Consider the following 113,801-nt stretch of genomic DNA (forward strand, 5'->3'; position numbering starts at 1 on the left):
GCTCGCGTTTGCGCGACCGCCGCTTGCTCCTTCGTCGCGTACGCGGCGGCCGCGCAAACGCGAGCCGGGCCGCGAACGACGGATGCTCGGTCTCGCTTCGCTCGAAAGTCGTGGTCAGGGTGCGCTGGGCGCGTAGGTGCCGGAGCGCGGACCGGGTGTGGGCGAGTGGGGCGGCCGGGTGTCGGATCGGTCGGCAGGGTGTGGTTCGACGTGGTTTTGACGGTCGTTCTGCGCGGCACGGGCGGTGATCGGCGGATGCTCGGTTCAGGACGGTATTCGTTCGGCCGCGACTTCGAGCCGTGTGTCCGGGGCCTTCGTGCGGGTGACGGCCGCTGGCGACTTCGAGGCGGTCACCTGGGCGGGAGCCGGGCCGCGAACGACGGATGCTCGGTCTCGCTGCGCTCGAAGGTCGTGGTCGAGGTGCGCCGGGGCGCTGATAAGTATCCGGACCTCGGTGTGTAGTGCTGGGCGCATGTCGATTGGTGCTGGTGATGCGTCGTGGATGTGTTGGCTGGTCGATGTGTGCGTTCGTGGTTGTTCGGGTCGCTCCGCCGCAGGCGGATGCCGGGCTTCGTTCTGCCCGGACCTTCGTGGTTCGGTGCACGCGCCTCCGAGCGATCGGCGGTCACCGCAGGCCTGTGGCTTGGAGGTACCGGCGTCTCGGCTCGAACTGGTTCGGTGCACGGAGCGGATTCGGTGAGTGGCTGACGGGTGTGCGGGCGCCGCTGGCTGGGTTGATGTCGGTGGCCTTATATATCTGGGCTGCCGCGGCGGACTTGGCTGCGATAACCGTTGGCGCGGCTCGGTAAGCTGCTCATTCGTGGTTGCGCCGAAGTCCAAGGATGCTGTGCTGGATAGACGTACCCGATTGCTGGCCGCCGCGGCGGTGACGCTCGGGGGGCTGTCGGATGTGCTGACGCCGCTGGGCGAGATGTTCGCGGCGCGGGGGCACGAGTTGTACCTGGTGGGTGGGAGCGTGCGGGACGCGGTGCTCGGCAGGCTGGGGACCGACCTGGATTTCACCACCGACGCGCGGCCGGACGCGGTGCAGGACATCTTGCGCGGATGGGCGGACCATCTGTGGGACACCGGGGGCCTGGCGTTCGGCACGGTCAGCGCGGCCAAGGACCGGCAGCAACTGGAGATCACCACGTTCCGCGCCGACAGCTATGACCGGGTATCCCGCAACCCGGAGGTGACCTTCGGCGACTCGCTCGAGGAAGACCTGGTCCGCCGCGATTTCACGGTGAACGCGATGGCGGTGCGGATCGGCGCGGACGGCGCGCTGGAGTTCGTCGATCCGCTCGACGGCATGACCGCGCTGCTCGACGGCGTGCTGGACACGCCTGCCGCGCCGGAGGATTCGTTCAACGATGATCCGTTGCGGATGCTGCGCGCCGCGCGGTTCGTCTCCCAGCTGGGGTTCGAGCCGCATCCCCGCGTCCGTGCCGCGATCACCGAGATGGCCGACCAGATCGACCGCATCACCGCCGAGCGGGTGCGGGTGGAGCTGGACAAGCTGATCGGCGGGGCGCATCCGATCGACGGCATCAACGTCATGTGTGAGACCGGGCTGGCGCAGCGGGTGCTTCCCGAGGTGCCCGCGATGAAGCTGGAGATCGACGAGCACCACCAGCACAAGGACGTCTACTGGCATTCGCTCACCGTGCTCGAACAGGCCATCGATCAGGAGGAGGGCGACCCGGACCTGGTGCTGCGCTGGGCCGCGCTGCTGCACGACATCGGCAAGCCCGACACCAAGCGCAACGAGCCGGGCGGCGGCGTCAGCTTCCACCACCACGAGGTGGTCGGCGCGAAGATGGTGCGCAAACGAATGCGCGCGCTGAAGTACCCGAAGCAGTTCACCGAGGACGTCGCCCGGCTGGTCTTCCTGCACCTGCGCTTCCACGGTTACGGCAAGGGCCAGTGGACCGACTCCGCGGTCCGTCGCTACGTCACCGACGCCGCCGAGCTGCTCCCCCGCCTGCACAAGCTGGTCCGGGCCGACTGCACCACTCGCAACAAGCGCAGGGCCGCCGCGCTGCGCGCCACCTACGACGAACTGGAAACGCGGATCGAGCGGTTGCGGGAGCAGGAGGATCTGGCCAAGGTCCGCCCGGACCTGGATGGCAACGCGATCATGGAGCTGCTCGGCCTGCCCCCGGGCCCCGAGGTGGGCCGGGCCTGGCGCCATCTGAAGGAACTGCGCTTGGACCACGGCCCGCTCAGCCGGGACGAAGCCGAGGCGGCGCTACTCGAATGGTGGAATACGAGCCAGCGCGATTAGGCCGAATTGAAATCACTATGGCTGCGGATGCGAGACCTTGACCAGGGTGAATCGCGACAGGGAAAACGTGAAATGAGCTAGATTCAAGGTCAAGGTCTCGCTCGCGATGGATTGCACCAGTTCGCGAAATAGGACGTGCACCCCGACGATTCGTATGCGTTCGGTATGGAGGTCCGTCCAATCCGGAGGTCAGTCTGCTTTTAGCATGTACCGATCGCAGTGGCATTTCGGACATCGCCCGGCAATGTTCCCACTGATCCGAGCCCTGCGGTTTGGCCTGCACCTACGCACCGGTGCTCGTCTGGCCACTCCGCAAGATCCACATTGATCTGCTGGCCCTGTCCAGTGCAGTTCTTCCAGTAGGCGTACACGGCACCCTGCGTAGGTTCCGTGTAGTACCCGCAGGAGGCCGCTATGGAGTGGAATTGCGTACTGGCATCCTGGGCTGAAGCGAGCGGTTCCAGGAGGAGAACTGGACTGGAGATACCGATCGCTGCGGCGAGTATCAGATGTAACTTCTTCATTGCATATATCTCCATTATCGGAACAAGTGTATCGGCAACATGTCGGGTGAAAATATTACTCCCCTAATTCAGGCAGGGGTCACCAAATTTAATACTCTAGCGATTGCCTCTGCTGCCGGAGCGTGCGCTTAGCTAGCGTAATGACAGATGGTTCGACGTACCAAACCCCCCTGGCTGAACTGATACTCAGTAACAAACAAATTCCAGCACAGTATCTATATGAAAGTCAACGGCTTAACTTTGTGGCTCAGCCGGGACGAAGCCGAGGCGGCGCTGCTCGAATGGTGGAAGACGCAGGCCTGAGTAGCTCAGAAGACGATCAGGGTGGTGCCGGCCAGGATCGCCGAGCGCATCTGGGCGAGGTCGAAGGACCCGGCGATTTCCGGCAGTTCGACGCGGAAGCGGATCAGGTCGCCTTCCCGTTGGGCGCGTACGATCCGCGCGTTCTCGGGCAGGTGCTCCAGCGGCAGAACGGGGACGTCGATCATGCGGCGCGGAACGCGGAAGCCGAGCCAGGTCACTCGCCGTACCGCGATGTCCAGGCGGTTGTCCGTGACCGACGCGTCCACCAGGGCGGTGACCAGTCGTCTGCGGTGCCTTGCTCGGATCAGCCCGCCGGAGTGCACGTCCAAGTCCCAGTCCAGCGGCTGGGTGTTGAGCCATCCGACCAGCGCCGCCGTGGTGACGGTGCCGATGAGGTCGAGCCGGGCGGTGCGCACCTTCGTCGGCACGCCCGGAATCAGGCGGACGCCGTGCGCGATCACCGTCACGGACTCGATCGGGTGATCGTCCCAGCGCAGCCGCGACAGCACGGTCTTGGTCTGGAAGTGCGCGCCGCGACGGCGCACCTTCAGCACTTGCAAGGTGGCGTGCAGGTTGTGACCGAGCAGGGTCGCGCTGACCTCCTGTCCGCCGAACCGGCTCAGGATGCCCTCGCTGAGTATGGTCATCAGCACGTCCGGCAGCAGCGCTGTGACGGTGCCCGCGCCGAGGTCGGCGACCGGATCCATCCAGGCCGTGCTGAGCGTGACCCACTGCTCCAGCCAGGACTGATCGAACAGGCGCTTTCCGAGATCGACGGCCCGAAGCGGCGACCAGGACTTCGGATCGAAATACGTGGCCATGATTGGATCGAGCGTACTTGGCCCGGGGCCCCGGACTCGTGCGCTGTGACCCAGGTCGCGCGGATCGGCCGTCCTTGCCTGGGTGAACGCTCGAGCACGAGAATCGAAAGGCCGGTCACACACCGCTGGGAGGACGCACATGGCGCTGGATCTGAACAGTGATCTCGGCGAGGGCTTCGGGCCGTGGACGATGGGCGACGACGCCGCCATGCTCGACATCGTCACCAGCGCGAACATCGCCTGCGGATTCCACGCGGGTGACCCCGCGATCATGCGCAGGACCTGTGGGCTCGCGGTGGAGAAGGGAGTGCGGATCGGCGCCCATGTGGGTTATCGCGATCTGGCCGGTTTCGGTCGGCGCGAGATCGCCGTCGCGCCCGATGAGCTGCGCGACGAGGTGCTGTATCAGATCGGCGGCCTCGACGCTTTCGCGAAGGCCGCAGGAGACCGGGTGCGCTACGTGAAACCGCATGGGGCCCTCTATCACTCGGCCGCGCGCGATCGGAAGCTGGCCGATGCGGTGCTGGCCGCGATGGCGGAGTACGACCCGCGGCTGGCCCTGCTCGGCCCCGCCGGAACGCAGTTGGAGTCGGCCGCGGAGGCTGCCGGGGTGCGCTTCGTCGGAGAAGGATTCGCCGACCGCGCGTACACCCCCGATGGCTCGCTGGCACCGCGCGGCACGCCGGGGGCGGTATTGGGGCCGCAGGACGCGGTGGCTCAAGCGATCTCGATCGCCAAGTCGGGAGCCACGCGCACTGCCGATGGATCCGGCGAGGTCGCGGTGCACGCCGCGAGTATCTGCGTGCACGGCGATTCGCCCGCGGCGGTGGAGATGGCCCGGCACATCCGCACCGCGCTGGACGAAGTCGGGGTGCCGGTGGAGTCGTTCGGCTGAGGCCGCGAGATGAAGACGACGGGCGCGGTGACGCACGCGCAGCGGAAAGCGGCCGAGGAAGCGATCCGGTCGGCGGGTGATCGGGCGTTGCTGATCACTCCCCCTCGGCGAGACACGGTGGTGGAGCTCGTCACCGCGCTGCGGGAGCGTCCGATACCCGGCGTGCAGGACTTCCTTCCGGCCGCGGAAACCGTACTTCTGACGCTCGATTCACCGCGCGCCGCGGAAGCGGTGCACCGGTCGCTGACCACGCTCTTGGTCACCTTGAACGCCGAGCGGTCGGCCGCTGTTTCCCGTGGAACATCGGCAGACAAAGCTCTCCGCGTCGAACCAGTGTCGATTCCGGTGCGCTACGACGGCGCCGACCTCGACGACGTGGCCAGGATGCTGGACGTCACGACCGCGGAAGTGATCGCCGCGCACACCGGGACGGTGTGGCGGTGTGCATTCGTCGGATTCGCGCCGGGCTTCGGCTACCTGGAATCGCCTGACGGACGGTTGTCCGTCGCGCGCAGAGCGCAGGCGCGTACATCGATTCCGGCGGGCGCCGTCGCCCTTGCCGGTGGATACAGTGCGGTGTATCCGCGGAGCACGCCCGGGGGGTGGCAGCTGATCGGGACCACCGACCTCAGGATGTGGGATGTCGAGCGCGACCCGCCCGCGTTGATCCGCGCGGGCGCCACGGTTCGATTCCTCGACGCGAGGGACGGCGGATGATCGTCGTCGAAGCGGTCGGTCCGCTGGCGACCATCCAGGATCTCGGGCGGCCGGGCTGGTTCGATTCCGGTGTCGGGCCCGCGGGGGCGGCGGATCGCGGGTCGCTGCGACTGGCCAATCGGTTGGTCGGCAACCCGGAGGGGCATGCGGCGATCGAAGTGCTGCTCGGTGGCCTCGCGCTGCACGCCGAGGAGCACGTCATGCTGGCGGTGACGGGTGCTCCGGCCCCCGCTACCGTCGACGGCAGGCCCGTTGGTCACGCGAGCGTGCTGGAACTCGAACCGGGACAGGCGCTGCGGCTGGGCTACGCGTCGGTCGGGCTCCGCAGCTATGTCGCGGTGCGCGGCGGCATCGACGTGCCGGAGACGCTCGGTTCCCGTAGCCGCGACACCATGTCTGGTTTGGGGCCGGAACCGCTGCGGAAAGGTGATCGCCTCCCGGTCGGATCTTCTCCGCACACGATCCCGGTCGTGGACTTCGCCCCTGTCGCCGAGTTACCCGCGGACGTCGTCACCGTGCGCGCCGTGCTCGGTCCGCGCGACGATTGGTTCGCCGACGCCACGGCCTTGTTCGCGGGCGAGTGGGAGATCTCCCCCGACACCGACCGGATCGGCGCCCGATTGGAACGTCGCACCGGCCCGGCGCTGACCAGGAAGGTCACCCGCGAACTGCCGACCGAAGGCATGGCGCTCGGCTCGATCCAGGTGCCGCCGAGCGGACAACCGGTCGTCTTCCTGGCCGATCACCCGGTCACCGGCGGATATCCGGTGGTCGCGGTGGTCGTCGACGCCGACGTCGACGCCATCGCGCAGACGCGGCCCGGTCAACCCGTGCGGTTCGTGCGGGCGGGCTGACCCCGGTTCGCTCCCGGCTGGAGCCGGGCGTGCATCAGGTACACGTTGTAGCTGTCCCACGCCGAGAGCATGAAGTACAGGTCCTCGCCGGTCGACCACGGATGGATGAACCCGCCGTAGGACTTCGGGTAGTCGGCGGTGGACACCAGCGGGATCGCGTCCGTCCACGCACCCTGCGGGCTCGCCGCGGTACGCAGCACGATCGCGCCCCGGGCCGAATCCAGGTACACCATCTGCCACTGCTCGGTCTTCCGGTCGTAGCGCACCGAGAGCTCGCTGGCGATGCCGAGCACCAACGGGGTGGCCTCGTTCTCGGCGGCGGGCGCCCAGGTGCCGCCCACCCAATACTGATACGCGGACTTGTTCAGCACCTGGTGCTTCGGCACACGCGCCAGCGCGATCGTGCCGATGCGTCCGTTGGGCGTGCCGAACATGTAGACGTAATCGCCCTGCGGCACCATCGCCGCGACCTGGAACTTGCCGAGCCCGAACAGGTTCTCCCACTTGGCGTGCTGGTCTTTCTTCCAGGTGCGCCCGCGGTCGTCGGAATAGGCGAGGCCGCCGTAGTTGGTCCACCACAGACCCGGTATGCGGCTCCATCTGTTCACCGACATGTAGCTGAGGTACTGCCGATTCCCGATGGCGAACCCGGAGGTCGGGATGGTGGTGGTCTCCCAGTTCTTGATCTTGCGGCTGCCCAGGATCTCAGCGGCGTGGCAGCGGCTGTCCTGCGCGAAGGTGTCCAGCGTCAGGCCGTCGGACAGATCGCGGTCGGTGCTGAAACCGATGACGTTGCTGCGCCAGTCCTGGTCGTCGTTGCCCGCGCCGCCGACACCCCAGCCTTTGCCGAAGGTGTCGCCGAAAACCACGGCGATCTCGCCGGGCGTCGTCTCCCACATGAGGCCGAGATCGGTGCCGTCGACCTGCCAGCGCATGTCGGTGCGGTTCTCCGAGCCGTGTCCGGTCACCTGGCCGACCAGTTGGACCGACTCGACCGTCGGCGCGGCCACCGGAGCCGCGAGCGGGCCGGGTTCGGCCGGATGTACGACCTGTGGCGGAGCTGGCTGTGGCTCCTCACCGGGCCCTCCGGGAACCGGGACCGGTATCGGCTCGGTCTCCGGCTTGAATTCGATGCGCGGCAGTTTGACCGGCGACCCGGAACCGGAGGAAGAACCGGAGTCATCGTTCGAACCGGAGCCGGAACCGCTGCCCGAACCGGATCCGGATGACGAGCCGGAGGAGCCGGGTTTCTCGTCGGTGCCCGTCTCGGGCGTCGGGCTGGGATCGGGATCGGGCTCGGGATGTGCGGGGTAGTCCCTGATGTCCGGGCACGGGTTTTCACACGGATTCTCCGGCAGCGGATCCGGGACGATCCGTGTGTTGTCGTGCGGTGGGTCGGGCACGGGGACCGGAGTGAGTTCCGGGATGGGGACGGGAATGTCGATCTGCGGCGGCAGCGGTGGCGGCGGAGGCTGCGCGGGATCGGGTTCGCGGTTGAGCGGGTCGAAACCGACTTCACCGCAACTGTTGACCGGCGGCGGCGCCCACGGAAACGGTGCGGCCTGCGCGGTGGGCGTCGGTACGGTGAGGACGCCGGCGAGCAGTGCGCCGAACAAGGCGGGTACACAAGGCGATTTGCTTCCGGATGCGCGCATCAGGTCGGCCCGGCCGCGCTCGTCAGGCGATCGGATGTCCGGTGGCGGACCGAGCCTCCCACGCGCTCAGCAGTTCTCGTACCGCATCGGGGTCGTGCACCGGAGAACCCATGTCGTGTTGTCTCCTGTCGGTCGGCTGCTGACGAGCCAACTTACCGGAACAACCGCTGGAAACGGGGACGGCGAATCGAAAAAGACCCGCGCAATGGAACCGGCGCCGGGCCGCGTGCGTCCAAGGACATATGAACGAGATCGAGTACGTGTTCGGCACCGGTGACGGAGTCGTGCACGTCTGGACGAGCGAGGCCGACCTGGAACTCGGCGACACGGGCGCGGCCGACGCGGTGCGGCTGGACTTCGACGGAGACGGCATCGCCGATGACGCGCTGTGGGATTCGGCTGGTTCGGGCCGCGCCGATATCGCCGCGCTGGATCTGGACGACGACGGCGTGCTCGACCATTTCTTCACCGATCCCACCGGCCTCGGCACGTGGAACCATCAGATCACCGGCCTACCCGGCGATACGGCGAGCGAGCCGCTGGACTGGAGCGTGCGCACGGACACGGAGGCGCCGGATCGTCTGCTCGGCGAAGCACGACTATCGGATTCGCGGCGGGATGCCGATCGTTCGGAGGACGACGCGTTGCCCGAGCATCTCGCACACCTGAACCGCGACCGGCGCGACCCGGGCGACGATCCGCTGCTCAGCTGACCGCGCGGCGGCGCGTGTTCAGCGCGATGGCCACGATCCCCGCGGCGTAGATGGCGGCGCCGGCCAGCACCACGATCGCCGATCGGCCGTCGTTCGGAATGATCAGGGCCGCGATCACGATCGCCAGCACGAACGCGACATTGAACACCGTGTCCTGCAACGCGAACACCTGGCCGCGGCGGGCGTCGTCGATGTCTATCTGCATGGTCGCGTCACCGGTCAGCTTGATCGTCTGCCCGGCGAGTCCCAGCAGGAACGCACCGATCAAGAGGAGTTCGTGCGCACGCTCCACCGCGGCGCCCGAGTCGGCGAACGCGATCGGCGTGACCAGCGTGAGTTGCACCAGCATCGCGGTGATCAGACCGGCCACCACGGTGCGCGCGCGGCCCAGCCGCGGAATGAGCAGCGGCGCGACGACGGCGGCCACCAGCATGCCCGCCGCGGTGGCGGCGATCGTGACGCCGAAACCGACCAGGCCACCACTGAGCCCGGAGCCGTCCACCGGGGTCTGGCGCAGCACCAGCACCATGATCAGCGTATTCATGCCGAAGACGATCCGATGGGTGCCGATGCCCAGCATCGCCGTCGTGACCGCTTTCGATTCCCACACCGCCGTGGCCCCGGTACGCAGACCGGTAGCGATCGCGTGCACGGTGTTGTCGCCCTTCGCCGCGCCGGGCGCCGGGCCGAGCACGCGCGGCCGGAACCCCGCCGCCAGCGCCGCGCCCAGCAGCGACCCGATACCGCTGATCGCCACCGCGACCGCCGAGGCGAAGTCTCCCGCCCCGATCAGTCCGATCACACCCACCGCGACGGCCGCACCGGCACCAGCGCACCCGGAGGCCACTGTGGCCAGCACCGAGTTCATCGGCACCAGCCACGCCTGCGGCAGTACGCGCGGCAGCGCGGCCGAGACGCCCGCGAGCACGAATCGGCTGACGCCCACCACCGCCAAAGCCAGCAACAGCAGCGGCGTCTCGCCGGCCCCGGCCAGCAGCCCTGCGCTGACCAGCGCGATCAGCACCGCGCGCAGCACGTTGGCGACCAGCAGCACGGTGCGCCGGTCCCAGCGATCCAGCAGTGCGCCCGCGTACGGCCCGATCAGCGAATACGGCAGCAGCAGCACCGCGAAGCCCGCCGCGATGGCCAGCGGATCGGTCTGCCGTTCGGGGTTGAACAGAATCGCGCCGGACAGGGCCGCCTGGAACATCCCGTCGCCGAATTGCCCTGCGAAACGCACCACCGCCAGCCGCGACACGCCCGGGCTCTGCCGAAGTGTTGCGCGCAGTCCACCCGGCCGTTGCTCTGCGGGAGTGAGGCCTTCGGCGTGACCAGTCGACACGTTCGCGAGCGTACTGTGTTCGCCGACCACGCCGCACCACGCGCGTCGGCGCCGACAGCGTCTCAGACCCGGTCGACCAGCGTGCTCACCGTCGCGCGCATGTCCGGCGCCATCGGCAGCTCGTCGAGCGTGCCCGCGTCGATCCAGGCGAACGCGTCGTGCTCGCCCGGCGCGAGGGCGACATCGCCGGGTTCCGCCTCCACGACGAAGCTGTATTTCCGCACTTTCGACTTGGTACGGGTGGCGTAATCGAATCCACCGAGGAAGTCGAGGACCGCGCGCATCCGCAGCCCTGTTTCCTCCAGCAATTCTCGTTCGACGCACTCGGCGAATGTCTCGCCGGTTTCGACGCCACCGCCGGGCAGTTCGTACATACCGCCGTGATAGTCGTCGGCGACGCGGCGCACCACCAGAAGCCTGCCTTCGCGGAACACGGCGACGCCGACCACGAAATGCGCGATGCCATCCCGGTGTGCTTCGCTGCGGAGTTGCTGTTCGATCAGGGCGAGGTCATCGGGGTCCAGCACGTCGCTACCTCCGGTTGTCGTTGTGACGCTTGGCAATCGGGGCCGGGCCGGGATATCCGACGAGGTGGCCCGACGTTTCGACGTACCGGTTGGTTCTGCTCGCCTGCCGTTCACCTTCCGGTCGCTCGCGTAAAATGCCGAGTGCGGCACAATTTACTAGGAATGCGGAGTACCGCGGCGGAAGTGCTCCTACCCTGAATGGCGATCGGTGCACGGTCCCGAGAGGAGGACCATGATGTCCACACTCACGACACCACACATCGATGTCCACCGTGGCGGCGACCGCATGAAGACGCGGGTCTCCTGGCTGGATTCGAAGCATTCGTTCTCCTTCGGGGAACATTACGATCCCGACAACACCCACCACGGCTTGCTGCTGGTCAACAACGAGGACATCGTGTCCCCCGGGCAGGGATTCGACACCCACCCGCATCGGGACATGGAGATCGTCACCTGGGTGCTCGGTGGCAGCCTGGTGCATCAGGATTCCCTCGGCCACAGCGGTGTCATCTACCCGGGCCTGGCCCAGCGCATGAGCGCGGGCACCGGCATCCTGCATTCGGAGAAGAACGACTCGTGGCGTCTGGACGGCCGCATTCCCGAACACGAGCAGCCGGTGCATTTCGTGCAGATGTGGGTGGTGCCCGACGAGCCCGGGCTGACCCCGGGCTACGAGCAGCTCGAAATCGACGACGAACTCGCGGGAGGTGGTCTGGTCACGGTCGCCTCGGGCCTGCCCCGCTACCGCGATCGCACCGCGATCGCCATCAACAGCAGCCATTCGGCGCTGCACGTGGCGCGCATGACGAGCGCGGAGCCGGGCGCCGAGCAAGTGATCGACCTACCCGATGCGCCATACCTGCACTTGTTCGTAGCGCGCGGGGAGGTGGACATGGAGGGGGTCGGCCCGTTGTATAAGGGGGACGCGGTGCGTTTGACCAGGTCAGGTGGCCAACGCGTGGTGGCGCGGCAGCCGTCGGAAGTTCTGATCTGGGAGATGCACGCGCGGCTCGGCGCCCAGTAGCCGGTTCGCATTAACATCCGTCCTCGGGAAGCGCGATCAGTAGGCGACCGCCGCGCACCCCGGACCACCTCGTCCGGACCGAGCATCGCGAGGCACCGACGGAGAGGAAGTCCATGTCGCAATATCCGCCCCCGCCGCCCGGTCAGTACCCGCCGCCGGGGCAATACCCACAGCCGCCGGGCGGCCAGTATCCGGGCCGGCCCGACTACTGGCAGGAATCGCCGAAGGGCCGCGGCCTGGCGATCACCGCGCTGGTGCTCGGCATCCTCGCATTGCTGTTCTTCTGGACGATCATCGGCGGCTATCTCTGCGGCATCTTCGCGGTCATCCTGGGTATCGTCGCGGTGTTCAAGGCCCGCGCGGGCACCGCGGGGGGTATGGGCATGGCGATCACCGGCATCGTCCTCGGCGCGCTCGGCATCGTCGGCGCAGTGCTGCTCACCGTCGTGGGTTACAACTTCTTCATCAACTCGGGCGGCAAGGACTTCGTGGACTGCGTGAACAAAGCGAACAACGATCAGTCCAAGATCGAGCAGTGCGAGCGCGAGTGGAATCAGAAGCTGCAGGACAAGTACAGCGTCACCCTCACTCCGCCATCCGCGCCGACGCCCCGGTAGCCGAGGCGCACGCCCGGGTCGTGGCGATCACCTCGGCGAAGTCGCGGCGAAAGTCGCCGTCCGGCGCCACGACCCAGGTTCGGTAGCCGCCGTGCTCGTCGGCGGGCGACGGCAGAACGATGTGGCTGCCCGGCAGTGCGATCGACGCGCAGATCCGGAAGAGGTCGGCGAACAGCCCGGTGTCCAGATACGAGTTGTCGGTGGGGCCGGTCAGGAAGGTCCAGCGGCACGCGCGTGGATGCGCGATGACCGGGCCGGGCCGAGGTTCGGGACCGGCGGCGAGCCGCTCGAGCACCCGGCGGCCGAACTCCGCGGGCATCACGACCGCTCCGACCGAGCCGACTTCCAGCATGATGCGACCAAGGATCGGGTCCACGAGTCCGTACAGCCCGTGGTCGCCGCGATAGCGACGGCAGCGAGCGAACGCGTCCTGGATCGACGGGAAATCCGTGGACGCGAGATGCCTGCCCGATTCGATGCGCGATGTACCCATGACGAACAACCTCGCCTCGCAGTGGTGGGACGCGTGCTCGGAAGAATCGATCGCTGTCTCGACCCTAGTCGCGGGCAAGATGCTTGACAATAGTCACCGCCCCGCGCGTCCGAGTCGGCGTAGCATCCCGACACATGGCACCCGTCTCGCCTACCGTTGCCCGCTGGGAGCTGGTGCTGCGGCTGCGTGAACTGCGGGAACAGCGTGGGTTCGACTCCGCGGGTTTCGCCAGACAGGTGGGCTTCACCCCGGCCAACTGGTCGCACGTGGAGAAGGGCAGGCGGGTACTGACCACCAAGACCATCGGTCCGGTGCTCGAACTGCTCGACGTGGAAGCCGAGGAGCGCGTGGAATTGCTGGCCCTGCTGGAGGCCAGCAAGCAGCGTGGCTGGTGGGCGAAGTCCTCGGCATTGATCGGACCCGAGCTGCAACGGCTGTACGGCATGGAATCCGGCGCCCAGAGCATCCGCAGCTACGACAGCCTCGTCGTGCCGGGTCTGTTGCAGACCGAGGACTACGCTCGCGCGCTGATCAGCGCCGACGTGATGATCCGGCCGGTCCAGGTCGAACAGCTGGTGGCGATCCGGATGCGGCGCCAAGAGCGGCTGCGCGGCGCGGACCCGGTGGAACTCACCGCCGTCTTCGGCGAGGGCACGCTGCTACAGCAGACCGGAGGTCCGGACGTGCTGCGCGGGCAGTTGGACTATCTGGCCGACCTGATCGAGGAACTCGACACCGTCGAGGTGCGCGTGATCCCGTTCGCGGCCACCGCCGGCGCGGTGCTCGGCGGATCCAGTTTCCACCTCATCGACTTCGCGGGCGAACAGCTGCCGACCTTCGGCTGGGTGGAGAGCGCGGTGTTCGGCGGGGCCGTCGAGGACCCGGATCTGGTCCGCGATCTACGCTTCGCCTACCTGCGCGCGGTGGACCAATCCTTGTCGAGAGTGGAGTCATTGGCCCTGATCAGGCGCTATTCCCGCGTGTAAAATCCTGCCCATGGCCATCACCGCACGGCCGGTACGCACCGGCTGGTTCACATCGACCAGATCGAACAATGGCAACCAATGCGTCGAGGTCCGGTTCGATGGTGATGCGGTGCTCATCCGTGACAGCAAATATCGCCGCGACCCGGCAAACCGCCATGCCGAAGAGCCCGTCATCACCGTCACCGCAGCCGAATGGACCGCGTTCCTCGACGCGGTACGCATCCGCGGGCGATCGGATGGCGAATTGAGCGCGCACCCCGCCGCCGACGGCCACACCACACTGCGCCATGGCGAAGTCACGCTCACCTACACACCGGAGGAGTGGGACGCCTTCCTGCTGGGCGCGCACGACGGCGAATTCGATCGTGTCGTCTTGCCCGCCTGACTTCCCATAGGACTCGCACGCTCCGCGCGTTCCCCACATCGACGTGGGCGAACAGACCAGGAAAGACGGTTCGAGGTCGTCGCGCACGGCCGACGCACGCGCTTGTCGGCATACTGGACACCGTGACTTCCGAACTGACCCGTCCTTCCGGTATCGATCTGTCCTACCTCGACGAGGACGTGCGGGTGCAGGACGACTTGTTCGCGCACGTCAACGGCAAATGGCTGGCAGACCACCAGATCCCCGCCGACCGGGCCGTGGACGGCGCCTTCCGCGCGCTGTACGACCAGGCGGAGCTGGACGTGCAGGCAATCATCCAGAATGCCGCGGCGAGCGACGCCGAACCGGGCAGCGAGACCCGCAAGATCGGTGACCTCTACTCCAGCTTCATGGACACCGACGCGGTGGCCGCCGCCGGGCTCGCGCCGATCGCCGCCGAACTCGCCGCGATCGCGGAGGTCGGCGACAAGGGTACTTTCGCTTCGCTGCTCGGCCGGTTGCAGCGCACCGGCGTCGGGGGCGCCGTCGCCGTTTTCGTCGACACCGACGACAAGGACTCCAACCGCTATCTGGCGCACGCCACCCAGTCCGGCATCGGCCTGCCCGACGAGTCGTACTACCGGCAGGACGAGTTCGCCGAGATCCGCGCGAAGTACATCGCGCACATCGACCGCATGTTCGCCCTGGCCGCCGCCGACCCGCAGGTCGCCGGACTGCTCCCGGAAGAACTCGACACCGTCGGCGCACGGGTCTTCGAGCTGGAGCGGAAACTGGCCGCCGGGCACTGGGATGTGGTGCGCCGCAGGGACGCCGAACTCAGGTACAACCTGACCACCTTCGACGCGCTGGCCGCGGACAACCCCGAGTTCGACTGGTCCGCGTGGACGGCCGCGCTGGCCGAGGGCGTCGACGCGGCAGGAGCCGAGCTGTTCGCCGAGGTGGTGGTCCGCCAGCCGGACTACCTGCGCGCGTTCGCGCGGCTGTGGGCCGACGAGCCGCTCGCCGACTGGCAGGCGTGGGCGGCTTGGCGGGTGCTCCGCGCGCGGGCGCCGTATTTGACCGACGCGGTGGTCGAGGAGAACTTCGACTTCTACGGCCGCACGCTCACCGGCGCGGAGGAGAACCGGGAGCGCTGGAAGCGCGGCGTCGGGCTGGTGCAAGACCTGCTCGGCGAGGCGGTCGGCAAGATCTATGTGGCCGAACATTTCCCGCCGCAGGCCAAGGCCCGCATGGTCGAGCTGGTGGCCAATCTGCGGGAGGCCTACCGCCGCAATATCGCCGAGCTGGAGTGGATGGGCCAGGGCACCCGGATCGCCGCGCTGGCGAAGCTGGAGAAGTTCACCCCGAAGATCGGCTATCCGGACAAGTGGCGGGACTACTCGGGCGTGGTGATCGATCCGGCCGATCTGGTCGGCAACTACCGCAGGGGCTACGCGGCCGAACACGATCGGGATCTGAACAAGCTCGGCGGTCCGGTCGACCGCGACGAATGGTTCATGACCCCGCAGACGGTGAACGCCTACTACAACCCGGGCATGAACGAGATCGTCTTCCCGGCCGCCATCCTCCAGCCGCCGTTCTTCGACATGAATGCCGACGACGCGGCCAACTACGGCGGCATCGGCGCGGTGATCGGTCACGAGATCGGGCACGGCTTCGACGACCAAGGCGCGAAGTACGACGGCGACGGCAACATGGTGGATTGGTGGACCGACGAGGACCGGGCCGAATTCGGTGAGCGGACGCGAGCGCTGATCGAGCAGTACGACGTGCTCTCCCCCAAGGGCCTGCCGGACGAGCACACGGTGAACGGGCAGTTCACCATCGGCGAGAACATCGGCGACCTCGGCGGTCTGTCCATCGCGCTGCAGGCGTACAAGATCTCGCTGGGCGATGCCGCGGCACCGGAGATCGACGGGCTCACCGGCCTGCAACGGGTGTTCTACGGGTGGGCGCAGGTGTGGCGCACGAAAGCACGGATGGAGGAGGCGATCCGCCGCCTCGCCACCGACCCGCACTCGCCGGCGGAGTTCCGCTGCAATGCGGTGGTGCGCAATATCGACAGCTTCCATGAGGCGTTCGATGTCAAACCCGGCGACGCGCTGTACCTGGAACCCGCTGAGCGCGTGAAAATCTGGTAGTTCCTCGAGCCGAGGCGGTCCGACTGGACCGTCTCGGCCGCGCGAGTGGTCAGCGCAGGCGGTCCTCCGTCCCCGCGTCGAAGAAGAAGACGTCCTCCGGTCTGGGCCGAAGATACAACCGGTCACCGAGCCGCACCTGGAAGCGGCGGTCGACGCGCGCGACGACCTTCCCGGAGCGGCTGTTCCAGTCCTCGGCGATGCCGTGGCTGTAGACGAACGACTCCGCGCCGAGTTCTTCCAGCAGTTCGGCGTCCACCGCCAGGCCGTCGGCGGGCTCCGCGGTGACCTCCCAGGACTCGGGCCGTACCCCGACTACCACCCGGGCGCGAGATCTCGCGGCGGGCGGCAGCGGTATTCGTAGGTCGCCGAGCACCGCCGCGCCGTCGCGCACCGGCGCTTCCAGCAGGTTCATGCCCGGTGAGCCGATGAATCCCGCCACGAAGGTATTCACCGGATCGTCGTAGAGCACGCGCGGCGCGGCGATCTGCTGCAACTTGCCTTCGCGCAGCACCGCCACCCGATCACCCATGGTCATCGCCTCTACTTGGTCGTGGGTGACGTACACCGTGGTGGTGCCGAGTCGTTTCTGCAAGGCCGCGATCTGCGAGCGCGTGCTCACCCGCAGTTTCGCGTCCAGGTTCGACAGCGGCTCGTCCATGCAGAACACCTGGGGACGCCGAACGATGGCCCGCCCCATGGCGACGCGCTGCCGCTGCCCGCCGGACAGCCGGGCGGGCTTGCGGTCGAGCAGGTGCTCGAGCTCGAGCATCTTCGCCGCCTCGCGGACGCGCACCAGCGTGTCGGCCTTGTTCACGCCCGCGTTGCGCAGGGCGAAGCCCATGTTCTGCGCGACGGTCATATTGGGATACAGCGCGTAGCTCTGGAACACCATCGCCACGTCCCGTGCCCGCGGCGGCAATCCGGTGACGTCCTTGCCGCCGATCAGGATGCGCCCTTGGGCAACGGATTCCAGGCCCGCGAGCATGCGCAGACTGGTCGACTTGCCGCATCCCGACGGACCGACGAGCACGACGAACTCACCGTCGGCGATGTCGAGTTCGAGCTGGTCGACGGCAGGCGTCTGCGCGCCGGGATACCGGTGCGTGACGCCTTCGAACTGCACGGTGGCCATGCTTGTCGGTCTCCTCGGGGCGAGCGCTACTTCGGCAGCTTCGGCGTGATCTGCCGATCGATGATCGCTTGCAGCTGACTGGTGACGTTCGCGAACGTGGCGGCCACGTCGGCGTTCTGCAGACCGATCTGCTCCAAGCCGGTGCCGATGATCTGGTCGCCGCCCGGTACGAACACCCGGGCGTAGTCCTGCGACTTGGTCAACGGCAGCTGATCGATCGCGACTTTCGAGTTGGGGTTCTTCGCGAGGAAGTCCTGCTCGCTCTGGTCGTTCACGGCCGACTTGCGCACCGGCATGTAGCCCGTGCCCTGCGAGAAGTACGCGGTGTTCTGCGCGTTGGTGACGAACTCGATGAACTTCAGCGCGTTCACCTTTCGCTCGTCGGAGATGCGCGCCGGAATCGCCAGGCCCGCACCGCCGGTGGTGACGCCGGGTCCGTTCGGATGCGGGAGGAAGGCGGTGCCGAAAGTCAGCTTGCCCTCGGCGTTCTTCTGGATGCCGCGCAGGTCGCCGGTCGAGGCGATGGTGGAGGCGATCACTCCGGTGCCGAAGTCCACCGCGATCTGCGGCTTGATGCCCGCGTACCTCTTGGCGTTGATCATGGTGCGCAGGAACGTGCCCGCCGCGATGGTGCCGGGGTCGTTGAACTTCAGCGTCCACTTGTCCGAGTACGCGCCGCCGAAGGTCCAGTTCGGGCCCTGAAAGGTCCAGGCGAGATAGTTCTTGGCGTCACCCCAGCCGTGCGCGAGCTTGCCCTCGCCGACGACCTCCTGCAGCTTCGGGCCCCACTCGTCGAACTCCTGCCAGCTCTGCGGGCCGCGGTCGGGCAGGCCGGCCCGGTTCCATACGTCCTTGTTGTAGTAGAACAGCGGGGTCGAGCGGGCGTAGGGCAGTGCGTAGTGCTTGCCGTTGAACTGGTAGTCGGCGACCAGGGAGTCGACGTAGTCGTCCAGCCGCACGCCCGCGTCGGCGAAGTGGCCGTCGAGCGGTTCGATGGTGCCGTTCAGCGCGTAGTTGAACCACCAGACGTCGGAGAGCACCACGATGTCCGGCAGATCCCCGCCCGACAGCGCCGCGTTGAACTTCTGCGACACCTCTTCGTAGTTCTTGCCCGCGTCGACCAGGTTCACCGTCAGGTCGGGGTACTTCTCGTGGAAGCGACGGATGAGTTCGGTCTCGAGCTCCTTCGAAGTGCCCGGGTGGTTGGACCAGAAGGTGAGCGTCTTGGCGTCGCCGGACTGTTTGCCGCCGCCTCCGGTGCCCGCGCACGCGGTCAGCGCCGCTCCCGCCGTGAGCGCGCCGGTCAGTCCGAGGAATCCGCGCCGGGTCAGCGCCGGGAACTGTGCAGTGGACACGTGGTTTCTCCTTGATCGGTTAACCCTTGACCGCACCGGAGGTGAGGCCTTTGATCATGTGGCGTTGCAGCACCAGGAAGACCACGAGGATCGGCAGCATGGTCAGCAGAGTTCCCGCCATGACCGGTCCCCAATTGGTGACGCTCGGGTTCTCGGTGTTCTGCAACAAGGTCAGGCCGACCGGCAAGGTGGCGACCGTCGTGTCGTCGGCCATCAGGAAGGGCCAGAGGTATTCATTCCATTCGTTGACCAGCGTCACGACCGCGAAGGCGACCATGGTCGGCCCGGACATCGGCAGCACCACCCTGGTGAGCAACCGCCACCAGTTCGCGCCGTCCATCCGCGCCGCCTCGATCACTTCCGAGGGCAGCGAGAGGAAGTGATTGCGCATGAGGAAGGTGCCGAAGGCGACGCCGCAGAGCGGAACGATGATGCCCTGGAAAGTGTTCCGCCAGCCGAGCTGAGCGATCAGCGCGTAGTTGGAGATCACCGTGATCTGGTTGGGCACCATCAGCGCCGCGATGATCACCAGGAATACCACCGTCTTGCCCGGAAAACGCAGGAACACCAAGCCGTACGCGCTGAATACGCCGAGCACGAACTTCACCGCGGAGACGACGCCGGTGACGATCAGCGAATTGCGCAGGAAGGTCCAGAACGGCAGCGTCGTGGTGGCCTCCCGGTAGTTCTCCGGGTGCCAGCTGTGCGGCCAGTACACGGCGGGCTGCACGTAGATGTCGGGCCTCGCCTTGAACGAGGTGATGAAGATCCAGAACAGCGGGACGCCGACGATGATCAGCACGCATGCCATCGCCGCGTAGCCGAGTAGAGTCACCGCCCGCTGCCTGCGCCGATAGGAAAGCGTCTGCACGCCCACGTCTTTCACTGCTGTCCCCGATCCATGACCCGCACCTGAACCAGCGTCACCACGAGCAGCACCAGGAACATGACGGTGGCCACGGTCGCGCCGTAGCCGGCCCGGAAATTGCGAAAGGACTCCTGGTAGACCTGGTAGACCATGGTCGTCGTGCCGGTGCCGAGCGGGCCGCCGCGGGTCATCACGTTGATGATGTCGAAGACCTGCAACGAATTCAGCAGCACCGTGATGGACAGGAAGAAGGTGGTCGGCCGCAACTGCGGCAGCAAGACCTTGGTGAACGTCGTCCAGGAGCTCGCGCCGTCGATCTGCGCGGCTTCCATCAGATCGGTCCGGATGCCTTGCAGCGCCGCCAGATAGATGACGAAGGTATAGCCGAGGTTCTTCCAGATGTAGGTCACCGTCACCATGAACAGCGCCCACCGCGGATTCTGGTAGAAGTCCGGCACGTCGTGCACGCCGAGCCGATGCAGTGCGTCCTGGATCAGGCCGAAGCTCGGATCGAAGATGAACTGGAAAGCTACGCCGATGGCGGCGCCGGAGATGACGAACGGCGCGAAGATCGCCGAGCGGACCACGTTGCGGCCGAACAGCTTCCGATCCAGCAGCAGCGCCAGCGCCAGTCCGAGCACCATGCTGCCCGCCACCGCCGCGAGGGTGAACACGACGGTGTTGGTGACGATGTCCCAGGAATCCGGCCTGCTCCACCATTCGCGGTAGTTGTCGAAACCGACGAATGTGGCGATCGGATCGGAGATGTTCCAATCGAACAGCGACAGCCGGATGTTGTCGATCAGCGGCCGGTAGACGAACAGCGCCAGGAGCGCGAGATTCGGCAGCACCAAGACCAGGAACAGGGCGTAGTCCCGCCAAGGACGGTGGCGCAGACCGCGTCCCGGTGGCTGCGGCAGTACTCGCTCCGGCCTGGTACGCACGGCGGTGACTCTACGGACCGGAGCAAACAGCCGGTTACGATCGCCCGCCGTCGCGCTGAACTTCTCGCGCACGGGCCAAGTAGAGCAAAAGCCGAACACTACGATCGGCTACTTCGAGCAATTGATCGTAATGTTCGGCTTCGCGCCGCTGCGGGGTTACCGCAACTTAGTTCCAGTCCCCCAGGCCGTCACTTGCGCTGAGCGTGCCGCCCTGGGTGTTCTGCACGATCACCGGGTCGCCGCGGCGCGCGTTCTCGAAGAACCACTTGGCGTCCTCGGTGCTGACGTTCAGGCAGCCGTGGCTGGCGTTGGAGACGCCCTGCTGGGCGACCGACCACGGCGCGGCGTGCACGAAGATGCCGCTGTTGGAGATGCGGGTCGCGTACTCGACCTCGAGCTTGTAGCCCTCGGGGTCGGTGACCGGAACGCCGTAGGTCGACGAGTCCATGGTCATCTTGCGCAGCTGCTCGCCGACGATGTAGGTGCCGTTCGGCGTCTCGTGCTTGGGCTTGCCCATCGAGGTGGGCATCTCCTTCACCACCTCGCCGTTGCGGGTGATGGTGATGGTGTGCGTCTCGTCGTCGGCGGTGGTCACGAAGGCGTCGCCGATGCGGAACGAGCTGGTGGTGCCGCCCGCCTGCACCTGCACGTCGGTGTTGTCCGGCCAGAACTCGTCCGGCCGCCAGCGCACCTGCTTGTCGCCGCGCCAGTAGAAGTGTCCCGGCGCTGACTTCGAGGCGGTGATCTTGATGGCCTTCTCGGCGGCGGCGTGATCGGCCACCGGTTCCTTGAAGGTGATGATGATCGGCTGCGCGACGCCGACGACCTCGCCGTCGGCGATGTTGATCGAGGGCGGAGCGAAGTTCGCCTGCGGCTCGGGCTCGGTGGCGGCGGCGGCCGAGCCGGTGCCGATCCCCGGAGGAAGCGGTTCGGCCTGAGCGGGCGCGACGAGCAGAACACCGGCTGCCGCGATCGCGGCCGACAGCAGGACGCCCTCGCGCATCCGGCGGGCTAGCCGCGCTCCCTTGCGGGGAGCAGGCGACGACCCGGTGTGCAAAGCGGCATGCATAGGTTTCTCGTCCATTCCATCTCTCGCGCGCACGCGAACGCGCGCGTAGCGAGATTTCTTCATTTCAGCGCGGAGCCAGAAGAGCGCCCCACTGGTATCGACGGCCCGACCCGTCGTCCATTCCTACCGTCCGGACGCGCGTCGTATCCACCCGCGTTTCAGATTGATGCAGCACCAGTGCTTGTTGTGGCATGGGTCACAAATGCTCTGATTGGGTATCGAAGCGGGCAAATGTGCCGGTCACGACGGATCGGACAACCTCGGAGCGCGGTCGCTCGATTCGCGAAAGACGGTTCACAGCAAACTTATTAGTGACGAAGCTCACTGACCACGTCGAACAAAATCGGGCGACGCGGACCGGTCGCGATATTGTGCGGCACCGAGAGCGGGACGCTTCCGCGCGCATACCGCGGGGCGAGCCACAGGCTTACCCGCGCCAGGATGGTGGCCAGCGCGATCCGCAACTCGTAGTCCGCGAGGGTCGCGCCGATGCAGCGCCGATGGCCGCCGCCGAACGGCGCGAACTCGAACGGCCGGTAGCGGCGGTCGACGAAGCGGGACGGGTCGAAGCGCCCCGGGTCGGTCCACACCTCGGGATCGGAGTGCAGCAATGGCACCGCTATCCCCATCGTCTCGCCCGGTGCGAGCGTGACGCCGCGCAGCACGAACGGTTCGGTCAGCCGGCGCAGGACGATCGGTACCGGCGGGTGCAGCCGCAGGGTCTCCTGGCAGACGGCATCGAGGTAGGGCAGTGCGGCCAGCTCCGCCGGACCGGCCTCCCGACCGGCGTCGTCGAGCTCGCGCCGCAGGCGGGCCAGTGCCTCGGGTGCGCGGTGCAACCGGAACAGTGCCCAGACCAGGGAGGTCGCGGTGGTCTCGTGCCCGGCAACCAGCAAGGTGCGTATCTGCTCGCACAACTCGTCATCGGCGTCGTCAGGATAAGCGGACAGCAACATGTCGAGTACGTCGGCGGATGGTGTGGCGGGATGCTGACGCCGGTGTGCGATGTCGGCTCGGATCAACCGATCCAGTCGCTCCCGTGCGGCGCGGAACCGATCCCACGGCCCGTGCCCGTGCAGTCCGCGGCGCAGCGTGGGCAACAGCAGCAACGGCCCGGAGAACGCGGTGATGAAGTCCGTCACCGCGGTGGTGTACTCCGCTTGCCGCCGCGGGTCGCGTGCACCGAACACCACCGTCGTGATCACCCGGAGCGTGAGGGCTCGCGCCGCCGCCCGCGCATCGATACGCGTACCCGCCGCCCACTTCTGACCGCTCTCTCCGGCCAGCTCCCGTACGGTGGCTTCCTGGATCAACGCGCCGTACTCCCGTATCCGGGCACTGTGAAAGGCGGGGGTGAGCAGGGCGCGGTCGCGGCGATGGCGCTCGCCCGAAGCCAGGATCAGCGACGCGGCGCCGACCATCGGTTCGATCGGATTCGGACGCGGCGGCTCGGAGAACATCACCGGCGAGCGGAACAACTCGCGGGCGCCGGCGGCCGTCCCGGTGAACAGCACCGCGCCGAAGCCGGGAAATCGAACGTAGAACGGGTCGCCTTCCCGCGCCCTGCGCCAGCGGAAGTACCGATCGAAATCGCTGCCCGCGGCCAGGGCGTGCAGCACGGTCGCGCGCGGCACACGCGGTCCCGCCCGGCAGGCACCCGCCTCGGTTCGTGGTGTGCTCACGTCCATACCGAGAAACACGAGGCCGCGACCGGAGCGGTTCGAAGCTAGCCCGCGGCCTGCTTGTGCTTGCGCACCGTGCCCTGCGCCGTCGCCGCCAGCCGCGCCAGCCTGGCGTCGCCGAGCGCGGTCACCATGCTGCCGAGCCCGTTGGTGACGAACGCGATCGACATGCGGAGATCCGGATCGGCGTACGCGCCGGACCCGCCGACGCCGTAATGGCCGAACGCGTGCCTCGGCTGCTGCTTGGACATCAGTACCGGGCGGTGGTAACCGAGTGTGAAATGAATCGGCACACCGAGTACGTAGTCCCGGCTCTGGGTGGGCTGCACCTGCCCGATCGTCTCGATCGTCCGCGGATCCAGGAACCGCACGGTCTGCTCGGCGCCGACCCCGGGCGGCTTCCGGTCCGCATTGGCTGCGTAGACCACGCCGCCGTTGGCCAACGCGCCGTACATACGCGCCAGTGCGCGCGCGGAGAACACGCCATTCCAGCCCGGCATCACCGCGTCGTGCACCCGGGGGTCGTGGACCAGTTCGTCGAAGCTTTCCGGCATGCCCGCCTCGGCCAGGCCGCGCACCGGCCGCACCCAGGACAGTACGGAGGAGGCGGTGTTCCAGCGGATTCCCGGCGGTCCGAGGTGGCGGTAGATCTTGGCGATCCGGTGCCGTTCGGATTCCGGGACGCGGAACCAGTACTCGTCCATGCCGAGCGGCTCGGCGATCTCGGTGCGCAACACCTCGGTGAACGGTGTGCCCGTCGCCCGTTGCACGAGTTCGGCGACCAGCCAGCCGAAGGTGATCGCGTGATAGCCGGAGGTACGGATGCGCCGGGGGTCCGCCGGACTCTCGGCCAGGGCGCGGACCACGGCGTCGTAGTGCAGGATGCCTTCGCGGCCGGGAACCAGGCCGCGCACCCGGTGCAAGCCGGCGCGGTGGCAGAGCACGTCACGGACGGTGATGTCGTCTTTACCGTGCGCGGCGAACTCCGGCCAGTACTCGGCCATCGGAATGTCGTAGTCGATCAGACCCCGTTCGGCCAGGCGGTGGACGACCGTCGAGGCCACGCCCTTACCCGTGGAGAAGGTCAGCGCGACGGTATCGCCGTTCCAGCGCCGCTCCTTGTCCGCCCAGCCTGCCCAGATATCGACCACCGGCTTGCCGTCGAGGTAGACCGCGAGCGCCCCGCCACCGCGCGCAGGCTGAGCGAACAGGCCGAAGAACTGATCTGCCAGCCGGATGAAACGCGGATCGACCAGCATTTCATGCGGTGCCGCCAGCTTTCCGCTGGCCGAATCGGCGGGTTCGAAGTCGTCCGCCGCCATTGCCGAAACCATGGGGTCACCTCCTGACCGCCGTTAGCCGGGCTGGTCAACCAGGGTAACCCGTTCCATGGGTGCGCCAGAGCCCAAAAGGCGTGGCGAGGCACGCGTCGCCGCTGTCGGCATTCCACGCGAAGGCCGCCGCGCCCAGACAGACGACCGTTTGTTCGGCGGTCTCCACCCCCGCTCGCGACCCTTCCAACGCGATCGAGATCGCGAACGTCCGCATGCCCGGTTCCGTGGTCGAGGTCATGGCGACGGCGTCCGGGCCGAGACCGAGCGCGACGGGGACCCCGCCCGCGCCCTCGCTCGCACCGACGCCTCCCGCAGCGCCGATCCCGATGGCCGTCGCGCCCGAGGTCGCGTTGGCGTAGCCCACACCGTCGATCCCGGTGGCACGGGCCTGGCCGTAGCTATCGGTCGCCGCGCGGCAGGCCGTCTCCCCATCGATGAGGGTGACATCGGTTCCGTGCTCGGATCGGCAGTGCACATCGGTGGCGGCAGCCATACCCGGAACGAAGAGGGAGCCTCCGATCGCGGCGGTGGAACACGCGATTGCGCTGATCAGCTTCACCGGGGACTCCTCTCGCACCAGAAAACCCACCATACCCAGAGCTCTTGGCGGCGGTTCGTTTCCGGCTCCGGCTCGACGTGCGCTCGGTCGATGGTGTATTCATGGCGTGGTATTTCAAGCGCAGCATGGCAACTTCGGATCACGGGGGCGTGAGTTCGCCGGCGTTACAGCTCGGGAGGACTGTACGTGTCTCGTCAACTGACCTGGGGTCGTCTCGCTTTCGCCGGATTGGCCGTCGCGGCCGGATTGTCGCTGGTCGGCTGCACTTCCACGATCAGCGGTACCGCCCAGCCTGCCGTGGACGGGACGATCGACGCGGTGTCGGTGACCAACACGCCGAAGCCGTCCTCGGGCAGGCCGACGCCGAGCACCAGCAAGCCGACGCCGAGCAAGCCGAGCGGAAACACCGATTTCGACGCGAGCATCGGCGACTGCGTGAAGCTCGGCGGCACCACCACCAACGCCACCATCGAGAAGGCGTCGTGCGGCAGCCGCGAGTCGAACTACAAGGTGATCGCGAAGGCGGCGAAGAGCTCGCAGTGCAGCAGCGACGCCGACAACTACTACGCCGAGACCGTCAACGGCATCGAGCAGGGCGCGCTGTGCCTGGACATCGACTGGGTGGTCGGCGGCTGCATGGACGTCGGCGGTGACGACCCCAAGCGCATCGACTGCACCGGTTCCTCCCCGGCGAAGGGCGTCAAGGTGGTCAAGCGCGTGGACAGCGCCGATGACGTGAACGTCTGCGGCAGCGGCACCGGATACGTCTACGACAAGCGCCGTTTCGTCATCTGCGTCCAGGAACTCTGACCCGGACTTCCCAACGCCTGCCTGCCACTAGGTTGGGGTAGGTGAGCACCACCGAGCTACCGCGGCTGCGGTCGGGCACCGGTCGTTGGATCCTGCTGGCCACCATCCTCGGATCGTCGGTCGCCTCGCTCGACGCGACGGTCGTCAACATCGCGCTGCCGCGGATCGGGGAATCGCTGGACACGGACGTCGCCGGGCTGCAATGGACGTTGAACGGCTACACCCTGACCCTCGCGTCGTTCATCCTGCTCGGCGGGTCGCTCGGCGACAAGCTCGGCCGTCGCCGGGTGTTCGTCTGGGGCACCGTGGCTTTCGCGGTCGCATCGGTGCTGTGCGGCGTCGCGACGACCATCGAGTTGCTGGTCGCGGCCCGGATCCTGCAGGGCGTCGCGGGCGCGATGCTCACACCGGGCAGCCTGGCTCTGATCTCCTCGTCCATCGATCGCCGAGATCAAGGCGCGGCGATCGGCCTGTGGTCCGGCTTCGGCGGTGTGGCGGGCGCGCTCGGCCCGTTCCTCGGCGGCTGGCTCATCGACATCGCGGGCTGGCGCTCCATCTTCTTCCTCAACGTTCCGCTGACCCTCGTGGTCGTGCTGGTCGCGTTGCGGCATGTGCCCGAGAGCCACGATCCCGACGCCGCCCCCGAACTCGACGTGCCCGGCGCATTGGTGGTGGCGCTGGCGCTCGGTGCGCTGACCCTCGGACTGATCGACAAGATGCCCGTCCTCGTCGTGGCAGGCGTCGCGCTGCTGCTGGCGTTCGTCGTGATCGAACTGCGTAGCGACCACCCGCTGGTGCCGCCCTCGCTGTTCCGCTCGCGGGTGTTCACCGCGGCGAACCTCGTGACGCTCGCGGTCTACGCCGCCCTCGGTGGCGTGTTCTTCCTGTTGGTGCTGGAACTGCAACTGGTGGCGGGGTACTCGCCGCTGATGTCCGGCGTCGCGACCGTGCCGATCACGTTGATCATGCTGGCGCTGTCGGCTCCCGCCGGGCGCTGGGCGCAGCGGCACGGACCGCGCATCCCGATGACCACGGGACCGCTGCTGGCGGCGGCGGGCCTGGTGCTGTTGCAGCGCATCGGGCCCGACACCACCTATCTCACCGATGTACTGCCCGGTGTTCTCGTCTTCGGGCTGGGGCTCGCCGCGCTGGTCGCGCCGCTCACCGGTGCGGTGCTCGGCGCGGTGCCAGCGAGCGAGGCGGGCATCGCCTCGGGCGTGAACAACGCCGTGGCGCGCACCGCGCAACTGCTCGCGGTGGCGGCGCTGCCCGGACTCGCGGGCATTTCGGGCGCGCTGGGTGATCCCGCCGCCTTCGACCAGGGCTTCGCCACCGCGATGTGGCTGAGCGCCGGGCTGTTGGTGACCGGCGCGGTGCTCGCCGCCGTATTGCTGCGTCCCGAGCGGCACGCACCCACGCTGGACAGCGTCGACTGCATGCCGCAGTGCGCGGTCGCGGGTCCGGCGGTGGCGCCCAGCGAAAAATGAGCGGCCCGAACGCGTCGCTCGCGTTCGGGCCGCTCGTCGGGATTCGCCGGCGATCAGATCGGGATGTAACCCGCCCCGACACCGCCGCGTCCGTTGATGTCGGCCATGATCGCGCTCATGTTGGTCCCGACCTCAGGACCGAAGCAGGCGATGGCCAGGTAAGCGTTCACCATGCCGACCAGCGTCGTACCGACGACGACCGGCGCACCGGAGTCGCCTTCGACCACGCACATCTGGCTCCAGGTCTCGACGTTCGTCCGGAAGACGTCACCCCAGGCGAGACCACAGGTGTTGCCGGTCGTGCGCCCTTCCTTGCAGACGATCTGCGGGAAGCTGGCAGGCGCACCGACTCCGGTGATAGTGACGTTGCCGACCCGGTTCACCGGGGTGATCTTGCCCGGATCGAACTGGATGACGGCGTAGTCGAGATCGTGGTTGGAGTAGGCGAACCGGCCGATCACGCCAGAGCCCCGATCGGATTCGGCGTAGACCTGTGCGCCAGGGTCGCCGCAGTGACCTGCGGTCAGGCCGACCAGACGGCCCGCGTTGTCGTGGCCGACCGTCGTGACCGTGCACTCGAACTGGTTGTCGATGATGATGCCGGATCCACCGCCCAACACCGGCGGGCCCGGGTCGGCGTTAGCGGACCCTGCGCCCGTGCCGAGCAGCGCCGCGCCCAGGGCGACGGCGAAGGCGGCGTTGGCCACCTTGGCGAGTTTGCTGAACATGTCCCTCCAGACGTCGGAAGCCCGCACGATATCAATCTGTCGCACCCATCGTGTCAGTAATCGGTCTCGGGCGCGTCACCACTACGGGGTTGTCCCCACTGCTCGGGGCTTCAATCCTATTTCATACAACTGTGATCAAATGTATCTTACGAGCCCAATAGCGATTCGCTATCGCAATTGTGAAAATCGCGTGGTCGTTCGTGCCTCGGTGATAGTAAGGAGGCGTCGCGTTGGTGTCCGGAAACAAATCCGATTTTCGATGAGAATTATCCAAAGTAATTCGCCGAATGACCGGAAGCGATCGGGCATTCCCGCAGTTCGGCTGTAGCTTGTGCCAGAGCTCGGCTGGTTAACTTTGGTGTGGTTCCCAATGTTCCGCGCCCTAACCATTGCTTTCCGGCAACGGTGAGGAACATCTATGACTGCGATCACAAGTGGATGGTGTGTTCTGCACTACTCCGTAGTAAGGTGCGTCAAGCAAACGAGTCGCCGGGGCTACCAACCGGCGTCGAGGAGGATTAGCCAGTGCAGTCGACCGAGAGTCCACCATCAGGGTCACGGTTCAGTGGTGCGGTCGATTGGACGAGGTCTTACTGGCAAGATCATCCCAAGCGTTCGCTGGAGACCTTCGGCAGACAGATCACGATGGGCTTCGCCGCTGTCGCCGAACTGTTCGTCTCGATTTTCCGCAGGCGCTTCCCCTTCGCTGAGTTCGTCCGGCAGTGCGCGTTCATGGCCAGCGTCTCCGCGGCGCCCACGCTGCTGGTCGCCATCCCGATCGGCGTCATCGTCTCGATTCAGGTCGGCTCGGTCGCCGGGCAGGTCGGCGCCACCTCGTTCATCGGCGCGGCCAACGGCCTCGGCATCATCCAGCAGGGCGCTCCGCTGGTCACCTCGCTGATGATCGCGGGCGCCGTCGGCTCCGCGGTCTGCGCCGATCTCGGCTCGCGCACCATCCGCGAGGAGATCGACGCCATGAAGGTGATGGGCGTCGATCCGATGCGCAGGCTGGTCGCTCCGCGTCTGGGCGCGGCGATGCTGGTGAGCGTGCTGCTGTGCGGCTTCGTCGTCTTCGTCGGCTTCTTGACCGGCTACATCTTCAATATCTTCGCGCAGAACGGTACGCCGGGTTCCTACGTCGGCACCTTCTCTTCGTTCGCGGTTACCACCGATCTGCTTGTCGCTCTGGCGAAATCGCTGATTTTCGGTCTGCTGGCGGCAATCATCGCCTGCGACACCGGATTGAACACCCGGGGCGGTCCCGGCGGTGTCGCGAACTCGGTGAATTCCGCCGTGGTGAGCTCCGCCATCATGCTGTTCGGGGTGAACCTCATCATCACCCAGGTTTACAACGCACTATTCCCGTCACAGGTGGTCTGAGCCGGTGTCATCAACCTATGTACCGCCGCTGCTGCGGCCTCTCCAGGCGTTCCGGAAATCCGCGCAGGCTCCGGTCGATCTGCTCGCCAGGCTCGGCCACCAGGTGTTCTTCCTGTTGCGTTCGATCGGCTCGATCCCGCTGGCGCTGCGGCACTACCCCAAGGAAGTGTGGCGCCTGCTTTCGGATGTCACCTGGGGCAACGGCAACCTCGTCGTCGGCGGCGGCACCATCGGCGTCGTCGTCATTCTGAGTGCGTTCGGCGGCATGACCGTCGGCATCCAGGGTTACAACTCGCTGAACCTGCTCGGCCTGAGTCCGATCACGGGTGCGATCTCGGCGTTCGCGACGACTCGCGAACTCGGCCCGCTGCTCGCCACGCTGGCCTTCGCCGCTCAGGCGGGCTGCCGGTTCACCGCGCAGCTCGGCGCCATGCGCATCTCCGAGGAGATCGACGCGCTGGAGTCCATCGCCATCCGGCCGCTGCCGTATCTGATCAGCACCAGGATGTTCGCGTCGATGGTGGCCATCATCCCGCTCTATTGCCTCGGCCTCACGATGGCCTACGTCTCCTGCTCGCTGACGGTGCAGCTGATCGGCGGCACCGCCACCGGCACCTACCAGCACTACTTCTACCAGTTCCTCGTCCCGACCGACGTCATCTATTCGCTGATCAAGGCGATCCTGTTCGTCGCGATCACCACGTTCATCCAGTGCTACTACGGCTTCTTCGCCTCCGGTGGCCCCGAGGGCGTCGGCGTGGCCGCGGGCCGCGCGATCAAGATGTGCATCATCGCGGTCGTTTTCGCGAACCTGTTCATGACATTGGCGATCTGGGGCGTCAACCCCGGCATCCGGATCTCGGGGTAGACACCAGATGATCATCGATCCCAGTGGGCGCGGGCCCACGATGCGGCAGCTGCTCATCGCAGGCGTGTGCGGTCTGGTCGTGTTCGCGCTGGTGCTCGGCTTCCTGATGCTGCGCTACAAGGGCTACTTCCAGGAGAAGGTCAACGTCACCGCGAACCTGACCACCACGGGTGACGGTCTGCCCGAGCAGGCCGACGTCAAGTTCCGCGGCGTGCTCGTCGGCGCGGTGAAGACGGTCGACGTGGCGGCCAAGGGCGAGCTGCAGCAGGTGCGGATCGAGATGAAGCCGGAGTTCGCCGGCGACATCCCGTCCAACGTGACCGCTCGCGTGGTGCCGAGCAACCTGTTCGCCGTCACCTCCGTCGAACTCGTCTTCAACGGTCCGGCCGACCAGTACCTGCACGAGGGCTCGGTCATCGAGGAAGACCGCAGCAAGGGCACCATCGCGCTGCAGGACACGCTCACCACGGTCCGCAACATCCTCGACAAGATCGATCCGGTGCAGTTCGGCCGGGTGCTGGGCACCCTGTCGCAGGCTCTCGACGGCAGCGGCCGGATGCCCGGCTCCACCGTCGAGCGGCTGGACCGCTGGCTGCTGGCCGTCGACGAGTCGATTCCCGATCTCGGTGTGCTGCTCGGCGACTTCTCCGCGTCGTTCCACGCGCTCAACCAGTCCGCGCCCGAGCTGGTCGACGTGCTCGGCAGCTCGGTGCAGACCGCACGCACCATCGCCGACCGGCGCAGCGAGCTGGTCTCGCTGATCACCGGCACCAGCGGAACCATCGACACGGTGAACGACCTGTTCGCGCGTAACCCGAACGTGGGTATCGAGGTCACCGCGGGCACGAACGACATGTTCGGCGCCCTCGCCGCGGACCCCGACGCGATCACCAGGAGCCTGCTGAACCTCAGCGAGACCATGCGCCGGATGGACACCACGTTCACCTGGGGTCCGCAGAAGCAGCAGGTCTGGGACGCGGGCATCACGCTCACCCCGTACCGGCCCTACACCGTGGCCGACTGCCCGCGCTACGGCGAGATGGTCGGACCGAGCTGCTACACCGCCCCCGCTGTCGCCGATGTCGGCGAGCTGCCGGAGCAGCTGAAGCCGCGCGCGCTCGCCTCGGCCGCCGGGCTTCCTCCGGTGGTGCCGATGCCCGGTCTGCCGCTGATTCCCGGCGTCACCACCCCGGATCCGAACCGCGCCACCGCGGCCGCCCCGACCGGCGGCGCTCCCGCTCCGTTCGCGGGCACCCCGCTCGAGGGTCTGTTCCCCATGCTGCCCCCGGGCCTGCTCCCGCCCGCCGCGGCTCCAGCGCCCGCGCCCGCGGCTCCGGCCGCCGCGCCGGGGGGCACGCCGTCGGCGGCGCCGATCTCCTACCGGGGTGACTCGGCGATCACCGCGCTGCTCGGCCGCACGCCGACCACCGCCGAATACCTGCTGCTGAGCACGATTCTGAAGGGCGGAACCATGCAGGTGGCCGACAACGGTGCCGCACGATGAGCATTCGCAAACCGCTGATCGGATTCAGCATCTTCGCCATCGTGTCGATCCTGGTGACGGTGGTGGTGTGGAACACGCTGGCGCGCATCGTCAGCGGCGACACCTACACCTACTCCGCCACGTTCTCCGATGTGCTCGGCCTGCACGAGGGCGACGACGTCCGCATGGCGGGCGTTCGGGTCGGCAAGGTCGAGAAGATCGAGCTCGGCCGCGACGGGAATCTGAAGAAGTCGGTCGCCAAGGTCACCTTCGTGGTGCAGCGCGACCAGACGATCTACAACGACACCAAAGCGCTGGTCCGCTACCAGAATCTGATCGGTCAGCGGTACGTGGCGCTGGCCCCCGGCAAGGGGTCGAACCCCGCGCCGCTGAAGAACAACGGTTCCATCCCGATCGACCGCACCGAGCCGTCGTTCGACGTGTCGGGTCTGCTGAACGGGTTCCAGCCGCTGTTCCAGGTGTTGCAGCCCGAACAGGTCAACCGGCTGTCGGAAACCTTCATCCAGGCATTGCAAGGTGACGGCGTCTCGCTGAGCGCGTTCATCGTCCAGGCCGCCCAGCTGGCCACCGACTTCCAGCGCAGGGACGCGATCCTGTCCGATGTGATCACCAACCTGTCGGGCGTGATGTCCGGGTTGGCGAAACGAGGTGATGAATTGGAGACCCTGGTGACCCAGACCCGGGCCTTGATCGGCGGGCTGTACGAACAGGGACAGTCGTTGCTCGCCTCGACCGAGCAGATCGCGAGCGCGACCACATCGGTGGTCGGCATGCTCGACCGGGTCCAGCCGAGTCTGCGCACGGCGCAGAACTCCACCAGCGCGGCGCTGACGCTACTGCTGGACAACGGCGCCAAGCTCGACCAAGCCGCGATCGACCTGCCGAACGTCCTATCGGCGGCGGGCAGGCACACCTCGGAGGGCGGCTACGCCAACGCCTACCTGTGCGGCCTGGACGTGTCGCTCTACGGCGTCCTGTTCCCCCGCGGCCTGTTCTCCCAGATCGGTGGCACCTCGCACTCGGCGGTGTGCCGCCCATGATGACGAAGCTCAGGTCCAGGTTCGAGAGCAACCGGTACTTCTGGTTGGGCATCATCGGCGGCGCCCTCATCGTGGTGCTGCTGCTGGTGTCCAGCGTCTACAAGCTGATCGGCGTCGGCGAGCAGTCGATCAAGGCCGAGTTCGTGCAGGCCGCGGGCATCAGGGTCGGCGACAAGGTGAACATCGCCGGGGTGTCCTCGGGCCGGGTGGTCGGCGCCGAACTGGAGGGCAGTCACGTGCTGCTCACGCTGAGCGTCAGCGACGACGTGAAACTCGGCCCCGACGCGCGTGCCTCGATCAAGATGGCCACGCTGCTCGGCGCCAGGTACGTCGACCTCGAGCCGGGCGACGGCTCGGGTCTGAAGGGCAAGCGGATCCCGGTGTCCAACACCACGGTTCCGTACAACCTGGCCGACGTGGTGCAGGTCGGCACCCCGAAGTTCGAGGCGCTCGACACCAAGAAGCTGGCCGATTCGCTGAACCTGATCAACGAGCAGATGAACGGCTCGCCCCAGCTCACCGCCCAGGCGCTGGACAGCGTCGGCGCGCTGGCCAAGGTCATCGACAGCCGCAAGACCGAAGTGGACGCCCTGCTCAAGGATCTGGATCGGGTCACAAGGATCCTCGCCGACAACCGCAACAGCATCCTGCTGGTGATCACCCAGGGCGAGGCCATCGCCAACCGGGTGATGGAGCGCCAGGCGCTGCTGCGCCAACTGCTGGACAACGTCGCGGCGCTGACCAAGCAGCTGGAGGCGATCGGAGCGGAGAACAACGATCAGCTCGGCCCGACCATCCAGCAGCTGAACACCATGGCCGAGGGCCTGCAGAAGAACAAGGACAACCTGGATCGGATGCTGTCGCTCATGCCGCCGACCCTGCGCTACCTGGCCAACTCCTGGGGTGGCAGCGGTCCATACGGCGATGTCGGCCTGCCGTGGCTGTTCCCGGACAACTGGTTGTGCTTCGCCCAAGTTATCGAGGGGTGCCAGGGATGAAATTCCGCACGGGCTTTCCGCTGAGGACCGTCGCGAAGACGCTCCTGATCAGCGCCGCCGCGCTGACGGTCGGCAGCTGCTCGCTGTTGCCGAGTTCGGTGAACGACGCGTTGGGCAACACCCTGCGGATCACCGCCGACTTCGACAACATCGCGGGCATCTACGAAGGCAACCCGATCACGGTGCTCGGGCTCGACGTGGGCAAGGTCGACAAGATCGTGCCCAAGGGCACGCTGATCGAGGTGCACATGTCCCTCGACAAGGACGTGAAGATCCCGCAGGACGCGATGGCCGCGATCATCTCGCCGTCCATCGTGACCGACCGGCACATCGAACTCACCCCCGTGTACACCGGCGGTGCGACCTTGTCCGACGGTTCGCACCTGCCCAAGGCCCGCACCAAGACCCCGGTCGAGCTGGACACGATGATCAAGACCATCGATCAGTTCGCCGCCGCGTTGAAGCCGGAGCCGGGCCAGGAGGGCATCGGCCCGTTGTCGGGCCGGGTGCTCTACCCGATGCTCAACGGCAACGGCGAGAAGATCCGCGACACCCTCAACGCGCTGTCCAGCGCGCTGAAGGTCGGTGTGGACAACAAGGACGCGATCTCCAGCATCATCATCAAGCTGAACGACCTCACCACCATGCTGGCCGACAACGATCAGTCGGTGCGCGATTTCAGCAACCGGGTGACCCAGATGACCGGCCTGCTCGCCGAACAGGCTCCCGGCTTGCAGGCCACACTCGACCAGTTGCTCGCCTTCCTGCAGAACACGAGCACCACGCTGACGCAGTACCAGGACCAGTTGCAGGGCACGATGACCGGCCTGACCAACGTGACCCAGCAGCTGCGCGACAACGCTCGCGGCCTCACCGAGGTCGCCGACCTGGCGCCGATGGTCATGCAGAACGTCGACAACATCATCAACCGCGAGCACCAGTACGTCCGGTTGCACGCGGTGATCGGCACCGCGCTGTCGGGTGAGATCGTCAGCCTGTTCTGCGAACGCATCCAGATGAAGGCCGATGGCTGCCGCACCGGGAACATGCAGGACTTCGGCCCCGACTACGGGCTCACCGCCGCACTGCTCGGACTGACGAAATGACGTACCGAATGACGATCAAGGCACGCAGGGCACTGGTCGCCGTCGCCGCGGTGGCCGGTGTGGCGGTCACCTCCGGCTGCGGGCTCACCGTGGAGAAGCTGCCGCTGCCGAAACCGGGCCAGGGCGGGGAGACCTACACCATCCACGCGGTCTTCGAGAACGCGCTGAACCTGCCCGACCAGGCGAAGGTGAAGATCGGCGGTTCGGACGTCGGCGTGGTCACCGACATCAAGACCAAGAACTTCCAGGCCATCGTGGACCTGACCATCCGCAAGGACATCGAGTTGCCCAAGGGCAGCACGGCGGAACTGCGTCAGGCCACCCCGCTCGGTGACGTGTTCGTCGCGGTGTCCAAGCCCAAGACCGAGCCCGGCGCGGCAATGCTGCACGACGGCGACACGCTCACCATCGACAGCACCTCGGCGGGCGCGACCGTCGAGCAGTTGCTCATCTCGGTCTCCATGCTGTTCAACGGCGGCGGCATCGCCAGCCTCTCCAAGCTCGGCTCGGAGCTGGACTCCATCGTCGGCGGGCGTGGCGAGCAGCTCGCCCATTTGATCACCGAGATGACCGGAGTGGTCGGCAGTTTGAACGCCAACTCCGCCCGGGTGGACAGCGTGCTCGGCGAGTTCAGCACCCTCGCCAACACCATCGAGGGGCGGCGCTCGGAGCTCGGCGAGGTGGCCGACACGTTGCCGCAGATGATCGGCGCGATCGCCGAGAACAACCGGGCCATCGGCGATCTGCTCACCAAGCTGTCCACCACCAGCGCCGCGCTGGGCGACTACGCGAACACCTCGACCGAGAACCTGAACGGACTGCTGCAGAACACCCATCAGCTGATGGACGCGATCGCCAAGACCGGTGACGGCTTCGGCGTCCTGCTGGATCGGCTGCGCGTAATTCGGCCGAAGGTGGACGCGACCTTCCGCGGCAGCAGTTTCGCGGTGTACGCGACCGCGACCAACCTGGACATCAGCGCGCTCACCGATCCGCAGCACGGCAAGCTCCAGGATCTCAACGACTTGCAGGACTTCGCGGGCAGCCTGATCCAGGTGCTCCAACTCGTTCAGGGTCGAGTGGCGGGAGGCCAGCGGTGACCTCCGTGCGCAAAGTGTTCGGAAGCAAGATCTTCCTGTCGAACCTGGGTCTGGTGCTCGTGCTGCTGGTCGGCGCCGCCTACCTGATGGTGAACGTGATGCGGGTGAACCCGCTGCGGTCCGACTACACGGTCACGGTGAATCTGGACCGTTCCGGTGGTCTGCAGCCGGGCAACGACGTGACGTTGCGCGGCTGGCGCATCGGCAAGGTGACCTCGATCCAGCTGACCGATCGCGGCCAGTCCATCGCCGCCACCGCGCAGATCGAGTCGAAGTACAAGATCCCGGTGGACACCCAGATCGCGGTGCAAGCGCTGTCCGGTGCGGGTGAGCAGTACATCGACTTCCGGCCGAACGCCGAGCAGGGGCCCTATCTGGCCAACGGCGCGGTGATCAAGTTCGATCCGGACAAGATCCACACGCCCACGCCGGTGTGGTCGGTGTTGGACAACTCCAGCGCCCTGATCGCGCAGATCGACCCGGATCACTTCCAGGTCATCCTGAACGAGCTGGACATCGCGCTGAGCGGAGGCCCGGATCAGCTGCGCGGGCTGGTCAACGGCATCAGCTTGGCGATGGCGGGCCTGGATTCGCTGCTGCCGCAGACCACGAATCTGATCACCAACCTGCGCACGATCGCGAACACCACGTCCATGGCGCAGCCCGATCTGGCCACGCTGACCAGCAACTCCGGCGTGCTGTTCGAGCAGTTCAACAAGGCGAACGCGGAACTGCAACGGGTGCTGGAGACGGCGCCGGGCCAGCTCACCAGCCTGGGCGCGGTGGTGGACAAGACGGCCGATCCGATCACCAGCCTGGCGACCAACTTCCAGGCGATCACGAAGGCGGCGCAGCTGCGACTGCCCGCGCTGCGCGCGCTGTTCCCCTCGCTCGCGCTCGGTGGCGAAGCGCTCGGCATTCCGGCGCACGACGGCGAGTTCCACGCGATGATCGACATCTGGCCGCGGCCGTTCTGCACCTACAACACTCCCAAGATCCGCAACGAGGTCGTGCAGGACGGCACGATCCCGAAGTGGAACTACTGTGAGAACCCGCCGCCGGGTCAGCAGATCCGCGGCGCCGCCAACGCGCCGCGGCCCGACGTGCCCGACAACGGCGCGCACATGCCGCCGGGTGTGGATCCCAACGAGCGGACGCTGCCTCCGGTGCGGTGAGTCGTACCCGGCCCGGCGGTCGTCCCGCCGGGCGGGCATACTCGCCGGTGGAACCCGTAAGGTTCGCTGTCGCGGGCCGCTGAAGCCAATCGGTGCGCACCGACGCGCGCCGGGAAAGTGCAGGTTTTATCGATGTCTACCGACGACGCCGAGACCGGCAAGGACGCCGAGACCACGCCCGCCTCCGACCACGACACCGACGCGGTGACCGAGAAGTCGCAGGATGCCGCCGGCGCGGCGAAGCCCGACCTGTCCAAGGCGGAGAAGGCAGACAAGGCCGGGAAATCCACCTCGCTTCCGCTGGTGGCCGCGTTCGTGGCCGGCGTGCTCGCGGTCGCCGCGATCACCGCGGTGGTCGTGTTCTTCTTGCAGGGCAAGGATCGCGGCGACAAGCTCGACGCGATCCGCGACTCGACCAACGCCGCGTGCGCGTTCGGCAAGGACGTCTCGGTCTACGACTACTCGAAGAATCTCGACGACTACTTCACCACGGTGAAGGCGGGCTCGTCGGGCGAGTTCCTCAAGGAGTTCGACGACGCGACCAAGGCGTTGAAGGACGCCATGGTGCAGGCCAAGGTCAAATCCTGGGTCGATGACGTGCAGTGCGGCTACCAGTCCGGTGACCAGACCTCGGCCAAGGTGTTGGTGACCCTCACGCAGTACCGGACCAACTTCACTCAGGCCAACCCCGAGCGGCAGTTCGTCGTGGTGATCGCCCAGCTGCACAAGTCGGGCGACAAGTGGCTGGTCGAGAAGCTCGATTCGCCGATGTTGAAGGGCGCGGGCACCGGCCTGCCGGGCGCTCCCGCGCCGGGCGGTGCTCCCGCGCCGGGCGCCCCGGGGCAGCCCGCACCGTCTGGTCAGCCCGTACCGCAGCCGGGCAACTAGCCGAGCGCCTCCGGCGGTGGGCCGAGCCACCACCGCCGGAGGTCATTCGGGCAGCTCGCGGCGCTTCGGCGGGCGCATCAGAACAGCGTCAGAGCCTGTGGCGCCGACGGCGCGGCCGCCTTCCCCGCGGCCTCGTCTTTCGGCGCTTCCGGCGCCGTCGGCGTTTCCTCCACAGTCACCGCGAGCATTTCCACGGTGTTCGCCTCGGCGACAGCCGCGGTGACCGCGGCCTGCCGAGCCGCTTCTCCGGCCAGTGCGTCTGCCTGCTCGTTGAAATAGTTGCCGACGTGTCCGCGCACCCAACGGAACCGGACCGGTCCCGGCCTGCTCGCGATGGCCCGATCGATCTGCCGGACGAGTTCGACGTTCTTCACCGCCCCACCGGTCGACGTGCGCCAGCCGTTGAGCCGCCATCCCGACACCCACTCCGAGGCGCATTTGATGGCGTAGAGCGAATCGCTCTCGATGAGCAGGGGTTCGGACCCGGGGTGGGCGACGATCGCCTCCAGCACCGCGCGCAACTCCGCGACCTGGTTGGTTCCGGAAGCGGCTCCCCCACTCGCCGAGGAGCCCTGATGATTGACCCAAGCCCAGCCGATGGCGCCGCCGGGATTGCGGAGGCAGGATCCGTCGGTGCTCACGATGATCATGGCTGGCACCCTACGCAATCCGACCGACAAGATCGGTACCGTGGAATTCCTCTATCTCCCTCCGTAACCGCGACTCCGTGCGGCGCAACGCCGTTCTCACCGCGGCGTCGAGCAGGCCGGCGCTCAGGCGTCCGAGCACTCCGCGAGGTGGACTGTACTCCGCCTCGGAGGTCAGCACCGAGCGCCCGTAACCGAGCGGGTCGAAGCGCAGCCGCAGTGTGCCGGAGAAATGTCCGCGCAGTGCGTACCCGATCACCGCGTTGCGACGGTATTCGGTGATCTCGCAGGTGGCGGTCGGCTGCCAGAGCGCGAGGCGGCTGGTGGTGGCGAAGACCGCGCCGAGTCCGCGGTCCTGGTCGCCAGTCGGTACGAAGTCCGCGATCCCGAACATCCAATCCGGTACGAATAGATGGTTGTCCGTGTAGTTGAAAGCGACCTCGACGGGCGCTCCGACGTCACTCGCGTACTTGATGTGGCCCATAGGCCCTCCCTGTTCCACGACTGGCGTTAAAAGTACTACAGCTCTCCTCTTTATTCGAGGGCTCGGCGCGATTCGATGCGACGAATCGCAAGATTGCGACCGAGTAGTTGCTTGGGAAAAGGCTCCTCCGCAGCGCGCTCAGAGTTGGTCGACGATGTATTCCGCGATCGGCATGGCCGAGGTCGCCGCAGGTGAAGGGGCGTTGAGCAGATGAACCGAGCGCTCGGTGCGCTCGATCATGAAGTCGTGCACCAAGGTTCCTTCTCGCAATACCGCTTGCGCGCGAATTCCCGCTTCCCGGGGGAGCAGATCGGCGAGCGTCAGCTCCGGGCAGTAGCGGCGGCACTGTGCCAGGTATCCCCGCTTGAACAGCGAATTGCGCAGCTCTCGCAGGCCGGTGCGCACGTTCGCCTTGGCGACGCGGTGAAAACCCGGGAACCCGAGCACTTCTCGCGCGTCCCGCAGGTCCAGACTGCCTTTGCGGTAGCCCTCCCGCGCGAGACCGAGCACCGCGTTCGGACCCACCGTGAGCGCTCCGTCGATCGTCGGGCTCAGATGCACGCCTAGGAAAGGCAATTCCGGATCGGGGATCGGATAGATCAGCGTGCTGACCAGGCCGTTGCGCTCCCGCGGCAGCTGGTAGTACTCACCACGGAAGGGAACGATGCGAAAGTCGGTGTGCAGCCCGGCGGCTCGTGCCATCCGGTCGGCTTGCAGCCCCGCGCAGACCACCAGGCGGCGAGCTGTCCACGACCCGGTCGGGCCGGCGGCGGTCACCGCGTCCGAGGTCTCGGTGAGCGTCGCGACCTCGGCGCCCAGCACGAATTCGCCACCGGCGCAGCGGACTTCCTCGGCCAGCGCCTCGGTCACCCGAGTGAAGTCGATGATGCCGGTGTCCGGGACGAAGAGAGCGCCGACACCGGTGACGCGCGGTTCTCGCCGCGCGAGCTCCGCGGCGTCGATCAGCTCGACGGCCACGCCGTTGACGACGGAACGTTCATGCAGTGCGAGCATGCGTCCGTACTCGGCATCGTCGGTGGCGACCAGCAATTTGCCGCAGACCCGGTACGGAATGTCGTGTGCCGCCGCGAAATCCTTGGTCCATCGCGCACCCCGGCGGCACAGCTCGGCCTTCAGGCTGTCCGGTGGATAGTAGATGCCGGAGTGGATGACGCCGCTGTTGTGCCCCGTCTGATGGACTGCCAGACGCTCTGCCTTCTCCAGCAGCACCAGGCTCGCACCGGGATGGCGCACCAGGATCCGGTGCGCGGTCGCCACGCCGACGATGCCGCCGCCGATGACGCAGAAGTCGTAGGCGCTCATGCCGAGCAGGGTAAACGGTGTGTCACACCACGGTGGAATCCGCTGCGCCGTGCGTGGACGCGCGTTCGTCGGTTCCTTTCGCCGCGGGAGCGGGGTGCCGATCCAGGCGCAGGTCGTGCTCGCCCAGACTCGGGTCGGAGAATGCCACTCGCACCTCGCCGCGCTGGGTATCGAGGTCGGTGCGCATGGTGGTCACGGCGCCCGGTTGCTCCGGCATGGAGCCGGAGCGGAACAGACCCGTGAGCGCCGTCAAGGCATTCGTGTCCACGGTGACCGAGACCGTGTCGGCCGCGCTCTCCGCGACTTGCGCGCCGACGTAGGCGTCACCGAATCGAACTTTCCCGCCCAGCGGCGTGCGCCCAGGCGGTGTGGCAGGCGAATCGACCTGCGGCTCGGCGATTTCCGGCTGGCGGGCACGCGGAGCGGAAACCGCTGCGGGCAAGACGAAGCTGTTGCCGGTCAGCACGGGATAGAAGCCCGTGCCTCGTCCGCGATCGGGCTCGTCCGGGGCGGCTGGGGTGACCGGCGCGGCGATCGGAGTATCGGGGCGCTGCGTATCGGCGATCTGGTGGACGATATAGGCGCCGGCCGCGACGGTCAGGCTGAGACTGGCCGCACCGGCGAGCACGACGGCGGCATGCCGTGCGACCTGGGCAGGTCGGTGTGCTGTCACGATGCGCTCCTTTCCCTGCGACGCTGCTCCCCACAGGCGATCAGCACCATGGAAAGCTGTACGCCCGACCAGATTACCTGTGCGGTGGAGGGGCATACCTCATCGAAGAGAGCGGAATCACAACAGGCGCGGCACGGTGCGAGCCGGTGCGCCCTGGCGTGCATGGCGTCGATGTTTCCGTGAACGCACGGGCGGGTAAATATTCGGGTAGCTGGCGAGCGCCATTCTCGACTGCCATCTCGAGACACCCGGCCAACGGCGTCCGGCCGTCGACATGAACACGGCGCACCCAAGTGTGGCGCTCGCCCGCTCCCGATTCCGCATGGATCGGGCCGGGTGTGGGCGGGTCAGGCGAACTGGCCCGCTGTCCTTCCTTCGCCCGTCGGTCCCGCGAAAGCTTGTGCGATAGTGAGCCATTCCGCGGCGTCGTCGCCGTGCGCCAAGATTTCCAGATCGTTCGGATGGCGGCGCTGTGTCACCAGCAGACAGAAGTCGAGTGCGGGTCCGGTCACCCGCTGTTCGGCGTCCTCGGGGCCCCACGACCAGACGGTGCGATCCGGCGCGGTGAGTTCGACCCGGAATTCCGCTGCGGGCGGGGTCTTTCCGTGCACGGTGTAGGCGAAATTCCTGGTGCGCACGCCGATATGGGCCACGGTGCGCAACCGCGCCGTGGGCGAGCGGTGCACGCCGATGGCATCGGCAACGTCCTGCCCGTGCGCCCAGGTCTCCATGATGCGGGCGGTGATCATCGACGCGGCGCTCATGGGCGGGCCGAACCACGGCAGTTTGGCGCCCGCGGGCACGGCGCGCAGTGCGGCGGTGAGCGACGCGCGCCCACGCCGCCAGCGGTCGAGCAACTCGGCGGGCGGTTCGGTCGCGGCCTTCTCGGCGGCCTCGTCGACGAACGTGAGCGCGCGAGGTCCGGCTTCGGTCAGCAACTGCTGGAAGCGGGCGGCGTCCGCGGTGGCGATCGCCGCGATCTCATCGGTCCAGGCCAGATGCCCGATCTGGTGTGCGATGGTCCACCCGGGCGCGGGTGTGGCGCGCGCCCATTCCGCGGGCGCCAGCGGGGCGACGAGTCGTTCCAGGTCCGCGCATTCGTCGGCGAAGTCGCCGAGCAACGCCTCTAGATCAGCCATCTGTGCCCCTGCCGGTTCCGGGCCCACCGCCTCGTGCGCCACCGTCGTCCAGCATCGCAGCGAGCCCAAAAAAAGGCAAGCATGCTTGTTTTATTTGCCGGTTCCGGCCCTGCTACCAGCCGAAAAGGATCAAGTGGGCGGCTCCGACGACGAGTCCGAGGACCGCACCGTGTAGATACAGCAGCCAGGCGTCCTGCTCGACGGAGGCGTAGAACATCTCCATGAACTCCCCTGGCGTGAGCCGCCGCAGCTTACGCGCGGCGAACTCGTCGATGGTCTTGGCCTGCTCCCGGGTGAATTCCTCGTCCTCGACCAGGGTCGGCGCCAAGCCGACCGCGGCGCCCGCCGCGCCCACCGTGAGGTTGTCGAACTGGCGACGCCCCAGCGCCGCCCGCACGAGTGTGGTGGTCGGCCCGAGCTGACGATGGATCTCGTCGGCGATCAAGCGCTCCAGCAACTGCCTGGTCTTGTCCCCGTTCGGGCCTTCCAGCAGTTCCTTGGACAGATTCGGCAGCGTCAGCACCTGGTAGGCCAGGATGTGCGCCAGATCGGTCGCCGCTTGCGGCTGCCGTTTGGCCAGTAGTGCTTGCTTCCACAGGTACTTGTACCTCGGTTGCGGATCACCCGGCTCGAACACCATCTTCACCGCGATGACATTCACGATCACGCCGATCGCCGCCGAGGCGAGCAGCACGATCACCCAGCCGGGGACCAAGCCCAGCACCGGAATCTGCTGGTGCACGTGCAGGTACAGAGCCAGCAGCACGCCGAAGGGCGCGCCGAGCAAGCCGATGCGCACCATGAAGCGCAGTTCGGGCGCCGCGATGGTGGTGGTCAAGTCCTTCAGAATGGCCGGGTTGTCCTGCAGGTAGCGGATCACGAAACCCTTGATGCCGATCAATTGGTCGACGTTGTCGCCCAGCGACGCGAACGCGCGGCGCGACAGTGCGGGCAGTTCCCGATCCACTCGCTGGTAGATCAGCTGCTTGGCGGCGCGCGGCACCGTACGCCACAGGTCCGGGTTCTCCCGGTGCATCAGCTCGTCCACCAGCGGGCGCACCTGCTGCCGCGCCAGCACCGCGATGTAGTCGGCGATGCCGTCGAGATCGAGTTCGTGGATGAAATCCTTGGGGCTGCCGATCCGCATCAGGGCCTTGTCCACGCAGATGCTGGCCATCTTCTCCGCCCGCGCCGGGATGAAGCCCTGGAATCCGAGGCGCAGGCCGTCGCCGGAGAAGGTCGGCAGCACTTGCACCCGGCGGGGGAAGTACGGATAGAGCACGTGCAGGCCCGGGATGCGGATGCCGCGAAAGACGATCGGCCAGAACAGCATCAGCACGCCGGTCCAGTTCGTCAGCCATCCCGCCAGCGCGCTGAAGATCGGGAACGTGATCAGGTCGACCACGAATTTCGGCTGCCCGGTCACGCTCTCCCAGTCGATGAACACGCCAGCGGCGAGCGACGACATCGATGGGACTCCCTAGGCCGATCCGGCGGTACCGCCGGTATGAGATATCAAGGCCCCAACGTTCTCATTGCCTTGGACGGGGTGTCAACGCGAAGCGGGGGCCGCACCGGTCGGCACTTCGCCGTCAGCGAACGGACCGGTCGGGGCGGAACAAACCCACACACCCCGGGGTTGAGTAGGCATCGCTCAACTTTTGGAAGGTCGAAGACGTGACTACACCTCAGAACCTGCCGGTGCTGTTCCTGACCGATCCGATCGTGCTGCCGGGCATGGTCGTGCCCATCGAACTGGACGAATCGGCGCAGGCCGCGATCGATGCCGCGCGCGCCGCAAAGACCGACGCCGTGCTGCTCGCGCCGCGGCTGAACGAGGGCTACGCCACCTACGGCGTGGTCGCCACCATCGAACAGGTCGGCCGGATGCGCGGCGGAGCCCCGGCGGCCGTCCTCAAGGCCGAACGGCGCGCCAAGATCGGGCACGGTGTCACCGGGCCGGGAGCCGCGCTGTGGGTCGAGGCCGAGCCGGTCGAGACGCCTGCTCCGGACGGCCGCACGAAGGAACTGGCCGCCGAATACAAGAAGCTGGTCGTCTCGGTGCTGCAACGCCGCGAGGCCTGGCAGATCATCGACGCGGTCAATCAGCTGACCGACCCGTCGGCCATCGCCGACACCGCGGGTTACGCCCCGTACCTGACTTCCGAGCAGAAGCGTGAACTGCTCGAGACCCCCGACGCGGCCGAGCGGCTGACCACGCTGATCGAGTGGACCAAGGCGCACATCGCCGAGGCCGAGATCAGCGAGAAGATCAGCGAAGACGTGCGCGAGGGCATGGAGAAGAGCCAGCGCGAATTCCTGCTGCGCCAGCAGCTCAACGCGATCCGCAAGGAACTCGGTGAGGACGAGCCCGACGGCGCCGACGACTACCGCACCCGCGTCGAGCAGGCCGACCTGCCCGACACCGTGCGTGAGGCGGCGCTGCGCGAAGTCGGCAGGCTGGAGCGTGCCAGCGATCAGAGCCCGGAATCCGGCTGGATCCGGACCTGGCTGGACACCGTGCTCGAGCTGCCGTGGACGGTGAAGACCACCGACAGCGCCGACGTCTCGGCCGCCCGCGCGGTGCTGGACGCCGACCACCACGGCTTGGACGAGGTCAAGGACCGCATGGTCGAGTACCTGGCCGTCCGCGCTCGCCGGGCCGCCCGCGGCCTGGAGGTGGTCGGCGGACGCGGGTCCGGCGCGGTGCTGGTGCTGGTCGGTCCGCCCGGCGTGGGCAAGACCTCGCTGGGAGAGTCCGTGGCGCGAGCGCTCGGCCGCAAGTTCGTCCGCGTGGCCCTGGGCGGCGTGCGTGACGAGGCCGAGATCCGCGGTCACCGCCGCACCTACGTCGGCGCGCTGCCCGGCCGGATCGTGCGGGCCATGAAGGAAGCCGGTTCGATGAACCCGGTCGTCCTGCTGGACGAGATCGACAAGGTCGGCTCGGACTTCCGCGGCGACCCGGCGGCCGCGTTGCTCGAGGTGCTGGACCCGGCGCAGAACCACACGTTCCGCGATCACTACCTGGATCTGGATCTGGACCTGTCCGACGTGCTGTTCATCGCGACCGCGAACGTCATGGAGACCATCCCCGGCCCGCTGCTGGACCGGATGGAACTGATCACCGTCGACGGCTACACCGAGGACGACAAGGTGGCCATCGCGCGCGACTTCTTGGTGCCGCGGCAGCTGGAGCGCAACGCGCTGACCGCCGAGGAGGTGTCGATCAGCGAGGAAGCGCTGCGCGAGATCGCCGCCGACTACACCAGGGAGGCTGGGGTCAGGCAGATGGAGCGGCTGATCGCCAAGGCGCTGCGCAAAGCGGCCACGCGGCTGTCGGAGCGCGAAACCGGATCTGGTTACGACCCCGAACTGGGTTACGACGTCGAGCGTGACGCCGGAGCCCTGACGATCGGTCTGGACGACCTGAAGGACTACTTGGGTCGTCCGCGCTTCACTCCCGACTCGGTGGAACGCACGGCCGTCCCGGGTGTGGCCACCGGCCTCGCCGTGACCGGCGCGGGCGGCGACGTCCTCTACATCGAGGCGAACGCCGCCGAGGGCGAGCGCTCGCTGACCCTCACCGGCCAGCTCGGCGACGTCATGAAGGAGTCGGCACAGATCGCGCTGACCTACGTGCGCTCGCACCTGGAGGAGATCGGCATCGAGCCGTCGGTGCTTGATCGCAATATCCACATCCACTTCCCGGCGGGTGCGGTGCCGAAGGACGGGCCGTCCGCGGGCGTCACGATGGTCACCGCCCTGGTGTCGCTGGCGCTGGGTCGTCAGGTGCGATCGGACGTCGGCATGACCGGTGAGGTCACGCTGAACGGCCGGGTGCTGCCGATCGGCGGCGTGAAGCAGAAGCTGCTCGCCGCCCAGCGGGCCGGATTGAAGACGGTGTTCATCCCGGCGCGCAACGAGCCGGATCTGGACGACGTTCCGGCGGAAGTGCTGGCCGCGCTGGACGTCCGGCCGGTCGCCGACGTGGCCGACATCCTGGCCTACGCGATCGAGCCGGTCGCCGAGCCTGCCTTGGGGCCTGCCTTCGCGGCGACCGCCTGATGGGTGCGATCGGACGTAGTCCGTCCTCAGCCCACGCATGGCCGGAGCGAAGGCGGAGGTACGCCTGACCTTGGACGGAACGGGCCGGGCACGGAGCGTATCCGGGCCCGGCCCTTCGCATGTCGCGATCGGCGGAGGGACGTTGGTGAAGCACCGGAGCGGCTCATCGCTCGCCGTGCCCGGTGTGGCCACCATCGACGGACCTCGCCACACCGGGTCGGCGGCTGACCCTCGCCGAATGTGCTGTGTCGCAACGCACTTGCCGGGCTGCGGCACAGGCGGTCGGCGGATCTCGTTCCTGAGTACGCCCGCGCGCCGACACCCCGGCCAGTGCCGCCGTCACCCGATAGCGCGGGCGGCGTGCGAACGGACGTCGTGAGGTCAGGGACTGGTGTTCGTGCCGGCCAGGTCCGTTTCCGCGAGCCGGGTGGTGCCTTGGCCCACCGCGCACAGGACCGGTTCGCGCCCGGAGCTTTCCGCGTAGATCGCGCAGTGGGCAACCGCCTGGCGGCGTGTCGCCCCGGTGACGGATGCCTCGATGCGCAACCGGTCGCCGGCGGCGGGCCGCAGGTAGGTGATGGTGACACCTCCGGTGAGGACGTTCGCGCCGAGAACCGTTCCCGCGGCGAAGGTGAGGGCGTTGTCGGCGGCATAGGCGAGCACGCCGCCGTGCACGTAGCCGAATTGCTGGGTCAGTTCGCGGCGCAGCGGGATGATCAGGGTCGCGGCGCCGTCGCCGAAGGCGGTGATCTCGGTGCCGATCAGCGTGGCGAAGGGCTGTGCGGCGAGTATCTTCTTGGCGCTGTCCAGGTCGAGGGTGTTGGTGGCGGTCACTCGGACAGCTGCCCTGCGGCCGCGGTGCGATCGGCGGCGAGCGCCAGCCAGGCGGCGTCGGCCAGCTCGCCCGCGACTTCGGCAGGGGCGATGCGCATGTCACCGCCCAGCCACTGCCGGGTGTATTCCTGCGCCGGACCCAGCCACAGCGCGTAGACCAGATCGATGGGCAGATCGCGCACCACCCCGTATCCCGCGTGGGTGCGCCACCACCGCGTCACGTCGGACATGAAGCGGCGATTGCTCTCGCTCTCGCGCACTCCCGGCGGCCGCGCGGAGGTGAGTACCGTTGCGCGATATTGATTTTCGCTCACCCACCGCAAGTGTTCGCGCACACCGGCGGTGACGCCTTCCCGCGCGTCGGCGCTGTCGCCGACCACCGCCCAGAAATGCTTCTGATAGTCCGCCAGCGCGTTGGCCCACACCTGCCGGTACAGGTCGGCCTTGTCCGGGAAGTGGTGGTAGAGCGCACCGACGCTGGCGCCCGCCGCGCCCCGGATCTGGGTCAGCGTCGCGTCGAGCGCTCCGTGCTCGGCGAACTGGCGCTCGGCTGCCAGTAGCAACCGATCTCGAATCTTCATATCCAGAATTTAGTTCTGTTCTGCGGGCCGCGCAATGTCAGGACATCCGTGTGAGGGGGATCAGGCAGTGGGACTCATCGCGGTGCTGCGGACGATGGCACGACCGGCGGCGGGTGCGGCGATGCCGGTCGGCGGGCGCTCGCGCCGGAATTGCGGCCGGGTGTCGCACCCCTGCGGTAAGAACGGCATGTGGCCAGATGGCTGTTGCATGTCGATCTCGATCAGTTCCAGGCGGCGGTGGAGTTCCGCCGCCATCCGGAACTGCGGGGCCTGCCGGTCATCGTCGGCGGCCACGGCGATCCCGCCGAACCGCGCAAGGTGGTGACCTGCGCGTCCTATCCGGCGCGTGGGTTCGGTGTGCGGGCCGGAATGCCGCTGCGCAGCGCTCAGCGCAAGTGCCCCGACGGAGTGTTCCTTCCTTTGGACATGGCCGCCTACGAGGACGCCTCCGACGAGGTCATGGCCCTGCTGCGGACGTTTCCGGGGCGGGTCGAGGTGTGGGGTTGGGACGAGGCGTTCCTCGCCGCCGACACCGACGACCCGGAAGCCCTCGCGCAGCAGGTGCGCGACGCGATCGCCGGACTGGAACTGACCTGCTCGATCGGCATCGGGGACAACAAGCTCACCGCCAAGCTCGCGACCGGCTTCGCCAAGTCGGCGGGCAAGTCGTCGGCCGAGCCCGCCGCCGATGTGGGCGCCGCCGCGGGCGTCTTCCGGCTCACCGCCGCGAACTGGACCGAGGTGATGGCCCATCGCCCGACCAACGCGCTCTGGGGCATCGGCAACCGCATCGCCGCCCGGCTCGCCGAACTCGGTATCGGGACCGTAGGCGAGCTGATGACGGCGGACCGGCATCGACTCGCCGCCGAGTTCGGGCCGAACACCGGTCCGTATCTCTGGGTGCTCGGCCACGGCAAAGGCGATACGGACGTCACCACCGAACCGCGAATCCCGATCGGCCGCAGCAAATCCGAGACCTTCCCGCACGATCTGACCGATCCAGGCGAAATCCGCGCCCAGGTCGCGCGGCTGGCCACCGAGGTCGCCGAGGAGATGGCCGCGGCGGGCCGGATCGGCACCCGCGTTTCGGTGACGGTGCGCACGAACACCTTCTACACACGCAGCAAACAGGAAAAACTGCCCGAACCGACCATCGACGTCGCGCGAATCGCCGAGACGGCGCTGCGCATCATCGAACGGTTCGACCTCGACCGCCCGGTTCGTCTGCTCGGCGTGCGGCTGGAACTCCTGCCGCGGTAACTCCCGGACCCGTCCGGACGCTCGTATGCTCGTCCGCATGGAGTTCTGGGCGATGGTGGCACACGAATCGGATAGCGGGATCGTCCTGACCCGGCAGCAGGCCGGCGAGGATTTCCTCGGGCCGGGTGACGTGACGATCAAAGTGCACTACTCGAGCGCGAACTACAAGGACGGGCTGGCGATCACCAAGGGCGGCGGTGTGGTGCGCAACTACCCGATCGTCCCTGGGATCGACATCGTCGGCGAGGTGGTCGAGTCCGCCGACGACGATTTCGCCCCGGGTGACCAGGTGATCGCGCACGGATACGACATCGGTGTCGCGCACAACGGCGGCTTCGCCGAATACGCCAGGGTGCCCGCCGAATGGGTGGTCAAGCTGGAGGGCCTGAGCCTGCGCGACGCGGCCGCGCTCGGCACCGCCGGGTTCACCGCGGCCCTGAGCGTGCAGGCCCTGCTCGATCGCGGCCTCATGCCGGACGCGGGCCCGGTGCTGGTCACCGGCGCGACCGGCGGGGTCGGCAGCGTGAGCATCGACATTCTCTCTGGCCTCGGCTTCGAAGTCATCGCTTCCACCGGCAAGACCGACGCGAACGATCTGCTCAGCGAGATCGGTGCGAACGAGGTGATCGGCAGGCTGCCGGAGGACCCGAACGCCAAGCCGCGGCCATTGACCAAAGCGCGGTGGGCCGCGGCCGTGGACAGCGTCGGCGGCGCGTCGCTGGCCTACGTGCTGAGCGCCATCGGCTACGGCGGCGCGGTCGCGGCCAGCGGGCTCACCGGCGGAGCGGAACTGCCCACTACGGTGATGCCGTTCATTCTGCGCGGCGTCACCCTGGAAGGCATCGATTCGGTCAACCTTCCGATCGAGCGCCGCAGGGAGGTGTGGGCCCAGCTCGGCAAAGAACTACGACCGCAGCATCTTTCGACCTTGGAGAACTACGCTCCGATCACCGATGTGGAGCGGGTGCTGCACTCCATCCGCAACGGCAGCCACCGGGGGCGCACCGTTCTCGGCGTCAAGGGCGAATTCTGACCGCAAGTCCTCGGTAGCGCTCGGACGACATCCACGCCGGATGCGTTCCGGACCTACCGAGACCGCAGGGCATGAGACCGATCAGCGAAGCCCGGCTCGATTCGTTCGAGCCGGGCTTCGCCGACTTGCCCGAGCGTGCTCCCCTTCCGCGGACGGCCTCGATCGGAGCTCGCCGCGCGGGGGAAGCCGTTGCCACCGTCGCGAGCACCGATCCGATACGGTTCTTCCGCATCCACCTACGTGCTCGCTCCGGTCGAGAGGCGAATTTCGTTGTCCACGAATCCGTTCTGGCGTTCGATGTCGATAGTGGCGGTGTCCGCACTGCTGGCCGCGCCCGCGTACGGCCGGGCCGAGCCGGTGGCCGACTCGCACCCGAGCGGCGCGGACCGCTTCTACCGCCAGACGCTCGAGTGGAAGCCGTGCGGCGTCGAGAACTTGGACAAAGCCGGTGGCGAGTGCGCGAATGTCCTCGTGCCGCTCGACTACGGGCGTCCCGACGGTCGCACGATCACCTTGGCGATATCCCGGGTGAAGGCGAGCGATCCGGCGCGGCGGCGGGGCATCCTGGTGTCGAATCCGGGCGGTCCCGGCGGCCCGGGCCTGGACAGTGTGGATCTGCTCGGTGATGTGCTGTCGCCCGACGTGCTGGCGAGTTACGACCTGATCGGGATGGACCCGCGCGGAGTCGGCGAATCGACCTCGAGTCCGCGGTGCGGGTGGCCGGTCGGCGAGATGGTCCGGTCGGCGGGCCTTGATCCGCTGGGTTTCGTGCACGACACCGTTCAGTCCGCAGGCATGGCCGCGAGCTGCGTGGTTCGTGATCCGGAGTTGGTGCGGCAGTTCACCACTCGCAATACGGCGCGGGACATGGACGTCGTCCGGGCGGCCCTGGGCGAGGAGAAGATCAATTTCTACGGCTTGTCCTACGGCACGTATCTCGGGGCGGTGTTCACCCAGATGTTCCCCGAGCGCAGCGATCGGGTCGTCCTCGACAGCGCGATCGACCCGGATCGGTATTGGACGGGCTTGGTACAGGATTGGGGACCCGCCGACGAGATCGCGCTGGACGATTGGGCGGTGTGGGCCGCCGCCCACGACGAAGAGTTCCGGCTCGGCGCGACACCGCAGCAAGTGCGCGCGAAGATCGAGGAGCTGGTTCGCATCGTCCACCGCCAGCCGATCGTCATCGACGGATTCGCGATCGACGACCATTGGTTGCCGTTCATCCTGCACGCCTTGCTGTGGAACTTCCGGCTGAACGAACCGCTGGCCGCGACGGTGCGCGAACTCGCCGACGCCGCGGGCGGTCCGCCCACGACCTCGCAGACGCCGCGGTTGCGCGCCATCGTGGCGGCGCTGCGGGACAACGAGAACTCCGTCCTGGCGGAGGTCGCATGCGGCGATGTCAGCGCGCCCATCGATCCCCTCTGGTACTGGCGCAATATCGAGGAGAGCCGGGCCACGCAACCGGTGTTCGGCGCGCTGGCGGGCAACATTCAGCCGTGCGCCTTCTGGCCTCGACCGGTCGAACCCGCGACCGTGGTCCGGAACGCGGTGCCCGCCCTCATCGTGCAGGCGACGGGAGATCCGCGCACTCCCTATGCGCACGGCGTCCGGCTGCACCAGTATCTGTCGCAGTCGCGGATGGTCACTTTGCAAGACGTCCGTATCCACATGACGTTCCGGCCGGAGCTGAGCAGTTGCGTGAACAACGCGATCAACACCTACTTCGGCGCGGGAACCCTGCCGGACGCCGACACGACCTGTACCGCGGACCAGACGGCGAGCTGACCGGACGACGGATCACGCCGCGGCCGTGACGGGTTCCTCGGCGAACTGCGTCCGGTACAGCTCCGCGTAGCGGCCATCGGCGTTCAGCAGCTCGGGGTGCGTGCCGCGTTCCACGATCCGGCCGTCTTCCAGAACCAGGATCTGGTCGGCGGCGCGGATGGTGGACAGCCGGTGTGCGATCACCAGCGCGGTCCGGCCCTCCAGCGCTTCGGACAGCGCCTCCTGCACGGCGGCTTCCGAGGTCGAGTCCAGCGAAGCGGTCGCCTCGTCCAGGATCACCACGCGCGGCTGCTTGAGCAGCAGGCGCGCGATGGTCAGGCGCTGGCGTTCACCGCCGGAGAGCCGGTAGCCGCGCTCGCCGACCACGGTCTCCAGCCCGTCCGGTAGCGACGCGACCAAGTCGCGCAGCCGGGCGCGCTGGAGTGCGTCCCAGAGTTCGTCCTCGGTCGCCTCCGGCCGCGCGAGCAGCAGATTGGCGCGAATGGTGTCGTGGAACAGGTGTCCGTCCTGGGTGACGAGCCCGACCGTGTCGCGGATCGATCCGGTGGTCAGCTCGCGCACGTCCACGCCGTTCAACCGCACCGCGCCCGCGTCTACGTCGTAGAGGCGGGAGACCAGCTGCGCGATGGTCGACTTGCCCGCGCCCGACGAGCCGACCAGCGCGATCAGCTGACCGGGCTCGGCGCGCAGCGACACGTCGTGCAGCACCTCCACCCCGCCGCGGGTGTCCAGATTCGCCACGTCCTCCAGCGAGGCCAGCGACACCTTGTCGGCCGACGGGTAGCCGAAGCGCACCGCGTCCAGCTCCACCGCGACCGGGCCCGCCGGCACCGTTTTCGCATCCGGCGCGTCCTCGATCAGCGGCTTCAGGTCGAGTACTTCGAAGACGCGCTCGAAGCTCACCAGCGCGGCCATGATCTCCATCCGGGCGCTGGCCAGCGCGGTGAGCGGCGTGTAGAGCCTGGTCAGCAGCAGCGACAGCGACACCACCGCGCCCGCGTCCAATTGCCCGCGCAGCGCGTACCAGCCGCCGAGCCCGTACACCAAGGCGATCGCCAGCGCGGACACCAGCGTGAGCGAGGTGACGAAGACCGTTTGCAGCATCGCGGTGCGCACGCCGATGTTCCGCACCCGGCGGGCCCGCAGCGCGAATTCGTCGGACTCCTGTTCCGGACGACCGAACAGCTTGACCAGCGTCGCGCCCGGCGCGGAGAACCGCTCGGTCATCTGGGTGCTCATCGCCGCGTTCAGCCGGGCCGCTTCCCGCTGCAAATCGGCTAGGCGGTTGCCCATCCGGCGCGCAGGCAGCACGAATACCGGAAGCAACACCAGCGCCAGCAACGTGATCTGCCACGAGATGCTGATCATCACCCCGAGGGTCAACACGAGGGTCACCAGATTGGCCACCACGCCGGACAGGGTGTCGCTGAACGCGCGCTGGGCGCCGATGACGTCGTTGTTCAATCGGCTGACCAGCGCGCCGGTCCTGGTTCGGGTGAAGAAGGCGACGGGCATCTTCTGCACGTGGTCGAACACGGCGGTGCGCAGGTCGAGGATGAGCCCTTCCCCGATTCGCGCCGACATCCACCGGGTCGCCACCCCTAGTCCGGCGTCGAACACCGCGAGCACGCCGATCACCACCGCGAGGACGACCACCACCCGCGGCGCAGCGCCGCCGACTATGTGGTCGACGACCCGGCCCGCCAGCACCGGCGTGGCCACGGCGAGTACCGCCGATATCACGCTGAACAGCAGGAACGCGCCGATCCGCCGCCGGTGCGGCGCGGCGAACCGAACGATGCGCCCTGCGGTGGCGCGGCGGAACGGGCGCTGTTCCTGTGGCGCGTTCGCCCGCCGGTACATCTGGCTCCACGCCACGGATTCGATGCTCACGTTGTTCTCCCTCTCGCTCCCCGCCCCATCCAAGACCTGGCCACCGACACTAAGACCTCAACAATGGTTGAGTTCAAGTCGATTCCGGGCAGGCGGTGTTTCCGCCCACGGCGAAACCGACCGCAGCCCGAGCCCCTCACTCATCCCCGGGCGGGCTGAGGTCCGCGGAACTGACGCATCGGGCGCACAAGCGCAGCAGTTCCGCACGGGCGGATAGCCCAACTGGAACACGGAGGCACCGGTTCCCCAAGGGCGCTGTCCGGATCTCGATGCGGCGAACCAGCGACTACGACCGCACGGCCTTCGAGCTTCTGAAGTCGAACTCGAGAAGGATTCTTGTCGGGCCGACAAGTGATCTCGTGGCGACCACATCGCGGTTATTGCGAGCGGTCGGTCCAAAGGACTACCCGGTCCCCGGTGAGCCACACCTGCCGACAAACCTGACAATCGCCGCCCCGACCCCGCGCACTGGGTCAGGGGCTTACATACAAACGCGCTCAGCGCACCGCAACCACGTCTTTCGAGCGAAGCGAGACCGAGCATCCGCCGTTCGCGGCCCGGCTCGCGTCCGAGTGGCCGCCGCGTCCGCGACGAAGTCGCCAGCGGCGGTCGCTCGGACGCGAGCCATGAGGGGGCCGCGAACACGCAGCGCCGCAGGCGCTGCAAAATAAACACCGTGCGCATCTTCTTGGCCGGTGCGACCGGCGTTATCGGAGTCCGCTTGCTTCCGCTGTTGGTCGAAGCGGGGCACGAGGTCGCGGGGATGACCCGATCGGCGGGGAAGGCCGATCCTTTGCGGGCGCTGGGGGCCGAGCCCGTGGTGTGCGATGTGTACGACGCCGACGCCCTGTCCGCCGCCGTGGTCGGGTTCGGGCCCGACATGGTGATGCATCAGCTCACGGACCTGCCGGACGACGCGGCGCTGCTGCCGGAGCGGGCCGAGGCGAACGCGCGCATCCGTACCGAGGGCACCCGTAACTTGATCGCCGCCGCGCGGGCGGCCGGGGCGAAACGCTTTCTCGCCCAGAGTATCGCGTGGGAGCCGCCCGCGGGCCGGGGCGCGGTGATCCAGGAGCACGAAGCGGCCGTGCTGGACTTCGACGGCGTGGTGGTGAAGTACGGCCAGTTCTACGGTCCTGGCACCTACTACGAGACCGAGCTGCCCGCGCACCCGCGCGTGCATGTCGACGATGCCGCGGAGCGGACCATTCCGCTGCTGGATGCCTCGAGCGGTGTGGTGATCATCGCCGACGCGTCCTGACCGGCGGTCAGGACGCGCAGGGGCCGGTGTCGACCGGGCGGTCGGAACGCCACCCGTGGTCGAGCCGGTCGAGGACTTCCGGCAGGCTCGTGGCGAATCCGACATTGCTGTTGTTCTCGTCGACACCGAACACGATGCCCAGCACCCGGCCGTCGCGGTCGACCAGTGGCCCGCCCGAATTGCCGTGCTGGATCGAACCGTCCAAGGTGTAGATCTCGCGTTCCCCGACACCGGTGCGGTAGATGTCGCGCACCTGGCGTTGGGCCCGGCCGCGCACCCGCGTGGCGGACGCGGTGTAGGACCCGCCCCTGGGGTAGCCGAGCGCGATCGCGTCGTCGCCGGGATCGGCCGGTTCGGGCGCGACAGTCAGGGCGGGCGCGGTGAGCCCGGGGACGGCGAGCACCGCGATGTCCATGGTCGGATCGAACCGCACCACAGTCGCGGTGAGCGATCCGGCCGCGGTGTCGACCGACACTTTGCTCGAGCCCGCGACGACGTGCGCGTTGGTCAGCACGCGCTCCGGCGCGATGACGAATCCGGAGCCGGACTGGCGCACGCCGCAGGTCGGCGCGAGATCCTGGACGCGAAGCACACTCTGGCGCAGTGCGGCGGGCATCGGTCCCGCGACGATGCCCGGATCGGGCGGCGCGAGCGGGCGGCCGAGCCCGGCGTCCACGATCGGTCCGGTGAGCACCTCCGACAGTCCGGACAGCCAGAACGGCGCGACGTCGTCGACGGTCCGCACGGTCGTCGAATCACGCACCAGGGCGGACGATTCCAGCGGTGCGGCGAACAGCCACACCACCAGCGGCACCGCGAGCGCGTAGGCGAGACATCCGCAGACGGCGTCGGCGCGTTGCGCGACGGGATCGGACACCGTCGCGCGTGCGGCTCGTCCGGCCCGGTTCCCGGCGACCGCGCCGAACGCGACCAACCCGGCGACCACCGTCAGCGCGAGCAGGAGCCGCACGGCGCCGGGAGCCAGCTGACCGAACACCGTGGCCGAGAGCGCCGCGCCGAGAATCGCTCCTGCCAAGGCGCCCGCGAAACCGGGCAGCCCTACGATCGCGCCGCGACGCCAGCCGAGCACCGCGGCCACCACGACGGTGGTGAGCACGGCGAGATCCAGCCAGTTCGGCAAGGTCAACGCCATACTCCCGTCGCTGCTGGTGGACAACGGCGACGGATTCGTCGTCGGCCGCCCCGTCGCCGTCCGGCTGTGTCACGGCCGACGAGTCGGCAACGGTCGAGCCGCTAATCTAATCAGCGATTCGAGCTGCGGCAACCACGCCGCGCTAGGCGGTCGGCTGGGTGGCCAGCGCTCGCCGGGCATACGCGCGCACGTCGGCATCGGTGTCGTCGATCGCGGCGCGCAGCGCGTCGTGCGCGGCGGGCAGGTCCGGCCACGCCGACAGCGACAGCACCGCCGCCTTGCGGACGTCGAGATGCGGATCGTGCAGTGCCGCAGCCAGGATCGGCACCGCGAGATCCGGGTCGCCACCCGCGAGCCCGCGCGCCGCACCTACCCGGATCTGCCAGGCCGAGTGACGCAGCGCGGCCGCCAGCGCGGTGACGTCGGCGGGCTCGGCGCCCAGCTGCGCGAACGCGGTCAGGGCCGCGGCGCGGACCAGAGGGTCTTGGTCGTCGGCGAGGCGGCGGATCACCTCGGCCCCGCCGTCGCCGATGGCGGCCAGGCCTTGGGCGACCGCGATCCGCACTTCCCGGTTGCCGTCGGCGGCCAGGGTGGCGACGCCGTCCCGATCGTTCAGCGAGACCAGCGCGCGGACCGCCTCGATGCGGACGCGATGATCCTTGTCCGCCAACGCCGCGCGGTAGTGCGTGGGTTCGCCTGCCCGCAGGGCGCGCAACAGATCGATCACCGTGGACCGCACGACGGGGTCGGCCGAGCCGAGCCGGTCGGAAAGTCCTGCCGCCGAGGGCAACACCTCGACGAGTTCGCGCAGGCTGGCCGCGGCGGCGCGCCGGACCGAGGCCGCCGTGTCGTCCAGCGCGTCGCCCAGGGCGGTGGCGAAGCCCTCCGGGGTGTGCTCGGTCAGCACCGAGATCGCCGCGGCCCGCACGCCCGCGTCGGCATCGGTGAGATAGCTGGACAATTGCTCCACAGTGGGCTCGTCGAGCGCGAGCAGCGCGACGAGCCGGGGAGACGGGGGAGTGGCGGGCTGCGCTGGTGAACCGGCCGCGGTGCGATCGTGCTCAGCGCCGCCGCCGGTGTGCGGCGCACGGCCGACGACCTGGTGCGGCTGGTGCACCGGCACCACCTCGGCATCGGCCGAGGGCAGGTCGTCGAGCCCGGGCACCGGAACCAGGTACGGCGCCACCGGCCGTTTCAGGAACGCCATGGTTCCGTCGGGGTTCTTGCGCAGGTTGAGGTGGTATCGCCATTCGACATCGTCGCGTTCGGGTAGGTCGGCGCGCTCGTGGTAGAGGCCCCAACGGGATTCGGTCCTGGTCAGTGAGCTGCGGGCGGCCATCTCGGCGCAGTCGCGGATGAACGACACCTCCACCGCGCGCATCAGCTCGTGCGGGGTGCGCGCGCCGATGCCCTCGACCTCCCCGCGCATCCGGTCGAAGGTCTCCACCGCGATGGCCAGCTTGGTCGCCGTCTTGGGCGGCGCGACATAGTCGTTCACGAAACGTCGCAGCTTGTATTCCACCTGCGGTTGCGGCGGCCCCTCCTGCTGGCGCAGCGGCCGGTAGATCAGCTCATGGGCGGCGGCCAGCTGGTCCTCGGGCAACTCGGCGGGCGCGGCGACCTCGTCCAGGGTGGACGCGGCGTGCGCACCGGCGAGATCGCCGAAGACGAACGCGCCGATCATGTAGTTGTGCGGCACGCACGCCAGATCGCCCGCCGCGTACAAGCCGGGCACCGTGGTGCGCGCGTGCTCGTCGACCCACACCCCGGAGGCGGAATGGCCACTGCACAAACCGATTTCGGAGATGTGCATCTCGATGTCGTGGGTTCGATAGTCGTGGCCGCGGTTGGCGTGGAAGGTGCCTCGGGTGGGTCGCTCGGTGGTGTGCAGGATCCCTTCGAGCGTGCTCAGCGTTTCGTCGGGCAGGTGCGACACCTTCAGGTAGATGGGACCGCGCGCGGATTCGATCTCGCGCTTGACCTCGGCCATCATCTGGCCGGACCAGTAGTCGGAGTCGACGAAGCGTTCGCCTTCGGCGTTGACCTGGTAGCCGCCGAACGGATTGGCGACGTAGGCGCAGGCCGGGCCGTTGTAGTCCTTGATCAGCGGGTTGATCTGGAAGCATTCGATGCCGCTGAGTTCGGCCCCGGCGTGGTAGGCCATCGAGTAGCCGTCACCCGCGTTGGTCGGGTTCTCGTAGGTGCCGTACAGGTATCCGCTGGCGGGCAGCCCGAGCCTGCCGCACGGCCCGGTGGCCAGGATCACGGCTTTCGCACCGACGGCAACGAATTCGCCGGTGCGGGTGTGCAGGGCGGCGGCGCCGACGGCGCGTCCGTCCTCGGTGAGCACGCGCACCGGCATGAGCCGGTTCTCGATGCGGATCTTCTCGCGCATCTTGCGCTGGCGCAGGACGCGATACAGCGCTTTCTTGACATCCTTGCCCTCGGGCATCGGCAGCACGTACGAGCCGGACCGGTGCACTCGGCGCACGGCGTACTCGCCGTACTCGTCCTTCTCGAACTTCACGCCGTAGCGTTCCAGCCGCTGCACCATGGCGAAGCCGCGCGTCGCGGTCTGGTAGATCGTGCGCTGGTCGACGATGCCGTCGTTGGCGCGGGTGATCTCGGCGACGTAGTCCTCCGGCTCGGCCTTGCCCGGGATCACGGCGTTGTTCACGCCGTCCATGCCCATGGCCAGCGCGCCGGAGTGCCGCACATGCGCCTTCTCCAGCAGCAACACGTTCGCGCCCTGCTCGGCGGCGGTGAGCGCGGCCATCGTGCCCGCCGTGCCGCCGCCGATGACGAGCACGTCGCAGTCCAGCCGGATCCGTTCCGATAGCGGCGGAATGTTCACAGTTTCTCCAGGATCTCGGCCTTCGTCGCGGCCCGGTCGATCGCGTCCCTCGGGCTGGGCACCGGCACCAGCGCCCGCAGCGTGCCGCCGCCGAGCACGGCGATGCGGTCGCCGAGCAGCAGGGCCTCGTCGAGGTCGTGGGTGACGAAGACGATGGTGGTGGGGTGGGCGCGCCAGGTCTGGATCAGCAGGCGCTGCATGGTTTCCCTGGTCTGGGTGTCCAGTGCGCCGAAGGGCTCGTCCATCAGCACGGCGCGCGGCGCGGCGGCCAGGCTGCGCGCGAGCTGGACGCGCTGGCGCATGCCGCCGGACAGGTCGCGCGGCAGGTAGTCGGCGTAGCCGGTGAGCCCGACCTCGTCCACCCAGTGCAGGGCGGTGGCCCGCCGCTGGGCTCGCGGTGTGCCGCGCAGGCGCAAGGCGAGTTCGATGTTCTGCCGCACGGTGCGCCACGGCAGCAGCGCGTCGTCCTGGAACACCAAGGCGCGGTCGGCCGCGGGTCCGGTGACGTGGTCGCCGTCGGCCAGGATGGCTCCGTCCTCCGGCCGCCGCAGTCCGGCGACCGCGCGCAGCAACGTCGACTTGCCGCAGCCGGATTTGCCGACCACGACGAGGATTTCGCCCGGCGCGATGGACAGGTTCAGCCCGTCGAGCACCGGCTCGCCGCTATAGGCGATGCGGACACCGCTGAGACTCAAGGCCATTCCGGTCGATGCCGGTGCGTCGATCACTGTGGTCATGCTTCGACCTCCCTGGGCAGCCAGCGGGTGATGCGGCGGCCGGCCAGTTCGACCAGCCCCGATGTCGCGAAACCGAGGACGCCGATGGTGATCATGCCGACGAACACCCCCGGATAGTCGACGATGGTGTAGGCCTGCCAGGTGCGGTAGCCGACGCCGAGGCGTCCGGAGATCATCTCCGCGGAGATGAGACAGATCCACGCCACGCCGACGCCGACCGACAACCCGCTGAAGACGCCGGGCAGGATGCCGGGGAACACCACGCGGGTGAGCACGTCCAGCCGGGACGCGCCCAGCGTGCGGACCGCGTCCTCCCAGATCGTGGGCAGTGCGCGCACCGCGTGCCTGGTGCTGACCAGCACCGGGAACAGCGACGCGGTGAACGTGATGAACACGATGCCGGACTCGTCGCTGGGGAACAGCAGGATCGCGACCGGCACCAGGGCGATGGCCGGGATCGGACGGACGAGTTCGGCCAGCGGGCCGAAGGTGTCGGCGAGCAGCCGCGACCGGCCCAGTCCGATGCCCGCGATCACGCCGATGACCGCGGCCAGCCCGAAGCCGGTGACGATCCGGATCAGCGACTGCGCGATGTCCAGGTAGTACTGATCGGAGCGCAACTGCGTGCCGAATTCGGCGACGATCTCGGTGACAGTCGGCAGGGTGTCGAACCGCAGGCCCGCCGCCCGCACGTTGTTGACCGTGAGCAGCTGCCACAGTCCGACCGCGGCGGCGACCGAGCCCACCCGCAGCAGGCGCGAGCGCCAGGCCGATCGCAACGCCGGCGTGGCCGCCGATCGGGTGGCGGCGGGTTCGGCCGCGGCCCGCACCGCCGGTGCGGCCAGTTCGCTGGTCATCCGCGTACTTCCGTGACGGCCTGGTCGTAGCCGACCGGCGTGGCGGACGGGTGCGCCTGCCGGTAGCGCTGCGCGGCCGCGGTGGTGGTGAAGGGCAGGTAGGCGGCGCCGTCGCGCAACCAGATCGACTTGTCGGCGAACCAGCGGGTGCCGAGTTCGGTGTCCGGGACGTAGGCGGCGCGGATCGTCCGGCCCTGCGCTTTCGCGGCCTGGACGGCGCGCAGCAGGCAGGTCGGGTCCGCGGCCGGTTGCGGCTTCGCCGCGCCGTCCACCCACAGTTCGCCGGCCAGCGCGGGGTTCTCCGCCGCTTTGCCGCAGACCGGGTCGGCGCCGGTGACCCGGGTCGGGTTGGCGGTGGCGGCCAGGTCGCGGTCGTAGTCGCCGCGTCCGGTCTCCGTGTACGCCTTGCGCAGCGGCCCGTCGTCGACGAACCGATCGATGTCGAGGTCGGCGAAGTCGCCGATCGACTTCAGGTAGGCCACATCGCCTTTGAGCGCGTTGACCAGGCTCGACTTGAGCGTGGTGTCGAAACTCGTTCCGCCGGGACCGTTGTAGAGATACACCACCTCCTGCGGCAGTCCGGACCCGTCGGCGACGATCTTGGCGGCTTCGAACGGCTTCTCCTGCAGGAACTGGGTGGCATCCAACTGCGCGGCCAGGAACGCCTGCAAGACCTCAGGGTGATCGGCGGCGTACGCGCGCCGCGCCACCACGCCGTGGAAGGTCGGCACGCCGAGTTCGGCGCCGTCGTAGAGCAGCTTGGCCTTGTTCTGGAAGACGACCAGACCGGGCCACGCGACGAACTGGGACAGTGCGCCCACTTGGTGGGATTCCAGGGCGGTCGCGCCGACCTGCGGCTGCTGGTTGAGCACTTCCACGCCCTTGGCCGGATCGATGCCCGCCCGGGACAGCGCCTGCACCAGCGTGCCGTGCCCGGCCGAGCCCACGCTGGCCGAGATCTTCTGGCCCGCCAGGTCGCCGATGCTGGTGGCCGCCGAATCGTTCGGCACGACGACCATGTTCAGCGCGCCCTTGGGGTTGTACCCGGTGACCGACACCAGTTCGGTCCGCGCGCGCTCGTTGACCTGGGTGCGAGAGCCGTTGATCAGCAACGGGTAGTCGCCCATGGAGCCGATGTCGATCTTCTCGGCCACCATCTGCGCGGTGATCGGCGCGCCGGTGTCGTAGTCCTGCCACTCGACCTGGTACTTCGCCCCACCGTTGTCGGTGATCTTCTGTAGCCGCTGCTCGAGGTAGCCCTGCGCGCGCAGCAAGGTGCCCGCGGTGACGGTGTTGATGGTCTTGGACTGGTAGCCGACGACCACCTTGACGGCGCCGGCGGGGGTGTCGTCGGACTGCTCCAGCGAGCACCCGGTCAACGCGAGCGCGGCGGCGAGCAGGACGGGGGCGAGTTTCACTTTCATCGGTCTTCCAGATCAGCGGAGCAGGTAGGGCATGTTGACGGTGACGGCGCCGGTGGGGCAGCGGGCCGCGCAGGGACCGCAGTACCAGCACTCGTCCACGTGCATGAAGGCTTTGCCGTTCTCGGGGTTGATGGCCAGCGAGTCGAGCGGGCAGATCTCGACGCACAGCGTGCACCCCTGGATGCACAGCGACTCGTCGATGGTGACGGGGATGTCGGCGCGCTGGTTGACGAGTGCCATCTAGAGGACCTTCCATTCGGGTGTGCTGCGGGTCAGGCTGCCGCGCATGGTGATGCGGTCGCCGCGCATGCGGATGTACTCCAGATCGACCGGACGGCCGTCGTCGAGCCGGGTCAGTCGTTCCAGCATCAGCAGCGGCGCGCCGCCGGGGACGTCGAGGGTGGAGGCGGTGTGCGGATCTGCGGGCACCGCTTCGAGGGCGAGGTCGGCCGAGCCGAGCGACTGGCCGCTGATGCGTTCCAGCAGCACGAAGACGTCGGTGTGCTCGAGGTCGTGGCCGAGTACCTCGGTGCCGATGTCGGGCACGAGGTAGGTGAGGTCGAGGCTCAGCGGCAGATCCGCCAGGTAGCGCAGGCGCTCCAGATAGACCACGCGCTCGCCGGGCGCGAGACCGAGCCTGCGCGCGACGGCGGGCGGCGCGGCGACGTGCATCGCCGCGCGCACCTCGTTGCGCACGGTGCCGTGGCCCTTGAAGGTCTCCTGCAGCCCGAGCAGAGCGTCGAGCCCGTGGTCGTACTTGCGGGTGGCCACCCGGGTGCCCACTTTCGGCGCCCGGTCGATCAAGCCCTCGTCCTTCAACAGCGCCAAGGCGTCGCGCACGGTGTTGCGGGAGGCGCCGTACTCGGCGGCGAGTTCCTGTTCGCTGGGCAGCGCGTTCTCGAACGCGCCCGCGTGCAACTGGTGGCGCAAGATGTCGGCCACCCGCCGCGCTTGATCGGCGCGCAACTGCCGCACCGGCGTGGGTTCCGCTGCCACCGTCTCCGCCTTTCTATCGCTGACCTGCACGAATAGCGACGATAGTGTGGTTGTGGTCGCGCGCTTTCCCGCGTCGTCGCCGGGAGAAATCAGGGGATGTTATTGCGCCGGGAGCCTCGCCGCCCGACCTGGCGATATGCGCGGCCGTCCGGCTAATACGCCACGTCGGGTTCCGGTGGCCGAATTCGGATCACAGCGATTCGAAAGCAGGGTCCTGCGGGCCGCGTCGCACGGATCTACGGTCGCGGACCGTAGGTATTGAGGAACAGCGCCGGTCCGGCGCCGAAGAAGCCCGCGCGATCCAGAGCGAGCAGCGCCGCGAGCGCTTTGGCGGTGTAGACGGTCTCCAGGTGCAGCCCGGCCCGTTCGGCGCGCTGCGCGGCATCCACGGCGGCGGGCGTGGTGTGGCCGTAGCCGGGGCCGAGCCATTCGATGGTCAGCGTGAGGTCCTCCGGCCGCAGCCCGGTCGGCGCGAAGCGCGCTCCGCGGGCGCGGAGCAGACGCTCGGTCCGTCCGGCGAGCCGGACGATGTGCTTCGCGTCGAGGGGGAGCGTGTCGTTGACGACGACTCCGACCACGCGCGTGCGCAGCCCGGCCAGGCGCAGGCCGAGTGCGAGGCCCGCGGCGGTGCCGCCGGATCCGACCGCGGTGACGATGTGCCCCGGCTCGGGCAGCTCACCCGCCGCGATCTGTGCCGCGAGTTCGCACGCCACCTCGACGTAACCCAGGGCTCCGACCGGCGACGACCCGCCCGCAGGCAGGAAGTACGGACGCGTGCCGCCCCGCACGCGTCGCAGATACAGCCAGGGCGCCGCGAGGATCGTGCGCAGTTTGGTGTGCGTGAAATGCAGAGCGGCGCCTGATTTCTCCAGCCGCCGCAGTTGCGCGCGCACGTGGTCGTCGACCGGCTGGTCCACCAGGGCGAGCTCGGTATCGATGCCCTGGGCGCGGCCGTACAGGGCGGTGGCGAGCCCCCAGTTTGTTCCGGTGCCGCCCACCGTGAGGATGGTGCGCGCGCCCCGTCGCCGTGCCTCCGGCAGCAGCCACTCCAGCTTGCGGACCTTGTTGCCGCCCCATTCGCCGTCGCCGTATCCGCTTTCGTCCTTGCACCACAGCTGGGCCGTGGTGCCGAGGTCGCACCGGCCGACGGGAGTCGGAGCGGTGCCGAGGCGGACGAACGGCAAGGTGTCGGCCACCTCGGGAAAACGCTGGTGCAGCAGCGCCCCGGTCACGGTGTGATCGCGTTGGGGATGCCCAGCAGCGCCGCCTGTACCTCGTGCAGCCGGTCGATGTCGCCGCGAATGCCCGCGACGTTGTCGTTGTACAGGAACGCCTCACCGAGCCGGACGAGCGCGTAGGCCAGCAGCGCGGGTTCCAGCGGCGGATCGTATCCGTCCTCTTCGGCGGCGCGCGCGATCAACTCCTGGACGGTGCCGACGACCAGCGGCTGTACCGGCCCGTCGCTCGCGGTGAGGATGCGCAGGCCGGACAGCGGCTCGTTCTCGAAGTAGCGCCGGAACGGCTCGTTGTCGGTCATCCAGCGGTTGACCCGGTAGAGCACGTCCAGGATGCGTCGCGCGCCGGTGGAGCGGCGACGGGCGTCGGCGCGGGTGAGCAACGCCTCGAACTCGCCGGCCAGAACGGCACCGAGCACTCCGTCGCGGGAGCCGAACCAGCGGTAGACCGAGGCGCGGCTGAGTCCGAGCTGCCCGGCGATCGCCTGGATGTCCACGCGCTCGCCGGACAGGAACGCCCTGCGAGCATGCTCGATGACCTGTTCCCTGGTCGCGGAGGCCGGGCGGCCGGGAGGACGGGTGGTCCGCTGACTGGAATCGATCACCGCGGAATGGTACATCTTTTAGAACATGTATCGAAACGCGCCGTGCTCAGAACCACTCGTCCCGCATCTGCAAGGTGGTCGTATCCAAGGTGGCGAGCAGATCCAGCGCCGGTGCGGTCTTGGGTAATTCGAAACGATAGAAGAACCGGGCCGCGTGCCGCTTGCCATCGTAGAAATCACCGGACCGGTCCGCGGTGGCGAGGAACTGCTCCAGCCAGATCCAGGCCAGTACGGTGTGCCCGAACGCTTCCAGGTACACCGAGCTGTTGGCCAGCGCGGCTTCGATGTCGCCGGAGGCGAACAGTCCCGCGGTCACCTCGACCAGACGCCGCCACGCCGAATCGAGTTGAGCGGCAAGCTCGGCGGCCTCGCCGCCGGCCGCGCGCGCGGCGGTGATGGTCGCGTCCACCCGGGCCCCGAGCGCGAGCAGGCTCGCGCCACCCTGCTGGGTCACCTTGCGTCCCAGCAGGTCCAGGCCCTGGATGCCGTGCGTGCCCTCGTGGATCGGGTTGAGCCGGTTGTCCCGGTAGTGCTGCTCGACGTTGTATTCGCGGGTATAGCCGTAGCCGCCGAGTACCTGGATGGCGAGGCTGTTGGCCTCCAGGCACCACTGTGAGGGCCAGCTCTTGGCGATCGGGGTCAGGATATCCAGCAGCAGGGTGACCGCGCGGCGGTCGTCCTCGGATTCGGCGGTGCGCTGCTCGTCGACCAACTGCGCGCAGTAGAGCACCAGCGCCAACGCGCCTTCGGCATAGGACTTCTGGGCCAGCAGCATCCGCTTCACATCGGCGTGCTCGATGATCGGCCGCTGCGGCGCGGACGGGTCGGCGGGGAGCTTGGCCCGGCCCTGGGTGCGCGTGCGGGCGTAGTCGAGCGACTCGAGGTATCCGGTGTAGCCGAGGGCGGTGGCGACCAGGCCGACGCCGATGCGCGCCTCGTTCATCATGTGGAACATGTAGGTCAGTCCGCGTTGCGGCTCGCCGACCAGGTAGCCGATCGCGCCGGGCGCGCCACCGGGCGTCCAGCGGCCCTCGCCGAAGTTCAGCACGGTGTTGACCGTGCCGCGGTAGCCCATCTTGTGGTTGAGCCCGGCCAGAGCGACGTCGTTGCGCTCACCGATCGCGCCGTCGTCGCCGACCAGGAACCGGGGCACCACGAACAGCGAGATGCCCTTCGTGCCCGCGGGGCCGCCGGGGATCTTGGCCAGCACCAGGTGCACGATGTTCTCGCCGAGTTCGTGATCGCCGCCCGAGATCCACATCTTGGTGCCGAACAGGCGATACGTGCCGTCGCCCTGCGGTTCGGCGCGGGTGACGATGTCGGCGAGCGAGGAACCGGCCTGCGGCTCCGACAGGCACATGGTGCCGAAGAAGCGGCCCGCGAGCATGGGCTTCACGAACTTCTCGACGTGTTCCGGGCCGTGGGCGAGGAGCAGATTCGCGTTGGCCACCGTGAGGAACGGGTAGCCCGCGGTACCCGGGTTGGCCGCCTGGAACCAGGCGTAGCTCGCCTGCGCGACCGTAGCGGGCAGCTGGGCGCCGCCCAGTTCGTAATCCATTGCGGCCGAAGGCAGGCCGGCCTTCGCGAAGGCGGCCAGCGCCTGGCCGACCTCCGGGATGATGGTCACGCGCTCGCCGTCGAAGGTGGGTTCGTTGGCGTCGTTGAGCTTGTTGTGCGGCGCGAAATACTTGGTGGCCAGCTGCTCGCTGAGCTCGAGCACGGCGTCGAAGGTCTCCCGCGAGTGCTCGGCGTACCGCTCGCGTTTGGTGAGCGCTTCGACGTCCAGCCACTCGTAGAGCAGGAACTCGAGATCGCGCCGGGACAACAAGGTCGACCGCATCAGTCAGTCCTTTCGAGACATGTTCGACTTACTGTATCTTACGGGCCGGTGGGCGGGTGCGGGACCGGTAGTCCCTGCCGAATGTGTATCCGGGTGCGACGCCGGACCGGCTGTCGACGATGTCCTCGCCGACGCGCCCACCAGGCGGATCGTCCCCGCTTCCACTTCGGTCGTCCGCCGGTGGTCGTCATCCGGAGACGAGCAATCCGCGTTCTCGCGCGATCGCGGCCGCCTCGGTTCTGCTGGACGCCCCGAGCTTGGTGAGGATTCGCGAGACGTGCACTCCCGCGGTGTTGGCGCTGATGAACAACTCGGCCGCGATCTGCCGGTTGCTCGCGCCTGTGGCCACCAGGCGTAGGACGTCGAGTTCACGCGGGGTCAGGCCCGAGGCGCTCGCCGACCGGGCAGGCGCGGGCCGGTTCCCGGCTTCGGCCAGGTCGATCCCGGCGCGGTGGGCCAGCTGTCCGGCTTGCTCGGCGAGTGGCGCCGCCGCCAACTCGTCCGCCAGCCCGAGGACCGCCCGCAGTGCGTCGCGTGTCGCCGCGCGATCACCCGCGGCCAATTCCGCGCGGCCGGATTCGAGCAGGCCGCGCGCCAGCTCGTACGGCCGACCCAGGGCTCGCCAGGAGGAAGCCGCCGCGGCCCAGTCGGCGGGACGGCCGCTGCGCACCGCGTGGCAGGAATTCCGGTACGCGGCGTCGACCGCGGTGGTCACCGGCAGCTTGGCGACAGCGGAGTCGAGGACCATCGGCGCGCAGCGGGTCCTGGCGATGGCCTCGGCCAGTGCCCATGCCTCGTGCGGGTGCGCGACCAGATCGTCCGCGGTCAGCGTCGCTGCGCCGATCTCGGCGGCGCGCTGCGGATTGCCCGCCGCGTGCGCGATCTCGGTCTGCACGGTGTGCAGCAGGATCTGATATTGCCTGGCCCAGCGCCGATTCCCGAGCAAGGGTCGCGCGGTCGCCGCGCTCGCCGCCGCGGCCTGGTCGTCCCCACGCGCCAGCATGATCCGCGCGTGACACAGCAGCAGCGCCGCGGTGCTCAACGGGGGCAACTGCTCGGTGAGCGATTCGTCGATCAGATCCAACGCTTCGTTCCAGCGGCCCAGCGCTGTGAGCGCCTGCGCCCACTTGACCAGCAGGATCGGCGCGGCCTCGGCGAATCGGTAACTCTCGTGCGCGGCGCGCAGCCCCTGCTGGATCGCCGTGATGGCCGCTTCGTCGGCGCCTGCCGAGACCAGCAGCGCCGTCTCCCACAGCACCACGGTCAGCAAGGTGCCCGGATCTCCCGCGGCCTCAGCGGCGGCATGCGCCCGCTCGAAATGGGTCATGGCGGCGTCGGGACGGTTCGCGGTGGCCAGCCCGAGATAGGCGTGGGCACGCGCGGCCAGCGACGCGGCGCTCCGGTCCTCGCGAGGGTCGCTCGAACGCCGTCGGTGCCTCGCGGCGTCCGTGTCCTCCGCTTCGACGCCCCCGCCCGGGTTCGTCGCGACCGCGCCCGGCGCGCGGAGCGCCGATGCCATGACCGGCGAGGTGTCGTCGACGGGCGGGTCACCACGTAACTGTTCGGCTACCTCGACGGCGTCGCGCGCGTCGTTCTCGGCCGCCGTCGCGCCGCTGAACACCCGCACCGCGGCGAGTTCGGCGAGGATTTCACCGCGTAGCAGGGTCGGCTGGTCCGAAGGAAGATAGGTCAGCGCCGCGAGCAGATCGTCTTCGCCGCCGCCGCTGCTCTGATTGCGCAGTCCGGCGCGGTAGTAATGCAGGCGCGCGGCACGCTCCGGGTCGGTCCCCGCATCGATGGTGGCCAGCGCCTCGTCCGCCGCTGCGATCCCGCGCTCGACGACGCCGCCGCGATGACACGCGGCCACGAGCGCTGCCAAGACGTCGAGCCGATCGGCGTCCACCCGTCGCGCCGCATCCGGTACGCGATCCCACGAATCGAGCACCCGGTCCAGGTGGCGCACCTGATCGCGATGCGCGCTCACCCTTTCCGCCTCCGCCGCGGCGTCCCACGCGGCTTCGAATGCCAGCGGCAGGTCTCCGGCGGCATACGCGTGGTAGGCCAGTTCGGCGGCCGGGCATCGGTCCGCGCCCGGCTTCCTTCGCCGGGTAGCCAGGGCTTGGGAAAGTCTGCTGTGCAGCGCTTTTCGCTCCGCCGGTAGGAGGTGTTCGTAGACGGCATCGCGGATGAGAACGTGCCGGAACTGGTAGCCGGTGTCGGTGGAAAGCAGGAGCCGCTGGTCGACCAGCTGACGCAGTGCTGTGGCGAGCGCTCCCTCGGGGAGGTCGGAGGCGGCCGCCAGCAGGGTGTGCCGGACCGGTGACCCGGCCACCGCCGCGAGCCGCAGCACCGACGCGGCCTGATCGGGTAGGTCGGACAGGTGATCGAGCAACAGCTCCGACAGCTCGGCGGGCGTGTCCTCCGGTGCGGGATCGAGTGCCTCGACGTACAGCGGAATTCCCGTGCTGCGCTGGAAGATCCGCCCGATGGTCCCTGGCTCCGGCTCCCTGCCGCGCAGCGCGGCCAATTGCCTGCCGACCTCGTGCCTGGTCAGCGGTGCTGGATTCAGCAAGCGGACACTCGGGTCTCGGCGCAGGCTCGCGATCAGCTTGCGCAACGGCTCGGAATCGGCAGGCCGGTGGGTGCCGACCAAGAACAGATCGCCTTCGGCGATGTTGGCCACCAGGAAGGCGAGCAATTCCAGGCTGGCGTCGTCGGCCCAGTGCAGATCTTCCAGCACCACCAACAGCGGCTTGGTCATCGAGAATTGTTCCAGCACGGTGAGGATCTCGCCGAACAACCGGATCCTGTCGGTGTCGGCCTCCGCCGCGCCCGACCGCGCCGCCAGTTCCGGAAGCCAGCGCGCCAGCGCCGGTCGCACTGGGAGCAGCGTCGCGAGCGCCTCCACGCCCTGGTCACGCAGCAGTGTGCGCATGACCGCGACGAACGGCGTGAACGGCACCCCTTTAGCGCCGAATTCCGGGCACCTTCCGTACGCCACTACCGTACGAGCCCCGAGCCGCGTCCGGAACTCCGCGACCAACCGCGACTTGCCGAGACCCGCTTCACCCCCGACCAGCACGGTATGCACCGCCGGGTCCCGATAGGCATTCTGCAACGCCGCGAGCTCAGCGGCCCGCCCCACAAACGCGCCGCACACCGGAAGGCTGACCACGGCGCGATCATGCCCGCACCGCGCGCTCGACGCCAGTTCGCGAGTGGCACACCATCGAGAGGTCTTCTCGGCCGATGCCGCAGTGGTGTGCCACTCGCGAACTCGAGACCGGGGGGGCCTCGGCGCGACCAGCGCGCCGCCGGGTTCGTGGCCATAGTGGTACGGTCCGGGTTCTGCGTTACTCGTCGGTGGGCTGGGCAAGCGCGGAAATAGTGATTTCTCGGGATTCGGCGGCCATCTCGTTACGCGAAATATCAATGGCATGACGAACATCGAGATCCGCCCCTTCCGTATCGATATTCCGCAGGCCGACCTGGACGAGCTTCGGCTGCGGCTGGCGCGTACCCGTTGGATCGATGAGCTGCCCGGCGCCGGCTGGGAGCGCGGTGTGCCGACGGCGTACCTGAAGGAGCTGGCCGGGTACTGGGCCGAGAAATTCGACTGGCGTGCGGCCGAGTCGGAGCTGAACGCCTACCCGCAGTTCACCACCACCATCGACGGCCAGAACGTCCACTTCCTGCACGTGCGCTCGGCGCGGGAGGACGCCACACCGTTGCTGTTGCTGCACGGCTGGCCCAGTTCGGTGGCCGACTTCCGCGACGTGATCGGCCCGCTCACCGACCCGGACTCGGACGCGCCCGCGTTCCACCTGGTCATTCCGTCGCTGCCCGGCCACGGTTTCTCCGGCCCGCTCACCGAGACGGGCTGGAACGACGGCCGGATCGCGGCGGCGCTCGCCGAACTCATGGCTCGCCTCGGCTACGACCGCTACGGCGTGCAGGGCGGCGACCATGGCGCGTTCATCGCCCCGGCCCTGGCGCGGATCGACACCGACCACGTGCTCGGTGTGCACGTCAACGCACTGGTCACCTTCCCGACCGGCGACCCCGCCGACCTTGCCGCCCTCACCGACGCGGAAAAGGCACGGCTCGCCGCGATGAAGAAATTCCAGGACGACGGCTCGGCCTACATGAACCTGCAAGGTTCTCGCCCAGACACTATCGCCCAGTTACTCGCCGACTCCCCGGCCGGGCTGCTCGGCTGGATCGCGGAGAAATACCGCGAGTGGACCGACAGCGCCAACGACCTGCCCGAACAAGCCGTCGATATCGACCGCCTGCTCACCACCGTGAGCATCTACTGGTTGACCGACACCGCCCGCAGCGTCGCGAACCTGTACTACGAACGCTTCCACGACGCCACCATGTTCGCCCCGAAACCGAAGGGCACCGTACCCACCGGCGTCGCGGTCTTCAAGGACGGCGACTACGCCATCCGCCGCTTCGCCGAACGCACCCACAACATCACCCACTGGTCGGAGTTCTACTCCGGCGGGCATTTCCCCGCACTCGAGGTGCCGGAGCTGCTGATCGGCGACATCCGCGAGTTCTTCCGGTCGCTCGGCTGATTGGAATGGAGTCGTTGGGCAGGCGGTCGTCGCCGCCTGCCTGAGGTCATGCCACGACCACCGATGCTCGTCGGCGGCCCGCCGGACTGAGATAACGTCGAGCAGGTGAACCGCACTCAGTGGACTATCCGCGGCGAGCGTCTCGTGGACGAGAATCGCCATATCAGATTGTCGACCGTGGATGTGGAGCTACCTGACGGAGTGAAGTTCACGCAATACGTTGCGCGCATGCCGCGATGCGCGATGACGTTGGTACTGAACGACAAGCGCGAGGCACTACTGATGTACCGGCATCGCTTCATCATCGATCGTTGGGTATGGGAACTTCCGGGCGGTTACGTCGACGGTGCCGAGGACGTAGCGACCGCCGCGGCACGGGAGGCCGAAGAGGAGACCGGCTGGCGTCCGAACACCATGGAGCATCTGGTCACCTATCAACCGGCTATCGGCACGCTGGATCAACCGCAGGAGATCTACCTGGCCCGTGGGGCGTGCTCGACCGACACCCAGCCGGACATCAACGAGGCCGAGGAGATCCGCTGGATTGCACTCGAGGAAGCGGAACGGATGATCGGGCGGGGCGAGATCGTGGGCGCCGCAACGGTGGTCGCGGTGTACCGAGCAATCAGTCTGCCCGCCTAGCGATCGTCCTGACCTGCTGTCGGAACTCTGCGACATCGGGCAGCGCCGCGTGTGTAGAAAGGCGACTGCACAAATCACGCAGGTAAGCAATTGTGCGTTGGGATCGCAACCCACTGACGAGTTCGAGCGCTTCAGTACCGAGTCGGACAGCTTCGTGTGGATCGCCATCGACGAGGGCGGATGCCAGCAGGCAAAGATTGAACGCACGTCCGCGGGTGTACCCTTCCGACATCTTCAAGGATTGTTTCGCAAACTGAGCCGTCCGCGCGTCGTGACCGAGGTCGCGAAAATTGATCAGCTGCAAGCGACCACGAGTCGCTCGACGGCCGAAACGGATCAGCCGCGATCGATTCCGCACCAAGCGGCGAAACCCCGCACACTCTCGTTGCTGCGTGCGTCGTCGCGGGCGAGGACGCGGATGGTCTCGTGCACCATGGGGTGGTAGCGGGTCTGCGTCGGCGCGATCTCCTTGGCTTTGCGCAACGAGGTAAGGGCTTTCGTCCGATCGCCGTGGAGCAGGAATCCGCGGGCCAGGTCGATGTAATGGTGGCCCGCGCGCTCCCGGGGCGTCGTGGCCGGGAGACGCACGTGCTCGGCGCGTTTCACCGCTTCGGTGCCATCCATCATCTCGACGGCCAGCCCGACCGACCAGATGCCGACATTCGTGACGCCGAAGCAGAGCCGGTAGTCGTCCCGGTCGCCACCGAGGCGGCGGGCAGTTTCTCGCGCTTCGGCGAGGTGTTCGTCGGCTACATCGCGCCGCCCCGCGCGAGCTGCGGCGAGACCGGATTTCAGGTGCAGATTGCCCCACATGCTGAGGACAGTCGGATCGTTGCCGCTGATCTCGGATTCGATGGTGGCGCGACTGGATTCGAGAAAGCGCAGGGCGGTCGATTATTCGGCCGTGCCGATCAGCTCGCCCGCACGCTGATAATCGCCCGCGAGGACGGCCAGTTGATCACCGGATTGCGCGGCTGCCCATTCGTACCGCTCGACGCACAGCGAGGAAAGGTCGATGTAGCCGAGTTTGTACACGAGTTGCCCGGTCGCGGCGAACACTTCGGCGAGGAGCCCGAAGAGGCGCTCGCGCTTCGCTCCGCTCGCGCTGTGCCATGCGAGGCGGAGGTCCGCGAGCAGGCCGGGTAGGAGTGTGCCGAGATCGCCGAGGTTGACGGAGTGACGCATCGCGGACGCCCTCGCGACGTCAGCGGCGAGCTCGCGTTCGGGCCGTGCGTTCATCGCACCGTCCGGCTCGATCTTGTACGCGGCCAGTTCACGGCGGATCTCGGGTACTCCGGCATGCACTTGCTGTTCGTCGCGAGTCTGGCGCGGGTAGGGCTGCTCTAGGAGGTCGGCGAGGTTCACCCTGAGCGCGCGGGCGCAGGCCGCGACGAAAGCCGGAGACGCGGGCGCGCGGCCGCGTTCGACCTTGCGGACCAAGCTCGCCGAGAAGTTCGCTTCCCGCGCGAGTCTCTCCTGGCTCCATCCCGCTAGCTTCCTCGCGACACGTACTTTGTCGCCGACACCGGACTCCTGGGTCATCGTCATCACGGATTCCATTCCACAGACTTCCTTACCCCCAGGGTGACAAATCTTTTGCCGATTCGCTGTCTTGTTCGTCGGTCACAGTCTGTTCCGGCCTCGGCGCCGGGTGAGCACATCCCTTGTCTCAGTAGTAATTGCGTTCCCAGGGGCCACGGGATCCCCGGCGCCGGGTGCCACACCACATCGACGGATAAGGGTGGGACATGGTGGAAATCGCGCTGGGCTACATCCGGCTGGATCAGTCCGGCAAGGACCACGTCGAGGAGGAGCGCGCGATTCGGGCGCTAGCCGAACGAAAGGGCTATCCCGAACCGGAAGTGCTGGTCGTGGATCGCGATGTGCTGATGCCGACGCTGCTGCTCGTACAGGCGATCCGCCGGGTGGGCGCTTCGGCCGTGATCGCTCCGACTCGGGAGCACATCTGGACTGCCAGGCGTGCGCTCACAGAGGAGGTGGCGCTGATTGTCGTTGCGCCCGAACAGATGTGGGAGCGCGGGCACCGGTGGCCGCCGTTCGGATCGTCGGATAGCGGGGTGGTCGTTTGATGTCCGGCTGGTCCGAGTTCGGCACAGCGCTGATGCTGGGGGCGGCGGCGGTCGCGGTGCTGCTGACTGTCTTCTTCGCGGCGAGCCGATGGTGGCGGAAGCCGTTGCGTGGTCCGAGCGTCTATCACATCGCCGAACGCGTGGGCCATGAGCAACTGTGCCTGCTGGGCTGGCCGCCATTGGGTTGGCCTGCGGTAGAGCCGAGAGACTGCCCGGAATTCGCTCCCGGCGATGCGCACGCGCTCATGCAGGTGCATCTGGAATGCGATGCGAACGAACGCTCGTGGAAATGCGCGGCGGTCGACGCTCTGCGGCTCGCGGGCCGGATGCGTCCTTCCAAGTATCCGCGTCGACCAGACCGCCATTGACCCGCCGGTCGGCAACCGTCGCGTGCTCCGTGAACTACCGGCCCGTCGTCACGACGGGCCGTAAATTGCCTCGGCATCGCGGAGCAACAGCATCACCGGCCCCGTACTCGGAGGGTCAGACGCTCGCGACAGCGGTGATATCGCGTGGAAGCACCGTAATCAGGACTCGCTCGCGGACCGGATACCGTCGAGCGGCGGCTGGAGCGATGGTGTGATCGACGTATTTCCTTCGGATGCGTTGAGTCCAAGAACCACTGGCGTCGACGCTGAGTGTGGCGTCGCCGATGACGCGCACTTGCCGGTTCGGTCGTTCGCCGTCGGCACGAAGTTCGTCCTCGACGTCGATGACCAAGCCGACGCGTGGGTTGGCTCGGATTCGCTCGAGGTGGGGCCGGTTGGCGTAGCTGGTGAGGTAGAAGGCGCCCGCGACCCAAAAGAACCATATCGGCGTGACATGCGGATAGCCATCCGGGTCGATGGTCGCCAACCGCGCGACGACATCCGCGTCCAACAGTTCGGTGATCTCGGCATCCCGTAGTGCTCGCACCATAGGTTCATGCTGCCCGAGGCAGGGCTGGACTGCGGTATGGCTCGAGGCGACGGTGATCGATGTCAGTCCGAGCCCATCACACCGCCCGCGCCCGATACGTTCTTGTGAGCCCACTGATCAGTCGACGTGGTGCGTTGAAGGCCGCGTCGAAGCTGCTGCGTTGCTGGTCCCGGTTCGGTCCGCAACTAGCCGCCGGAGACGATGGCGGCGAGGTTGGCGAGCTCGTTCTCCCGTCCCTGGGTGAGGCGCTGAGTCCAGACGTCGTCGTGCATGGCGTCGACGGTCATGACCACGCGGACGCCCGCGTCGGTCGGCTCGAGCTCGACGGTGGTGAGGAATTCGTACAGCTCGACGCCGGGGATGAAGTCGGCCAGGGAGGTGTAGGCGAGCCGGTCGGGGCCGTCGATCTCGGTGAATGTCTTGCGGGACTCGGTCGACAGTGGCATGCCCGCGGATCGCATGAATTCGATCTGCTCGGGGGCGGTCGCGGTCATCGTGTAGACCAGTTCGCCGCCAGGGCGCAGGTCGAGCTGATCGACGCGGACGGTGAAACCGTCGGGCGCCCACCACTTCTCGATGCCCGCCGGGGTGGTCCACAGTTCCCAGATCGCCTGGGCGGTGGCGGGGTAGTCGCGTTCGATGCGGATCTGCTCGGACATGTCGTGCTCCTGGTTCAGAAGTATTCCTTGAAAGGAATATATCTGAGGAGGCATGCTTGGTCAATGGACCCCGCACTATTCGCCGCTCTGGCCGAACCGAACCGCATGCGGATCGTGGAGTTGCTGAACGCCGCGCCGCGTCCGGTCGGCGAGATCGCTACCGCACTCGGCCTGAGACAACCGCAGACGACCAAACATCTCCAGGCGCTCCAGCGCGCGGGCCTGGTGGTAATGGAACCGCTCGGGCAGCGCCGCATCTACGCCCTGCGCCGGCGTCCGCTGCGTGAGTTGCGACAGTGGCTGGCGGGATTCGAGGCCGACCATCCCTCGGAGTCGGGGCTCGCGGAATACCGGGTGGCAATCGCCGCCGAGCCGTTGTCGGCCCACGAATTCCATCGGACGCTGTCGGCGCCGCCGGCGACCGTGTGGGAGTGGTGGACCTCGCCCGATCTGGCGCGCCGGTGGTGGCACCCAGCGCATTTCGAGGTCGCCGACTGTGTCCTGCGGCCGGTCGTCGGGGGCGCCCTGTCGATCGTGCTCCGCGAGGGCGACGGTGCGCTGTATTCCAGCGCCGGGCGCTACCTCGAAGTCGTTCCGCCCGAACGGCTCCGGTTCGAGTTGTCACCACTGGACGGCAACGGGACCCCGTTGTTCCGGGCCGACCATCTCCTCGAGTTGACCAGCGTCACCGGCGGCACCCGCGTCGACCTACAAATCGACGTGTCCGACCCGACCTCGGGCTCGGAACCGGCCATGGCCGGCATCCGCTTCGGCTGGAATCAGCTGCTGGACACCCTCGCTCACGTCATCAACTCGGCCACAAGCTGATTCGGCTACCGAGTGATGCTGTCGAGATCATCGAGGTCGCCGCGCCTCGCCCGGGCTCCTTTCCGCTCGAGCGCGGCGGCCGATGCACCCGAACGGGCGAGCCCGGTGACCTCGTGACCAGCGTCCAGCAACTGGTCGACGACGGCAGAACCGATCCATCCGGTCGCTCCGGTGACAAAGATTTCCATGCTGATACTCCTTCGTGTAGGTCCGCGACTACTTCGCTGATTCGATCCGGCGGTGAGCAGAGCGGCAACCAGCGGTCTGTGATGTAGGCGGACGCCCGTAACCCGTGCAGCGGTATCCGCTGGTCGGCTGCGGGTGCTGACACGGCGACCGGTGGTTGCGCAGCGCACTGGGCAGAGCGCTGAATCGGCCCGCATATTGAGCTGATGGCGGCTATTTGGGGGAAAGCTGTTCGATGGTTGTCGGACTACCGCACCCGATATGTCGATATCGTCCGCTGATCAACCGGCGACGGGCCCCCTCCGCCGGGACAGCGCAGACTGCAGCACCACCAGCCCGCCGAGGACGACTACGGTCACGCCGATCGCGCGGAGTCCGGCGTCCGCGCCCGAGACGAACGCCGTTATCACTTCGGTGGCGCGATCGGGGGCAGTCGAGGCGAGGGCTTCGGCCACGGTGTGCGGAGAATGGCCGGGCGCGGATGTCCGGCGGCAGGGCGGCGGCGAACCGTGCGGTGAGCACCGTGCCGATGACGGCGACGCCCAAGGCGCTGCCGAATTCCCTGGTGGTGGCTTGCAGTCCCGCTCCGACTCCGGCCTGTTCCGGCGGCAGCGCACCGGCGATGGCGCCGGACAGCGTCGGAAGTGCCAGTGCCACACCGGTTCCGGTGACTACGAGCCATGCCGCGTACGCGATGTAGGACGTCTGTGTGCCGCTGGTGGACAGTCCGAGCAGTCCGCAGCCGACGAACGCGAAGGCCAGCGCGATGGTCGCGTCGAGGCCGATGCGTCCCGAGACGCGTCCGGCGTGTCGTGCGCCGAGGATGATCGGGACGGTCAGCGGCACGATGCCCAGCCCGGTGCGCAGCACGCCGAAACCCTTGCCCCCTTGCGTTCGGCGGGGACGGCGTGCAGCAGGACCGAAAGGGTGTTGGGCAGCACGGCGGCGGCGCCGACTCCGGTGATCGCACGGCCGACCGGCGTCGTGGTGTTCAAGGACGGCGACTACGCCATCCGCCGCTTCGCCGAACGAACCCACAACATCACCCACTGGTCGGAGTTCTACTCCGGCGGCCATTTCCCGGCCCTCGAGGTGCCGGACCTACTGATCGGCGACATCCGCGAGTTCTTCAGCGCGCTCGGTTGATCGGCTGGAAGTCATAGGCAGGCGGTTGTCACCGCCTGCCTACGCCATGCGTGGCGACGAGGAGGAGTAGCTCGAGAACACTCCGCTGGGGCGTAGCAGGCGCGCGGCGGAGATCGCGGATGTCGCGGTGTTCCTGTCGTTGGACAAGGCAGCCTGGATGAGTGGGGCGGCAATCAATCTCAACGGGGGTACGCATCTGCGGCGGTTTCCCGATGTGCTGGGGCGGGGTCGGGCGATGGCGGAAGGCGGATGAAAGGACACGGTGGTGAATTCGTGCGGTAAGTAGTGTCGAGGCGGGGCAAGATCGCGAATGGGCTGGGAGGCCGGGATGAGTGGGACGGAATGGGAGATGTTCTGCTCGGAGGTGTTTGCCATCGCCGAGCGTTACGCCATCCAGACGTTTTCGAATCCCGGCACCCTGGTGCTCTCCAGCGGATCCTCGTCCATGGAAGCCCAAGCGCGTGGGGTCAATCCACACATCAAACTGGTGGATATGGGCGACGCCGCGGTGCGCATCGAAACGGGCTGGTGCGTCCGCGCCATCGCCGACTACGAAATCCAATTCGAGGACAAGCCGTCCCAGGCGGCCGCGGCGGTCGAGGCGATCATTCTCGGGGGCGCCGAAGAGTATGTGATCACCGATGACGACGACCGGTGGGTGGCGTTCGGGTGGTGTATTCGGGGCAAGGATTCCCTGATGTCGAAACCCCCGCACATCACCTCGGGACGAAAGGCGGTTCGTCGGCTCCTGCCGTGGCGGTCGGCGTGACCATGCGGCCAGGAGCTCATCAAGCCGACCCAGCTGCCGTCGGTGCAGCGTGGCGAAGGCCGTCGCACGGACCGAGCGTCTATCACATCGCCGAACGCGTGAGCCACGAACAACTGTGTCTGCACGGCTGGCCGCCGTTGGGCTGGCCCGCGGCGGAGCCGATGGACGGGCCCGAATTCAGCCCCGACGACGCCCACACGCTCATGCAGGTTCATCGAGAGTGTGACGCGGACGAATGCTCATGGAAATGCGCGGCGGTCGAAACGTTACGGATCACCGGCCGGATGCGTCCATCCAAATATCCCCGCCGTTCGGATCCGTTTCGGCCTTGAATCCCAGTCGGCTTCACCAGGTCCGAGGTCGGCCGATCCGCGAACGCAAGTAGAAGGGCAGGCGGGTTGATGACCGCCTGCCCTTCTGCGACCGCGCGGAGATGCAACCCCTCCTCAGCGGTAATAGCAGTCGCTGTCGAGGTCCTCGAACAGTCCGGGCCCGCTGGGGGACCAGCCGAGCAGCGCGCGGGTCGCGTCGCTGCTCGCGGCCATGTCCGCTCCGAAGAACCGGCTCAGCCAGCCGAAATGCTCGTCGCCGCGGTCGGTCGGGACCGAGACGACGGGCAGGTCGAGTTCGCGTCCGATGGCCTCGGCGATGTCGCGGGTCGGGATGCCGGTCTCGGCCGCGGCGTGCAGGACTGTGCCCGCAGGCGCGTGCTTGTCCAGGGCGAGTTGCACGATGCGGCCCGCGTCGCTGCGGTGGATCGCCGCCCAGCGGTTGGTTCCGTCGCCGAGGTATGCCGAGACTCCCTTGGCGCGAGCGGTCGCCACCAAACCGGTGATGAATCCGCGGTGGTCACCGTCGCCGTGCACGGTGGGCGCGAAACGCACGACGATCGTCCCGACGCCGCGCTCCACGAATTCCAGCGCCAGATTCTCACTGCCGCCGCGTAGTGAGCCGGCGCCGTGGGCCGGGGACCGGTCCTGCTCGGTGGCCAGACGGCCGGGGGCGAGTAGGGCAAGGGCGGAGGCGAGCACGAACGGGCGGTGCGAGCCCGCGAGGGCCTCGCCGATGGTCAGCACGGCGTCGCGCTCGGTCTGGTTGGTCATGGCCGGGTCAGCGAAATCGTGCTTGTTTGCCAGATGGACGACGGCGTCGGCGTCCGCCGAACCGGCGCGGAGGCTGTCGAGATCGTCGAGGTCGCCCCGCCGGGGCCGGGCTCCTTTCCGTTCGAGCGCGGCTGCGGAGGCGTCCGAGCGGGCGAGTCCGGTGACCTCGTGACCGGCGTCCAGTAACTGGTCGACGACCGACGAGCCGATCCATCCGGTCGCTCCGGTGACGAAAACGTGCATGTCGATACTCCTTCGTGCAGGTCCGCGATCGACAGTCGCGGACTTGATCTTTCGGTGGCCATCAGCGAGCGACCGGTGGTCGGGGGCGAGGCCGTTCGGCTCGGCCGCAACATGGAGGCCTGCGCGTTCGGGCTCGTGCACCGAATCGCTGGCATGCTCGAGAAATGGCAACTATTCGGGGGAAAGCCGTTCGATGGGTGTCGGACACTCAGCCGGGCGTTATCGCGGTCGAGTTCACCGACGTCGACGGCGTCACGCACACGTTGATCGACAAGCTGCCGATCTTCGGCGGATCAGATGATCTCGGGCCGGATTCGGTCTATCCGGTACCGGTCGAGATCGGCGTGGAGTTGGTCGAGCGCGTCGGTGAGGCGACGGTCATCGACCTCAGCGCAGAGGCGCACAACACCGACCGCATTCGGTATGTCGTACGGAGCGCGAGTATCGTCCACTGATCGGCGAAACGATGACAGCGACCGGGCGCGCGCAAGCCTTCACCTGAGTGGTTTCGGCAGCCGTGGTGTGATCGACCGTGCGTGTCACATCGTGTGAGCTGCGGTATCGGGCGACGACGACCGGGACCCGCCACGCCGGGACATCAGCGACTGGAGCACGACGAGCCCGCCGAGGACGAGCACGCTCACACCGACCACCCGAAGTCCGGCGTCCGTGCCCGAGACGAACGCCGCGACGATGTCGGCGGTGCGATCGGGCGCGGTGGCGGCGAGTGCCTGTGCCACGGTGTGCGGATCGTGTGCGGCGCGGATGTCCGATGGCAGCGCGGCGGCGAAGCGCGCGGTGAGCACGGTGCCGATGACGGCGACACCCAAGGCGCTGCCGAACTCGCGGGTGGTGGCCTGCAATCCGGCTCCGACCCCCGCCTGCTCCGGCGGCAGCGAACCGGCGATGGCTGCGGAGAGTGTCGGAAGGGCAAGCGCTACACCTATTCCGGTAACGACGAGCCACGCCGCGTACTCGGTGTAGGGCGTCTGCGTGCCGCTGGTGGACAGCCCGAGCAGTCCGCAGCCGACGAACGCGAACGCGAGCGCGATGGTGGTGTCGAGACCGATGCGCTGTGCGAGGCGGCCGACGTGGCGCGCGGCGAGGATGATCGGGACGGTCAGCGGCACGATGCCGAGCCCGGTCTCCAGCACGCCGAATCCCTTGCCGTACTGCAGGAACGACGCGTTGACATAGAACAGCGCGAACATGCCGAAGAAGACCGTCGTCATGCCGAGGCAAGCGCTGCGCAGGCCCGGTACACGGAACAATCGCGGATCCAGCAGCGGGTGTTCGACATTCAGTTCGACGAACGTCCACACGGTGAACAGCACTGCGGCGCAGACGAATCCGGCGATGACGATCGCGCTGTCCCACCCCGCTTCCGGCCCCTGGGCGATGCCGAGTAGCAGCGCGATCGACGCACCGACGAGCAGCACCGCACCGACCGGGTCCAGGCGGCGGTCATGGCGCGGCGACACCGGCGCGACGCGCCCGACGAGCAGGCAGAGGATCAGGGCGATCGGCACGGCGGCGGCGAACAACCAGCGCCACGATCCGCCCGCCAGGATCGTCCCTCCGCCGACGTTGCCGACGACTCCGCCGATGCCCGTCATCGAGGCCCAGGTGGCGATCGTCGCGCCTTTGCGTTCGGTGGGGACGGCGTGCAGCAGGACGGAAAGCGTGTTGGGCAGCACCGCGGCGGCGCCCAGCCCTGTGATCGCACGGCCCGCCAGGAGCAGGGCCACGTTCGGCGCGGTCGCCGACAGCAGCGCGCCCACCGCGAACAGCGCCAACCCCGTGAGCAGTACTCCCTTGCGCCCGAAGCGATCCCCGGCGGCACCGCCCGGTATCACGAAACACGCGAAGACGATGACATAGGTATCGACGATCCAGACCAACGTCGACGCGGAGGGACGCAACGCGCTCGAGGCGAGCATCGGGACGGCGAGATTGATCGCGGCGACTATCCCGACGACGAGCACGACGCAGGCGCACATGAGCGCGAGCAGGCCGCGCCGCGCGGCGGCAGGAGACATCGGGTCTCGTGACGGCGCACGATCCCGGACCAAGACTTTGAATGGCATGCCCTCGACGGTATTTACCGCGCATCTCTGCATGCCACGCAACTTTCACAATTTTATTTTGCGTACCATGCAACTATGCCCGAGCAGCTCGATCTGAACCTCTTGCGTGTATTCGACGCGCTGCTCCAGGAAGGCAGCGTCACGGCGGCTTCCGAACGCCTGCACCTGTCCATCCCGGCGACCAGCCGGGCGCTGGGCCGGTTGCGCCGGGCGATGAACGACCCGATCCTGGTGCGGGCCGGGCGAGGCATGGCTGCCACACCGTTCGCGCTGCGCACCGCGCCGCGGGTGCGGTCACTGCTCGACGAGGCGTCCGCGCTGATCAGCGCCGACCGCGAGGTCGCGATCGGCGAGCTCGAGCGCACCTTCACGATCCGCATCAACGACGGCCTCGCGGTGACCCTGGCGACGGCGGCGGTGGAAGCCACGGCCACCGTGGCCCCCGGCGTGGTCCTGCGTTTCGTCACCGAAGGCAGCGAGAGCGCCGAGGCGCTCCGCGACGGCTCGGTCGATCTCGACATCGGTGTGGGCGACATCGCGGCTCCCGACATCCGGACAACGCTGCTGTACCGGGAACGGATGGTCGGCATCGTCCGCGCCGACAGCCCGCTGGGCAGGCGCCGCCGCCCGAGCTTGCGGCAACTGTGCCAGTATCCCCACGTTTCGGCCTCGCGTCGTGGACGCGCGCGCGGCCCACTCGACGACGCGCTCGACGCCGCGGGTCTGCACCGCCACGTCGCCGCCGTCGTTCCGTCCTTCGCCGTCGCGGCGCTGCTGGTCTCCGCGAGCCGCTACGTCGGCCTCGTCCCGCAACGCCTCGCCGAACAGTACGGCCGAACCCTGGGCATTCGCTGGTTTCCCCTTCCCACGGACCTGCCGGAAGTCGAAGTGCGACTGCTCTGGCACGCCCGGCTCGACGCCGACCCGGCCCAGCGCTGGCTACGCGAGACGATCCGCGACGCACTCAGCGCGCCACGCGCCGAGAAGCCCGCGGTATCCGCTCGCACCGCCGAGCGTGGCGGCCGGCCCGGGACAGGCGCGTGAAGGTCCGGCAACCGGCGGCGCAGGGCTCCGGCTGACACTCTGGTATCCCCGATGCAACGCCGACGAGGTGAGAGCATCGGTCGACCGCGGGATTCGTCCGGTCAGTCCATCCGGCTCAACCGCGCGACGATCGTCGCCGCCATCGCCGCCGGATCCCCGTGGTCGGGCCGCAGGATGATCTCGGCTTCGGTCGGCGCTTCGTAAGGGGCGTCGATGCCGGTGAAGCCGCGGATCTCGCCTGCGCGGGCCTTGGCGTACATGCCTTTCGGGTCGCGCGCTTCGCACACCGACAGCGGCGTGTCGACGAACACCTCCAGGAACGGGATGCCCGCCGCTTCGTGGGCGGCACGGGCGCGGTCGCGGTCGGCGCGGTAGGGGCTGATCAGCGAAACGACCGCTACCACACCGGCTTCGGCGAACAGTTTCGCTACTTCGCCGACCCGGCGGACGTTCTCTTCCCGATCGGCCGCGCTGAATCCGAGATCGGAGTTGAGGCCGTGGCGCAGGTTGTCGCCGTCGAGGAGGAACGCCGGGCGGCCCGCCGCCACCAACCTGCGCTCCAGTTCCACAGCGACGGTGGATTTTCCGGAGCCGGACAGCCCGGTGAGCCAGACCGTCAGGCCACGGGTGGCGCGCTCGTCGCGCTCGACAGCGGTGGAGTGCCAGACCACCCGGGAGGACGGCAGGCTCGGACCGGTGATCATGCCCGCCGCGACGGTGTTGTTCGTGGTGTCGTCGACCAGGATGAAGCTGCCGGTGGCGCGGTTGCGCCGGTACGGGTCGAACAGCAAGGGCTGGCGGGTGCGCAGCTGGACGCGGCCGACCTCGTTGAGCGACAACGTCTCCGCGTGCTCGTCGCGGTGCAGGGTGTTGACATCCAGCCGGTAGTCCAGGGAGCGCACCTCGGCGGTGGCCGCGCGGGTGGTGTGCCGGATGGTGTAGGTCGCGCCGGGCGTGAGCTGGTTTTCCTCGGCGAACCAGCACACCATCGCGTCCAAATCGCGCCCGGTGTTCGGGCGGTTGTTCGGGCGGCAGATCAGGTCGCCGCGGGAGATGTCCAGCTCGTCGGCGAGCTGGATGGTGACCGCCTGCGGCGGAAACGCTTCCGCGACAGGCGTGCCGCCCGGCCCCCAGATCGCCTGCACCGTTGTGGTGAAACCCGACGGCAGCACCGCCACTTCGTCGCCCGGTTTGAACACCCCGCCCGCCACCGTGCCCGCGTAGCCGCGGAAGTCCTGGGCATGGTTGCGGGTGACGTACTGCACCGGGAAGCGGGAGTCGATCAGGTTGCGGTCGGAGGCGATGTGCACCTCTTCGAGGTGATGCAGCAGGGGAGTGCCCTCGTACCACGGCATGCTCGCGCCCCGGTGCACGATGTTGTCGCCGTGCAGCGCCGACACGGGCACGAAGGTCAGATCGGAGACGTCGAGTTTGGAGGCGAACCGCGCGAACTCCTCGCGAATCTCTTCGAACCGTTCCTGCGACCAGTCGACCAGGTCCATCTTGTTCACGCACAACACCAGGTGCGGGATGCCGAGCAAACTGGCGAGGAACGCGTGCCTGCGGGTCTGCTCGACCACGCCTTTGCGGGCGTCCACCAGGATCAGCGCCAGGTCCGCGGTGGACGCGCCGGTCACCATGTTGCGGGTGTACTGAACATGCCCGGGGGTGTCGGCGATGATGAATTTTCTTCTGGGCGTGGCGAAATAGCGATGCGCCACGTCGATGGTGATGCCCTGTTCGCGTTCGGCGCGCAGGCCGTCGGTGAGCAGCGCGAGGTTAGGGTAGTCGTCGCCGCGGTCGCGGCTGGTGCGCTCCACGGCGGCGAGCTGATCGGTGAACAGCGTCTTGGAGTCGAACAGCAGTCTGCCGATCAGCGTCGATTTGCCGTCGTCGACGCTGCCCGCGGTGGCCAGGCGCAACAGTGTGGTCGTCATCAGAAGTAGCCTTCGCGTTTGCGGTCTTCCATCCCCGCCTCGGAGATGCGGTCGTCGGCACGGGTGGCGCCGCGCTCGGTCACCCGCGCCGCGGCGACTTCGGCGACCACGTCCGCGGGTGTGGCCGCGGTGGACTCGACACAGCCGGTGCAGGTCGCGTCGCCGACGGTGCGGAAACGGACGGTGGCCTCATACGGCTCCTCGCCGTCGAGCAGCTGGAGAAAGCGGGTGTGCGCCAGGAGCATTCCGTCGCGCTGCACCACCGGCCTGCGGTGCGCGTAGTACAGCGGCGGCAGCTCGATGCCCTCGGCGGCGATGTAGCTCCAGATGTCCAGTTCGGTCCAGTTCGACAGCGGGAAGACGCGAATATGCTCGCCCGCGCGGTGCCTGCCGTTGTAGAGGTTCCACAGTTCGGGGCGCTGCCTGCGCGGGTCCCACTGGCCGTACTCGTCACGGAAGCTGAACACCCGCTCCTTGGCGCGGGCCTTCTCCTCGTCGCGGCGCGCGCCGCCGAAGACCGCGTCGAACGCGCCCTCCTGGATCGACCGCAGCAGCGTCGTCGTCTGCAACCGGTTGCGGGAGGCGCGCGGCCCGGTCTCCTCGACGACCCGTTTTGCATCGATGTCGTCCTGCACCCGTCCGACCACCAGGCGCAGGCCCAGGCGGGCCACCGTCTCGTCGCGATAGGCGATCACCTCGTCGAAATTGTGCCCGGTGTCGATGTGCAGCACCGGGAACGGTAGCGGCGCGGGCCAGAAGGCCTTGGCCGCCAGGTGCAGCATCACCACCGAATCCTTGCCGCCGGAGAACAGCAACACCGGGCGCTCGAATGTCGCTGCCACTTCACGGAATATGTGCGCCGACTCGGCCTCGAGCGCGTCCAGATGGGGCAGCTCGTAGGTGCTCGCCGTCGACTTCGCGTACTGGCTCACACCGCAAAACTAGAACACGTTTCGGTCTTCGGTCAATGGTCTGCGTCCGCCCGAGTTCGCCGTCACCGCGTCAGCGGCGTCCACCAGTGCCGCGCCGCGGCGGGCGATCTCCGCCCCGGTGATCGAGCGGCCGACGTACATCGTGAGCACCATGTTCTGCCTGCCGTCGCCGTCGTAGGTCGGTGCGGCGAGCAGGCTCACCGCGTGTTCCTTGCGCGGCCGTAGATCCGCGCCCAGATACACCCGCTCGCCGAGGCTCGTCACCAGCTCGCCGACCAGTTCGCGCAGCTCAGGGGGTAGGTCCCGATCGGCGACCCCGGCCAGCAGTGAGTACAGCCGACGTCCGGCGGTGGTCATGCTCTCCACCAGGAATCCCCGCTCGCGGCATTCGGCGACCACTTGACGCAGGCGCGTCTCGTCCTGTCGCAACGGCACCGCGGGCGGCTTGGCCAGCCAGGCGTCGAACGCCGCGTCGGTATCCCAGAGCACGTACATCAGGCCGACCGGAGGCGCGAAATGGTAGGCCGCGCCCACCTTCACCAGGCCGGGTCCGGTGCTCTCCAGCACCATGATCTGCTCGCCGACGACCGCGGACGCGGTGCAGGTGGTGTGGTAGCGCGCGGAGAGTTTGTCCAGCTCGACGCGGGCGAGCGCGGAGATGGCGAAGCTGTCCTGCGCCACCCGGCCCGCCGCGATCAGTGCGGGCCCGAGCCCGTAGGTGCGGGTGTCGGCGTCGCGCATCAGGTAGCCGCCCGCGGTCAGCTCGGTGAGGATGCCCAGGCAGGTCGGCTTGGCCAGGTTGAGTTCGCGGGCGAGCTCGGAGAGCCCGAAGCGTTTCCCGCGCTGTTCGACGAAGAAATCCAGGACCTGCACCACGCGTGCGGTGGGCGCGGACCGACGACCGACCATTGACCACTCCTAGAACACGTTCTAATCTTTCTTCTATCGAAATGTACCAGAGTGGTACATATTTGGAACACCGGAGAGAGCCTCTTGCTGACACAGCCGTTCGCGGACGCCATCGCCGCCGCCGAGCAGATCATCACCGGAGCCGCGCACATTCGCACCGAACAGGACCTCGTCGAGGGCTACGACTATCTGGCGGGCAGCATCCGCGCGTCGTTGCAGATGGCCTGGGCCTACGAGCTGGACTTCCCGTTCTTCGTCATGTCCACCGGCCCGTACACCAAGATGGGCCTGGACAACCCCGACACCCTCTACTACCACTCCTACCTGCGCCCGGACGCCGAATATGTGGTGACCGGAACCCGCGGCACCACCCGTGACCTGAGCTTCCAGGTGCTCAACGGCAACTATTCGCCCGTCGACGTGCCCGACAGCCTCACCGCTTTCGACGACCGAAAGCTCGACATCCGCACGGACGGGACCTACGAGATCCGCTTCGGACCCGGCGAAGCGGGCCCCGGCTATGTGCACCTCGGCGCCGACGCGGCGATGCTCGTGGTCCGCGAGGTGCACAGCGACTGGGTGACGGAGAAGGCGGGCACGATCCGCATCCAGCGCGTCGACCGGATCGGCGACGCGCCGCCGCCGCTGACCAAGGACGTGCTCACCAAGCGATACGGCGTGGCGGGCAAGATGCTGGTGTCGCGGTTGAAAACCTTCCTGGCCTTCCCGGAGTGGTTCTATCTGAACCTTCCGGTGAACACGCTGACCGAGCCGAGGCCAACGCCGGGCGGGCTGAGCACCCAGTTCTCCTCGGTGGGTCACTACGACCTGGACGACGACCAGGCCATGATCATCACGGTGCCCAGATCCGACGCCCCCTACCAGGGCTTCCAGCTCGGCAGCATGTGGTACCTGTCGCTGGATTACATCAACCATCAGACCAGCCTCACCGCCGACCAGGCACACGTGGACCCGGACGGGATGATCCGGCTGGTGGTCAGCGAGCGTGATCCGGGCCTGGCCAACTGGATCGAGCGCACCGGTCATTCCCGCGGCTACCTCCAGTTCCGCTGGCAGCGGCTGTCGCGGGAGATGAAACCCGACGACGGGCCGACCGTGGAGATCGTCTCCGTCGCGGATTTACCGAATCGCCTGCCGTTCCACGAACAGGCGCGGGTCACGCCGGAGCAGTGGCGCGACCGGATCGCGGCGCGTCAGGTCGCCGTCGCGGAGAGGATGCTCGGCTGATGTTGCTGCGGGACAAAGTGGTCGTCGTCTCCGGCGTGGGGCCGGGACTGGGGCGTGCGATCGCGGTGCAGAGCGCGAAGGCGGGCGCGGACGTAGTGCTTGCTTCCCGGACCGAATCGCGACTGACCGAGGTGGCCAAGGAGATCACCGAACTGGGCAGGCGCGCGGTGGTCGTGCCGACCGACATCAACGACGACGCCGCGGTCGTGAATCTGGTCGAGACCGCGCACAGCGCCTTCGGCAAGGTCGACACGCTGGTGAACAACGCCTTCGCGATCCCGCCGATCGTCGACCTCGCCGACGTCGACCTGGATCAGGTGCGCGCGGGCTTCGAGACGAACGTGCTGGCCGCCTTGCGTCTGACCAGGCTGTTCGTCCCCGCCCTCGCGGAGAGCAAGGGCTCGGTGGTGATGATCAACTCGGCCGTGCTGCACCACTCGCGGCGGACCTTCGGGCCGTACAAGATGGCCAAGGCCAGCCTGCTCGCGCTGGCGCAGAGCCTGGCCACCGAACTCGGTCCGAAGGGCATCCGGGTCAACTCCGTCGCGCCGGGCTACATCTGGGCCGACAACCTGAAGTGGTACTTCAACCACCTGGCGCAGCAGCGGGGGATCACCTCCGAGGAGGTCTACGCCGAGACCGCGAAGACCACCGACCTGCGCAAACTGCCCGAACCCGACGAGATCGCCGACGCGGTCGTGTTCTTCGCGTCCGCCATGGCGCGCGCGATCACCGGCGCGTGCCTGGACGTCAACGCCGGCGAATTCCACCACTAGGAGATGACCGTGATCGGTAGGGACGACGTCGGGACCGTCGACGATCTGCACGCCTCGGCGACCAAGGTGGTCGGGCTGGACGACTTCGGCACCGACGACTACCGCGAAGGGCTCGAGGTGCTGCTCGAGTCCTATGCGAAGGACGCCGAACTCACGCCCTTCGGCAACAAGGTGAACCGCGCGTTCCTGCGCGGCGCGCTGATCGCCCGGCTGCTCAGCGAGGCGGCCTGGCGGCAGCATCCGGAACACGCCGACGTGGCGATCGAGCGCCCGATCTTCGTGACCGGTCTGCCGCGCTCGGGCACCACGGCGGTGCACCGCCTGCTCAACGCCGACCCGGCGCACCAAGGGCTGGAGATGTGGCTGACCGAGATGCCGCAGCCGCGCCCGCCGCGCGAGACGTGGGCGAGCAACCCGGTCTACCAGCGCCTCGCCGCCGCCTACGACAAGCACCACGTCGAACATCCGGAGTTCATGGGAGTGCACCACATCTCCGCCGACCAGGTCGAGGAGTGCTGGCAGTTGCTGCGGCAGTCGGCCATGTCGGTGTCCTACGAGTGCCTGGCCTACCTGCCCACCTACTCCGAGTGGTTGCGCGATCGGGATTGGACATCCGCCTACCGCAGGCACCGGCGCAACCTGCAACTGATCGGGCTGCCGGACGCGGGCAAGCGATGGGTGCTGAAGAACCCGAGTCACCTGTTCGCGCTGGACGCGATCTTCGAGGTCTATCCGGACGCGCTGGTCATCCAGATGCACCGCGATCCGCGCACCATCATCGCATCGGTGTGCAGTTTGAACGAGCAGGCGTCGGCGGGCTGGTCGGAGAAGTTCCGCGGCCCGGTGGTCGGCGCGACGCAGCTGGATCTGTGGGCGCGCGGCGCGGAGCGGTTCCTCGCCGACCGCAAGCGCCACGACGCGGCGCAGTTCTGCGATGTCGACTACGACGAGTTCGTCGCCGACCCGATCGGCACGGTGACGTCGATCTACCGGCACTTCGGGCTGCCGCTGACCGCCGAGGCCGAGGCGGCGATGACCGCGTTGCACGCGGAGAGCACGTCGGGGGCGGCACGCCCGGCGCACCGCTACACCCTCGCCGATTTCGGGCTGACCGCCGAGCAGGTGGACGCGCGGTTCGGCGCGTACCGGGAAGCGCACTTCCCGGGGCGGTGAGCGGTCGGCGCTCGCCGGTGGCACGTCCGACCGGCGAGCGCCGGAACACGGCGAAGGCATCTCACGCGAGTTTGCATCGTGTGCAGGTGCGGTCGCGCCGGATTCGCGGGTGGCTCGCCTGCCTGCGCTTTGTGAGATCGACGGGTATTACTTTGCCCGACAAGGCATTCCATGCAGTTGCGCACAGTGCGCCATTCGCAAGGGCGCCCGGCGCCCGGCTCGTCGGCAGGCGATTCGGTCATCCAGGTGCGCAACCATTTCCGTGTCGGCGGAGTCGCGATCCGTCGACGCGGAAGTGTGCACCGGGGGCCAGCGAGCACGGGCGCTATGAAGGCGGCGCGAGCGTAGTGGACAGGGAACTGGGGCCCCACGTTCTCCCCAGCATTCGGTGGCCGCGCCGTTCACCACCCGTGCGCGAAGCCGACGCCGCCCAGCGGACTCCGGCAGATGCGGTACCGAGGCTCGAACCGGCCGATCCTCGCCGCGCAGGCGCCGAGGATCAGGGCTGTCCGGGCTTCAGCACGATGAACAAGCCGTTCGCCTCCGCACACAGCCGGTCGCCGTCGTGCAGGGTGGCCCGCACATAGACCTTGCGCCCCTCCTGCCGTTCGGCCCACGCGCGCACTTTGAGTTCGGTGTTCAGCGGCGTGATGGAGCGGTAGTCGACGGTGAGCGACGCCGTTCTGGTCACCGCGCCGGAGCGCACCGCGGCCGCCATGCCGAGCAAGTCGTCGAAGGCGATGGCGATCTGACCGCCGTGGGCGGCGCTGTTGCCGCCGAGGTGGAAGGTGCGGAAGGTGAGGCGCGCGTCGACGCCGTTCTGCGGGTCGACATGGTCGATGAAGAACGGCGGCAGGGTGATGTTGCCGCGGGCGGGCAGGTCGAAGCGGGTCCAGTTGGGCGTCGACCACTCGTCCACCCGTGCGGCGTCGAGCTTGTCGTTCAGCTCCTTGAGAATGCCGATCGCCTCCACCGCCAGCTCGTCGGTGGGCGAGGCCAGCCGGACGCGGTCCATCAGGCCGCGCACCTGCTCGATGAACTGGCCGTAGTGCGGCCCGCCGCGGGAGATGTCGTCCTTGGCTGCCTCGTGGGCGGCGATCAGCTGGGTCATCGGCCGGAACCCGCCCTCGTGGTGCTCCTGACTCGGCAGCGAGTCGCCGTCCTGCGGTTCGTTCATGAGAACAAGTTATCGGTTGCCCGGTGAATGCTCGCCGCGCGGGTGCTGTGTCCGTCGTCACGAGCCGTCACCGCCTAGGCTGGTGCGCGACCGCATATCGCCTTTCCCGGGTGGTATCGGCCTGGTTCCGGCGGGCCGGATACGCGTTGTGGCCGCGCTGGATCCCTGACCGCTTCGGCTGGCGAAAGGCTCTGTGCGCATGGGTATCACCGCGGTCGTGTTCGACATGGACGGCGTATTGATCGACTCCGAGCCGGTCTGGGAACTGGTGCGGCGTGGCTACGTCGCGGAGAAGGGTGGGCGATGGCTGCCCGACACCCAGCAGCGGCTGATGGGGATGAGCACCGGGGAATGGTCGGCCTATCTGAGCGGCGAACTCGGGGTCGGCGAGCCCCCGGAGACCGTCGCGCGGGAGGTGATCGAGCGGATGTCCGAGCGCTACGCCGAGGGCGTGCCGGTGCTGCCGGGTGCGGTCGAGGCCGTGCAGCGGATCTGTGAGCACTGGCCGCTGGGGCTGGCCAGTTCGTCGCCGCGCGCGCTCATCGACACGGTGCTGGGCCGGACGGGTCTGATCGAGTACTTCTCCGTCACCTTCTCCACCGAGGAGGTCGATCGCGGCAAACCGGCGCCGGACGTCTACCTGACGGTCGCGACGTTCCTGCGTCAGCGGCCGAGTGACTGTGTGGCCGTCGAGGACTCGAGCAATGGCATGCGCTCGGCCCACGCGGCCGGGATGCGGGTGATCGCGGCGCCGCGCCCGGAGTACCCGCCCGCTTCCGATGCGCTCGGCTTGGCCGCCAAGGTCATCTCCGGCCTCGACGAACTCACTCCTGGGCTGATCACCGGCTGAGCCGTGGCCAGGTCAGGGCCGATAAGAAGTCAGCAGGGTGCGGGCGGCGGCAGCCAGGTCCTCTTCCAGCCAGGCGGGCAGCTGCGCGGCGTGGGCGTGGCGGCGCAGCGCCGCATAGGGCAGGTCGACGATCGCGCGGCTGACCGCATCGATCTCTCGCTCCTCGTCCCTCCCGAACAAGGCGAGCGCGATGCGGCGCAGATGCTCGATCAGCGGCGCATTCATCTCGGCCAGGGTCGCGCGGAACTCGGCGTCCGGCTCGCCGTCGAGCAGATCGCTGGGACGCAGCTCCAGCAGGAGCTTGGCGTCCTGGGGGAGTTCGCGGCCGAACCGCAAGGCGGCGCGCACCATCCCGACGCCCGCCTCCACGGGATCCGGCTGGTCGGCGGCGGCGAGGGTGCCGTCCTGGAAACGGCGCAGCGCGCGCAGCCACGCCGCGGTGAGCACACCGTTGCGGTTGCCGAAGCGGTGATACAGGGTGCCGACCGGAGCGCCACTGGCCTCGGCGATGGCCGACACGCTGGCCGCGCGGGGCCCTTCGGCGAGGACCAGCGCGCGTGCTGCGTCGAGGATCACGTCGCTGTCGTGCTTGCGGGGCGGCGCCATGTACTAGTACGTTCCTTCTATATGGAGCGATTGTCCTATATTGACGAGCATGCCAGATCGGTCGACGCGAATCGCGACCGGGCGTGGCAAGCGATGCTGAGAGTCGTCTGTCGCGACCCGCACAAGCCGTCGCCGCCCACCGGGTTCGTCGTCGATTCCGTCGCGGAACCGCACCGTTTGGCGCTGCGCGGCCAGCACTGGTTCTCGAAATACGCGCTGATCTTCGAATTGGACGAGGAGGGCCCCGGCCGGACTCGCGTCCGCGCGCGTAGTTACGGCGACTTTCCCGGTCTGCACGGCCGGATCTATCGTGCGCTGGTCGTGGGGACGGGGGGTCACCGATTGGCGGTGCGTCAGATGCTGCGCAGGATCGCGGCGGCGGCATGATCCTGGGGACGGTGTGGGGCGCCACCGAAGCCGAACGCGAGGCTCCCTTGCCGTGCGACGACCGGCAACCGGGCGGTCTCCAGGCCGATCGAGCGATCAGCGTCGACGCGCCGCCCGCTCTCGTCTACGCCTGGCTGTGCCAGTTGCGCGTCGCGCCGTACAGCTACGACCTGCTGGACAACTTCGGCAAACGCAGCCCGCGCCGGCGCGACCCGATGCTCACCGAACTGGCAGTGGGGCAACGGTTCATGTCCCAATTCGAGCTGGTCTCCTTCGCCTTGGGCAGGCACATCACGCTGGTCTCGGGCAAGGTGTGCGTCACCTATGCGGTGCGACCAGAAGGCACGGGAACCCGCCTCCTGGTCCGGATACGCTGCGGCGCGCCCAGACTCGTCGCGGTGACATTGGCCCTCGGCGACCTGCTCATGATGCGTAAGCAACTGCTGACGCTGAAGGAACTCGCCGAAGCCGAATACCATACGGCCCCAGCGGATTCTCCGGGACCACCGGAACGGTAGCGCCGCATCGGCCGAGAGGTGCCCGACCGGCGACGGTAGAGCGATCCGGACGGTGGGGAGACCGGAGGTCATCCGCACGAGCGAAGGGTGAGGTTTACGAAAGGCGTTCGACCAAATCGAACTTGCGTTGTTCATAGCCTTTCGGCACGGTGTCGCGGACCGAGATCAGGGCGTGTGCCCAAGAGCCGAGGAGGGTGCGGTCGCCCACCGTGCGGCCGGGATCCGGTGTGGGTTCGGCGGTGAGCAAGGGGAGTGGGTGGATGCGGTGACGGGCCTCGTTCTCCAGTACGGTCGCTTTGTCCACGAAGATCCGCAGGTCGTGATTGAGGAGATAGCGGCCGACCGCGCCGTGTTCCGGCGGCCGCAGTGCGGCGACCGAACCTGCTGTGCGATAAAGGTTTTCGCCTAGTCGTGGTTGTTGCGCATCCCGTCCCGCCCAGGTGACCCGAGCGGGTTCGGTGAGCAGTCGCTCGATCCCTTGGACGAGGTGGTGGCCGATCCTGGCGTGTTCCATGAGCCGCGGGCCCGCGTCCACGTAGCCGAGCAGGCGGTGGTCGCCGGTGCGGAGTACTGCTCGATAGAGCTGCCACACGTAGTCGTATTCCCTTCGGTGGTAATCGATTTCGTTGCATGCTCACACGCGTTTGCGGTGTGGCGATTACAGCGGCGTTACCACCGTGGTGCGGTCAATCGGCCTGCGCGCAGGCGACCGCCCGGTCGAGCAGGAGGGCCTGCTCGGAAGTATTGCCCGTCAGTTCCGCCGCGCGCGTGAATTCGGCGCGGGCCTGCGCATACCGGCCCAGCTGGGCGAGCAGGTCGCCGCGCACGGCGTAGCGCAGGTGGTAGTCGGTGAGGGCGCCGGCGGCGACGAGCGCGTCCACCAGCTCCAGCCCCGCGGCGGGGCCGTGCACCTTGCTCACCGCGACCGCGCGATTCAGCTCCACGACGGGGGAGGGAAAGCGTTGCGCCAGAACGGCGTACAGTCCGGCGATGCGCCGCCAATCGGTCTCTTCCGGCGTCGCCGCCATCGCGTGCACCGCGGCGATCGCGGCTTGCAGCGCGTACCGTCCCGGTGGCAAGGCGCGCTCACGTGCCGTGCTGTTCGCCCGCCCGAGGGCGGCCAGCCCGCGCCGGATCAGCAGGCGATCCCACCGTGCGCGGTCCTGGTCGTCGAGCAGCACCACCTCTTCGCCGGTTCCGGTGCGCGCGGGCAGCCGGGAAGCCTGTAGCTCCAGCAGCGCGACCAGGCCGTGCGTCTCCGGCTCGGCGGGCAACAACTCGCCGAGCATGCGGGCCAGGCGCAGCGCGTCCTGGCACAGCTCCTCGCGGACCCAGTCCTCGCCCGCCGTCGCCGCGTAGCCCTCGTTGAAGATCAGGTAGACCACGGCCAGCACCGAGGCCAACCGATCGGCCAGCTGGGCACCGCGTGGCACCGTGTAGGGGACCCGCTTGTCGGCGATGGTGCGTTTCGCGCGCACGATCCGTTGCGCCACGGTCGATTCCGGCACGACGAACGCCCGGGCGATCTCCTCGGTGGTCAGCCCGCCGAGCAGCCGCAGGGTGAGCGCGACCCGCGCCGGTTCGGTGAGCACCGGGTGACAGGCGGTGAACATCATTCGCAGCAGGTCGTCCTCGACCAGGTCGTCGTTCGTATCGGGCGGCGGCTGCTCGGTCACGAGATCGCGACCGAGCAGCTCCAGCTTGCGGGCGAAGGTGCGGTTGCGCCGCACCCGATCGATCGCCCGGTGCTTGGCGGTGAGCATGAGCCAGCCGCCCGGGTTCGGCGGCACGCCGTCGCGCGGCCACTGCTCCAACGCCGCGACCAACGCGTCCTGCGCCAGTTCCTCGGCGGCGCCGATATCGCCGACCACCCGGGTGAGCCCGGCGACCAACCGGGGCCATTCCATCCGGGTCACGGCTTCGGCGGCGCGTCGCGCCGAATCCGCGGACGGCTGCCCGCTCATCCGCCGTGCCCGCTCAGGCGGGGTCGGCGATCTGCCGGACCTCGACCTCGATGTCCCATTCGGGTCCGTGTACGGCGAGGAAACGAGAGGTCCATTCCACCGCCTCTTCCTTCGACTTGACCTGCAGAATGCAGTATCCGCCGACGATCTCCTTGGATTCGGTGAACGGTCCGTCCAGCACGGTCTGCTTGCCGCCGGACTGGGTGACCCTGGTGGCTTCGGTGATCGAGTGCAGACCGTTGGTGTCCAGCAGCACGCCCGCCTTGGTCATCTCCTCGATCACCTTGCCCACCTGTTCGACCAGCGCGTCGTCCGGCTCCGGGGAAGTGTCGGGGTCAAGGCGGATGAGCATCATGTATCGCATCTCGGCATCCTCGGTCGATGTGGCGTCAGGATCGGTCGATCCTCACATCACTGCATCGAACGACCCCCGCCCGAATCGACATGTCGGCGGAAATTTCTCCAGCCGAAGCGCCTACCGCGGCCACGCGATGGTTTTGCGGGCCGCTCGCGCGGTCCAACGGCCGTCGTCATGGCGGACCTCCACCGGGTGTGCGAAGGCGGCGGTGACGTTCTCGGTGGTGATCGTCTCCAGCGCGGGGCCCGCCGCGACGGCGTGACCGCCCGCGATGAGCAACGCGTGGGTCGTCGTGCTGGGCAGCTCTTCCAAGTGGTGGGTGACCAGGATGGAGGCGACGTCGGGGTGGGTACGGTCCAGGGTGTCGAGAGTGTCCAGCAACTGCTCGCGCGCGGCGACGTCCAGGCCGGTGGACGGTTCGTCGAACAGCAGTAGCCGTGGCTCGGCGATCAGCGCTCGGGCGATGAGCGTGCGGCCGCGCTCGCCCTGGCTCAGCGTGGGCCAGATCTCCGTCGCCTTGCCGGTCAGGCCCACGGTGTCGATCATCGCGTCGGCTCGGTCGAGCTGGTCGGCTGTCGGTGTCCAGCGCATGGGGGTGTCGATCGTCGCGGTCAGGCCGGTCAGCACGACCTCGCGGATGGTCAGCGGAGACCGCAACGGGTGGCGTGGGTTCACCTGGCCGATGCCGCGGCGCAGCTGCTGCAATTCGACGCGGCCGAGTTCAGCGCCGAGCACACGGACCGAACCCGACGTGGGGAAGGTGACCGCGCCGCAGAAGCCGAGCAGGGTGCTCTTTCCCGCGCCGTTCGGACCGAGCAGCGCCCAGCGTTCGCCGGCGCGCACGGTCAGCGAAATCCCGCCGATGATCTTCTTGCCCTCGCGGCGGAAGGTCACGTCGGTCAGTTCCAGCACCGGTTCGGTCACGTGAAAGCCTCTTTCAGAGTGGTCAGGTGGGCGCGGCTGTACTCCGCCGCGGCGGCCGGGGCGCGGGCGGCGATGGCGTCGGCCAGCCGCTGATGCGCGGCGTGATCCACGGACTCCGACGGCACCGGGCGGATCTTCAACATGTCGATCATCGCCAGCCGCAACCGGGGCAGGAAGCTGTCGAACAACTGGGTCAGTACGTCGTTGTGGGCGGCCACGATGACCGCCCGGTGGAACGCCATATCGGCGTCTACGTGCTCGGCCACCGGCTCGCCGTGTGCTTCGCGCGCGGCCAGGGCCCGGCGGATCATGCGCAGGTCGGCGGGGGTGCGCCGCTGGGCGGCCAGTGCGGCGGCCTCGGCCTCGATGGCGATGCGCGCCTCGATCACCGAGGCGATGGTGGCGCGGCGCAACACGGCGTCCCATTCCTCGGTCGCCTCGAGCGCGGTCACGAAAACGCCCGCGCCCTGCCTGCTGTCCAGGACGCCTTTACCGGCCAGCTCGCGGATCGCCTCCCGCAGCGTCGAGCGTCCGACGCCGAGCTGTGCGGCCAGGGTGGTCTCACCGGGCAGGCGGTGACCCAGCGGCCATTCGCCCGCCTGGATGCGGACGAGCAGCACTTCGGCCGCCTGCGCGGCCAGTGGATGGCGCCGTACCTGGGAGATCATTCACTACCTCTCTACTTGTCTGAGGAGTCGTGTACAGTCTAGCCATCATGCGCACCATGCTTCTGCTTAGCCGCCACAGCGGGGCCTGAACGACCGGCCGCCCGCCGTGGGGCTTCGTCGTGGCCGGTCACCCTTGTCGTGACGGCCGCAATGGCCAGGAAGCAGACCCATGACCACCGCATTCCCCACCATCCACACGCCTGCGGGGCAGGTGCCCGATCAGGCTCCGGCGTGGAATCGCCAGCGGCGCTCGCAAATGCCGTCGCACCGCTATCGTGACATCCACCGACGCGTGGAAGTACCGCTCACGCAACGGAAATGGCCCGACGCCCGGCTCGCGCAGGCGCCTCTGTGGGTGCCGGTCGATCTGCGCGACGGCAATCAGGCACTCGCCGAGCCGATGGACCCGGCGCGCAAACGACGCTTCTTCGAGCTCTTGGTCGCCATGGGCTACAAGGAGATCGAGGTCGGCTACCCGTCGGCGTCCCAGACCGACTTCGACTTCGTTCGCCTCATCGCCGAGGAGGATCTCGCGCCCGAGGACGTGACGATCGCCGTCTTCACCCCGGCGCGGCGCGATCTCATCGAGCGCACCGTCGCATCGGTCCGCGGCATCCCCAACGACGTCGTGATCCACATGTACACCGCGACGGCTCCCGCATGGCGGGACATCGTGCTCGGCAAGGACCGCACGGCGCTGCGCGAGCTGATCCTCGACGGCGGGCGCGCAGTGCTGGACTGCGCCGGGGACCTGCCGAACGTGCGGTTCGAGTTCTCGCCCGAGGTGTTCAACCTGACCGAGCCCGACTACGTCCTCGAGATCTGCGACCGGATGACGACATTGTGGGACGCCACACCGCGGCGGCCGGTCATCCTGAACCTGCCCGCCACCGTCGAAGTCGCCACCCCGAACGTCTACGCCGACCAGATCGAATATATGCACCGCAATCTGGCTCGCCGCGACAGCGTCATCCTGTCGGTGCACCCGCACAACGATCGCGGCACCGGCGTCGCGTGTGCCGAACTGGCGGTACTCGCGGGCGCGCAACGCGTCGAGGGCTGCGTCTTCGGCAACGGTGAGCGTACCGGCAACGTCGACATCGCCACGCTGGCGCTGAATCTGCACGCGCAGGGCGTCGATCCGATGATCGACTTCTCCGACATCGACGAGATCCGGCGAACCGTCGAATATTGCACGCGTATGCCGATCCACGAAAGACACCCGTATGTCGGCGATCTGGTGCACACCGCGTTCTCCGGGACTCATCAGGACGCGATCAAGAAGGGCATGGCCGAGCATCGCACCCGGGCCGCCGCGACGGGCATTCCCGAGCGCGCGGCCGACTGGCACGTGCCGTATCTGCCCATCGATCCCGCCGACCTCGGCCGCAGCTACGACGCGGTGATCCGGGTCAATTCCCAATCCGGCAAGGGTGGCATCGCCTACCTGCTGCACACCGAATACGGCATGGACCTGCCACGACGCCTGCAGATCGATTTCGCCGGGCACGTGCAAGCGCTCGCCGACGACACCGGCGTCGAGATCAGCGCCGTCGAACTGCGTGACCTGTTCGAGGCGATCTACTGCGACGACCCGTCGGGGCTGGCCGTGAAGGACTGGCGCACCAGCGGCGACGGCGCCGAAGCGGACACCGAGATCACGCTGATCGTCGACGGCGTCACCCGCCGTACGCGGCGCGGCGGCGGCCCGGTCGCGGCGCTCACCGAGGCACTGGCCGAGGCGGGGTATCGCATCGAGGTGCTCGGCCTGACCCAGCAGGCGACGGACCGAGACGAGGGCGCCATCGCTTACCTGGAATACCGCAGCGGCGAACACCTCGGTTGGTCCTGCGGCCGAGCCGATTCCGCGCAGGCGGCGGCATTCGCCGCGATCCTGCGCGCTGCCGGACGCTCGGCCCTGCGGTGACCATCTGGCACCCGCTCTCGCGCTGACCGACTCGTGGCGCGATGGCAGGTCGCGGCTGGTGCGCGTATCACGCGCGTACCACCGACGATCCGATCGGGTACTCGAGCCCCGGTACCCGATCGGATGCGGGCGCTGCACGGCAGGTGACGGTCAGGCTCCGGCGAAACCGTCGCCGGAGAACCGAATTTTCCCGGTCAGAACATGCCGTGCGGTATCTGCGCGGGCTCGGGCACCGTTTGCACGACATCCCAGTGCTCCACGATCTTTCCGTCGGCCACCCGCCAGATGTCGACCACAGCCAGGTCGGGCTCTTCGTCGCCCGGCGGGATCATGCGGTAGTGCATGACCACGTATTCGTCGTCGGCGATCACCCGCGCCAGCTCCAGCTTCGACCCGGCCACCGGTGCCTGGGCGATGAACTCGATGAAAGCGTCCTTCCCGGACGGATTTCCGGGGCTGTGCTCGAGGAAGTCGTCGTGCAGCAGAGTGCCCAGCACGTCGACGTTGCCCGCCGCGAACTCCGTGAAGCCGTTCCGGAGCAGTTCCCTGTTGCGCGCTGCCGCGCTGTCGTTCGTCATGCCGACGAGACTGGCAGCGCGCGAACCGGGGTGTCGATTACCCGCCATGTAATGGCGGGCGTGACCCGGGCGTCGTGATACTGGGCCGATGAACGGTGATCGACCGGTCGGCGAGCTGCTGCGAGAGTGGCGGCACCGGCGGAAGCTGAGCCAGCTGGACCTGGCCATCCAGGCCGACGTGTCCGCCCGGCATGTCAGTTTCGTCGAGACCGGCCGCACGACGCCCAGCCGAGCCATGGTGCTGCACCTGGCCGAACAGCTCGACATTCCGCTTCGCGAACGCAATCGCGCGCTGATCGCCGCCGGACACGCTCCCGAGTTCCGGCGCAGTGACTGGAGCGACCCCGCGCTGCGGCGCGCCCGCGACGCGGTGCAGCGGGTACTGCGGCTGCACGAACCGTATCCGGCGCTGGCGGTGGACCGGCGCTGGAATCTGGTGCAGGCCAACGATTGTGTGGGCGTGTTCTTCGACGGTGTGGATCCGCGACTGCTCGAACCGCCGATCAACATGATGCGGCTCGGCCTGCACCCGGCGGGCTTCGCCTCCCGGCTGCGCAACCTCGAGCAGGTCCGCGCTTTCCTGCTGCCCCGCCTGGCGCGCCAGGTGATGGCGACCGGAGATCCCGAACTGGCCGCGCTGCACGAGGAACTGCGCTCCTACGGCTCGCCGGGCGGCGCGGACAGTGACATCGCGGACATCCTGCTGCCGATCCGACTGCGCCACCGCGACACGGAACTAGCGTTCTTCAGCACGATCACGACCTTCGGCGCGGCATTCGACATCACGCTCGACGAGGTCGCGGTCGAAGCGTACTTCCCCGCCGACGACGAAACGGCTGCCTACCTGCGTGCGTGCGCCGAAACCGGCCGGTGAGCGACGGGCGTCGGGTCAGTCGCGTGCGGTGAATCGCTCCGCGGGCTCGCCGGTGAGGTGTCCGGCGGGCAGTTTGCGGCCGCAGAGGACGAGCAGCAGGTCCTGGGCGCGCCCCGACAGCACCGTCCCGGACCCGTAGCTGAAGTCCAGGTCGTCGGCGCGCAGTTCGATGCCGCCGAGTTCGGCGCCGAACAGCTTGACGGTCCTGGGGTCGATCGTGTCCAGCACCAAGCGCATCCGGTCCTCGGGCACCAAGCGGTCCAGGCCCAGGGCAACGGTGATGTCCAGCCCGTGGATCACATCGTGGCTCAACGCGTTGGAGAGCCCGCCGCCCGGCGGGCGCCAGGGGTGATCGACGTTGTCCCACAGTGATTTCAGCAGATCCGAGGTGCTCAGCGTGGCGGCGTCCATCCGGGCGGTGCGGTCGGCCAAGCGGTTGAAGTTCCCGAACGCCGCGACCATCCCCACCGCCAGGCGCGCGCTCGACAGGCGATACGGCATGGTGATGTGCGCGACCACTTCGCGTACCCGCCAGCCCGCGCAGAGGGTCGGCGAGTCCCAGCCCTCGGCGTCCAGTCCGGCCAGGAGTTCGGCGAGTTCGGCTCGTTCCGCCGTCACCGCCCTTCGCACCTGGGTATCGGTCATTCGTCCACCTCTCTTCGACGAGGTGATCCAACCCCTCCGGCCGTCGAGGCGCCACCCGGCGACGAAAATCGGCTACCCGCAGAGCGGAAAACAGAGTGCTTCCAAATTCGCTGCGCACGCAGGGACTGCGGTGAAGACAGTGGTCAGCCGTACAGCGCCTGGCGGGTCCTCCGATACGCGGCCCGGATGTCCCGTCCGGTCGCGGTGTCGGCCGGTGGCGGAATCTCCGCGACCGAGCATGCGGACCAGGACGGCGGCCGGTACGTGCCGCTGAGCGCCCATGCCGCTTGCCTGGCAGCGCCGAGCGCCACGTACTCGGCCGGTTCCGGCACCGTCACCGTGACGCCGAACACCTGCGCGGCGATCGCCGCCACCAGCCGGGAGCGCGCCGCGCCGCCGATGAGCAGCACGCGCCGCGGCGAGACCCCGCCGATCTCGGTGAGGTGGTCGAGCGCGTCGGCGAGATGACACAGCAGAGCCTCGAAGGCGGCGCGGGCCACCGTGCCGGGGCGCATCGCCTCCGGCCGCAACCCGTGCAGGCTGCCCGCGGCGTGCGGCAGGTTGGGCGTGCGTTCACCGGCGAGGTAGGGCAGCATGACCACGCCGTCCGCGCCCGGCGGCTCCTGCGCGGCCAGCGATTCCAGCGTCGGCAGATCCACGCCGAGCAGATCGGCGGTCGAAGTGAGGATGCGGGCGGCGTTGAGCGTGCAGACCAGCGGCAGGAACGCGCCGGTGGCGTCCGCGAAACCGGACACCGCGCCGGTCGCGTCGGCGGCCGGACGGTCGGTGCGAGCGTATGCCGTTCCGCTGGTGCCGAGGGAGACCACCACATCGCCATCAGTGATGCCCAAGCCGAGCGCGGCCCCGGCGTTGTCTCCCGTTCCGGCGGCGACCAGTGCGCCCGAAGGTGTGTGCCCGGCGGACTGGTCCGGGCCGAGGACCCGGGGCAGGCCCGGGTGGCGCCCACGAAAAGCCATGGCGAGCAGATCTTCGCGATAGTCTCCGTCGGCTGGTGACCAATAGCCGGTGCCGGAAGCATCGCCCCGATCGGTGGTCGGCTCGAGCATGTGTCCCGGTCCGCCGCCCCGTAGCCGCCAGGTCAAGTAGTCGTGTGGCAGCACGACGTGGGCGGTGTTGTCGGCGAGTTCCGGCTCGTGGTCGGCCAGCCAGCGCAGTTTGGCGACGGTCAGGCCTGCCACCGGTACGTTGCCGACCGCATCGGCCCACGCCCGCGGGCCGCCCAGGTCGGCGATCAGTTCCTTCGCCGCGTCGGCGGAGCGGACGTCGTTCCACAGCAGCGCGTCCCGCACCGGGACACCCGCCGCGTCCAATGGGACCAAGCCCTGTTGCTGCCCCGCGACGGCTACCGCGTCGACGTCGTCGAGCAATCCCGCACTCGCCGTCTGTAGCGCGTCCCACCACGCGGCCGGGGCGACCTCGGTCCCCTCGGGGTGCGTGGCCCGCCCCTGAGCGAGAATCTCACCGCTGTCGGCGTCGCAGACCACGACCTTGCACGCCTGGGTGGAACTGTCGACTCCCGCCACGGTCGTCATGGCGCCTGCCCCGATCGAAGCCCGCTCGCGTCGCCGACACCGCCCGCGTCGCACAGCGGACGCGGGCGGATCGACACCTCGGCGGAAACCGGTCGCATTTCGAGGACGAGCCCGTCGCGCGATCCGGCGAATCGTCCGATCGTCTGGAGCACACCCATACCGACCACCTTGCCCCTCGCCGCCCGGCACCGGAGCATTTCGGGTATTCCGCCGCCGTATCGGGCAGACTGTCGCGATGAGCATCGACCCCACCGACGTGCGCATCCGCACGGGAGACGGGACGCAGCTGCCGGAGCTGACCGAGAAAGCGCTCGGCGACCTGCTCGGCGAACCGGCCGGGCCGGAAGACGCCGTGCTCGAACTCAGCCGTGCCGACCTGCACGAGATCCGGGCCAGGCTGCTGCCCGACGGCGTCTACGAGCTGGAGCACCGGGCCGGGTCGGCGACCGAGTCGTTCCAGATGTACACCTCCGACCCGGTGCTGGTGCGGGATGTGCTGTGGGCATGGCTCTGCGACGATCCGTGGTGGCGCGACTCGGTCGCGTGGTTCCCCGTCGACCCGGCGATCGCCGAGCTACGCGCCGTGCAGGACGAACTCACCGGACTGCTGGACGGCCTGACCGTGATGGACGATCTCACCGCGGGCATGGACGCGGCGCTGGCGCGCGCCGACGAACTGCTGGCGTCGGAGCTCCCACCGGATGCGGACGACCCCGCTCAGGCCTGATACCACCAGGCGGTGGTCGCCACGTCGGCGTCCTCCAGCGGGAGATAGGTCTCGGCGTCCTGCCATCCGAGGGCTTGGACGGTGACGCGCAGTTCGCGGTCGAAACAGATCGGATCGCGCACATGCCAGCGATACATGCCGAAGCGCTGATCCGCTCGATAGATTTCCTCCGGCGGCAGCACTTGATGCAGCCCGAGATAAGGCGTGGAATATGTCCGGTATGTCCCGTCGAGATCGAAATTCCAGGCGCCGCCGAAATAGTCTTCGGTGCCCGTCCCGCAAATGGTCGGATGCTCGGTGTCACCGTCGAGGAAGAACTTGACCTCGCCCTCGCCCCACCATCCCGGCGCGCCTGGGCGGATGGCGAGGTAGGTGCCGACGTAGCGGCCCGGCCCCCGCACTGTGTCGAGCACGGTGTGGACGGCAGGGTTCCCCAGGCCGGTGGTCCGCGTCCACCGGGTGTGCAGATACCCCGCTTCGTCCGGTACGTCCTCTTCGGTGTAAGTCGCCTGGTAGTACACCGGAACCTCGCGGCCGCAGTGGTTTTCGAGCGTGATGCGAGCGCGGTTCCGAAACGGCATGGGCCAGTAGCTGTTCAATCCACCCGCTGGCGCGACGACCACCATCTCCGAACTCAGCAGGGCGGTCTCGCCCCATCCGTTGCAGAAGAAGTCGCCGAGGGGCGAGGAGATCGCGGGCCGTGCCGCGTCGTCCCAGGTCATCCGCAGCGTCAGCCCGCGAAGGACGGAACGCTCGGTGGTCAACCAGAAATGCCGGAAAACGCCGGGACCGGATACGTCGGCCAGCGTGGCGGTTTCGCCGTGGGCGAGCGCGATCGAGGGGGAGATCTTCCACCCCGCCCCGAGCAGCCGTGCCGCGTGCGCTCCGGTGCCGTCGGTCGCCCGCGCGCCCGCGCCGGGCGCCCCCGTCGGATTCTCGGCGCTGACCGACCGCGTTCGCGTGCCGTCCAGCCGCCACAGTTCACCGCCCGGCGCGGTCACAGTCCCGGCCATCCGTACCGGGGTGCGGTCGGCGCGAGCCCGGCCCGGTGCGCCGTGGCGGCCCCGCCGGTCGCGGCCAACTGCCGGGTGTCGGTCTGCTGGGCGAGTTCCCGGCGGAACTGGTCCATGTCCAGCCAGAGGATCTGCTGCACAAGGTCTTCCAGCGCGTCCGAGGCGAGGGCGCCCGCGGCGGAGTAGACGAGCATGCCGTCCCGGAACGCCATCACCGTCGGGTACTGCGTCACCTGGGCGGCAGCGGTCAACGCGACCTCGGCTTCGGTGTCGACCTTGCCGTGCACGATCTGCGGATGCCGCTGCGACGACGCTTCGTACACCGGAGCGAAATACTGGCACGGCCCACACCAACCGGCCCACCAGTCCACCAGCACGATCGGATGCGACGTGACGACGGAGTCGAAATTGTCCTGGGTCAAGGTGATCGTGGGCATGACATCCTCGTATCGTTCCGCGGAGCAACTGTGCATCGTCGCACGGATATTCGCGATCAGGAAGCCGCCCCGGCGCGGTGCTGTTCGGCCGCGAGGAAATGCGCGATATTCGTCGTCCGATCGTACAGATCGCGGTAGTGCCGGTAGTACTCGTCGTAGATCGCGACACTTTCGGGCTGCGGTCGCACGGTGTCGACGACGGGATTCCACCCGGAGGTGTCGATCCCGGCGGCCTCGGCCGCGAGCAGGGCGTCGCCGAGACTCGCCCCGACGGTATCGGCGGGCAATTGCTGCGGCAGCCCGGTGACATCGGAGACGATTCGGGTCCACAGCCCGCCTCTGGTGCCGCCGCCCACCGCGACCAGACGTCCCGCCTGCCCGCCTGCTTCGGTCATGGCCTCGAGGTTGTGGCGCACTCCGTAGGCGATGCCCTCCAGAACCGCGCGGTAGAGCTCGGCCCGTCCGTGCCCGAGGGTCAATCCCGCGACGATGCCGCGCGCGTCCGGATCGAACAAGGGCGTGCGTTCCCCGGCGAAATAGGGCAGCGCGAGCAACCCCCTGCTCCCCGCGGGCACCTCCGCTGCCGCGGCGACCAAGTCGGTGAACTCGCCACCCACGAGCTTGCGCAGCCAGTCGGTGACCGCGCCGGAGGTGGCCATGCCCGCGGCGAGGGTATACGTGCCCGGCCAGGTGCCGCAGGTGCCCCAGAGGCCGGGATGTGGGCGCGGGTCGGTGAGCACCTGCACCAGGAACATGGTGGTGCCGTACATGATCATCGCGTCGCCCGGAGCGCGGACGCCGACGCTGGCCGCCTCGGCCCAGGCATCGATGGTCCCGGTGGTGACGGGCAGCCCCGACGGAAGTCCGGTCGCGGCCGCCGCGTCCGCGCTCACCCGGCCCACGATCTCGGTGGGCCAGGCCAGCTCCGGCAGCCGCCAGCCCGGCACGATCCGCTCGGCCCAGTCGCTCGCCCAGGCACGTTCGCGCAGGTCGTAGAGGGGCACGCACTGACTGGCCGATTGGTGGTCCAGCACGTACCGGCCGGTGAGCCGGTGCACCAGGAAAGAACTCGCCATCAGCAGCATCGCGGTGCGTGCGGCGACATCCGGCTCGTGCCGGGCCAGCCACCGGACTTTCGGGCCGACAGCCTGGCTGGTCAGCGGCGATCCGGCGCGGTCGAGCACGGCCCGCGCGCCGAATTCGTCGTTCAGTTCCGCTATCTCGACGCTCGCCCTGGTGTCGACGCCGTAGAGGATGGCCGGGCGCAACGGCCTGCCCTTCGCGTCGGCGGGCAACAGGCACGGGCCGATGCCGGACACCGCGAGTCCCTCGAGCGCGGCGCCGCCGGCCGCCGCCACCAGCTCACTGGCGAGTGCGAGAAAATCCGCCCACCACACCTTCTCCGCGTCGTGCTCGACCCAGCCGGGGTGCGGCATGGATACCTCATGCGCCCGCTCGGCCCTGGCGATGACCGTGCCGCGCGCGTCGGTGAGCACGCCCTTCGAACTCGAGGTCCCGATGTCGATACCGAGAAACATCGTCACCGCGTGAACTCGTCCACCGTGACGTCGAGCAATTCGCACGTCGCGCGCACGGCTTCGCGGTGGTCGCCGGGCACCGCGTGAATGTGGTTGGCGCCGAAGCGGTTCAGGAAATCCTCGGCGCGCGCGTCCAGCCGGGCGAACGCGTGCGGCCATTCCCGGGTCGACTGCTTCATCAGGGCTTCGTTGGTCTGCTCGTCGTATTCCTCGAATTCGCCGAGCATCAGCTGCATGCGGTAGTCGCCGTCGAGCCGGGTGAGCCGGGCGAGAGTCATCCGGCCCGGCGCGGCCAGATGATGAACCGAGGCGCCGCCCGCGGGAAAGAAGAACACCTCCGGGTACAAGTGCACCTTCGCCAGGTTCTCCGCCGGATCGTCGCTGCGGGCGGCGAACCAGGTGGCGTGCTGGCCGGAATTGCAGAGATCCCAGATGTCCCGATCGGCGTGATAGTGCCGGACGTCGGCGAACAGCACCGGGGTGCCCGCGATCCCTTTGAGCAGCTGCATGGTCAGCGCGCCGTCCATGTCCGCCTCGGTCGCGCAGACGTGCGGCTCCTTCGGTCCGTTCCAGTCGTAGGGATCGTTGAGGAAGGCCTCGGTGACGTCCATGGTGGCGAAATACTGGGTGAGCTCGGGCTGCCCCTTGATCCCCGAGAAATCCAGGCGCCACTCGTCGATCAGCTCGCGCACCGCCAGGTACGAGCGGATCTGACGTTCCAGCAGTTGCGGGGTGAGCTTGGCGCCGTCGTAGTACACGCCCGCGGTGTTGCGCTCCAGCCACTCGCGCGCGGCCTTCGCCTCGCCCGCGTCGGCCAGTTCCGCGCGCCGCACGATCTCCCACTGATCGATTTCCTCGACGTCGATGCCGAACACGCGCTGCCACTGATCGGTGTTGGCGACCGCGGTGTTCATGCCCATCGGCCGCCCACCGAAGCGCCCGAACGTCGAACCGCGCAGGCTCGCCACGGCTGCCGCGGCCCGCGCGCGCACGCCGATCGCGTCGATGAGTTCGGGATCGGACGGATCGCCCCACAGCCTGCTGTGCCGACGTCCGATCTGATCCAGCGCACCTCCGGCGGCGAGCATGCCCACCATTCCCGGCTGGACCGGGTCGATATTCGACAGCAACAGCAGCGGCCCCGGAATCGCGCCCGCCGCCAGCATGGTGAAATGCGGGAACGCCCAGACCGCGTAATGCAGGACGGTGAGATCGACGCCCGCCGCGGCGACCGCGCGCGCCACCGCACCGGCCGACGCGTTGTCGCTGATCGGCGCCGCGCCACGGACCACATCGTGGCCCGCGTCCGCGAGCGCGGCCACCAGCCGGTCCTCGGTGGAGGCGATGAAATCGGCGATGCCCGCATGCACATAGTCGCGGCCATCGGAGATGCTGATGATGCCGATACGGGCCATGCCGGTCCCTCCCGTAGGTGGGTGATCGGAGAGTTCGACTCGCTCAAGAGATACCAGCCGCGACCGCGCTCGGAGACGCGTTTCGCCGAAATAGCGCTCGGCCCGGTGCTTCGGACCGCTTAGCGCGGAACCGTTTTGACGACCCGCGACTGCGGGAAGCCGAGCGGCGCCAGATGTACCCCGCCCTGTCCCCACCCCGCACTGGTGATCCACCAGCGGCCGTCCTCGTCGACCACCTCGGCGGCGTGCGCCGCGATGTGTCCGACCTTGTCGCCGATGCGGAAATGGAAAGGATTGTCACTGCGGAAGACGTCGGTGCCGGCGTAATGCGGGCGCGGACCGATGAACAAGTACCACCATCCCCCGTACCGGAGGACGTAAGGCGATTCGGTGTTGCCCGCCTCGGTGCCTTTGGCCGGGTCCGTGTACGCGATGTGCCGATCGCCCCAGTGCAGGAGGTCGGCGCTGGTGCGGTAGGCGACGACATGGTGACCACCCGCCGGGGCGCTGGTCGCGCAGTAGTACATCACCCATTGTTCGCCGACGCGCACCACCATGGGATCGCGAGCGTCGTAGCCGTCGCGGAACAGCGGGCCCTCCGCCGATCTGGTCCAGTGGAACAGGTCGGGCGAGGTCGCCAGGTTCATCGCCGCGGCGGTGCGGTCGGCGCCGCCCGCGGCGTAGAACATGTAGTACCGGCCGTGAGCGCCGAGCACATAAGGCGCCCACAGATGCGTCTCCCCGTAGTCCCGGTCCACCCGCAACGCGGAGGCATGCTTGGTCCACGCACCGTGCAGCCGGTCGGCGGTGGCGTGAGCGAACTCGATCTCGTCGAACGGATCCGCGGGCTCAGGGTGGGTGATCCCGAAAAGGTGCCACCTCCCGGCGGCGTCGCGAACGAATGTGTGATCGTTGATGTACCAGGCTTCCGACTCCCCGGCGCTCGGATCGTAGATCCGCGCGAAAGCTCCCGCCCGGACCACCTCCCGTGTCGCCATGGATTCATGATGCCGCGATCACGTCCTCGGTGGCGGAATCATCGGGCAACGACACTGCGCCGCAGGTATTCCGCGGTCAGCGACCGGTCGTCGGCCAGCAAGTCCGCCGGTGTCCCGGCGAAAACGAGTTCGCCTCCGTGCTTTCCGCCGTCGGGTCCGAGGTCGATCACCCAGTCGGCCCGAGCGACGACGTCCAGGTCGTGCTCGATGACGATCACCGTGTTGCCCGCGTCGACCAGCCGGTCCAGCAGCCCGACCAGCGCGTCGACATCGGCCATGTGCAGCCCCGTGGTCGGCTCGTCCAGCACGTAGACAGCGGCTTCGGCGCGACGCTGGAGGTGATCGGCCAGCTTGACGCGCTGGCGTTCGCCACCGGACAAGGAGGACAACGACCGGCCAAGGGTGAGATACCCGAGACCGACGTCGAGCAGCGACCGCAACGGCGTGCCGATCCGCCGGTCCCCGTCCGCGGCCCAGAAGTCCAGCGCTTCCGCCGCGGGCATCTCCAGCACGTCGGCGATGGACGCCCCGCGAATCTCGTAAGCGAGCGCCTCCGGACGGTATCGGCGTCCGTGGCAGGCCTGGCAGATCGTGGTGACCGGATCCATGTACGCCAGGTCGGTGAAGATCACTCCGGCGCCGTCGCATTCGCCGCACGCGCCGTCGGAATTGAAGCTGAACAAGCCCGGTCGGACACCGTGCCGCTTGGCGAACAGCTGACGCAGCGGATCCATGATGCCGAGATAGGTGGCGGGGCTGGAGCGCCGGGAGGCGGCGATCGCGGCCTGGTCCACCGCGATGACCTGCGGATGCGCCGCGACGAACGCGCCGGACACCAGCGTGCTCTTCCCGGAGCCCGCCACCCCGGTCACCGCCGTGAGCACGCCCGTCGGAAACCGTACGGTGAGGTTCTTCAGGTTGTAGGCGTCGGCATCGGCGACGGTGAGCCATCCCGCCGGCTCGCGGACGTCCTCCTTCACCCGCCGCACCCGGCGCAGGCCCGCACCGGTCGGCGTCTCCGCACGCCGCAAGCGATCGACGGTGCCCTGGAACACCACCTGCCCGCCGCGGGAACCGGCGCCAGGCCCCATGTCGACCACATGGTCGGCGACGGCGATGACATCGGGGGAGTGCTCCACCACCAGCACCGTGTTCCCTTTGTCCCGCAGCCGGCTCAGCAGAGTGTTCAGCCGCCCGACATCCCGGGGATGCATGCCGACGCTGGGCTCGTCGAAGATATAGGTCATGCCGGTGAGGCTGGAGCCGAGATGCCGGACGACCTTCAGGCGCTGCGCCTCGCCGCCGGACAGGGTGGCGGTTTCCCGATCGAGCGACAGGTAGCCGAGCCCGACCTCCTCGATCCGGCGCAACCGGGCGACGGCGGCCTGGGCGATCGGCCGAGCCACCGGATCGTCCAGGCGGTCGAGCACCTCGATGAGGTCGGTGATCTCCAGCCTGCCGTAGTCGGCGATGCCGAGCCCATCGATCCGGCTCGCCAGCGCGGCGGCGTTGAGCCGTGCGCCCCCGCAGTCCGGGCAGACCTCCTCGGTGACCACCGCGCGGGCGGCTTCGCGATTCTTGTCCGACAACGCGGTGAGATCACGCTTGACGTAGAGGCGGTCGAACCGCTCCAACAGGCCTTCGTACGCGTTGTTTCCCGCCGAACCGTTCCGATTCTTGCGCGGCACCCGGAAACCCTTGCCGTGCAGGAACAATTGCCATTCCTCGGTAGTGAAGTCCCGCAGCGGCTTGTCCGGATCGAAGAGCCCCGACTCGGCGTAGAGCTGCCATTGGAACGTTCCGACCGCGAAGGGCCCGAAGGTGATGGCGCCCTCGTTGAGCGATTTGCCGCGGTCGATGAGCTTGCCCAGATCCGGCCGCACCACATTGCCGAGACCGCCGCACGCGGGACACATGCCCAGCGGATCGTTGAACGAATAGCGCGTGGCCTCGCCCGCGCTCGGCACGCTGTGCCGGGAGAACAGGACGCGGATGACGGAGTGGATGTCGGTCATGGTCCCGACCGTGGAACGAGAATTGCCGCCGATCGGCTTCTGATCGACGACGACGGCGGGCGCCAGGTTGTCGATCGCGTCCGCCTCCGGACGCTCGTATTTGGGCAGCCGATTGCGGATGAACCAGGGGAAGGTCTCGTTGAGCTGCCGCTGCGATTCGACCGCCACGGTCCCGAAGACGATCGACGACTTGCCCGAACCGGAGACGCCGGTGAAGACCACGATCTTGCCTTTGGGGATCGTCAGCGAGACATCGCGCAGATTGTTCTCACGAGCCCCGACGATCCTGATGGTGTCTCGATCTGCATGCACGGACCTCACGCTAGGCAGCGATGAGGTCGGTTTCTGTCCTCCTTCGCGGCCATACTCGAGTACGTGACCCGGACCGCCGAGCGACTGCTCCAGCTGCTGTCGCTGTTGCAGACGCGCCGCGAATGGAGCGGTCCCGAACTGGCCGCGCGGCTCGGCGTCACGGTGCGGACGGTGCGCCGGGACGTGGAGCGTCTGCGTGAGCTGGAGTATCCGGTGGTCGCGAGCCTCGGCGCGATCGGCGGATACCGCCTGGAAGCGGGCGCGGCACTGCCGCCGCTGCTGCTCGACGACGAGGAAGCGGTCGCGATCACGCTCGGACTGCGCGGCGCGGCGCAGGGCGCGGTCGCGGGTATCGAGGAATCGGCTGCTCGCGCCTTGGTGAAGCTGCAGCAGGTCCTGCCGTCGCGCTTGCGCCGCCGAGTCGACGCGATAGACGCCACCACCGTCTCGCTCGGCGGGCCCGCCGCCGGTCCGATGATCGATCCCGAGGTGTTGGTCGCCCTGGCCGCCGCCGCGCGCGACAGCGAGCGGATCCGCTTCCGATACCGCGACAAGACCGATACGGAAAGCAGCCGCCTCGCCGAACCACACAGTCTGGTCTCGGCGGGTCGGCGCTGGTACCTGGTCGCCTGGGATGTCGACCGCGCCGATTGGCGCACTTTCCGCGTCGACCGTGTGACGTCACCGCGGCCGATCGGAATACGCTGCGCACCTCGCGCGCTGCCCACCGCCGACGCGGCGAGTTTCGTGACCAGCCAGTTGGCGCGCTCCAGACCGGTTCGTCCCGTGGTGCTGCGGGTGCATGCCCGCGCCGCCGTGCTGGCCGAGACGTTCCGCGTTCGCGCGGAGGAAGTCGAACCGCTGGACGAGCGAACCTGCCTCTTGCGCACCTCCGCGGATTCGCTGGAGTGGACCGCCCTCCGCATCGCGCACCTGGACCTGGACTTCGAGGTCGTCGAACCCGTCGAGATGAAAGACCTGCTCGCCCGGCTCGGCGCCAAACTGCTTCGTGCGGCGGACAAGCCTGACTGAGCGAAGGCCGCCGCGGCGTGCGGATATTCGGCTGCCCGATGCCGGAAGCGGCACTACGGTGCTGCGCATGACGCTCTCAGTGGAAGACCGCCTCGATATCACCGACCTCATCGCCCGGCACGGCCACATCATCGATGCGGGCGAACTGGATCGCATGGACGAGTTGTTCAGCGCGGAGATCGTCTACGACCTGACCGCCATGGGATACGGCGAATTGCGCGGCATCGCCGCTGTGCGCGACGCGGCCCTCGCGCTCGGCGACGCGAATCCGGTCGGCCATCACGTCACGAATGTGATCGTCACCGAAAGTGAGGCCGACCGCGCACAGGTGTTGTCGAAGGGAATCGGGATCGCCGCCGATGGTCGCTGCGGAAGCGTTACGTATGAGGACGTGGTGGTGCGAGAACCCGTCGGCTGGCGGATCACGTATCGCAAAGTCATTCCGCGCCGCGCTCCGCTGGGTGGCTGATCGCCGACGGGCGCATTGTCGTAGAAGCGCTGCCAATCGATCTTGTCGTGGTCTGAATCACACTTGTGTCATTCGCGCCGGAGTTTCGCCGCGCGCACGCCGCTGACCTGCGAAAAAGCGCGCTGGGCAGGCGATTTGACGAAGCGTTATCCGCCGCGTAACTTATTCCAAGTCAGAGCGACACGGACACCGACCCGGAGCCGAGAAGCGAGGCGGAGACGCCGAGCGGAAGGACCGGGAAACGAGGTAGGACGAGGAGCGCCTGACGATCACACTGGCTCGATCGGGAGCCCGATTTTGATCGGGTGAGCGAATGAGCTAAGCTGGAAAAGTTGCCTCACTGAAGGTCCGAAGTAGTTCGGATTGAATGTGTGTGCGTGTGTTCTTTGAGAACTCAATAGTGTGTCGATGAATGTCAGTGCCAAATATTTTTGGTTCCGGCCTTTTCACTTCCCGTGTGGAGGGTCGGACATTTTTAGTCAGCTAATTTCCGGCTGGCGATTGTTTTGCTGGGTTTTCGGACTCTAGTTTAGATATTTCTGATTCA

Annotated in this window: 108 protein-coding genes and 1 pseudogene; 46 read left to right on the top strand and 63 right to left on the bottom strand. The window is 68.1% G+C overall.

The genetic code is table 11. The features are described 5' to 3' along the window. The first annotated feature begins 847 nt into the window (after positions 1–847). Positions 848–2,287: a CCA tRNA nucleotidyltransferase gene (locus ABZW96_RS29200; protein WP_355078836.1), complete on the top strand. Its 1,440-nt coding sequence runs from the start codon at positions 848–850 to the stop codon at positions 2,285–2,287. 200 nt (positions 2,288–2,487) lie between these two features. Here ABZW96_RS29200 and ABZW96_RS29205 read toward each other — a convergent pair whose 3' ends face one another. Then, complete coding sequence (locus ABZW96_RS29205) at positions 2,488–2,826, bottom strand: DUF6355 family natural product biosynthesis protein (RefSeq protein ID WP_355078837.1); 339 nt, start codon at positions 2,824–2,826, stop codon at positions 2,488–2,490. Positions 2,827–3,119: 293 nt separating this feature from the next. After that, positions 3,120–3,935 carry a hypothetical protein gene (locus ABZW96_RS29210; RefSeq protein ID WP_355078838.1) on the bottom strand — a complete coding sequence of 272 codons (816 nt, stop codon included), beginning with the start codon at positions 3,933–3,935 and terminating at the stop codon, positions 3,120–3,122. A 139-nt stretch (positions 3,936–4,074) separates the two neighbouring features. On the opposite strand from ABZW96_RS29210, the gene ABZW96_RS29215 reads away from it, so the two are divergent. The 3 genes from ABZW96_RS29215 to ABZW96_RS29225 are packed head-to-tail and all read left to right on the top strand — an operon-like array spanning position 4,075 to position 6,401. Continuing rightward, positions 4,075–4,830: a 5-oxoprolinase subunit PxpA gene (locus tag ABZW96_RS29215; protein ID WP_355078839.1), complete on the top strand. Its 756-nt coding sequence runs from the start codon at positions 4,075–4,077 to the stop codon at positions 4,828–4,830. Between the two features lie 9 nt (positions 4,831–4,839). Beyond that, positions 4,840–5,547: an allophanate hydrolase subunit 1 gene (locus tag ABZW96_RS29220; RefSeq protein ID WP_355078840.1), complete on the top strand. Its 708-nt coding sequence runs from the start codon at positions 4,840–4,842 to the stop codon at positions 5,545–5,547. Continuing rightward, positions 5,544–6,401, top strand: coding sequence for a biotin-dependent carboxyltransferase family protein (locus ABZW96_RS29225; RefSeq protein WP_355078841.1), 858 nt, complete (start codon positions 5,544–5,546; stop codon positions 6,399–6,401). Before ABZW96_RS29220 ends, ABZW96_RS29225 begins: the two co-directional genes overlap by 4 nt. Here ABZW96_RS29225 and ABZW96_RS29230 read toward each other — a convergent pair. Continuing rightward, positions 6,371–8,056: a DUF4185 domain-containing protein gene (locus tag ABZW96_RS29230; protein WP_355078842.1), complete on the bottom strand. Its 1,686-nt coding sequence runs from the start codon at positions 8,054–8,056 to the stop codon at positions 6,371–6,373. The two genes, ABZW96_RS29225 and ABZW96_RS29230, sit on opposite strands and share 31 nt — an antisense overlap. Positions 8,057–8,298: 242 nt before the next feature. Here ABZW96_RS29230 and ABZW96_RS29235 point away from each other — a divergent pair, with 242 nt between their 5' ends. Next, entirely contained in the window at positions 8,299–8,769 is a 471-nt protein-coding gene (locus ABZW96_RS29235; protein WP_355078843.1) for a hypothetical protein, read from the top strand. On the opposite strand, the gene ABZW96_RS29240 is transcribed toward ABZW96_RS29235, so the two are convergent. Both ABZW96_RS29240 and ABZW96_RS29245 read right to left on the bottom strand, forming a co-directional pair. Then, positions 8,762–10,057 (bottom strand): MFS transporter, encoded by a 1,296-nt coding sequence (locus ABZW96_RS29240; protein WP_355078965.1) that lies wholly within the window; start codon positions 10,055–10,057, stop codon positions 8,762–8,764. The two genes, ABZW96_RS29235 and ABZW96_RS29240, sit on opposite strands and share 8 nt — an antisense overlap. A gap of 116 nt (positions 10,058–10,173) precedes the next feature. Then, entirely contained in the window at positions 10,174–10,638 is a 465-nt protein-coding gene (locus tag ABZW96_RS29245; RefSeq protein ID WP_355078844.1) for an NUDIX domain-containing protein, read from the bottom strand. Positions 10,639–10,873: 235 nt separating this feature from the next. Between ABZW96_RS29245 and ABZW96_RS29250 the strand changes: the two genes are divergently transcribed. Together ABZW96_RS29250 and ABZW96_RS29255 are read left to right on the top strand one after the other, a co-directional pair. Further along, positions 10,874–11,662: a pirin family protein gene (locus ABZW96_RS29250; protein ID WP_355078967.1), complete on the top strand. Its 789-nt coding sequence runs from the start codon at positions 10,874–10,876 to the stop codon at positions 11,660–11,662. Positions 11,663–11,775: 113 nt separating this feature from the next. Next, entirely contained in the window at positions 11,776–12,279 is a 504-nt protein-coding gene (locus ABZW96_RS29255) for a DUF4190 domain-containing protein (RefSeq protein ID WP_355078845.1), read from the top strand. Here ABZW96_RS29255 and ABZW96_RS29260 read toward each other — a convergent pair. Beyond that, a complete protein-coding gene (locus tag ABZW96_RS29260; RefSeq protein ID WP_355078846.1) occupies positions 12,248–12,772 on the bottom strand; it encodes a hypothetical protein in 525 nt (174 codons plus the stop codon). The two genes, ABZW96_RS29255 and ABZW96_RS29260, sit on opposite strands and share 32 nt — an antisense overlap. Before the next feature lie 134 nt (positions 12,773–12,906). Here ABZW96_RS29260 and ABZW96_RS29265 point away from each other — a divergent pair, with 134 nt between their 5' ends. The 3 genes from ABZW96_RS29265 to ABZW96_RS29275 all read left to right on the top strand — a co-directional run bounded on the left by ABZW96_RS29265 (position 12,907) and on the right by ABZW96_RS29275 (position 16,284). Next, positions 12,907–13,758 carry a Scr1 family TA system antitoxin-like transcriptional regulator gene (locus tag ABZW96_RS29265; protein WP_355078847.1) on the top strand — a complete coding sequence of 284 codons (852 nt, stop codon included), beginning with the start codon at positions 12,907–12,909 and terminating at the stop codon, positions 13,756–13,758. A 10-nt stretch (positions 13,759–13,768) separates the two neighbouring features. Beyond that, the gene (locus ABZW96_RS29270; RefSeq protein WP_355078848.1) at positions 13,769–14,143 is read left to right on the top strand and encodes a DUF397 domain-containing protein; all 375 of its coding nucleotides are present in this window, start codon (positions 13,769–13,771) and stop codon (positions 14,141–14,143) included. Positions 14,144–14,265: 122 nt separating this feature from the next. Further along, a complete protein-coding gene (locus ABZW96_RS29275; RefSeq protein WP_355078849.1) occupies positions 14,266–16,284 on the top strand; it encodes a M13-type metalloendopeptidase in 2,019 nt (672 codons plus the stop codon). Between the two features lie 49 nt (positions 16,285–16,333). Here the strand turns inward: ABZW96_RS29275 and ABZW96_RS29280 are convergent, their stop codons facing one another. The 8 genes from ABZW96_RS29280 to ABZW96_RS29315 form a co-directional block, all read right to left on the bottom strand. Then, entirely contained in the window at positions 16,334–17,416 is a 1,083-nt protein-coding gene (locus tag ABZW96_RS29280) for an ABC transporter ATP-binding protein (protein ID WP_355078850.1), read from the bottom strand. A gap of 26 nt (positions 17,417–17,442) precedes the next feature. Then, positions 17,443–18,771: an ABC transporter substrate-binding protein gene (locus ABZW96_RS29285; RefSeq protein ID WP_355078851.1), complete on the bottom strand. Its 1,329-nt coding sequence runs from the start codon at positions 18,769–18,771 to the stop codon at positions 17,443–17,445. Positions 18,772–18,790: 19 nt separating this feature from the next. Then, the gene (locus ABZW96_RS29290) at positions 18,791–19,582 is read right to left on the bottom strand and encodes a carbohydrate ABC transporter permease (protein ID WP_355078969.1); all 792 of its coding nucleotides are present in this window, start codon (positions 19,580–19,582) and stop codon (positions 18,791–18,793) included. A gap of 71 nt (positions 19,583–19,653) precedes the next feature. Then, entirely contained in the window at positions 19,654–20,583 is a 930-nt protein-coding gene (locus ABZW96_RS29295) for a sugar ABC transporter permease (protein WP_355078852.1), read from the bottom strand. A gap of 166 nt (positions 20,584–20,749) precedes the next feature. Continuing rightward, on the bottom strand, positions 20,750–21,586 hold the full coding sequence (locus tag ABZW96_RS29300) for a L,D-transpeptidase (protein WP_355078971.1): 837 nt from the start codon (positions 21,584–21,586) through the stop codon (positions 20,750–20,752). 374 nt (positions 21,587–21,960) lie between these two features. After that, positions 21,961–23,334: a cytochrome P450 gene (locus tag ABZW96_RS29305; RefSeq protein ID WP_355078853.1), complete on the bottom strand. Its 1,374-nt coding sequence runs from the start codon at positions 23,332–23,334 to the stop codon at positions 21,961–21,963. Positions 23,335–23,378: 44 nt separating this feature from the next. Next, positions 23,379–24,593, bottom strand: coding sequence for a serine hydrolase domain-containing protein (locus ABZW96_RS29310; RefSeq protein ID WP_355078973.1), 1,215 nt, complete (start codon positions 24,591–24,593; stop codon positions 23,379–23,381). Positions 24,594–24,702: 109 nt separating this feature from the next. Continuing rightward, positions 24,703–25,227, bottom strand: a complete 525-nt coding sequence (locus ABZW96_RS29315) for a DUF6764 family protein (RefSeq protein WP_355078854.1) — start codon at positions 25,225–25,227, stop codon at positions 24,703–24,705. A gap of 186 nt (positions 25,228–25,413) precedes the next feature. Between ABZW96_RS29315 and ABZW96_RS29320 the strand changes: the two genes are divergently transcribed. Further along, complete coding sequence (locus ABZW96_RS29320; RefSeq protein WP_355078855.1) at positions 25,414–26,037, top strand: hypothetical protein; 624 nt, start codon at positions 25,414–25,416, stop codon at positions 26,035–26,037. Positions 26,038–26,078: 41 nt separating this feature from the next. Further along, positions 26,079–27,524, top strand: coding sequence for an MFS transporter (locus ABZW96_RS29325; protein ID WP_355078856.1), 1,446 nt, complete (start codon positions 26,079–26,081; stop codon positions 27,522–27,524). 53 nt (positions 27,525–27,577) lie between these two features. On the opposite strand, the gene ABZW96_RS29330 is transcribed toward ABZW96_RS29325, so the two are convergent. Continuing rightward, on the bottom strand, positions 27,578–28,252 hold the full coding sequence (locus ABZW96_RS29330) for a S1 family peptidase (RefSeq protein ID WP_355078857.1): 675 nt from the start codon (positions 28,250–28,252) through the stop codon (positions 27,578–27,580). Between the two features lie 525 nt (positions 28,253–28,777). Here ABZW96_RS29330 and ABZW96_RS29335 point away from each other — a divergent pair. The 9 genes from ABZW96_RS29335 to ABZW96_RS29375 all read left to right on the top strand — a co-directional run bounded on the left by ABZW96_RS29335 (position 28,778) and on the right by ABZW96_RS29375 (position 38,311). Continuing rightward, the gene (locus ABZW96_RS29335) at positions 28,778–29,632 is read left to right on the top strand and encodes an ABC transporter permease (RefSeq protein ID WP_355078858.1); all 855 of its coding nucleotides are present in this window, start codon (positions 28,778–28,780) and stop codon (positions 29,630–29,632) included. A 4-nt stretch (positions 29,633–29,636) separates the two neighbouring features. After that, positions 29,637–30,500, top strand: a complete 864-nt coding sequence (locus ABZW96_RS29340) for an ABC transporter permease (RefSeq protein ID WP_355078859.1) — start codon at positions 29,637–29,639, stop codon at positions 30,498–30,500. 7 nt (positions 30,501–30,507) lie between these two features. After that, positions 30,508–32,004 (top strand): MCE family protein, encoded by a 1,497-nt coding sequence (locus ABZW96_RS29345; RefSeq protein WP_355078860.1) that lies wholly within the window; start codon positions 30,508–30,510, stop codon positions 32,002–32,004. Continuing rightward, positions 32,001–33,044: an MCE family protein gene (locus tag ABZW96_RS29350; protein WP_355078861.1), complete on the top strand. Its 1,044-nt coding sequence runs from the start codon at positions 32,001–32,003 to the stop codon at positions 33,042–33,044. Before ABZW96_RS29345 ends, ABZW96_RS29350 begins: the two co-directional genes overlap by 4 nt. Continuing rightward, the gene (locus tag ABZW96_RS29355; RefSeq protein ID WP_355078975.1) at positions 33,044–34,042 is read left to right on the top strand and encodes an MCE family protein; all 999 of its coding nucleotides are present in this window, start codon (positions 33,044–33,046) and stop codon (positions 34,040–34,042) included. Before ABZW96_RS29350 ends, ABZW96_RS29355 begins: the two co-directional genes overlap by 1 nt. Further along, complete coding sequence (locus ABZW96_RS29360; protein ID WP_355078862.1) at positions 34,039–35,148, top strand: MlaD family protein; 1,110 nt, start codon at positions 34,039–34,041, stop codon at positions 35,146–35,148. The genes ABZW96_RS29355 and ABZW96_RS29360 overlap by 4 nt, the downstream gene beginning before the upstream one ends. An 8-nt stretch (positions 35,149–35,156) precedes the next feature. After that, positions 35,157–36,248 (top strand): MlaD family protein, encoded by a 1,092-nt coding sequence (locus ABZW96_RS29365; protein ID WP_355078863.1) that lies wholly within the window; start codon positions 35,157–35,159, stop codon positions 36,246–36,248. Further along, positions 36,245–37,423: an MlaD family protein gene (locus tag ABZW96_RS29370; protein WP_355078864.1), complete on the top strand. Its 1,179-nt coding sequence runs from the start codon at positions 36,245–36,247 to the stop codon at positions 37,421–37,423. Before ABZW96_RS29365 ends, ABZW96_RS29370 begins: the two co-directional genes overlap by 4 nt. A 132-nt stretch (positions 37,424–37,555) precedes the next feature. After that, the gene (locus ABZW96_RS29375) at positions 37,556–38,311 is read left to right on the top strand and encodes a hypothetical protein (RefSeq protein WP_355078865.1); all 756 of its coding nucleotides are present in this window, start codon (positions 37,556–37,558) and stop codon (positions 38,309–38,311) included. A 77-nt stretch (positions 38,312–38,388) separates the two neighbouring features. Here ABZW96_RS29375 and ABZW96_RS29380 read toward each other — a convergent pair whose 3' ends face one another. From ABZW96_RS29380 to ABZW96_RS29405, 6 genes are all read right to left on the bottom strand, one after another. Beyond that, positions 38,389–38,961: a ribonuclease H gene (locus tag ABZW96_RS29380; protein WP_355078866.1), complete on the bottom strand. Its 573-nt coding sequence runs from the start codon at positions 38,959–38,961 to the stop codon at positions 38,389–38,391. Between the two features lie 10 nt (positions 38,962–38,971). Beyond that, positions 38,972–39,442 carry an SRPBCC family protein gene (locus tag ABZW96_RS29385; protein ID WP_355078867.1) on the bottom strand — a complete coding sequence of 157 codons (471 nt, stop codon included), beginning with the start codon at positions 39,440–39,442 and terminating at the stop codon, positions 38,972–38,974. A 138-nt stretch (positions 39,443–39,580) separates the two neighbouring features. After that, a complete protein-coding gene (gene lhgO, locus ABZW96_RS29390) occupies positions 39,581–40,765 on the bottom strand; it encodes an L-2-hydroxyglutarate oxidase (RefSeq protein WP_355078868.1) in 1,185 nt (394 codons plus the stop codon). Between the two features lie 22 nt (positions 40,766–40,787). Then, a complete protein-coding gene (locus ABZW96_RS29395; RefSeq protein WP_355078869.1) occupies positions 40,788–41,438 on the bottom strand; it encodes a hypothetical protein in 651 nt (216 codons plus the stop codon). A 347-nt stretch (positions 41,439–41,785) separates the two neighbouring features. Next, positions 41,786–42,577 carry a TIGR03084 family metal-binding protein gene (locus ABZW96_RS29400; RefSeq protein ID WP_355078870.1) on the bottom strand — a complete coding sequence of 264 codons (792 nt, stop codon included), beginning with the start codon at positions 42,575–42,577 and terminating at the stop codon, positions 41,786–41,788. Positions 42,578–42,689: 112 nt separating this feature from the next. Beyond that, positions 42,690–44,045 (bottom strand): hypothetical protein, encoded by a 1,356-nt coding sequence (locus ABZW96_RS29405; protein ID WP_355078871.1) that lies wholly within the window; start codon positions 44,043–44,045, stop codon positions 42,690–42,692. 269 nt (positions 44,046–44,314) lie between these two features. Between ABZW96_RS29405 and lon the strand changes: the two genes are divergently transcribed. Beyond that, positions 44,315–46,642 (top strand): endopeptidase La, encoded by a 2,328-nt coding sequence (lon, locus tag ABZW96_RS29410; RefSeq protein WP_355078977.1) that lies wholly within the window; start codon positions 44,315–44,317, stop codon positions 46,640–46,642. 381 nt (positions 46,643–47,023) lie between these two features. On the opposite strand, the gene ABZW96_RS29415 is transcribed toward lon, so the two are convergent. After that, positions 47,024–47,476, bottom strand: coding sequence for a PaaI family thioesterase (locus ABZW96_RS29415; protein ID WP_355078872.1), 453 nt, complete (start codon positions 47,474–47,476; stop codon positions 47,024–47,026). After that, complete coding sequence (locus ABZW96_RS29420) at positions 47,473–48,057, bottom strand: TetR family transcriptional regulator (RefSeq protein ID WP_355078873.1); 585 nt, start codon at positions 48,055–48,057, stop codon at positions 47,473–47,475. The genes ABZW96_RS29415 and ABZW96_RS29420 overlap by 4 nt, the downstream gene beginning before the upstream one ends. Positions 48,058–48,246: 189 nt before the next feature. On the opposite strand from ABZW96_RS29420, the gene ABZW96_RS29425 reads away from it, so the two are divergent. From ABZW96_RS29425 to ABZW96_RS29435, 3 genes are all read left to right on the top strand, one after another. Further along, positions 48,247–49,317, top strand: a complete 1,071-nt coding sequence (locus tag ABZW96_RS29425; protein ID WP_355078874.1) for a DNA polymerase IV — start codon at positions 48,247–48,249, stop codon at positions 49,315–49,317. Between the two features lie 37 nt (positions 49,318–49,354). Next, positions 49,355–50,350, top strand: coding sequence for an oxidoreductase (locus ABZW96_RS29430; protein ID WP_355078875.1), 996 nt, complete (start codon positions 49,355–49,357; stop codon positions 50,348–50,350). Between the two features lie 306 nt (positions 50,351–50,656). Next, on the top strand, positions 50,657–52,141 hold the full coding sequence (locus tag ABZW96_RS29435) for an alpha/beta hydrolase (RefSeq protein ID WP_355078876.1): 1,485 nt from the start codon (positions 50,657–50,659) through the stop codon (positions 52,139–52,141). Positions 52,142–52,153: 12 nt separating this feature from the next. Here ABZW96_RS29435 and ABZW96_RS29440 read toward each other — a convergent pair whose 3' ends face one another. Beyond that, positions 52,154–54,034 (bottom strand): ABC transporter ATP-binding protein, encoded by a 1,881-nt coding sequence (locus ABZW96_RS29440; RefSeq protein ID WP_355078877.1) that lies wholly within the window; start codon positions 54,032–54,034, stop codon positions 52,154–52,156. Positions 54,035–54,710: 676 nt separating this feature from the next. On the opposite strand from ABZW96_RS29440, the gene ABZW96_RS29445 reads away from it, so the two are divergent. Further along, positions 54,711–55,295: an NAD(P)H-binding protein gene (locus tag ABZW96_RS29445; protein WP_355078878.1), complete on the top strand. Its 585-nt coding sequence runs from the start codon at positions 54,711–54,713 to the stop codon at positions 55,293–55,295. A 7-nt stretch (positions 55,296–55,302) separates the two neighbouring features. Here the strand turns inward: ABZW96_RS29445 and ABZW96_RS29450 are convergent, their stop codons facing one another. The 11 genes from ABZW96_RS29450 to ABZW96_RS29500 all read right to left on the bottom strand — a co-directional run bounded on the left by ABZW96_RS29450 (position 55,303) and on the right by ABZW96_RS29500 (position 70,171). Then, positions 55,303–56,448, bottom strand: coding sequence for a MarP family serine protease (locus ABZW96_RS29450; protein ID WP_355078879.1), 1,146 nt, complete (start codon positions 56,446–56,448; stop codon positions 55,303–55,305). Between the two features lie 142 nt (positions 56,449–56,590). Continuing rightward, positions 56,591–59,302, bottom strand: a complete 2,712-nt coding sequence (locus ABZW96_RS29455; RefSeq protein ID WP_355078880.1) for a fumarate reductase/succinate dehydrogenase flavoprotein subunit — start codon at positions 59,300–59,302, stop codon at positions 56,591–56,593. Next, positions 59,299–60,039, bottom strand: coding sequence for an ABC transporter ATP-binding protein (locus ABZW96_RS29460; RefSeq protein WP_355078881.1), 741 nt, complete (start codon positions 60,037–60,039; stop codon positions 59,299–59,301). The genes ABZW96_RS29455 and ABZW96_RS29460 overlap by 4 nt, the downstream gene beginning before the upstream one ends. Then, positions 60,036–60,896: an ABC transporter permease gene (locus ABZW96_RS29465; RefSeq protein ID WP_355078882.1), complete on the bottom strand. Its 861-nt coding sequence runs from the start codon at positions 60,894–60,896 to the stop codon at positions 60,036–60,038. Before ABZW96_RS29465 ends, ABZW96_RS29460 begins: the two co-directional genes overlap by 4 nt. After that, the gene (locus ABZW96_RS29470) at positions 60,893–62,320 is read right to left on the bottom strand and encodes an ABC transporter substrate-binding protein (protein ID WP_355078883.1); all 1,428 of its coding nucleotides are present in this window, start codon (positions 62,318–62,320) and stop codon (positions 60,893–60,895) included. The genes ABZW96_RS29465 and ABZW96_RS29470 overlap by 4 nt, the downstream gene beginning before the upstream one ends. 12 nt (positions 62,321–62,332) lie before the next feature. Further along, a complete protein-coding gene (locus tag ABZW96_RS29475; protein WP_039797742.1) occupies positions 62,333–62,560 on the bottom strand; it encodes a ferredoxin family protein in 228 nt (75 codons plus the stop codon). After that, positions 62,561–63,346: a GntR family transcriptional regulator gene (locus ABZW96_RS29480; protein WP_355078884.1), complete on the bottom strand. Its 786-nt coding sequence runs from the start codon at positions 63,344–63,346 to the stop codon at positions 62,561–62,563. Between the two features lie 206 nt (positions 63,347–63,552). Next, a complete protein-coding gene (locus ABZW96_RS29485) occupies positions 63,553–64,548 on the bottom strand; it encodes a pyridoxal-phosphate dependent enzyme (RefSeq protein WP_355078885.1) in 996 nt (331 codons plus the stop codon). Next, positions 64,545–65,156, bottom strand: a complete 612-nt coding sequence (locus ABZW96_RS29490) for a QsdR family transcriptional regulator (protein ID WP_355078886.1) — start codon at positions 65,154–65,156, stop codon at positions 64,545–64,547. Before ABZW96_RS29490 ends, ABZW96_RS29485 begins: the two co-directional genes overlap by 4 nt. Before the next feature lie 46 nt (positions 65,157–65,202). Next, positions 65,203–66,996, bottom strand: coding sequence for an acyl-CoA dehydrogenase (locus ABZW96_RS29495; protein ID WP_355078887.1), 1,794 nt, complete (start codon positions 66,994–66,996; stop codon positions 65,203–65,205). A gap of 187 nt (positions 66,997–67,183) precedes the next feature. Beyond that, a complete protein-coding gene (locus ABZW96_RS29500) occupies positions 67,184–70,171 on the bottom strand; it encodes an AAA family ATPase (protein ID WP_355078888.1) in 2,988 nt (995 codons plus the stop codon). Positions 70,172–70,433: 262 nt separating this feature from the next. Here ABZW96_RS29500 and ABZW96_RS29505 point away from each other — a divergent pair, with 262 nt between their 5' ends. Continuing rightward, positions 70,434–71,579, top strand: coding sequence for an epoxide hydrolase family protein (locus tag ABZW96_RS29505; protein WP_355078889.1), 1,146 nt, complete (start codon positions 70,434–70,436; stop codon positions 71,577–71,579). Between the two features lie 228 nt (positions 71,580–71,807). Next, entirely contained in the window at positions 71,808–72,221 is a 414-nt protein-coding gene (locus ABZW96_RS29510; RefSeq protein WP_355078890.1) for an NUDIX domain-containing protein, read from the top strand. 336 nt (positions 72,222–72,557) lie between these two features. On the opposite strand, the gene ABZW96_RS29515 is transcribed toward ABZW96_RS29510, so the two are convergent. Both ABZW96_RS29515 and ABZW96_RS29520 read right to left on the bottom strand, forming a co-directional pair. Continuing rightward, a complete protein-coding gene (locus ABZW96_RS29515; RefSeq protein WP_355078891.1) occupies positions 72,558–73,034 on the bottom strand; it encodes a hypothetical protein in 477 nt (158 codons plus the stop codon). A gap of 81 nt (positions 73,035–73,115) precedes the next feature. Beyond that, positions 73,116–73,781 (bottom strand): helix-turn-helix transcriptional regulator, encoded by a 666-nt coding sequence (locus ABZW96_RS29520; protein ID WP_355078892.1) that lies wholly within the window; start codon positions 73,779–73,781, stop codon positions 73,116–73,118. Between the two features lie 188 nt (positions 73,782–73,969). Here ABZW96_RS29520 and ABZW96_RS29525 point away from each other — a divergent pair, with 188 nt between their 5' ends. Together ABZW96_RS29525 and ABZW96_RS29530 are read left to right on the top strand one after the other, a co-directional pair. Beyond that, the gene (locus ABZW96_RS29525; protein ID WP_355078893.1) at positions 73,970–74,311 is read left to right on the top strand and encodes a hypothetical protein; all 342 of its coding nucleotides are present in this window, start codon (positions 73,970–73,972) and stop codon (positions 74,309–74,311) included. Further along, positions 74,311–74,679, top strand: coding sequence for a hypothetical protein (locus ABZW96_RS29530; RefSeq protein WP_355078894.1), 369 nt, complete (start codon positions 74,311–74,313; stop codon positions 74,677–74,679). Before ABZW96_RS29525 ends, ABZW96_RS29530 begins: the two co-directional genes overlap by 1 nt. A gap of 115 nt (positions 74,680–74,794) precedes the next feature. On the opposite strand, the gene ABZW96_RS29535 is transcribed toward ABZW96_RS29530, so the two are convergent. Both ABZW96_RS29535 and ABZW96_RS29540 read right to left on the bottom strand, forming a co-directional pair. Beyond that, complete coding sequence (locus ABZW96_RS29535) at positions 74,795–75,229, bottom strand: pyridoxamine 5'-phosphate oxidase family protein (RefSeq protein WP_355078895.1); 435 nt, start codon at positions 75,227–75,229, stop codon at positions 74,795–74,797. 185 nt (positions 75,230–75,414) lie between these two features. Further along, positions 75,415–75,888, bottom strand: coding sequence for an SRPBCC domain-containing protein (locus ABZW96_RS29540; protein WP_355078896.1), 474 nt, complete (start codon positions 75,886–75,888; stop codon positions 75,415–75,417). Positions 75,889–75,951: 63 nt separating this feature from the next. Between ABZW96_RS29540 and ABZW96_RS29545 the strand changes: the two genes are divergently transcribed. After that, positions 75,952–76,716 (top strand): metalloregulator ArsR/SmtB family transcription factor, encoded by a 765-nt coding sequence (locus tag ABZW96_RS29545; protein ID WP_355078897.1) that lies wholly within the window; start codon positions 75,952–75,954, stop codon positions 76,714–76,716. Between the two features lie 14 nt (positions 76,717–76,730). On the opposite strand, the pseudogene ABZW96_RS29550 reads toward ABZW96_RS29545, so the two are convergent. Together ABZW96_RS29550 and ABZW96_RS29555 are read right to left on the bottom strand one after the other, a co-directional pair. Next, a pseudogene (locus ABZW96_RS29550) lies at positions 76,731–76,904 on the bottom strand (NAD-dependent epimerase/dehydratase family protein); the annotation flags it as partial. A gap of 211 nt (positions 76,905–77,115) precedes the next feature. Next, on the bottom strand, positions 77,116–77,772 hold the full coding sequence (locus tag ABZW96_RS29555; protein WP_355078898.1) for a hypothetical protein: 657 nt from the start codon (positions 77,770–77,772) through the stop codon (positions 77,116–77,118). A gap of 57 nt (positions 77,773–77,829) precedes the next feature. Between ABZW96_RS29555 and ABZW96_RS29560 the strand changes: the two genes are divergently transcribed. Together ABZW96_RS29560 and ABZW96_RS29565 are read left to right on the top strand one after the other, a co-directional pair. Next, positions 77,830–78,048 carry a hypothetical protein gene (locus ABZW96_RS29560; protein WP_355078900.1) on the top strand — a complete coding sequence of 73 codons (219 nt, stop codon included), beginning with the start codon at positions 77,830–77,832 and terminating at the stop codon, positions 78,046–78,048. A 310-nt stretch (positions 78,049–78,358) separates the two neighbouring features. Continuing rightward, positions 78,359–78,817: a hypothetical protein gene (locus tag ABZW96_RS29565; protein WP_355078902.1), complete on the top strand. Its 459-nt coding sequence runs from the start codon at positions 78,359–78,361 to the stop codon at positions 78,815–78,817. A gap of 446 nt (positions 78,818–79,263) precedes the next feature. Here the strand turns inward: ABZW96_RS29565 and ABZW96_RS29570 are convergent, their stop codons facing one another. Next, positions 79,264–80,163 (bottom strand): SDR family oxidoreductase, encoded by a 900-nt coding sequence (locus tag ABZW96_RS29570; protein WP_355078903.1) that lies wholly within the window; start codon positions 80,161–80,163, stop codon positions 79,264–79,266. Between the two features lie 164 nt (positions 80,164–80,327). Here ABZW96_RS29570 and ABZW96_RS29575 point away from each other — a divergent pair, with 164 nt between their 5' ends. After that, complete coding sequence (locus ABZW96_RS29575) at positions 80,328–80,618, top strand: hypothetical protein (protein WP_355078905.1); 291 nt, start codon at positions 80,328–80,330, stop codon at positions 80,616–80,618. An 84-nt stretch (positions 80,619–80,702) separates the two neighbouring features. Here ABZW96_RS29575 and ABZW96_RS29580 read toward each other — a convergent pair whose 3' ends face one another. Further along, entirely contained in the window at positions 80,703–82,250 is a 1,548-nt protein-coding gene (locus ABZW96_RS29580) for an MFS transporter (RefSeq protein WP_355078907.1), read from the bottom strand. Positions 82,251–82,325: 75 nt separating this feature from the next. Between ABZW96_RS29580 and ABZW96_RS29585 the strand changes: the two genes are divergently transcribed. Continuing rightward, a complete protein-coding gene (locus ABZW96_RS29585) occupies positions 82,326–83,294 on the top strand; it encodes a LysR family transcriptional regulator (protein WP_355078909.1) in 969 nt (322 codons plus the stop codon). 101 nt (positions 83,295–83,395) lie between these two features. Here ABZW96_RS29585 and cysC read toward each other — a convergent pair whose 3' ends face one another. From cysC to ABZW96_RS29600, 3 genes are read right to left on the bottom strand one after another with little or no spacing between them, the layout of a single operon-like run. Continuing rightward, a complete protein-coding gene (cysC, locus tag ABZW96_RS29590) occupies positions 83,396–85,231 on the bottom strand; it encodes an adenylyl-sulfate kinase (protein ID WP_355078911.1) in 1,836 nt (611 codons plus the stop codon). Beyond that, positions 85,231–86,163, bottom strand: a complete 933-nt coding sequence (cysD, locus tag ABZW96_RS29595) for a sulfate adenylyltransferase subunit CysD (RefSeq protein ID WP_355078913.1) — start codon at positions 86,161–86,163, stop codon at positions 85,231–85,233. Before cysD ends, cysC begins: the two co-directional genes overlap by 1 nt. 9 nt (positions 86,164–86,172) lie before the next feature. Beyond that, the gene (locus tag ABZW96_RS29600; RefSeq protein WP_355078915.1) at positions 86,173–87,072 is read right to left on the bottom strand and encodes a helix-turn-helix domain-containing protein; all 900 of its coding nucleotides are present in this window, start codon (positions 87,070–87,072) and stop codon (positions 86,173–86,175) included. A gap of 84 nt (positions 87,073–87,156) precedes the next feature. Between ABZW96_RS29600 and ABZW96_RS29605 the strand changes: the two genes are divergently transcribed. From ABZW96_RS29605 to ABZW96_RS29615, 3 genes are read left to right on the top strand one after another with little or no spacing between them, the layout of a single operon-like run. Beyond that, the gene (locus ABZW96_RS29605; RefSeq protein ID WP_355078917.1) at positions 87,157–88,320 is read left to right on the top strand and encodes a hypothetical protein; all 1,164 of its coding nucleotides are present in this window, start codon (positions 87,157–87,159) and stop codon (positions 88,318–88,320) included. Beyond that, on the top strand, positions 88,320–89,096 hold the full coding sequence (locus ABZW96_RS29610) for an SDR family oxidoreductase (RefSeq protein WP_355078919.1): 777 nt from the start codon (positions 88,320–88,322) through the stop codon (positions 89,094–89,096). The genes ABZW96_RS29605 and ABZW96_RS29610 overlap by 1 nt, the downstream gene beginning before the upstream one ends. Positions 89,097–89,099: 3 nt before the next feature. Next, positions 89,100–90,269, top strand: coding sequence for a sulfotransferase (locus ABZW96_RS29615; protein WP_355078921.1), 1,170 nt, complete (start codon positions 89,100–89,102; stop codon positions 90,267–90,269). Positions 90,270–90,768: 499 nt separating this feature from the next. Here ABZW96_RS29615 and ABZW96_RS29620 read toward each other — a convergent pair whose 3' ends face one another. Then, positions 90,769–91,446, bottom strand: coding sequence for a PaaI family thioesterase (locus tag ABZW96_RS29620; protein WP_355078923.1), 678 nt, complete (start codon positions 91,444–91,446; stop codon positions 90,769–90,771). 199 nt (positions 91,447–91,645) lie between these two features. Between ABZW96_RS29620 and ABZW96_RS29625 the strand changes: the two genes are divergently transcribed. Then, positions 91,646–92,296, top strand: coding sequence for an HAD family phosphatase (locus tag ABZW96_RS29625; protein ID WP_355078925.1), 651 nt, complete (start codon positions 91,646–91,648; stop codon positions 92,294–92,296). Positions 92,297–92,308: 12 nt separating this feature from the next. Here the strand turns inward: ABZW96_RS29625 and ABZW96_RS29630 are convergent, their stop codons facing one another. Beyond that, complete coding sequence (locus tag ABZW96_RS29630) at positions 92,309–92,902, bottom strand: TetR family transcriptional regulator (protein WP_355078927.1); 594 nt, start codon at positions 92,900–92,902, stop codon at positions 92,309–92,311. Positions 92,903–92,995: 93 nt separating this feature from the next. Here ABZW96_RS29630 and ABZW96_RS29635 point away from each other — a divergent pair, with 93 nt between their 5' ends. Together ABZW96_RS29635 and ABZW96_RS29640 are read left to right on the top strand one after the other, a co-directional pair. Continuing rightward, complete coding sequence (locus ABZW96_RS29635; protein WP_355078929.1) at positions 92,996–93,289, top strand: hypothetical protein; 294 nt, start codon at positions 92,996–92,998, stop codon at positions 93,287–93,289. Beyond that, positions 93,286–93,807: a hypothetical protein gene (locus ABZW96_RS29640; RefSeq protein ID WP_355078931.1), complete on the top strand. Its 522-nt coding sequence runs from the start codon at positions 93,286–93,288 to the stop codon at positions 93,805–93,807. Before ABZW96_RS29635 ends, ABZW96_RS29640 begins: the two co-directional genes overlap by 4 nt. Before the next feature lie 94 nt (positions 93,808–93,901). Here ABZW96_RS29640 and ABZW96_RS29645 read toward each other — a convergent pair whose 3' ends face one another. From ABZW96_RS29645 to ABZW96_RS29665, 5 genes are all read right to left on the bottom strand, one after another. Beyond that, a complete protein-coding gene (locus tag ABZW96_RS29645) occupies positions 93,902–94,399 on the bottom strand; it encodes a hypothetical protein (RefSeq protein ID WP_355078933.1) in 498 nt (165 codons plus the stop codon). Positions 94,400–94,493: 94 nt separating this feature from the next. Further along, complete coding sequence (locus ABZW96_RS29650) at positions 94,494–95,771, bottom strand: RNA polymerase sigma factor (RefSeq protein WP_355078935.1); 1,278 nt, start codon at positions 95,769–95,771, stop codon at positions 94,494–94,496. Between the two features lie 13 nt (positions 95,772–95,784). Next, positions 95,785–96,135, bottom strand: coding sequence for a YciI family protein (locus ABZW96_RS29655; RefSeq protein ID WP_355078937.1), 351 nt, complete (start codon positions 96,133–96,135; stop codon positions 95,785–95,787). A gap of 111 nt (positions 96,136–96,246) precedes the next feature. Next, positions 96,247–97,053, bottom strand: coding sequence for an ATP-binding cassette domain-containing protein (locus tag ABZW96_RS29660; protein ID WP_355078939.1), 807 nt, complete (start codon positions 97,051–97,053; stop codon positions 96,247–96,249). Then, the gene (locus ABZW96_RS29665) at positions 97,050–97,721 is read right to left on the bottom strand and encodes an FCD domain-containing protein (protein ID WP_355078940.1); all 672 of its coding nucleotides are present in this window, start codon (positions 97,719–97,721) and stop codon (positions 97,050–97,052) included. Before ABZW96_RS29665 ends, ABZW96_RS29660 begins: the two co-directional genes overlap by 4 nt. Before the next feature lie 256 nt (positions 97,722–97,977). Between ABZW96_RS29665 and ABZW96_RS29670 the strand changes: the two genes are divergently transcribed. Further along, the gene (locus ABZW96_RS29670; RefSeq protein ID WP_355078978.1) at positions 97,978–99,648 is read left to right on the top strand and encodes a 2-isopropylmalate synthase; all 1,671 of its coding nucleotides are present in this window, start codon (positions 97,978–97,980) and stop codon (positions 99,646–99,648) included. Between the two features lie 194 nt (positions 99,649–99,842). Here the strand turns inward: ABZW96_RS29670 and ABZW96_RS29675 are convergent, their stop codons facing one another. Beyond that, positions 99,843–100,226, bottom strand: a complete 384-nt coding sequence (locus ABZW96_RS29675; RefSeq protein WP_355078941.1) for a nuclear transport factor 2 family protein — start codon at positions 100,224–100,226, stop codon at positions 99,843–99,845. Positions 100,227–100,314: 88 nt separating this feature from the next. Between ABZW96_RS29675 and ABZW96_RS29680 the strand changes: the two genes are divergently transcribed. Beyond that, positions 100,315–101,100 carry a helix-turn-helix transcriptional regulator gene (locus ABZW96_RS29680; RefSeq protein ID WP_355078943.1) on the top strand — a complete coding sequence of 262 codons (786 nt, stop codon included), beginning with the start codon at positions 100,315–100,317 and terminating at the stop codon, positions 101,098–101,100. Positions 101,101–101,115: 15 nt separating this feature from the next. On the opposite strand, the gene ABZW96_RS29685 is transcribed toward ABZW96_RS29680, so the two are convergent. The 3 genes from ABZW96_RS29685 to ABZW96_RS29695 form a co-directional block, all read right to left on the bottom strand. Beyond that, a complete protein-coding gene (locus ABZW96_RS29685) occupies positions 101,116–101,745 on the bottom strand; it encodes a maleylpyruvate isomerase family mycothiol-dependent enzyme (RefSeq protein ID WP_355078945.1) in 630 nt (209 codons plus the stop codon). A 143-nt stretch (positions 101,746–101,888) separates the two neighbouring features. Next, positions 101,889–103,298 (bottom strand): xylulokinase, encoded by a 1,410-nt coding sequence (gene xylB, locus ABZW96_RS29690; RefSeq protein WP_355078947.1) that lies wholly within the window; start codon positions 103,296–103,298, stop codon positions 101,889–101,891. Further along, positions 103,295–103,456 carry a hypothetical protein gene (locus tag ABZW96_RS29695; protein ID WP_355078949.1) on the bottom strand — a complete coding sequence of 54 codons (162 nt, stop codon included), beginning with the start codon at positions 103,454–103,456 and terminating at the stop codon, positions 103,295–103,297. The genes xylB and ABZW96_RS29695 overlap by 4 nt, the downstream gene beginning before the upstream one ends. Positions 103,457–103,533: 77 nt before the next feature. Here ABZW96_RS29695 and ABZW96_RS29700 point away from each other — a divergent pair, with 77 nt between their 5' ends. Beyond that, positions 103,534–104,025, top strand: coding sequence for a hypothetical protein (locus ABZW96_RS29700; RefSeq protein ID WP_355078951.1), 492 nt, complete (start codon positions 103,534–103,536; stop codon positions 104,023–104,025). Here the strand turns inward: ABZW96_RS29700 and ABZW96_RS29705 are convergent. From ABZW96_RS29705 to ABZW96_RS29730, 6 genes are all read right to left on the bottom strand, one after another. After that, positions 104,016–105,038 carry a glycoside hydrolase family 172 protein gene (locus tag ABZW96_RS29705; protein WP_355078953.1) on the bottom strand — a complete coding sequence of 341 codons (1,023 nt, stop codon included), beginning with the start codon at positions 105,036–105,038 and terminating at the stop codon, positions 104,016–104,018. The genes ABZW96_RS29700 and ABZW96_RS29705 overlap by 10 nt on opposite strands. Beyond that, complete coding sequence (locus ABZW96_RS29710) at positions 105,023–105,475, bottom strand: thioredoxin domain-containing protein (protein ID WP_355078955.1); 453 nt, start codon at positions 105,473–105,475, stop codon at positions 105,023–105,025. Before ABZW96_RS29710 ends, ABZW96_RS29705 begins: the two co-directional genes overlap by 16 nt. A gap of 56 nt (positions 105,476–105,531) precedes the next feature. After that, positions 105,532–107,013, bottom strand: coding sequence for an FGGY-family carbohydrate kinase (locus ABZW96_RS29715; RefSeq protein WP_355078980.1), 1,482 nt, complete (start codon positions 107,011–107,013; stop codon positions 105,532–105,534). 2 nt (positions 107,014–107,015) lie between these two features. Beyond that, positions 107,016–108,428: an L-fucose/L-arabinose isomerase family protein gene (locus ABZW96_RS29720; protein WP_355078956.1), complete on the bottom strand. Its 1,413-nt coding sequence runs from the start codon at positions 108,426–108,428 to the stop codon at positions 107,016–107,018. A 119-nt stretch (positions 108,429–108,547) separates the two neighbouring features. Continuing rightward, the gene (locus tag ABZW96_RS29725) at positions 108,548–109,426 is read right to left on the bottom strand and encodes a glycosyl hydrolase family 32 (protein WP_355078958.1); all 879 of its coding nucleotides are present in this window, start codon (positions 109,424–109,426) and stop codon (positions 108,548–108,550) included. 38 nt (positions 109,427–109,464) lie between these two features. Next, entirely contained in the window at positions 109,465–111,753 is a 2,289-nt protein-coding gene (locus tag ABZW96_RS29730; RefSeq protein WP_355078960.1) for an excinuclease ABC subunit UvrA, read from the bottom strand. Between the two features lie 63 nt (positions 111,754–111,816). On the opposite strand from ABZW96_RS29730, the gene ABZW96_RS29735 reads away from it, so the two are divergent. Both ABZW96_RS29735 and ABZW96_RS29740 read left to right on the top strand, forming a co-directional pair. Beyond that, positions 111,817–112,785, top strand: coding sequence for a WYL domain-containing protein (locus ABZW96_RS29735; protein WP_355078962.1), 969 nt, complete (start codon positions 111,817–111,819; stop codon positions 112,783–112,785). A gap of 67 nt (positions 112,786–112,852) precedes the next feature. Beyond that, positions 112,853–113,254 carry a nuclear transport factor 2 family protein gene (locus ABZW96_RS29740; RefSeq protein ID WP_355078963.1) on the top strand — a complete coding sequence of 134 codons (402 nt, stop codon included), beginning with the start codon at positions 112,853–112,855 and terminating at the stop codon, positions 113,252–113,254. Positions 113,255–113,801 lie beyond the last annotated feature (547 nt).

This window comes from Nocardia sp. NPDC004168, assembly GCF_040610355.1.
GTDB lineage: Bacteria > Actinomycetota > Actinomycetes > Mycobacteriales > Mycobacteriaceae > Nocardia > Nocardia sichangensis.

Bases quoted from the DNA above. Each gene is read 5' to 3' on its own strand.
- ABZW96_RS29205 (WP_355078837.1), bottom strand. From the start codon at position 2,826: ATGGAGATATATGCAATGAAGAAGTTACATCTGATACTCGCCGCAGCG.
- ABZW96_RS29210 (WP_355078838.1), bottom strand. From the start codon at position 3,935: ATGGCCACGTATTTCGATCCGAAGTCCTGGTCGCCGCTTCGGGCCGTC.
- ABZW96_RS29215 (WP_355078839.1), top strand. From the start codon at position 4,075: ATGGCGCTGGATCTGAACAGTGATCTCGGCGAGGGCTTCGGGCCGTGG.
- ABZW96_RS29220 (WP_355078840.1), top strand. From the start codon at position 4,840: ATGAAGACGACGGGCGCGGTGACGCACGCGCAGCGGAAAGCGGCCGAG.
- ABZW96_RS29225 (WP_355078841.1), top strand. From the start codon at position 5,544: ATGATCGTCGTCGAAGCGGTCGGTCCGCTGGCGACCATCCAGGATCTC.
- ABZW96_RS29230 (WP_355078842.1), bottom strand. From the start codon at position 8,056: ATGCGCGCATCCGGAAGCAAATCGCCTTGTGTACCCGCCTTGTTCGGC.
- ABZW96_RS29235 (WP_355078843.1), top strand. From the start codon at position 8,299: ATGAACGAGATCGAGTACGTGTTCGGCACCGGTGACGGAGTCGTGCAC.
- ABZW96_RS29250 (WP_355078967.1), top strand. From the start codon at position 10,874: ATGTCCACACTCACGACACCACACATCGATGTCCACCGTGGCGGCGAC.
- ABZW96_RS29255 (WP_355078845.1), top strand. From the start codon at position 11,776: ATGTCGCAATATCCGCCCCCGCCGCCCGGTCAGTACCCGCCGCCGGGG.
- ABZW96_RS29260 (WP_355078846.1), bottom strand. From the start codon at position 12,772: ATGGGTACATCGCGCATCGAATCGGGCAGGCATCTCGCGTCCACGGAT.
- ABZW96_RS29265 (WP_355078847.1), top strand. From the start codon at position 12,907: ATGGCACCCGTCTCGCCTACCGTTGCCCGCTGGGAGCTGGTGCTGCGG.
- ABZW96_RS29270 (WP_355078848.1), top strand. From the start codon at position 13,769: ATGGCCATCACCGCACGGCCGGTACGCACCGGCTGGTTCACATCGACC.
- ABZW96_RS29280 (WP_355078850.1), bottom strand. From the start codon at position 17,416: ATGGCCACCGTGCAGTTCGAAGGCGTCACGCACCGGTATCCCGGCGCG.
- ABZW96_RS29290 (WP_355078969.1), bottom strand. From the start codon at position 19,582: ATGGCATGCGTGCTGATCATCGTCGGCGTCCCGCTGTTCTGGATCTTC.
- ABZW96_RS29300 (WP_355078971.1), bottom strand. From the start codon at position 21,586: ATGCGCGAGGGCGTCCTGCTGTCGGCCGCGATCGCGGCAGCCGGTGTT.
- ABZW96_RS29310 (WP_355078973.1), bottom strand. From the start codon at position 24,593: ATGCTGGTCGATCCGCGTTTCATCCGGCTGGCAGATCAGTTCTTCGGC.
- ABZW96_RS29330 (WP_355078857.1), bottom strand. From the start codon at position 28,252: ATGTTCAGCAAACTCGCCAAGGTGGCCAACGCCGCCTTCGCCGTCGCC.
- ABZW96_RS29345 (WP_355078860.1), top strand. From the start codon at position 30,508: ATGATCATCGATCCCAGTGGGCGCGGGCCCACGATGCGGCAGCTGCTC.
- ABZW96_RS29350 (WP_355078861.1), top strand. From the start codon at position 32,001: ATGAGCATTCGCAAACCGCTGATCGGATTCAGCATCTTCGCCATCGTG.
- ABZW96_RS29355 (WP_355078975.1), top strand. From the start codon at position 33,044: ATGACGAAGCTCAGGTCCAGGTTCGAGAGCAACCGGTACTTCTGGTTG.
- ABZW96_RS29360 (WP_355078862.1), top strand. From the start codon at position 34,039: ATGAAATTCCGCACGGGCTTTCCGCTGAGGACCGTCGCGAAGACGCTC.
- ABZW96_RS29365 (WP_355078863.1), top strand. From the start codon at position 35,157: ATGACGATCAAGGCACGCAGGGCACTGGTCGCCGTCGCCGCGGTGGCC.
- ABZW96_RS29375 (WP_355078865.1), top strand. From the start codon at position 37,556: ATGTCTACCGACGACGCCGAGACCGGCAAGGACGCCGAGACCACGCCC.
- ABZW96_RS29380 (WP_355078866.1), bottom strand. From the start codon at position 38,961: ATGATCATCGTGAGCACCGACGGATCCTGCCTCCGCAATCCCGGCGGC.
- ABZW96_RS29385 (WP_355078867.1), bottom strand. From the start codon at position 39,442: ATGGGCCACATCAAGTACGCGAGTGACGTCGGAGCGCCCGTCGAGGTC.
- lhgO (WP_355078868.1), bottom strand. From the start codon at position 40,765: ATGAGCGCCTACGACTTCTGCGTCATCGGCGGCGGCATCGTCGGCGTG.
- ABZW96_RS29400 (WP_355078870.1), bottom strand. From the start codon at position 42,577: ATGGCTGATCTAGAGGCGTTGCTCGGCGACTTCGCCGACGAATGCGCG.
- ABZW96_RS29405 (WP_355078871.1), bottom strand. From the start codon at position 44,045: ATGTCGTCGCTCGCCGCTGGCGTGTTCATCGACTGGGAGAGCGTGACC.
- lon (WP_355078977.1), top strand. From the start codon at position 44,315: ATGGTCGTGCCCATCGAACTGGACGAATCGGCGCAGGCCGCGATCGAT.
- ABZW96_RS29420 (WP_355078873.1), bottom strand. From the start codon at position 48,057: ATGAAGATTCGAGATCGGTTGCTACTGGCAGCCGAGCGCCAGTTCGCC.
- ABZW96_RS29430 (WP_355078875.1), top strand. From the start codon at position 49,355: ATGGAGTTCTGGGCGATGGTGGCACACGAATCGGATAGCGGGATCGTC.
- ABZW96_RS29450 (WP_355078879.1), bottom strand. From the start codon at position 56,448: ATGGCGTTGACCTTGCCGAACTGGCTGGATCTCGCCGTGCTCACCACC.
- ABZW96_RS29460 (WP_355078881.1), bottom strand. From the start codon at position 60,039: ATGACCACAGTGATCGACGCACCGGCATCGACCGGAATGGCCTTGAGT.
- ABZW96_RS29465 (WP_355078882.1), bottom strand. From the start codon at position 60,896: ATGACCAGCGAACTGGCCGCACCGGCGGTGCGGGCCGCGGCCGAACCC.
- ABZW96_RS29470 (WP_355078883.1), bottom strand. From the start codon at position 62,320: ATGAAAGTGAAACTCGCCCCCGTCCTGCTCGCCGCCGCGCTCGCGTTG.
- ABZW96_RS29475 (WP_039797742.1), bottom strand. From the start codon at position 62,560: ATGGCACTCGTCAACCAGCGCGCCGACATCCCCGTCACCATCGACGAG.
- ABZW96_RS29495 (WP_355078887.1), bottom strand. From the start codon at position 66,996: ATGCGGTCGACCTTGTTGTCCCGGCGCGATCTCGAGTTCCTGCTCTAC.
- ABZW96_RS29505 (WP_355078889.1), top strand. From the start codon at position 70,434: ATGACGAACATCGAGATCCGCCCCTTCCGTATCGATATTCCGCAGGCC.
- ABZW96_RS29510 (WP_355078890.1), top strand. From the start codon at position 71,808: ATGCCGCGATGCGCGATGACGTTGGTACTGAACGACAAGCGCGAGGCA.
- ABZW96_RS29515 (WP_355078891.1), bottom strand. From the start codon at position 73,034: ATGTGGGGCAATCTGCACCTGAAATCCGGTCTCGCCGCAGCTCGCGCG.
- ABZW96_RS29520 (WP_355078892.1), bottom strand. From the start codon at position 73,781: ATGGAATCCGTGATGACGATGACCCAGGAGTCCGGTGTCGGCGACAAA.
- ABZW96_RS29525 (WP_355078893.1), top strand. From the start codon at position 73,970: ATGGTGGAAATCGCGCTGGGCTACATCCGGCTGGATCAGTCCGGCAAG.
- ABZW96_RS29530 (WP_355078894.1), top strand. From the start codon at position 74,311: ATGTCCGGCTGGTCCGAGTTCGGCACAGCGCTGATGCTGGGGGCGGCG.
- ABZW96_RS29535 (WP_355078895.1), bottom strand. From the start codon at position 75,229: ATGGTGCGAGCACTACGGGATGCCGAGATCACCGAACTGTTGGACGCG.
- ABZW96_RS29540 (WP_355078896.1), bottom strand. From the start codon at position 75,888: ATGTCCGAGCAGATCCGCATCGAACGCGACTACCCCGCCACCGCCCAG.
- ABZW96_RS29545 (WP_355078897.1), top strand. From the start codon at position 75,952: ATGGACCCCGCACTATTCGCCGCTCTGGCCGAACCGAACCGCATGCGG.
- ABZW96_RS29565 (WP_355078902.1), top strand. From the start codon at position 78,359: ATGGGCTGGGAGGCCGGGATGAGTGGGACGGAATGGGAGATGTTCTGC.
- ABZW96_RS29570 (WP_355078903.1), bottom strand. From the start codon at position 80,163: ATGCACGTTTTCGTCACCGGAGCGACCGGATGGATCGGCTCGTCGGTC.
- ABZW96_RS29575 (WP_355078905.1), top strand. From the start codon at position 80,328: ATGGCAACTATTCGGGGGAAAGCCGTTCGATGGGTGTCGGACACTCAG.
- ABZW96_RS29580 (WP_355078907.1), bottom strand. From the start codon at position 82,250: ATGCCATTCAAAGTCTTGGTCCGGGATCGTGCGCCGTCACGAGACCCG.
- ABZW96_RS29585 (WP_355078909.1), top strand. From the start codon at position 82,326: ATGCCCGAGCAGCTCGATCTGAACCTCTTGCGTGTATTCGACGCGCTG.
- cysC (WP_355078911.1), bottom strand. From the start codon at position 85,231: ATGACGACCACACTGTTGCGCCTGGCCACCGCGGGCAGCGTCGACGAC.
- ABZW96_RS29600 (WP_355078915.1), bottom strand. From the start codon at position 87,072: ATGGTCGGTCGTCGGTCCGCGCCCACCGCACGCGTGGTGCAGGTCCTG.
- ABZW96_RS29610 (WP_355078919.1), top strand. From the start codon at position 88,320: ATGTTGCTGCGGGACAAAGTGGTCGTCGTCTCCGGCGTGGGGCCGGGA.
- ABZW96_RS29615 (WP_355078921.1), top strand. From the start codon at position 89,100: ATGACCGTGATCGGTAGGGACGACGTCGGGACCGTCGACGATCTGCAC.
- ABZW96_RS29620 (WP_355078923.1), bottom strand. From the start codon at position 91,446: ATGAACGAACCGCAGGACGGCGACTCGCTGCCGAGTCAGGAGCACCAC.
- ABZW96_RS29625 (WP_355078925.1), top strand. From the start codon at position 91,646: ATGGGTATCACCGCGGTCGTGTTCGACATGGACGGCGTATTGATCGAC.
- ABZW96_RS29630 (WP_355078927.1), bottom strand. From the start codon at position 92,902: ATGGCGCCGCCCCGCAAGCACGACAGCGACGTGATCCTCGACGCAGCA.
- ABZW96_RS29635 (WP_355078929.1), top strand. From the start codon at position 92,996: ATGCTGAGAGTCGTCTGTCGCGACCCGCACAAGCCGTCGCCGCCCACC.
- ABZW96_RS29640 (WP_355078931.1), top strand. From the start codon at position 93,286: ATGATCCTGGGGACGGTGTGGGGCGCCACCGAAGCCGAACGCGAGGCT.
- ABZW96_RS29650 (WP_355078935.1), bottom strand. From the start codon at position 95,771: ATGAGCGGGCAGCCGTCCGCGGATTCGGCGCGACGCGCCGCCGAAGCC.
- ABZW96_RS29655 (WP_355078937.1), bottom strand. From the start codon at position 96,135: ATGCGATACATGATGCTCATCCGCCTTGACCCCGACACTTCCCCGGAG.
- ABZW96_RS29665 (WP_355078940.1), bottom strand. From the start codon at position 97,721: ATGATCTCCCAGGTACGGCGCCATCCACTGGCCGCGCAGGCGGCCGAA.
- ABZW96_RS29670 (WP_355078978.1), top strand. From the start codon at position 97,978: ATGCCGTCGCACCGCTATCGTGACATCCACCGACGCGTGGAAGTACCG.
- ABZW96_RS29675 (WP_355078941.1), bottom strand. From the start codon at position 100,226: ATGACGAACGACAGCGCGGCAGCGCGCAACAGGGAACTGCTCCGGAAC.
- ABZW96_RS29680 (WP_355078943.1), top strand. From the start codon at position 100,315: ATGAACGGTGATCGACCGGTCGGCGAGCTGCTGCGAGAGTGGCGGCAC.
- ABZW96_RS29685 (WP_355078945.1), bottom strand. From the start codon at position 101,745: ATGACCGATACCCAGGTGCGAAGGGCGGTGACGGCGGAACGAGCCGAA.
- xylB (WP_355078947.1), bottom strand. From the start codon at position 103,298: ATGACGACCGTGGCGGGAGTCGACAGTTCCACCCAGGCGTGCAAGGTC.
- ABZW96_RS29695 (WP_355078949.1), bottom strand. From the start codon at position 103,456: ATGGGTGTGCTCCAGACGATCGGACGATTCGCCGGATCGCGCGACGGG.
- ABZW96_RS29700 (WP_355078951.1), top strand. From the start codon at position 103,534: ATGAGCATCGACCCCACCGACGTGCGCATCCGCACGGGAGACGGGACG.
- ABZW96_RS29705 (WP_355078953.1), bottom strand. From the start codon at position 105,038: ATGGCCGGGACTGTGACCGCGCCGGGCGGTGAACTGTGGCGGCTGGAC.
- ABZW96_RS29710 (WP_355078955.1), bottom strand. From the start codon at position 105,475: ATGCCCACGATCACCTTGACCCAGGACAATTTCGACTCCGTCGTCACG.
- ABZW96_RS29715 (WP_355078980.1), bottom strand. From the start codon at position 107,013: ATGTTTCTCGGTATCGACATCGGGACCTCGAGTTCGAAGGGCGTGCTC.
- ABZW96_RS29720 (WP_355078956.1), bottom strand. From the start codon at position 108,428: ATGGCCCGTATCGGCATCATCAGCATCTCCGATGGCCGCGACTATGTG.
- ABZW96_RS29725 (WP_355078958.1), bottom strand. From the start codon at position 109,426: ATGGCGACACGGGAGGTGGTCCGGGCGGGAGCTTTCGCGCGGATCTAC.
- ABZW96_RS29740 (WP_355078963.1), top strand. From the start codon at position 112,853: ATGACGCTCTCAGTGGAAGACCGCCTCGATATCACCGACCTCATCGCC.